Source organism: Azospirillum sp. B21, from assembly GCF_008364825.1.
Taxonomy (GTDB): Bacteria; Pseudomonadota; Alphaproteobacteria; order Azospirillales; family Azospirillaceae; genus Azospirillum.
Genome location: NZ_VTTO01000006.1, coordinates 56,743 through 170,159 on the forward strand (window position 1 = coordinate 56,743; position 113,417 = coordinate 170,159).

A 113,417-nucleotide genomic window follows, 5' to 3' on the forward strand; every position below is an offset into this window, starting at 1 on the left:
GTTCCCCATCGGCCTCTACTGGGGCTGGATCTTCGCCCGCCAGGGATCGCTGGTCGGCAGCAGCGTGTCCCATGCCATCCTCGGCGTCTTCGGCCTGATGATCGTGGGCATTCCCATCTACTGATTTCGGAACCAGCCGGCCAAGGCGGACAGCCAAGGATCGATCTCCTCCGCCCCCTCGCCCCTCGCCATGCGGCGGGCGAGACGGGCAAGCGGCCGGTCGGAGGGGATCGCGTTCAACACCGCCTGCAGGGTCGCCGCACGGGGCAGGCTGAGTCCGCGCGTCGCCGCCATCGCCCTCGCCGCCTCTTCAAAGTCCGGACGCGGCTCGTTGGGACGCTCGCCGGTCAGCGCGGGGCCGGTCCCGTTGACGGAGTCGAGGACGACCCTCTTGCGCTGCGCCAAGGGCAGGCCCGCCAGTTCCTCCGGCCACAGGGGACGGCCGATATGGATGTCCTGACGTGCGAAGCCCAGCGGGAACTCCAGCCGCTCCCGCGCGGGCTCGACCGGCAGGGCGCCGGCGAAGCGGACCGGCACGATGGGAACCTCCAGCCGCGCCGCCAGATCCAGGAACACACCGGACAGCCGGGACACCGGCGTCCGGCAGGAGAGCGACCGCGTGCCCTCCGCATGGACCATGATCGACATGCCGTCCCGCCTCACCGCGTCGCGCGCCTGTTCCATCAGCCCCAGCATGGCCGCCGGATCCTCCCGGTCGAACAGCAGCATCATCTGCGGCAGGCGAAGCCCCGGAGCGCTGCCGGACAGGGCCAGCAGGCTGCCCAGCCATGTGTGGCGATGCTCCGCCTTGGCGACGGTCAGGATCGGCCGTCCGGTCAGGGCGGCGGCCACCAGCGTGAAGGTCAGTGATTCCACCGCCACCTGATGGTTGCCAAGGAACAGCGCGCCGCGGTCGCGGATGCGGGCGAGTTGCTCCGGCTCCGCCACGCGCACCTGACCGACGAACTCGCCGGCCAAGGCCGCGAACAGATCCTCCACCGGCCAGTCGCCGGTCCCCAGATGGGAACGCCAGAAGGTCTTGAGCGGCACGACGTCGGGAGCGGCGGGGACCGTACCGCTCACCACCCAGTCGGAACCGTCGCGCGTGACCGACAGCGGAACCGGGTTGAGCGGAGCGCCGGTGCAGCGGGCGACATCGCCCTCGACCGTCACCACCCCCGGATGGACGCCGAGCTGCGCCGCCGCATGCTCCTTTTCGGCAATGGCGCGGGCCATGTCGGCGGGGTTGCCCGACACGCCATAGAGGCTCTCCAGGGTTCCCGGCAGCCAGTTGCTCGCCGCCACCTCGCGGGCGCTCAGCCGGGTGAGGCCATCGTCGAACCGCGACAGGCGCACGCCGGGTGCCGCCTTGCGGTCGCGCAGAAACGTCTGCCGCGCCAGGGCGGGAGCCTTCCCAAGCGCCCCTTTCGGGAACAGCACGTCCGCAAGCTCCATCTCGGCCCAGACCCGGCCACCGGCGATCCATTGCAGCCGCGACCGGGCACGCCCCTGGGCGTCCAAGGGAAGCGCACGCACCTCGATGCGGACCATACCGTCGCGCGGTGTCGGACTAAAGAAGCTCAGCCGCTCGATGGCACTGGGATAGGCGAGCATCCCCCCCACCCTGTCCCCCCACCAGAGTTCGGGGGCATGGCGGGGCGTGGCATGGAGCCCGGCATCCAGCAGCGCCGGACCGATCGGCCCCGGCACCCGCGCCGCCTTGGCAGCGTCCAGATCGGCCGACGCGCCGCCGGAACCGGTTTGCAACCCGCTCAGAATCTGGAAGGCCGGGCCGTGGAACAGCTCCGCCGCGGCATAAGGGCATGGGGAGGGCCGGGCATCCTCCAGGGGGGCCAAGGGCTGCGGCGGGACCGGCCATCCGTCCGCCCGGATCACCCGGCCGGTCGCCAGGATGCCGCCGCCGTCCCGCAGGGTGACGCGCCCATCGGGCTCCACCTCCGGAACCAGCGTCACCGGCACCGTCGCCCAGCGCTGAACCCTGACATCCTCCAGGGCGGCGACACATCCCCCATGAGCCGCCGCCATCATATCGGCGAGGCAGGTCAGGGGAACCGCGGGTGCGGTATGGGTGGGGCGATGATCGCCAAGCCAGGGAGCACTGTCCAAATCCAGGCGAATACCGCCGTTGCCGCCACCATCACCGGACACCAGACGCGCCGCCAGCCCGTCCACCTCGTAGATGCGCAGATCGTCGGCCCACAGGCTGCCGCGGGCGACGGCCAGGATGCCGCGCTCGTCCCGCTCGATCCGCATGATCTCGATTTCGGTGGTGACGGTCCGGTTGGTGGGGACGACCTGACCGCGATACTTCCAGCGCAGCGCCACGTCCAGGGCCGCCCCTTCGAAGCGCGGCGACGGCAGCTCGGTGTCCAGCCCCGCCAGCACCATGGCGCGCTCCAGCAACTGCAGCAGCGCCTCGACCCCCAGGGAACCGGGCTGGACCGGGTCCTGGAAGAAGTGGGCCTTGAAGTACCAGGATTCCGGATCGACCACCTGCCGGCCGCGGACCAGCCCCAGCCCGCCGGCCCCACCCTGGGGCCACCAGCCGGTGACCTCGTCGACCATGCGCAGCATTCCCTCCGCCAGTCTCGTGCGGCGCGGCTCCACGACGGGCGTGGCGGGAGGGATCCCCCGTGCCTCGTCGGCGGGGAGCGGCGGAAGACCGTTCTGCTTTGCCAGTGCGGCCGACGCGAAGAAGCCGAAGGAGGTCTCCAACTCCATCAGCGGCCGGTCGTCGACCCAGGCCCGGACCTTGAAGGCGATCAGGGTGATGCCGCCGGCGCGGGAGAAGCGGGTCAGCGTCGCCTCGGTGCGGATGCGGGCGTCGGCGGGCGTCACCTCGGACAGCACGCGGGCGGCATCGCCGTCCAGGTTGCGGATGGCCAGATCGTCAGTGGAGGCGAGCGCGAAACCCATGTAGGAGGCCAGCCAGCCGCAGGGCTGCAGCAGCACCTCCATCAGCACGCAGAAGGGCATGACCGGCGCGGCATTGCGGGCGAAATACCACGCCTCCGGCTCCACCGCGTAATCGACGACGAGCGTGCCGCCGACGGTCGGCTCCCCGGCCGGGCAGTTCACCGAGACCACACTGGACATGAAATGATAGGGCAGCCCCGGCAGGCGCGGCACCCGCCCGGCGTCGAAGCGGGCATACATGCTGCCGAAGGCCAGCGACGGCGCCCCCCAGGCGCAGGCCAGCAGCGCCTCGTAATCGCCGCGCACATCGCCGCGGGTGCCGACGATGCGCGGCGCCTCCGCCAGCGCCGGCAGGGCATGGCGCCCGTGGCCCAGCGGCCAGTCCGGCACCATGCGGACGGCGAAGGCGCGGCAGTGGAAGACCTTGAAGCCATCGGCGCTGCACAGCAGGGCGGCGCGGACGATGGGCGTCGGACCGTCCTCGATCTCCTCGACGAAGACCTCGTAGACAAGATGATGGCTGGCGTCCGGGACCACCTGCCCGCGGCAGACGAAGCGGGCGGGCTCATCCGGCACCGGCTCGAACCGCCAGGCATCGCGCCCGATGGTGAAGCCGCCGGCCGCCATGAAGGTCGCGACCGCCTGCACCGCACCCTCCGCCATCAGCGTGCCGGGCATGCAGGGATCGTTCTTGAAATGGCCGGCATAGAACCAGGCGTCGGCCGGGACATGGCTTTCCGCGCGCAGATATCCCCGGCCCCAGGGGCCGCCCTGTGGTTCGAAAGCGGTCACGCTGTCGATCAGGCGCATGCGCCCCTGCGGGATCGCCGGGGTGCGCTGGTGGCTACCGGCCAGCTCGAACCCCTCGCCGAAGCAGGCGAAGGCGCGGCCGGCGGTCCAGAGGTCGAGCTGTTCGGCGGTGAAGGAGCGGTGGCGCGACGGACAGGGCAGCGGGTCCAGGCGCGCGCCGTCCTTGGGCCGGTCCTCCTCGGCGCTCCACAGCACACCGCCGGAGTTGGCAAGCTCGTGATCGGTGAAGAAACCGGCCTGCCCGTTGCGGACCGACAGCACCAGCCGGTCGCCGATGCGGCAGTCGTAATGGAAGAAGAACAGCCCGACCTCGCCCATCCGGGCATGGCCGTCGATGTGGATGTCGTAGCGCAGGGTATCGCCCACCCGCGGCAGGCCACCCTCGTGATAGGTCATCTCGCAGCCCAGCAGGCGGTAGACGCGCTCGCCCCTGTTGCGGAAATCGGCACCCAGCCAGGAGATCAGCAGCAGGTCGGCCTGCCCGGATTCGATGGCGAGCCCCACCGGCATGCGGTCGTTGTGCAGATACCAGCTGTCGGGCGTGACCTCCGTCTCGGTGACGATGGAGCCCAACCCCATGCTGCCCGGCTCGCCGGTGATGGAGATGACGCGGTCCACCAGCAGCAGCGGCGGCTGCGGCATGCGGACCTGACGCGCGTAGCCGTCCTGCTGCGCGAACAGGGGGCCGAAGATGTCGGACACCTTGCCGGATGCCAGAATTTCCAGCTGGGCGCGGTCCCAGAGCGGGCTTTCCGGTAGGGCGGTCGTATTGTTTTGCGGTTCGATCTCATATCCCCTCTCCCCCCCGGGGAGAGGGTTAGGGTGAGGGGGTTCCTTAGCGGTCGTTACCCGAGAATCCCCCCCATGCATCCCCCTCACCCCGCCCCTCTCCCCGGGGGGGAGAGGGAGGGCGGAGGAGAGAGAGGGAGCGGTCAGCGTCGGCACGCCGAAGCCTTGCAGGTAGCTCCGGTGCAGATCAGACGCGGTCTTCAGGTAGCCGGTGTGAAGCTCTGCCGTGCGGGCGAGGATGCGGACGAGCGGACTGTCGGCCGCCGGAACCGGTGCGGGAATGCCGGGCATGGCGGGAGGTTGCATTCTGGCAACAACCGGCTCTAGTTCGGGCACCGCCACCGCCTCCGGCGCCTCGTCCAGGGGGCGGCGGGCGGCCAGGTCAGGCGGCGGCAGGTCGGCGACGGGCGGCAGGGGCGGTGCGGGGGGCATCGGCTGTCCGAGAACGACCGCGACGGGCGCGGCATGGGCGGCGAAGGTCAGGGGCTGGACCGGCGGCGCGACGGTCCGGCGCTCCAGACGGCGGGCGACCTCGGCCATGGCGGGGTCCTGCCCGGCGGCGAACAGTTCGGCCGCCACATGGGCCAGCTGTTCCAGCGGCGCACGGCCGGGATGGTCCAGGCTGACCGCCAGATGCTCGCGGTCGGCCAGCGTGGCGGCGATGGAGCGGGTCAGGGCGTTGCGCGGACCATGCTCAACGAAGATCCGCACGCCATCGTCATGGGCGCGGCGGATCGTGCGGGGGAAGTCCACCCGTTCCAGCGCCTGATGGGTCAGCGCCTCGGCGCACAGCTCGACCGATGGCCGGTAGGCTTCGCCGAAGGCGTTGGCATAGACGGCGATGCCCTCGGGCGGCGTGGTCTCCCGACTGTGAATCCGGCGCCAGACCGACGCGCAGGGCTCCATCTCCGCGCAATGCACCACCATGTCCTGGCCGAGCGGCAAGGCGCGGTGCGCCCCAATGCGAGCGATCAGCTGACGGCAGGCGTCGGCGTCGCCACCGATCACGCAATCCTGCGGCGCATTGACGATGGTGATCGACACCCGTCGCAGACCGGCCAGCGCCGCCTCCACCTCCTCGACCGGGGCCAGCAGGCGCCAGTTGCGCCAGTCTGCGGCTCCCGCCTGCCCCCAGGATTGCGCGGCCGCAAGGCAGTCGCCGGTCAGATGGCGGCCATAGATGCCCGACGCGTCGATCTCCGCGAACATGGCGCCCATGTCCGACCACACCCCCGCAGCGAACAGCGCGTTGGTCTCGCCGGAGGACAGCCCCATCACGGCCGCAGGCCGCAGGCCGAGCACGCCGCGGCTCACCTCCGCATGGGTCTGGCAGATCAGGGCGCAGGTCTGCAGCTGCGCCATGGCGTCGAGCGCTTCCGCCGACCCGTAGAGCCGCTCCGCCGCATGGGCGAGGATGGGGAAGCGCGCGGTCACGCTCCGGCCAACATCGGGCATCGACAGGAAGAGCTCGCGTCCCATCCCCTCATAAGCCGCCGCAGCCCCGGTGAAGACCAGCGCCAGACCGCCACCGAGCGACCGCTCGCCGAAATGAATGCCGCCGGCGGCGCCCTCGCGTCCCTCGGCAACGGTCAACGCGCGGGACAGGGTCTCGACCTCCTTGCCGGCCGGACAGGCGAAGGCCAACCGCACCGGACCCTGCCCGCCATCCTCGCCGCGCCGAATGCGCGCGCACAGCTCCGCCCGGTCGGCGGCGGCGAACCAGCGCAGGCGCGTGGCCGGCGGCATTATGGCCGATTCGTAGACATCGCCGCTTTCGACCAAAAGCCCGTCGATCGCTCCGCCCAGCGCCTCGACGCTCACGCGTGCGCGCAGGCGTCCGGAATCCAGCCAGGGCTGGGCGGCGCCCTCCCCGGGCTTCATGCGTCCGCGGCAGGCGACGACGGCGGCGGCCACATGCAGCAGACCCGACGCCGCATGGGCATGGCCGAAGCGGCGGGTGACGGGGCTCGCCCCTTGCGGCCCGGCGATCGTGAACTCGGCTTCGGTGGCGGAGGACAGGTCAAGGATGGCGTGGATCGGCTCGCCGGCCGCCTCGGCGCACTCCACCCGGCGCAGCACAAGGACGACGGCGGCGTCGCCGGGCGTGTCGAGATCGGGACGCAGAGCAGCCAGCGCCCTGCGGTGCACCGGCTCGCAAGACAGGTCGACCGCGCCGACCACCGCCGCATCCAGCTCTCCCGTCACCAGGGCGCGGGCGGCGATGCGCAGCCCGGCAAGCCCAGACAGTTCCTCCGCCGACACCGAATAGCTGGGGCCGCGCCAGTCGAACTGGGCGTTGAAGCGGTTGGCGACGATGTTGGGCATGGTGCCGATGACACCCGCCGCGTTCAGCGGCGGGCCGAGATCGACACTAGCGTCGGGACCGCAGAGGTCGGCCAGCCGCACGCCCAGGCCGCGCCGTGCCACTTCGGCGTCGCAGCCCATGCCCATCAGCACGCCGGTGGTGGCCGCCGGCAGGGCCGGGGCATCGGCGACGGCGCGGGCCACCGCCTTCATCGCCAGAAGCTGCTGCGGCACGGCATGCTGCAGGTCGGCGGGTGGGACGCGAGTGGCGGCGAGATCCAGCGTGATGCTGTCCAAGGCGCGCGGAGAGTCTTCCGCCGGTGGAGCGGCCAGCGCCGCGGCAAAGTCATCGGCGGCGGTAACGACGGCAAGGCCGACGACGGCCAGGCGCAACGGCGGAGGGGCAACGGCGACCGGGACGGAGACGGTGGCGGGCCGCCATTCCTCCAGCACCAGATGCGCGTTGTTGCCGCCGAAGCCGAAGGCGCTGATGCCGGCCCGACGCGGCCCTTCCGCTTCCCACGGCTCCGCCCGGTCCAGCAGACGGAAGGGCGAGGCGCCGATGACGTCCAGCGGTGCCGCATCGGCATGGAGAGTCGGCGGGCGGATGCCGGCCGCCATCGCCTGGATCACCTTGACCATGCCGGCCAGACCGGCGGCGGCGATCAGGTGGCCCAGGTTGGACTTCAGCGACCCGATCGGCACATCCCTCAGGCCGGCGAAGACCCGGCCCATGCTGGCGATCTCGGTGGCGTCGCCCAGCGCCGTGCCGGTGGCGTGGCATTCCAGCAGCGACACCGTCTCCGGCCCGAAACCCGCCTGAGTGTAAGCCGCGGCCAAGGCGCGCTCCTGCCCACCGGCGTCGGGAACGAGGAAGCCGCGGCTGCGCCCGTCGTTGGACAGGCCGATGCCGCGGATGACGCCGAGGATGCGGTTGCCGTCGCGCACCGCATCGTCCAGCCGCTTCAGCACCACGCAGGCAGCCCCCTCGGCGGGGATCAGTCCGTCGGCCTCGCGGTGGAAGGGACGGCTGCGGCCGGTGGGGCTGAGCGCGTTCAGCGCGGTGAAGCCCATATGCAGGAACAGGTCGTCGCCACGGTTGACGCCCGCCGCCATCATCAGGTCGGCGTGACCGTCATGCAACTGGTCGCAGGCCAGCTTGACGGCATAGAGCGAGGACGCGCAGGCGGCATCCAGGCAGAAGGCCGGCCCCTGCAGGCCAAGGGCGCGGGCGGCCAGCTGCGCGGGCAGACCCGACGAGAAGCGGTTGGCCGGCTTCGGCCCCTCCCGGTCCAGCCAGACCGCTTCGGCGAAGGCGCTGAGGCTGGCGGTGGGATAGGACAGGTTGCCGGCGATCAGGCCGCAGCGCCCGCGCGGGGCGACGTCCAGCCCAGCCTCGCGCAGCGCCTCGCGCCCGCTGTGGACCAGCCAGAGCACCAGCGGATCCAGCCCGGCCAGTTCCTCCGCCGGGCAGGCGAAACCGTTGGGGTCGAAGATGGCGTCGAAGCCCTGCACATAGCCGCCCCGGTCGGTCGCCGAGCGCTCGGGCGCCTGGGGCGACAGCGCCTTTGCGGTATCGACACGCCAGACGCCCGGCGGCACCGGACGCAACAAATCCCGCCCCTCGACGACGGCCTGCCATAGCTCCGCCGGACCAAGGGCGCCGGGCAGCACGCAGCCATGGCCGATGATGGCGATGGGCGGGAACCGGTTCATGCTGCCCGTCCGACGGCAGCACCCGCGGCGGCCGAACGCCCGATGCAGGAGACGACGGCGTCGCCGGCCGGCGGCTGGGCCAGTTCGCGCAGCATGAAGTCGGCGCCGTCCGCCGGTGCGATCAGATCGACGGACATGCGGCGGAAATGCTGCTTCAGCGCCGGTCCGACCATGCCGCCGTCCCACGGTCCCCAGGCGATGGCCTTGACCGTGCAACCCGGCCGGCGCGCCGCCTCGGCCCGCGCCACGGCGTTCAGCACGCCGTTGGCCATGGCGTAGTCGCATTGCCCGGCATTGCCGTGCAGCGACGCAACGGAGGAGAACAGACAGATGACGCGCAACGGATCCTCGCGGGTGGCGGCCAGCAGATTGGCAATTCCCTCCACCTTGGTGCCGAAGACGGCGTCGAACTGTTCGCGCGTCTTGTCGGCGATGCGCTTGTCGGCCAGCACGCCGGCGCCATGGACGATGCCGGAGATCGGCCCGGCCTCGGCGCGGACAGCCGCCAGCGCTTGCACGACCGACGCGGCGTCGCGCACGTCGGCGCGGCAGTAGCGGACGCGGGCCCCCGCCGCTTCCAGCCGGCGGATGGTGGCGCGCGCCTCGCTGGCGGACAGGATGGCCTTGACCATCGCCTCGATCTCGCGCGGCTGCCTGCCGGCACCGGGACCGGCAATCACCGCCCGGCGGATGGCGGACTCGTCCGCATCCTCGGCCATGCCCGGCAGAACCGGTGCCGCGTTGGGATCGCTGCGGCCCAGAATGACCAGGGTCGGACGGACGCGGCGGGACAACTGCTCCAGCGCCACGGCGGTCACGCCGCGCGCCCCGCCGGAAACGACGATCACCGCGCCTTGGTCCAGCGGCAGCGGGCCGTCGGCCGCCTCCCCCTCGCGCAGTGTCCGCACGAGGCGCTTGCCGTCGGCCGCCAGCCGGACCTCGGCATCGCCGTCCCCAGTGGCGATCTCGGCGGCGAGAGCGCGGGCGAGGTCGGCAGCAGAGCGGCTTCCCGGTTCCAGCTCGATGGCCTTGACCCGCGCCGCCGGCCATTCATGCGCCGCCGTCAGGACGAGGCCGCCCAGCCCCAGCCAAGCCTCGCCGCCCGTCTCGACGGTGACGAAGGCCCCGCCGGTCTTGCCCAAGCGGGCGTCGGCAGCCTTGGCGGCGGCAAGCGCGCGCCAGTGCAGGTCGGCGGCCGAAGCCGCATCGGCTCCGTCGAGCCCGGCCAGAAACAGCACCGCGTCATCCTGCCCGTCCGGCAGCTCGGCAATCCGGACGGCAATACCCTTGGCCGACAGCAGGTTCACCAGTTCGATGGCGACCCCAGAGGAATCCGGCACGACGGCGACACTGGTCAGGCCGCGCAGCATGTCGGCACCGCCCGCCTGCCGCTCTTCCAGGATGGAGCAGGTGCGGATGGTGCCTGCCGATAACGCGGGCAGGGCCTGGGTCTGCGGCGCCGGCGTCTGCTGGGCGGTCAGGGAGTCGCCCTTGATGCGGGCGATCACCGCGCCCACGGTCTTCAGCGCGGTCAACTCGCGCATCTCGACCGAGGCCAGTTCCGGCAGGCGTTCAACCAGGGCCGAGAAGATCTCCACCTGCTTGATGGAATCGATGCCGAGGCCGGCTTCAAGCTCCATCTCCGGGCTCAGCATCTCAACGGGATAGCCGGTCTTCTCGGCGACCAGCCCCATGAACAGCGCGCCGACATCGACGAACGGAGCCACCGGCTTGGCCGCTGGAATGGGGGCAGTCACGGGGGCCGCCACCGGCGCCGGTGCGGGGGTGGCGCCGCTGCGGCTGTCGGCCATGGCGAGGATCTGGCCGATGGTCTTCAGCGCGTTCAGTTCGCGCATGTCGGCACCGCCTAGCGCCGGGATGCGCTCCTGCAGGGTCGAGAAGATCTCCACCTGCTTGATGGAATCGATGCCCAGTCCGGCCTCAAGCTCCATCTCCGCCGTCAGCATCTCCACCGGGTAGCCGGTCTTGTCGGCGATCACCGCCAGCACGATGTCCCGTGCATTGACCGCGGGCGGAGCGGCAACGGGAGCCGGAGCGGGCGCGGCAACCGGAACAGGCTTGGGCGCGGCGGGCATCGCCGCCGGCTGGGGCCGGACCGCGACGGCAGGCTGCGGAGCCGCCGGGGCGGGTGCCGGCCTCTGCACCGGCATGACCGGCGCGGCCGGCTGCATCACCGGAGCGGCGATGGCAGGCGCGGCCGGCATCATCGGTGCGGCCGGTGCGGTCACCGCAATCTGTTGCGCCGGCACTCCGCTCAGGCTCTGGATCGCCTGACCGGCGACCGCCAGAAAGGCTTGGTGGCTTTCGGCGATGGCGCGCTGGAAGGCGGCATGGGCGTCGGCGACATGGTGATAGATCGTCTCAACCGGCGCGGTCGCGACGGGGATGGGCGCCGGCTGCGGAGCGGGAGAGTTCGTGACCATGATCGGAGCTTCTTCGATGGACGGGGAGTGGACCGGGGCGGATTTTGCCGGTGCCAGGGGAATCGGCGCGGGCGACGCAACGGCGGGGCGCGGCGGGTTGGGCTTCGGCAATGCCGCGGCCCCGCCTGGCGGCGGGTAGATCTTGCCGAAATTGGCGCCGCTGATCCGGACGGCGGCGGGCGATGCGGGCTTGGGTTTGCGCTCTTCGGCGAAGCCGGCCCACAGCGCCGCGAAATCCACGCGCACGCCATGCAGCGCCAGCGCGCCCAGGCCTTCCAACAGGCAGGCGACGCCGTTGGAGCCGCGCCGGTCCAGGGCCACCGCCAGATGCGGACGGTTGTCCAGGCATTGCGCCACCAGACCGCTCAGCACCGCGCCCGGCCCGACCTCCACGAAGGTGCGGACACCGTCGGCATAGAGCGTCTCGACCGTCTCGCGGAAGCGGACCGTGCCGGCGATCTGCCCGGCCAGCAGGTCGCGGACCTCGGCGGCGCGATAGGGTGCGGCGGTGAGGTTGGCATAGACCGGAACCGCGAAGGCCCCGAATGCCGTGCCGTCGAGGACGCTGCGGAAGGTCTCGGCGGCCTGCGCGACCACCGGCGAGTGGAAGGCGCTGGCGACCTTCAGCCGCACCACCCGCAACCCCTCGGCCTCCAGCCGCACCGCGGCATTCTCGACCGCCGCGCGGGCACCGGACAGGACCACCTGCTCCGGCCCGTTGTCGTTGGCCAACACCACGTCCAGGCCCTGCAGAAGCGGCTCCACCCGCTCGCGTCCGGCGGCCACCGCGATCATGGCGCCGTCGCTGCCGGTCGCGGCGGCCTCCATGCAGCGGGCGCGCTCGGCCGCCAGGGTCAGGGCAGTGTCACGGTCGATGGCACCGGCGGCGCACAGTGCCGTGATCTCGCCGAAGGAATGGCCGGCCATGGCATCGGCGCGGATGCCGGCCCGCTCCAGCACAGCCAGCAGGGCGAGGCTCGCCGTTCCGATGGCGGGCTGGGCGTGGATCATCCGGGTGAGGGATGCCTCCTGCGCCTCCGCCTCCTCGCGGGTGAAGGCGGGCGGCGGGAAGACCACGCGATGGATTGGCGGCTGGCCCGGCATGGCCGGCAGGGCGGCTTGGCCGTCCCAGACGGCGCGGGCCTCGTCGAAGGCCACGGCCAGATCGGCACCCATGCTCACATACTGGCTGCCCTGGCCGGGGAACAGGAAGGCGACCTTGCCGCCGCTGCTCTCTCCCACCGCCAGATGGATACCGGGAGCGCTGAAGTTACCAGTCTGCGTCAGCGCGGTCGCCAGACGCGCCTCGAACTGTTGGGCATCGGCGGCGACGATGGCGAGGCGGTGGCGCGACCGCGGATCGAAGGCGATCTGGCTGTCGCGGGCGACCGCCTCCAGACCTTCCGTCTCAACGCGGGCACCGAGGGTGCGCGCCGCATCGGCCAGGGACCGCGCATCGGCGCCCCCCGCCAGCAGCAGCGCGCCGCCCGCCCACAGGCGGGACGCGGCTTGCGGCCCGGTATATTCCTCCAGCGCCACGTGATAGTTGCTGCCACCGAAGCCGAAGGAGCTGACGGAAGCACGGCGCGGACCATCCGCCTTCACCCAGGGCCGGGCACGGGTGTTCAGGTAGAAGGGGCTGCTCTCGAGATTCAGCCGGCTGTCCGGCCGCTCGACCTTGATGGTGGGCGGCAGCACCTTCTGATGCAGGGCCAGCGCCGCCTTCAGCAACCCGGCGGAGCCGGCGGCGGCCTTGGTGTGGCCGATCTGCGACTTGATCGAACCGATGGCGCACCAGGCTCCGGACTCCGCGTCGGCTTCCCGGAACACCTGAGTCAGCGCGGTGAATTCGGCGAGGTCGCCTGCACGGGTACCGGTGCCGTGGGCCTCGACCAGTTCGACGCTGCGCGGATCATGGCCGGCATCGGCGTAGGCGCGACGCAAGGCCACCGCCTGCCCCTCCGGGCGGGGCGCATAGACGCTGGTGGCGCGGCCGTCCGACGACGACCCGATCCCGCGGATGACGGCATAGATGCGGTTTCCGTCGCGCTCGGCATCCTCCAGCCGGCGCAGGGCGAACAGGCCCAGCCCCTCGCCGACGATGGTGCCGTCCGACGCGTCGGAGAAAGGGCGGCAATCGCCGCTCTTGGACAGGGCCGGCGTCTTGCTGAAGCACATGTACATGAAGATGTCGTTCAGGGCGTCGACGCCGCCGCTGATGACCATGTCGGAATGGCCCAGTTCCAGCTCGTTCATTGCCATCAGCAGCGCCGAGAGCGAACTGGCGCAGGCGGCATCCACCACGCAATTGGTGCCGCCGAGGTCGAGCCGATTGGCGATGCGCCCCGCCACCACATTGCCGAGCACGCCGGGGAAGCTGCTCTCCTGCCATTCCACATACTGGGAGGAGATGCGGTCGCAGATGGCCGTCACCTCATCCTCCGGCAGGCCGGCCTCCCGCAGGGCCTTGACCCAGACCGGCCGCTGCAGCCGCGCGCCCATGGTCCCGACCAGTTCGGTGGCGGACGCCACGCCCAGCACGATGCTGGTCCGGCTGCGGTCGATGTCGCGGAACTGGGTGCGGCAGGCCTCGTCCAACGTCTCCTTGGCGACGATCAGCGCCAGCAGCTGGGCGGTGTCGGTGGCGCTCAGCGCCTGGGGCGGGATGCCGAACTCCAGCGGATCCAGCGTGGCCGGCGGCAGGAATGCGCCGCGGCGGCAATAGGTCTTGTCCCGCGCCGTGGGGTCCGGATCGTAGAAATCCTCCACCAGCCAATGGGTGGCGGGCACGTCGCCGACGCAATCCCGGCCGGCGAGGATGTCGCGCCAAAAGCCGTGCGTGGTGCCGGAACCCGGAAACATGGCGCCGATGCCGACGATCGCGATGGGGTGACGGTTCTTCAAGGCGGTCTCGGATGTTCGGATGGGGATTGGGGCGGAAGCGGGCTTAAAGGCAAATCAGGCGAGCCGGCGCGGCACCCAGGTGAAGGCGGCGGCCGGAACCGGCAGGCCCACGCTGCGCATCTGCTGGGCGCGGGTCACCACGGCGGCCCCCTCCAGCAAGTTGCGGGCGATCTGTTCGACCGTGCGTTTGTCCGCCGCCTCCAGGAAGCTGCCCTTCACCCAGTCGTTGAAGGCGCCCATGGCCGGGCCGCACCAGACCTGGAAGTCATGGCGCCGAGCGCCGTCGTCCAGCATCGGCCAGCGGGCGGCGTTGAACAGGTACCAGCGGAAGACCAGGGCCATGCGGTGGCGGGGGTCGGCCTCGGCACGCGCCAGTTCCGCCGGGTCACGGACGGCGAAATGCTCGCTGGTCTGGCGCCAGATCTCCTCAAGCGGGGCCTGGAAGATATCCCGTTCCAGGGTCGCACGCTCTGCCGCGGGAAGGTCGTCCAGGCCGGAGTGGCGGCGGTAGAGTTCGTACAGACGCTGGGCGCGGAAGGGGAACATGGTGCCCCGCTTCATCACCTGGACCTTCACGCCCATCTCGAACATGTCGGCGGCGGGAGCCATGGTGACGTCGGTGCTGGAAATGTCGGCCAGCATGCGGCGAACCGACAGCGGCTGCCCCGCCTCCGCCGCCGACTGGTTCACCGATCCGATGACGACATAGGCCGCGCCCATGGCGAAGGCGCCGGCCAGGGCGACCGGAGTGCCCAGTCCACCGGCGGCACCGACGCGGATGTTGCGGTCATAGCCATGGGCTGCGACCATCTCGTCGCGCAGGCGCTGGATGATCGGGAACAGGACGGTGAGCGGGCGATTGTCGGTGTGGCCGCCGGAATCCGCCTCCACCGTGATGTCCTCGGCCACCGGAATGGCGGCGGCCAGATCGGCCTCGTCGGCGGTGAGGATGCCCTGCGCCACCAGATCGGCCAGCATGCGTTGCGGGGCCGGCGCCATGAACTGGCGGGCAACCTCGGCGCGCGAGACCTTGGCGAAGATGTGGGTCAGGCGGCGGACCGCGCCGGTGGCCGGATCGCGGCTCAACCCCTTTGCGGCCAGTTCCACCACCGACGGGGTCAGCGCCATGAAGGCGGAGGCGGAGACGCGCCGCACCCCCTGCTGCAGGAACAGCCGGCAGACCGCCGTCTCCAGCGCGGGGTCGTTGGGGCTGTGGATCAGGTTGGCGCCCCAGCCCGACGCCTGCGGCCCGAGCGCCGCGCGGATCTCGCCGATGCCCTCCTGCACCCGCTGCGGCGACAGGCCGGCGCTGCCATAGAAGCCGAGCAGGCCGGCGCGGGCGGCGGCAACTGCCATGGCCGGGGTGGCGATGCCCCGCGCCATCTCCCCCGCCACATAGGCGAAGCGGCAGCCGTGGGCCTCCTGGAAACTGCGATCCCCCAGCCATTCCGGATAAAGCGGCGGCAGGGTGGCGACGGGCTCCAGCCGCTCCGTCGTGAAATCCGGTGGCCGGGTCGAGGCTCCCAGACGGCCGTCCTGGTTCCTGACGATGTAAAGCGGCTCCCGAATCCTCTGGGCAATTTCCAGAAGCGGAGACGGATCGAAACCTGCCGTCGCCGATGTACGCGGCGGCACCGCCGTCTCCCGGTAATTCATGTCCACATCGACACCCGAATATTGCCTTCACCCATCCCCCAGGGCGGGAGATCCGAACATGAGCCTTCCGGGCCGTCGTCCCCACACCCGGCACGGCATCAGGGCGCCCTAATCAAAGAACTCCCATCAGAAGTTTTATTACTTACCACTCTTGAGGCATGGCAAGCATGAATTGGGTTTCATGAAGGATAAAGTTTATTTCACCCTGGAAATATATTTACCCGCTTTAAACGATTCCACCGAAGCGTTGCGGCTGCCGGAAGGCGGACAAAGCTTTGCGCGTATTTGGAAAGCCGCTCAGCACAGGCTTGGATTGTGAAACGCCACAACCATATGGCTGGGCATGGAGCCGACACCCCGACCCGCGCCGGACCGGCGCACCATCCTCGCCGCCGCGGCTGCCGCCCCCGTCGGCTTTCTGCTGCCACGCCCCGTCTACGCCGCGGCTGCCGGGATGCCAGCCGCCGGCAAGTCACTGAATCAGGCGCTGCTGACCCGCGCGCTCGACCGGGCCGCGACTCTGGATCAACTCCATGCGCTGGTGATCGGACGGCACGGCACCGTGGTGGCCGCGGAGGCCTTCCGGGGACCGCCTGTCAAACGCGCGGTGAACGTCAAATCGGTGTCCAAGACCATCGTCGCCTCGCTGGTCGGCATCGCGCTCGACCGCGGCCTGCTGGGCGGCGTCGATGCGACGCTCCGCGAGGTGGCGCCGGGGCTGATCCCCAAGGACGCGGTTCCGCGGGTGGGCCGAATCACCATTGCGCAGCTTCTCACCATGCAGGCCGGGCTGGAACCGACCTCCGGGCCGGGTTACGGCCGCTGGATCGAAAGCCGCAACTGGGTCGCCGACGCGCTCGGCCGCCCCTTCATCGCCGAACCGGGCGAGCGGATGATCTATTCGACCGGCAGCTATCACATATTGGGCGCGGTGCTGGCACGCGTCTCCGGACGCAGCCTGCTGGCGCTGGCGCGGGAGTGGCTGGGCCGGCCGCTCGGTATCGAACTGGCGGGCTGGACGCGCGATCCGCAGGGTTTCTATCTGGGCGGCAACAACATGGTGCTATCGCCGCTGGACCTGTTCCGCTTCGGCGAGATGTGGAGCCGCGGCGGCGTCTGGGATGGCCGCCGCGTTGTCAGCGAAGCCTGGGCGCAGGCATCCTGGGTGCCGCGGACCCGCTCTCCTTATTCCGGCGACGCCTACGGCTATGGCTGGTTCCTGGCGGAGTCGAATGGTCATCGCATCGCCTATGCCCGCGGCTATGGCGGGCAGATGCTGTATCTGGTGCCGTCGCTGGGGCTGACCGTCGTCGTCACCTCCGATCCCGCCCGGCCGGCGCGGTCGGACGGCTATGTCGGCGAATTGGGCGCCCTGCTGACCGGCCATATCATGCCCGCGGCAGAGCAGGCCTGAGCGGCCCCGCACTGCCCACTGGAAGAAGGAGCGGCGACATGCGGACCGACGACCCATTCGACCTCCAGCGCTTTCTGAGCGCGCAGGAGCCTGTCTTCGCGACCGTGCTCGACGAGTTGCGGAACGGACACAAGCGCAGTCATTGGATGTGGTTCGTCTTCCCGCAGTTGCGCGGGCTCGGCCGCTCCGCCACCGCCGAGTTCTACGGCATCGCCTCCCTCGACGAGGCGAAGGCATATCTGGCCCATCCCACGCTCGGGCCCCGGCTGGATCAGGCGACGCGCGCTGTGCTTGGGGTGCAGGGACGGACGCTGCACGAGATATTCGGTTCGCCCGACGACATGAAGTTCCGCTCTTCCATGACCCTCTTCGCGCTGGCCGCCGGACAGGCGGATTCGCCGTACCACGAGGCGCTGGTCCGCTGGTGCGACGGCCGGATGGACGATGCGACCGTGACGTTGGCGGGAGCAGTGGCGGGAGCGCCGCCCCCTCCCCCACGCATGTGAGGGAAGGGACGGGAACCGTGCTTCAGGCCGCCTCCCTTCAGGCCGCCTGATTCATCTGCTGAACGCGCTGCGGGTCGAGCTTCAGCCGGGACGCGAGATATTGCAGGTAGGAGCGTTCCGCTTCCGACTGCTCGTTCACCGCCATCCGCGACGCCAGATAGACCTGCTCCGCCGTCTGCTGATCCTTCACGAACTGGAGCAGCGAGTCCAGCGGCTGGGGCCGGTCGAGTTCCTGTTCGACGATGCGCCGTTCCTCCGCTCCGGCTCCAGCTTCGTCCAGGGTGCCCAGGATGTGCCGGCGCTCGTCCGGCGTGATTTCCCCGTCGGCATTGGCCGCGGCGATCATCGCGCGGATCAGCAGCAGCGCCTGTTGGTCCTCCATGGCGACGGCAGGATAGGCGCCGTCGTCACGGTCTTCGGCCTGCGGCGTGCTGCGGGACTCGAAGACCTGCGACAGGCGGTCGGACAGCGACCCTCCCCCCTGGCCGCTTCCCTGACCGCCCGCCTGAGTGCTTCCGGAAGAACCCGCGGAACCGGCTGCACCTCCGCCGAACAGGCCGCCCAGGATACCGCCGGCATCGCCCCACGGGCTGCCTGCTTGCCGGCCGGCAGGTTGGGCGCCCTGGCCTGCAGCACCGGTCTGGTTCCGCTGGCGCTCCTGGAGGGCCTTGAAGGCGAGGTAACCCAGCGCCCCCAGCCCCGCGACCGACCCGACGCCCATGCCGCGGTTCCCGGATGCGGCACCGAAGGCGCCGCCCGGTACGCCGCCCCCGAAGCCGCTGTTGCCGAGCACGGACCCCATGGCGTTCATGCCGCCGTGGCTGCGCCCTCCCATCCCGGTCGCCAGCATGGTGCCGAGGATACGTTGCAGATCGGCCATTTCGCTCTCCCACTCGAATTCCGTCGATGGTCAGTCAACAGCGCAGGCGGCGTTCCGTTCGGGCGGTGGGCTGAGTTTGAAATACCAAAAATTCCGCACCACGAACTTTTCGCTCCGTCATGCGGCATTGCAGGGGACCCGATGCGATCATGGCTGTTACCCAGTCCGACCACAGGGAGACAGACATGGCCAAAGCCAACATCAATGACCGGTCGAGCATCGAACGGATCTATGACCGCCATACCTTCGAACAGGATGCGGCGTCGAACGCGCGCAGCAAGGCGACTGTCGTCCACGGCGTGAAGATCCTCTCCGCCCCCGATGCCGCCGGGCAAGTCGAGATCTCCCGCGCTTCACACCATGTGGCGGAAGGGAACCCCGAAGGGGACACCATCTTCGTCCCCGCCTTCAGCCTTCACGACTCCACCGCCGCCGACGGCAACACCTATGCCGGTTCGGTCGCGCCGGTGGGGAACAGTCCGGGCGAGGCCGCCGACGAATACCGGAGTTTCATCGACGACGTCCTGGAAGCCGCCAGAAAGGGACACTTCAAATCCGACATCGGCCGCGGCGAGGAGCGGCTGAAGGGCTTCCACGGCGGGTGATCGGCCATCCGGCAGGCGGCGCATATCGTCATCGCCTGCCGCGATGCCATAGAAGGGCCAACAGGGGGGCTAATCGCGCCCCCACAGCCCGCGTTCGCCCAGATCCTCACCACGCTGGCGTTCCAGCGCCTGGGAATAACGGCGCAGTGCGAAGGACTCCGTCACATAGCCGATGATGCGCCGGTCGGTGGGGGAGGACAGGACCGGCAGCGCCTCCACCTCCGCCGTGCCGAATCGGTTCAGTACGGTGCGGGCGTCGTCCCCGGGCATCAGAACGGCGTCCGCCTTGCTGGCGAGCGTGCCGACGCGGGTTTCGGTGGCCTCCGCATCCTGATCCGGGTCATGGATCTGCGACATGTCGATCAATCCCGCATATCTGCCGGATTCGTCGACCGCGAACACCGTCTTGGTGGAGCCCAGCGGGTAGAGGCGGCGCAGCGCCTCCACCGTCAGGGTGGCGGGCACCGTCTTGGCGTCGCGCCGCATCAGCCGGAATGCCGTGAGTTCCGACAGCCAGCCGATGTCGTAGGCGCCGCGGATCGGCACGCCGCGCAGGTGAAAGCGCCAAGTGGCAAAGGAGTAGCCGAAGGCCTGCCGCACCACGGTGGTGGACAGCACCACCCCGATCAGCACGCCCGAGGCTGCCCATAAGTCCTGCGTGGTCTCCAGCACCAGCAGAACCATGGTGACCGGCGCGCCGACGACGCCCGCGGCGACCGACCCCATCCCGACCAGCAGCAGAAGCCCGCCGTCGATCCCCAGCCCCGGCAGGAAACTTGCCGTGGCGATGCTCAGCAGGCCGCCGAACAGCCCACCGATGAACAGGGAGGCGCTGAACAGGCCGCCGCGGAAGCCCGATCCCAGCGAAACGGCCGACGCCAGGATCTTCGCCACCAGCGTCAGCGCCAGCGCCAGCGCGCCGCCCGCCAGTTCCGGCGGCACGGCGCCCGGGCCGCTGCCCATCACGGCAGGTACCGCCAGCGCCAGCCCGCCGACCATCAACCCGCCCACCGCCGGCCGCATCCAGCGGGGGACCGGCAGGCGCTTGAACCCGCGCTCCGCCACCGTCACTGCCTGCATGGCGAGGATGCTGAGCCAGCCGGCCAGGAAGCCGACCACGCCGCAGGCGGCATAGTCCCAGCCGGCGATCTCTACCGGCCGGCCGAGCGCCAGCGGCGCCTCGCCGCCGGTCAGCAAGGCCGATGCCGCCACCCCCAGCGCCGCCGCCGCGCCGACCGGGGCCAGCACCGCCAGCGTATAGCCGCCCAGCACCAGTTCGAAGGCATAGAAGGCGCCGGCGAGCGGCGCATGGTAGGCCGCGGCGATGGCCGCCGCCGCCCCGCAGCCGACCATCGTGCGCAGATCGGCCCGCCGCAGCCGCAGCCGCTGCCCGAGGGAGGAAGCCAGACCGGCGCCCGCCTGGGTATAGGCCGCCTCCATGCCCACCGACGCGCCGGAGGCGTTGGACAGGGCGGTCGTCACCGTCAGGCGCAGGCTGTCGATCAACGACATCTTGCCGCCGTAGAGCGCGTTCGCCTCCACCGCGTCGACGATGTCGTTGGGCCGCCAGCGCCGGAACAGCATCGACAGGATGCCCAGCAGCAGCCCGCCCGCCACCGGCACGCCCAGCGTGCGTAGCAGGTCGGGCACGCCCTGCCCCAGCTTCTCCCCCTCCGGCAGGTCGAAGGCCAGCTCCTGCAGAAGCAGGACAACCTCGTGCAGCGATCCCACCGCCAGCCCGACCGCCCCGCCGACAAGGCCGGCCAGCACCACCACGGCCAGCGCACTGTCGCGCACGCTCCAACGGTCGGACAAGGTGGTCGCGGCCGACGCGTCGAGCGCCGCATAAGGGTCGCTGCCGGCGCGGGCGTTTTCGCCCACGCCGTCGATGGAAGCGGAATTGTCCGGCATGATCACGCGCGCAATGGAATCGACGTAACTTAATAAGCCTTGTTACGTCATCGGGTTCCCGGCACCCCGGACATTTGGTGCAGGAACATGGGAATCGGCGTTAACAAGCCCGACTGTCGCCCCGGGAACTCGATCTGCGAGAAAAATCGTTTGATTAACGGCAGTTACTCAGATTCGAGAGTAGCTCGTAGCCTTGTGGAGGTGGACTGCCGTATCGAAGATCAAGGCCAACGTCTCCTGGTTGAAGTGGCGACGAGCGATTAGATATAGCAATTCATGAATGAGCCAGGGCTTGGTCACGCCACCGGGCCCCGGCTGCACGAAGGGGGACTTGTCGAGTTGGATGCCGAGTATCGACTCTGACACCAACCTCAAAACCACCAGTTCCTGGACACGGCCGGCAAATCTGTCCGTGATTCGTGGAACCGTGTGGCCGATGTGGATGATCCGATGACGGAGCAGCCGAAAGGCAATCATCCCCGCAATTTTGCCTTCAGCAACCCCCTTTGTCTCCACATCCTTTGCGCTGAAACCGCGCCGATGCATCAGGAAGCGCAGATCTTTCTCCGCTTCCCGGAAGGCTGACGCCAGTTCAGGCTCCGACACATACAGCCGTCGGAAGTCGATGTCCGTGGCCTTACCGGATTCCTGGGCGAATTGCCTTATCTGACGGACGACAAGACGTACCGTCTTGTAAAACTGCTTGGTAAGCTCTTCGAGCATCTCCTTTGTCAGGAAGCTCGGTAACTCTTGTTCAGCCGGCACGATAAATCTCCACCGGGTTGAACGGACGTTTCCCGGTTATGATTCCAAACGCTGATGGTAAAGAAATCAAAGGCCGAGATCGTCCACCGCCTGCACCAGAGTGTGGGAAAGATCTCCAGATATATCGCTTTCGTTGGAAATTCGCGAGATCGTTGATGAACGGATGCGATTAAGCAGTTGGTCCGGCGTCACCCCGCTATTGGTGACGGGGGCGAACTCGATATGTAAGGCACTGTGCGCAACGTTGGATGCGATTTCCGCCAATGTGTCGTCCGATGCGACGAGGTCCAAAAAGGACATACCCGGCAAGCCCCTGCACATTCATTTCAATAGCGCATTTCTAGGATCGATAAGAATCAGAGTCAATATTCCTTCAGAAGAATTCGCCTGGCTCCCGTGGATTGCAGCAGGATGTGAAGCCGGCCCGCAAAAGGTATGACCAAGAGACGATACGGTTACGATAGCATGGATTCTCGGACGGCCGCAGAAAAACGCAGGTTGCGGACTTGATCCACTGAAGCCTCTTGAAAGTATCTTTACGCTTCCGCTACAGCAATGGATCACCGGTCGGTGCTTCCCAAAATTCTTGAGCGGAGAAATCTATGTTCAGGATATTTCTGAAAAGCAGCGTCACAGAAGCCGTCAGCGGGAAGTCTGCACCGGATTTCCGTCAGGACTTGCCCGGCTGCGGTTTCGCCTGCGGCTTCACCGTCGGCGGAGCGGACCCTGCCTGCGATGCGGCGGGCGCAGCAGCGGAGGGAGCAGCCTCGCCTGCCGGAGGGGCTGCAGACGTTGCAGCCGGCGGATTGGCGGGCGCGGCATCAGTCGGCGCTATGGCCGGCGCGGCGGCCGGAGCGGTGCCGGCACGGCGCAGAACATGGGTGAGGTTGTCGCGCACCTTCTCGGCCAGCGCCACGTCCGGTTCGGCCGCCTCGTGGAAGATCACGGTGAACAGGCGGCGTTGCGACAGCAGGAAGTTCAGCGTGACGTGCAGCTTGCCCTGAGGCATGGCGCAATCGACCGAGCCAGTGCGCAGCCAGACCGAACCGGCCTGTTCGGACGGGTTCAGGCTGACGGTCGGGGTGCCTTCGCACCGCTGCTTCATCGCGTCGGCGAAGCCGTCCGACAGTTCGTCGATCCTGGCGTCCTCACCCACCGCTCGCTCGCGGATGCCGCCGACGATGGGGCCGAAGCGCCAAGCGACGTCGGCCGGGCGGCGCTCCTGCGGGATCTTGTCCATCGGGACCAGTTCGGCGTCATGCACGCCGGCTGCGGTCAGCAGGCTGTCCAGCCCTGCCGGCAGGCGGTTCTTCTTCTCAGCCGGGCGGCCGGCGGCGACCTTGATCGGCGGAACGTTGCCTCCCTTGTCGACGCAGGTCTTCAGGTCGCCCAGCACCTTCTTGGTGCCGGACAGCTTGAAGGCGATGCGGTCGGTGGCCGACGATACCACCAGTTCGCTGCCGCCCATCAGGGCGTTGACCAGTTCCTCGTCCTTGCCGTTGGAAACCACCAGCATGTCCGGCTGCGAAGCGATGGCCACCCGCTCACGCTTCAGCTTCTTGTCCACCTCGATGGTGACCGGCCATTCGCCGCCCTTGGGCAGGTCGGCGCCGGGGATGCCGATGCCGATGTTGGTCTCGCCCTTGGGGCTGCGGGCGAACATCAGCACATGGCCGGAGGTGAATTCCCCCTCCGCCACGCAATAGGCGAAGCTGCCGTCCTTCTTCTTGGCGGCGCCGCCGTCCCAACTCTCGATCAGTTCGCCCGGCCCATCGGGCTTGGCCGGCGCCGCCGCGCCCTGTTTTTCACCGGGCTTTTCACCCGGCTTGACGTCCTGCGCCGGAGCGCCCGGGGTCACGATTTCGGCCTCGGGCACCGGCAGGCCGTAATAAACTGCCGGGGGAATGCTCGGCTCGACCGGCACCAGTTCGGCCATCGCCGGCGCCGACGCCACACCCAGCAGGAGAAGCGCGGACAGCGAAGCGGCGGAACGGGCGGTCATGACGAGGTAATCCATAGATGGTTGTGGCGGCGAAGCTATCCGCGCCCGCCCCCATCCGCAAGCCCAACCGCCCATCCTGTTGCAGGAGGCAGACACCTGTTGCACAGGACACGCAGGGGATTTGGGCTAAACGCCGAAGAAGGCCTCGCGCAGCGCCTCTTCCGACAGCGACGCCACCGGCCCGTCCCCCACCAGGCGGCCCAGCCGCAGCAGGACTGCGCGCGGGGCGACCGTCAGGGCGCGCGCCGCACTCTGTTCGGCCAGCAGCACGGCGGTGCCGGTGGCGGCGATGCGGCCGACCGCGGCGAAGACCTCGTCGGCCAGCTTGGGTGACAGGCCGAGCGACGGTTCGTCCAGCAGCAGCAGGCGCGGCCGGCCCATCAGCGCGCGGCCGAGGCTGAGCATCTGCTGCTGGCCGCCGGACAGGCGCCAAGCGCTTTCCCGGCTCTTGCCCGCGAGGTCGGGAAACAGGGCGAAGACACGCTCGACATCCAGCGCGCGGTCGCGGACGGCAGGCAGACCGGCAACCTCCAGATTGTCGCGCACGCTCATTCCGGGGAAGACCCGCCTCCCCTCCGGCACATAGCCGATGCCGCGCCGGACCCGCGCCTCCGTCGCCAGCGGGGAGAGGTCGCCGCCGTCGAAGCGCAGGTCTCCCTGCGCCGGCACGAGGCCGAGCAGCGCCTTCAGCAGCGTCGACTTCCCCGCCCCGTTGGCGCCGAGCAGCGCCACCGTCTCGCCCGCCGCGACGGTCAGCGAAACCCCGTCGAGCGCCGTCACCCCGCCATAGCCGGCAGTCAGGCCGTGGATGGACAGCAAAGCACTCATGCTGCCTCCGCACGGCCCAGATAGGCCGCCGCCACCGTCGCATCCCGGCGCACTCCGTCGGCCGGGCCGTCATAGATCACCCGTCCGCGGTCGAGGCACAGCACCCGGCCTGCCAGCGGCAGCAGGAAGCCCATGTCATGCTCCACCAGCAGGACCGCCATCCCCTCCCCCGCGAGTTGGCGCAGCAGGGCGGCCAGTTCCGCCTTCTCGCCATCGGTCAGCCCGGCGGCCGGCTCGTCCAGCAGCAGGACCGCCGGCCGGCGGACCAGGGCGCGGGCCAGCTCCACCCGCCGCCGCAGCGCCGCCGGCAAGCCGTCGCAGCTCTGTCCCGCAAGGTCGCCGACCCCCAGCCGGTCGAGCGCCCAGCGGGCATGCGCCTCCGCCGTCGCCGCGTCGGGGTCGAAGGCCAGACGGGCGGCGGCCACCGCCTCCAGCACGCCGGCCCCTTCCGGCAGGATCGCCGCCTGGAAGCTGCGGGCCAGCCCGGCATGGGCCAGACGGTCGGCGCGGACACCGGTGACGTCCCGCCCGCCCAGCCGCACCCGTCCGGCATCGGGCCGCTCCAGCCCCGACAGCAGGTTGATGAGCGTGGTCTTGCCCGATCCGTTGGGACCGATCAGCCCGGTGATGCCGCCCCTCCGCAACTCCAGAGACACGCCGTCCACCGCACGCACGCCGCCGAAGGACTTGGCAAGCCCCTCCACCGTCAGCCCATCCGCCGGTGCGGGTGGCTGCGGCGGTTCGCGCGCCTCCGGCAGGGCACGGGCGGTGCGGCCGAACAGGCGTCCGGCTGCGCGGTCGAGCAGCCCGGTCAGACCGTCGGGCGCCAGCAGAACGGTCAGCAGCAAGGCCATTCCGTAGACGACCAGATAGCCGCGCTCCATGAAGCGGAACCATTCCGGCAGATGCAGCAGCAGCACCGCGCCCAGCACCGCGCCGGCCATCCGCCCCCGCCCGCCGACGATGGCGATGGTGAGGATGGAGACCATGACCGGGAACTCCAGCACCTCCGGCGAGACGACGCGCTGGGTGTGGACCGCCAGCGCTCCGGCCGCTCCGGCGAACAGGGCGCTGATGCCGAAGGCGGTCAGCCGCAGCCGCCCGACGTCGAGCCCCAGCGTTCCCGCCGCCAGCGGATCGTCGCGCAGCATGGTCAGCGACCGCCCGAGCCTCCCGCGCGCCAGCCGCCACCCCACCAGACCGCCGAGCGCCACCAGCCCCCAGACCAGCCCCGCCATCGGCAGTCCGCGCGGCACCGTCCAGCCGAACAGCACCACCGCCGGCACGCCGGCCAGCCCGTTGGAGCCTCCGGTCAGCTCCGGCAGGTTGACCGCCAGCAAATGCAGCACCTGCGCGATGCCCAGCGTGGCCAGGGCGAAATAGTGCGACTCCAGCCGCAGCACCGCCAGCCCGACCGGCAGCGCCAGCAGGAGCGGCACCAGCATCGACAGCGGAAAGGTCGCCTCGAAGCCCAACCCATAGCGGCTGCCGAGGATGCCGCTCACATAGGCGCCGACACCGAAGAAGGCGCCCTGGGCGAGAGACAACGCGCCGCCGAGCCCAAAGACGATCTGGAATCCGAAGGTCGCCAGCGCATAGACACCGGCAACGGTCAGCACGCGCAGGCCATAGGGAGAGGCGAAGGCGAGCGCGTAGACCAGCAGGGCGAGGGCGCCTGCAAGCAGCGCAAGATTTTCCACCCCGATATAGCCCTCGCCTCGGGAAAAGACGTGATCCCTCACCCCAGACGCTTCGCAATCAGCGGACCGCGCGCCGGCGCCGTATCCGTCACCGTGACCGACGCGCGCAGGCGGCGTTCGGCTTCATCGGCCTGCGCATCCGTGCGGGCGTGCAGGATAGCCAGCGGTCGCTCACCCGGCCCCACCGCGTCGCCCAGCCCGGCCACCTCGTCGAAGCCGACGGCGAAGTCGATGGCGTCGGTGGTTTTGGTCCGGCCGCCGCCCAGCGCCACCACCGCCATGCCGACCCCGCGGGTGTCGATCGCGCCGACGAAGCCTGATCGCTCGGCGACGACTGGTCGGACAATGGGCGCGCTTTCCAGATGGCGGTCCGGCTGTTCCAGCAGGTCGGCCGGTCCGCCCAGCGCCGCCACCATGCGGGCGAAGCGTTCCGCCGCCTCGCCGCTGGCGATTGCGCGGTCGGCCATGGCACGGCCGGCCGCGGCGTCCGGCGCCAGCCCGGCGAGCGCCAGCAGTTCGGCCGCCAGCGCCGCCGTCACCTCGTAGAGCCGTGGTTCGGCCGGCTCGCCGCGCAGGATGGCGAGGCATTCGCGCATCTCCAGCGCGTTGCCTGCGCTGCGGCCCAGCACCTCGTTCATGTCGGTCAGCAGGGCGACCGCCGGCAGGCCGGCGCCCTTCGACACGGTGACGATGCTCTCCGCCAGTGCCTCGGCATCCGAGAGGCGCTGCATGAAGGCGCCGGTGCCGAACTTCACGTCCATCACCAGCGCGTCCAGCCCGGCGGCGAGCTTCTTCGACAGGATGGACGCGGTGATCAGGTCGAGCGATTCGACCGTCGCCGTCACGTCGCGGATGGCGTAGAGCCGCTTGTCGGCCGGGGCGATGTCGTCGGTGGCACCGATCACCGCGCAGCCGACCTCCTTCACCACCCGGCGCAGCAGTTCGTTGTCGGGCTTGGCGCGATAGCCTGGGATGCTCTCGAACTTGTCGAGCGTGCCGCCGGTGTGGCCGAGACCCCGCCCCGACACCATCGGCACGAAACCGCCGCAGGCGGCCAGCATCGGCGCCAGGATCAGGCTGACCTTGTCGCCGACGCCCCCCGTGGAATGCTTGTCGATCACCGGACCCGGCAGGCCCAGCGACCGCCATTCCATCACCGTGCCCGAATCGCGCATGGCGCGGGTCAGCGCCACCCGTTCGTCCAGGCTCATGCCGCGGAAGAAGACGGCCATGGCGAAGGCCGCGGCCTGCGATTCCGAGACGCGGCCATCGGTGATGCCGCGGACGAAGTCCTGGATGGTGGCGGCGTCGAGCGGCTGGCCGTCGCGTTTGGCGCGGACGATCTCCTGGGGAAGCATGCCTCAGTACCCTCCCGCCGGGGCCGGTTCGCGTTCGCCTTCCCGCTTTCCATGCCCGGCGGCTGCCAGCAGCGCGTCGAGCAGGCTGGAGGCGCCGAACCGGAAGGTCTGCGGCGTCGCCCAGCCATCGCCCAGGATGTGGTCGGCCAACGCCAGATAGCGCGCCGCCTCCGCTGCATCGCGAATGCCGCCGGAGGCCTTGAAGCCGACGGTCTTGCCGGATTCATAGATGCTGTCGAGTATCACGGCCGCCGCGGGAAGGGTGGCGGCCGGCTGGGTCTTGCCGGTGGAAGTCTTGAGGAAATCGGCACCGGCGGCGATGGCGTCGCGCGCCGCCCAGGCCAGCAGGTCGGCATCGGGGAAAGCCCCCGATTCCAGGATGACCTTCATCAACGCCTTGTCGGCGCAGGCCTCGCGGCAGGCTTTCACGACGTTCATCGGCTGGGTGCGGGCGCCGTCGATGAAGGCCTTATAGGGCAGCACCACGTCGATCTCGTCGGCACCGTCGGCGATGGCGCGCCGTGTTTCCGCCGCCACCGACGATGCGTCGGCCTCGCCGGTCGGGAAATTCACCACGGTGGCGACCTTCACCGGCGTGCCCTCCAGCGCCTTGCGGGCGGTGGGCACGAAGCGCGCCCAGACGCAGACCGCGGCGACCGGCCCCACGGGCGTGATGGCGCGGGCGCAGAGAGCCTCCACCACGCGGTCGGTGTCGTCACCGTTCAGGCTGGTGAGGTCGAGCATGCCCACGGCACGGCGCGCCAGATCGGCGTCGGACGGGGCGTTGGCGCTGGCGTCGAGCGCGCTTTGCAGGTCGGCAGACAGTTTCATGACCGGGACCCGTCCTTTTCATGCAGGCGTTCGAGGAAACCGACCAGCAGGCGTTCCAGGTCGGCAGCTGCCGCCGATGCGGCGGTCAGGGTCTGGTGATGGTCGACCGGCCCGTCGCCGAGCCCGACACCCAGGTTGGTGACGACGGCGCAGCCGACGACCCGCAGGCCGCAATGGCGCGCGATGATGCATTCCGGGACGGTGGACATGCCGACCGCGTCGGCGCCCAGCAGCTTCATCATCCGCACCTCGGCCGGCGTCTCGAAGGACGGGCCGGGATAGGCGGCATAGACGCCCTCGGCCAGATCGATCGCGAGGCCGCCCGCGACATCCTTCAGCAGGCCGCGAAGCTCCGGGTCCCAGGCGTCGGTCATGCTGGGAAAACGATCGCCGAAGGCCTCGTCGTTCGGGCCGGTCAGCGGATTGGCGCCCAGCAGGTTCAGATGGTCGCTGATCGCCATCAGCCGGCCGGGTCCGACCTCCAGCCGCAGCGAACCGACGGCGGCGGTCAGCACCAGCGTGTCGCAGCCCGCGAGCTTCAGCGCACGGATTGCGGTCTTCAGCGCGTCGAAGCCGTTGCCCTCATAGGCGTGGACGCGGCCCTGCATGCAAGCGACCTCCACCCCGCCCAGCCGCCCGACCACCAGCCTCCCGGCATGGCCGGACACGCTGGGAATGGGAAAGCCGGCGATATCGGTGTAGGGGATGGCGACCCCATCGGCGATGCGGTCGGCGATGCCGCCCAGGCCGGAGCCCAGCACGATGCCGACCCGCGGCCGATGGCCGGAGGCACGGTGAAGGATGTCCGCGGCGGCGCGGGCTGCGGTCATGTCGGGAAACTCCGCTCAGAAGGCTAAATTGGTTGGGCCGAAGGATTCCGGCAACAGGGTCTCCAGCGGAAAGCTCCGCCGCAGGCCGGCCGGATCGCAGATGTGGATCGGCGTCTCCGGGGTCGCGAATTCGCGGATGCGCTGGCGGCAGCCGCCGCAGGGGGTGCAGATCTCCTCCGCCCCCGCCTCGCCGCCCATCACGACGATGGCGCGGATGCGGCGGTCGCCCGCCGTGACCATGGCGCCGATAGCGCTCGATTCCGCGCACTGCCCCTGGGGATACGCCGCGTTCTCCACATTGCAGCCGGCGAAGATGCGGCCTGAGTCGCCGAGGATGGCGGCGCCCACCTTGAACTTCGAATAGGGGGCGTGGGCGTTCTCGCGGGCGGCGCGGGCCGCTTCGATCAGGCGTGCCAGCTCGGGCGTGTCGGTCATGGCCTCAGCGCTCCTTGACATAGGGGATGCCGCTCGCCTTCGGGGCGATGGCCTTGCCGACGAAGCCGGCCAGCAGCAGCACGGTCAGCACATAGGGAAGCATCTGGATGAACTGCACCGGAATGACGCCGATCACCGGCAGGACCACGCCTTGCAGGCGCACCTGGACCGCGTCGGTGAAGGCGAACAGCAGGCAGGCGAACAGGGTCGGCCCCGGCCGCCACTTGCCGAAGATCAGCGCCGCCAGCGCCAGATACCCCTTGCCGGCGGTCATGTCGCGGACGAAGCCGGCTCCATGGCCGGTGGACAGGTAGGAGCCCGCCATCCCCGTCAGCACGCCGGTGACGATCAGCGCCTGATAGCGCAGCTTTGCCACCGACAGGCCGGCGGTGTCGACCGCCGCCGGATTCTCGCCCACCGCCCGCAGCCGCAGCCCGAAGCGGGAGCGGTAGAGCACCCAATGGGTGGCGATCACCAGGACCAGCGTCACCCAGATCAGGATGTTGTTGCCGTTGAACAGTTCGCGGTAGATCGGCCCCAGAACGGGCACGCCGGCCAGCGCGTCGTCCCCCGGCAGTTCCACCGCGGGGATGCGCGCCTGACTGGGCAGAAGCGGGGTTTGGCCGCCCTGCTGGAACCAGGCATAGGCAAGCGTCGGCGCCAGCCCGGCGACCAGGATGTTGATCGCCATGCCCGACACCACCTGATTGCCGTTGTGGGTGATGCAGGCGAAGCCATGGACCATCGCCAGCGCCACCCCGGCGGCGATGCCGGCGAGCAGTCCCAGCCACGGATTGAGGGTGGCCGAGGCGACCGCGGCGGAGAAGAAGGCGCCGGCCAGCATCTTGCCTTCCAGCCCGATGTCGACCACGCCGGCCCGCTCGCAGAACATGCCGGCGAAGGCGGCCAGCACCAGCGGAGTCGCCACCCGGATGGTTGCGCCCAGCAGCTGCAGCGCCAGAAGAAGCGCGTCCTCCATCGCTCAGCTCCTCCCCCCGGTGGCAGCATCTGCGGCCGTGGCGCTACCGCGGCGGCGGAACAGCGCCTCCACCTGTGGTTTGAACAGGTTTTCCATGGCACCGGCGAACAGGATGACCAGACCCTGGATGACCATGACCAGCTCGCGGTTGATCGTGGGGTATTCGAAGGACAGCTGGCCGCCGCCCTGCGCCAGAACCCCGAACAGCAAGGCCGCCAGAATGATCCCGACCGGATGGTTGCGCCCCATCAGCGCCACGGCGATGCCAACGAAGCCGACCCCGCCGGTGAAGTTCAGGATCACCCGGTGCTGCACGCCCAGGATCTCGTTCACGCCCACGAAGCCGGCCAGCGCGCCGGAGATCAGCATGGCGATAATGATGTTGCGCGCGGGCGAGATGCCGGCATAGACCGCCGCCCGCTCGTTGCGGCCGACGGTGCGCAGCTCGTAGCCCCAGCGGGTCCGGCGCAGGAACAGGTGGAAAAGAACGCAGCAGGCCAGCGCCCACAGGAAGGACAGGTTCAGCGGCGAAGCAGGGATGGTGATGCCGAACCAGCCCAGCGCCCGGTCCATCGACGGTAGCCAGACGCCGGGATCGAACTCTCGCGTTTCGGGCGACTGGCTGCCGGGGCGGATCAGCACGTCCACCAGCAGCCAGGTCATGATCGACGCGGCGATGAAGTTGAACATGATCGTCGTGATGACGATGTGGCTGCCGCGCTTGGCCTGCAGCCAGGCCGGGATGAAGGCCCAGGCGGCGCCGAACAGGGCCGACGCCAGGATCGCCAGCACCGCCACCACCGGCCAGGGCCAGCCGGTCAGCGCCAGCGCCACCAGCCCGGCGCCGAGCCCGCCCAGATAGGCCTGCCCCTCACCGCCGATGTTGAACAGCCCGCAATGGAAGGCGATGGCAACCGCCAGTCCGGTGAAGATGTAGCTGGTGGTGTAATAGAGGGTGTAGCCGATGGCCTCCGGGTATCCCAGAGCCTCCGTCAGCAGCAGCGACAGCACGTCCACCGGGTTCTCGCCGATCACCAGGATCACCAGCCCCGACAGCACGAAAGCCGCGACGAGGTTGAGTACCGGCAGCAGCGCATACCCGACCCAGCCCGGCACGGCGCCCGGCTGACCCTTCCCCGACCCGCTCAGCAGCACCGGCGTCTCCTGGATTGCCCCTTGCCGGGGATTCTTAACCGCCAACCCCGCCGCTGACCAAGCATTTCGTCACGCCGAAAAGGCAAGAGGTCCTGAGACTTGGAAGCGTCACAAAAGTCTTGCCGCAGCGCAGCATTCTGGCATGCCTCTTACCCATATTAGTTTTATGGTTATGGAGCATGCCCATGCCGCTCGACCTGCCGCAGACCTTCCGCCACCATGTCTTCTGCTGCGCCCAGCAGCGCCCTCCCGGCCATCCGCGCGGCAGCTGCGCCGCCAAGGCCGCGCATCCGCTGTGGCAGCGGCTGGACCAGAAAATCCAGGGCAAGGGGCTCGCCGATGTGGGCATGGCGCTGACGGGCTGTCTCGGCTTCTGTTCCGCCGGTCCGCTGATGGTGGTGTATCCGGAGGGCATCTGGTACCGGCCGGAAACACCGGAGGACATCGACGAGATCGTCGAGTCGCATCTGGTCAACGATGCGCCGGTGGAGCGGCTGGTGATGGTTCTGACGCGGTGAGGGGAAGGCTTCGGCGAGGTTAGACCCCCACCCCAACCCTCCCCCGCTGGGCGGGGGAGGGGGTAAGTGCTTGATCGGAAGGCAGCGGCAGTCCCTCCCCCGCCCAGCGGGGGAGGATAGGTGGGGGTGTAACCCCTCCAAGATCCCACGCCTACCAGACCTGCGGTTGCGGCATTGGGACGCGGGCGAATTTGCCCATAATGTGGGCAGCCCCAGCCATTGCCGTTCCGAACCGATCCCATGACCGACGCCGAGACCGCCGACCTGCTGCCTGCCGAGGCCGATTCGGTTCCCTATGCCGTCGGCTGCTTCCTTGGCGCGATCCTGCTGTTCGCGGCGATGGACACGCTGATCAAGTTCCTGACCGCCGACTACCCGGTGCCGCAGCTGATGTTCGTACGCTCGCTGGTCGCCTTCCTGCTGGTGGGCGGCTACACGCTGTGGCGGGGCGGCGGGATCGCGGCGATGCGGACGCGGCGGCCCTGGGGACATGTCTGGCGCGCCTTCGCCGGGCTGATCTCCATGGGATGCTTCTTCTATGCGTTCCGGGAATTGCCGCTGGCCGACGTCTATGTGCTGAGCTTCGCCGGGCCGCTGTTCATCACAGCTCTGTCTGCCCCGCTGCTGGGGGAGCCGGTGGGCTGGCGGCGCTGGGCCGCGGTGGTGGTCGGGTTCGGCGGCGTGGTTGTGATGGCGCAGCCGTCGGCCGGGGCGCCGCTGGTGCCGGTGCTGGTCGGGCTGTGCGCCGCCCTGTTCTATGCGCTGGCCGCTCTCGCCGTGCGCGGCCTGTCGCGGACGGAGACCAGCGCGTCGATCGTGCTCTATCTGCTGCTGACGACGACGGTGGTCAGCGGCGCGCTGACGGTTCCTGTCTGGACAGCGCCGACCGGCTTCGCACTGGGACTGATGGCGCTCGTCGGCGCAATCGGCGCCGGGGCGCAGGTGCTGCTGACCCAGGCGTTCCGCCGCGCGCCGCCGGCAGTGGTGGCGCCCTTCGAATATACCGGCATGGTCTGGGCCAGCCTGTTCGGCTGGATGGTGTTCGGCGACCTGCCGACCGCGCCGGTGTTGCTTGGCGCCATGGTCATCATCGGCAGCGGGCTCTACATCCTGCATCGTGAAACGACGGTGGCGCGCCGCCGGCTGGGTTCTTGACAGGACAGGCCCGGCGGCGACACTCTCGCCGCCTGTTTACGGCTGGGGTGCCCGTACAGACGCCGGATCGGCGGATGCGCGGGCTGAGACAACACCCATCGAACCTGATCCGGGTCATGCCGGCGAAGGGAGCCGACCGGAACCCGACGGATCGCCGATAAATCGCCCCCGTCTCCTCCGCGTCGCTCCGCTTGCCGGCGCGTGTTGAGGAGTTTTCGGTCATGCGGCGTGCGCTTCCCCTTCTGATCGGCCTGCTGGCCGCATCGTCCTGTCTGTCGTCCGCCGCCCGGGCCGACGACTCGCTGTCCTTCCCGGTTCTGGTGCCGCTGACCGGCTTCCTGTCGCTGGAGGGAACCAGCCAGCGCAACGGCGCCGTCCTGGCGCTGAAGCAGACGCCGGCCGGCATCGCCATCGCGTCGGAGGTCGTCGACACCGGCACCTCGCCCGAGGCGGCGGTGACGGCGCTGGAGCGCGCGGCCGGCAGCGGCACGGTCGGGGCGGTCGCCGCCAGCATGCTCGGCACCCAGATGCTGGCGATGCTGCCGCTGGCGCAGGAGTTGAAGCTGCCGCTGGTCACCGTGTCGGGCACCGCCTCGATCACCGAGCAGGGCAACCCCTGGGTCTTCCGCTTCTTCCCCGGCGATGCCGTGACCAAGGCCGCCCACGCCCGCTATGTGGTGGAGGAGTTGGGCAAGCGGCAGCCCGCCGTCATCTACCAGACCACCGCCTATGGGCAGAGCGGCAAGACGCATCTCGACGCCGCCTTCAAGGCGCTGGGCGTCACGCCCGTCTTCGAGGAGGGGGTGGACCCCGCCGCCAAGGATCTGCTGCCGGTGTTGACCAAGGCGCTGGCCGCCAAGCCCGACGTGCTGGTGCTGCATCTGCATTCCGGCCCGACCGCGCTCCTGCTGCGGCAGGCGGCGTCCAGCGGGGTGGCGGTTCCCATCGTCGCCGGCTCCGCCATGCATCAGCCGAGCACCGCGGCCCTGCTGGAGCCGGCCGAGCTGAAGGGCGTCTGTGCCGAGACCGCGGCCTCGCCCATCTCCGGCGACACGCCGGAGGTGAAGGCCTTCACCGACGCCTACCGCGCCGCCTTCGGCAAGGAGCCGGACGCCTTCGCGCTCGGCCAGTATGACGGCATGACCATGGTGCTGGAGGCGGTGAAGGCCGGCGCCCGTTCGCCGGATGCCATCCGCAAGGCTCTGTCGTCGGAAAGCTTCAAGGGCCTCGCCATGACCTACAAGTCCGACGGCAAGGGCAACATGGCCCATTCCGCCGTCATCGTCTGTTATGACGGGGCCAGCCGCGTGCCGACGGTGGTCAAGCGCTACGACAACCCCGCGCTTGCGGCGAAGTGAGCGGATGGCGGCGCTTCAACTGCTGGTCAACGGGGTGGCACTAGGGGCGGCCTATGCGCTGGTGGCGCTGGGATTCGTGCTGGTCCTGAACGCCACCTCGGCGGTGAATTTCGCCCAGGGCGATCTCGTCATGGCCGGCGGACTGTTGGCAGTGGCGCTGGCGCCGCTGATCCCGCTGCCGGGCATCGCCCTGCTGCCGGTGGTGCTGGCGCTGATGGCGGGGTTGGGCCTGCTGCTGGCGCTGATGGCCTATCTGCCGCTGCGCCGCCGGCCGCCGGTATCGGTCTTCATCAGCACCATCGCCATCGGCATCATTCTGCAGAACGGCGCCGCCATCCTGTTCGGACCGGAGCCGCGCGCCGCACCGCCGCTGTTCGGCGACGACACTCTTTACCTAGGCGGGCTGGCGGTTCCCGAGCAGTCGCTCGCCATCGTCGCGGTGGCGGCGCTGCTGATCGGCGCGCAGCAATGGGTGTTCGCCCGCACGCAACTGGGACGCCGGCTGCGCGCAACGGCGCAGGACCCGGAAATGGCGCGTGCCTGCGGCGTGCCGGTCACCGCGATGATCCTGGTGACCTTCGCCATCGGGGCCGCCTGTGCCGGGGCGGCGGGGCTGCTGCTTGCCAACCGCTATTTCGTCACGCCGACCGCGGGCGGCGACCTGATTTTGAAGGCCTACATCGCGGTAACCATCGGGGGCTGGGGGTCGGTGCCGGGGGCTGTGGTGGGGGCGCTGCTGATCGCTCTGTTCGAGGTGGGGGTGTCGTCGGTGCTGTCGTACCCGGTGGCGCTGGGGGCGCTGTACCTGACGCTGCTGGCGATTCTGGTGTTGCGGCCGCAAGGCCTGTTCGGCGAAGCGGTTCGGCGCCGTGGCTGAGCGATCCTCGCCAAGCGTCCCGTCACCGCAACCCTCTCCCCTTGCAAGGGCTTTGCAATAGGCCTGGACGATGGTTGGGTGCGGTCGCTTCTGGGCCAGAACAGGACGGCAGTCCTGTCCTGGCTCTTGACATAGCCGGGCAAGAGTCCTCTAGGCGGGCGTGGCGGCATGCGGGCGCACACGTCGCGGTCGTGACCTACCGTCGGAACAGGAACTCGCGGCCGACCTTTACGCGGCGTTCGCCGTCATACTCGATGATGTCGGCGGTGGCGTAGGTCTCGGTCCAGCGTTCGGGCAGGTAGCTGCCGGTGCCGATCACATCCACCGGCGCGTTGGCCTCCGCCATCAGGCGGCACTTGGCCGGGCCGAACCCGCTGCTGGCGACGATCTTCACCGCCGGGAAGCCGGCCTCGTCCAGCCTTTCGCGCACGTAATGGATCGCCGCGGCAGACACGCCGGTGCCGATCAGGTAGCGCAGCTGGGTCTCGTCGCGATAGCCGCGGATGGCGTGCGGCGCATGGCGCTCCAGCACGGCATAGGAGCCGGGGGGATCCAGCCCCTCGACGAAACGCCCGCCGGAGGTGTCGAGCCGCAGCGCCAGCTTGCCCTGGGCGGCCAGCTGCGGAAAGCGGCGGCAGACCTCCAGCCCGTCGGTGATTTCGCGGCCGAAATAATCGACCAGCACGGTCAGCGACAGGTCGGGGAAGGTCTCGTGGAACATCTCCGCCGCGCGCACGGTCGAACCGGCATAGCCGATCAGGGCGTGCGGCATGGTGCCCATGCCCTTCTCCTGCCCGAAATAGGGGGCGGTGGCGTCGGTGGCGTTGCCGATGAAGCCCTTGGCACCGACCTTGCGCTTGGCCCGGTCCGACCCGACGGAGGCGGCATAGGCCATCATCTCCGCCATCTCCGTTCCGGCGCAGTGGCGGGCGTCCATGGCGAGGAAGGCGACCTTCGGCAGGTCGGCGCACATGGTGAAGGCGTTATAGGCCGCGACGCTGGCGGGACCCAGCTTCTGCAGGATGATCGTCTCGCAATCGACCAGATGATAGAAGGAGCCGGTGACGTACATAATCGGCTCGCCGGCGCCGACCCATTTGCCCTCGGGGTAGTTCAGTTCGATCTGGAACGTCGTGTTGCGCTCGCGCGCCACCGCCTCCAGCCAGTCCACCGCCAGACGTGGGGCGCAGACCACCGGGCGCCGCATGAAGATGGCGTAGGTGACGGTCTTGTCGCCGAATTTGCCCACCGCTTCCCTGGTGCGGCGGAAATAGGTGTCCGTCCAGTCAGGAACCTGGGCGGAGGACGGGTTGAGGGCGGTCGGCCCTTTGCCGGCCATCCCGCTTCCCGCTGCCCGGCCGCCAACTGATCGGTTGTCGGTGCTGCTCATACCGGTAACCCTCGCCTTCCGCCCCTGTCCGCGCCTGTGTCCGCGCATGGCTTTGCGATGCTTCGTTCTGGATGGCCCGGCCGCCGGACAGGGCAGCCGGCCGGTTGTGTTGGAATCCCAGCATTATACGCCCCGGGCGGGCGGGGGAAGAGGCTTCCCATCCTGGCAACCCGGAACGGATGGCAGCATTGCATTTTCCGGTGAGATTTCTGATGCCGACATCTACGGTGAACAGATCAAATGCCGGTGATGTCGCCACGCAGATGCTGCAGCCTTTGTCCTGCTTCACCTGTCGCATTCAGAGAAAAACCAGATCAAATACCGTTATTTGACCTACCACTTCCGCGCTTTTAAAGTCGTCGCACAGGTTTCGATCGCAACAGGGCGGCTGAACGGAATGGCGAAGATGACCGCAACCGCCGAATCGGCTCCGTCCGCCCTGCCCTCCTTCGAAGGGACGGGGAACCGGATCGTTCTGGCGCTGATCGGGCTGATGCTCGCCTTCGCCGGCGCCGGGGTCGGCGGCGCCCTGCTGCTCCGCCCGGTCCCCGCCCAGGGGGCCTTCGCCGCTCCCCGAATCGGCATGGCACCAGCCCCCGCGGTCTACGCCGCATTGCCCACCCTGACCCTGACCCTGAACGACGGCCGCCGCCTGCAGGAATTGCGGCTGCGCGCAGTGTTGGAGTTCGACCCGGCGACGCCGTTGGAAACGGTCACCCCCCACCTGCCGCGCATCGCCGACGCCATCAGCCGGCGCCTGCTGGAGGTCGATCCGGCCGAACTGCAGGGGGCCGACGGGCCGGCCTATGTCAAGGACGCACTGCGCCACGTCGCCAACAAGACCATGCGGCCGTTGAAGCTTCGACAAGTGCTGATCCAGGATATGCTGCTGCGCTGACGGCGCGCTTCCCAACGCCCCTTGCCTCCCCATATCCTGCCGGACCACATCCGGCAGCCTCGTGACCGTTCGCGGGCTCCGTTCGTGGCGTTCAAGGGTCAAGTTGCGGAAGGAGACGGCCGTGGCCGAGTTCGATTTCGACCTCTTCACCATCGGGGCGGGGTCCGGGGGCGTCGCCGCAAGCCGGCGCGCCGCGTCCTACGGCGCGAAGGTGGCGATCTGCGAAGGCAGCCGCGTCGGCGGCACCTGCGTGATCCGCGGCTGCGTCCCGAAGAAGCTGCTGGTCTATGCCGCCCAATTCCGCGACGGCTTCGAGGATTCCTGCGGCTATGGCTGGAACTCCCACACGCCGGCCTTCGACTGGGAAACGCTGATCTCGCGCAAGGACCGCGAAATAGACCGGCTGAACGGCATCTACATCACCATGCTGAAGAATTCCGGCGTGACCCTGTACGAGGGGTTCGGCCGGATCGTCGACCGCCATACGGTGGAGGTCGACGGCAAGCGCTACACCGCCCGCAACATCCTGATCGCCACCGGCGGCTGGCCGTCGCTGCCGCCGATCGAGGGGATCGAGCATGCCGCGACCTCCAACGAGGCGCTTCACCTCGAAAAGCTCCCCCATTCCGTGCTGATCATCGGCGGCGGCTACATCGCCGTGGAATTCGCCAGCATCTTCCGCGGGCTGGGCTCCGAAGTGACGCTGATGATCCGCGGCGACGATTTGCTGAACGGGTTCGACGACGACATCCGCGTGGCCCTGGCGCAGGAGATGCGCAAGCGCGGCATCAACATCATCTCGCGCTGCAAGCCGTTGAAGCTGGAAAAGGGTGCGGGCGGCTATACCCTGACCGACCATATGGGCCGCGAGCATTCGGCGGGTCTGGTGATGGCCGCCACCGGCCGGCGCCCGAACACCAAGAATCTCGGCCTGGAAGAGGTCGGCATCACCCTGAACGAGGCCGGCGCGATCCCGGTCGACGACTGGTCGCGCACCAGCGTGGAGAACATCTATGCCATCGGCGACGTCACCGACCGCATGGCCCTGACCCCCATCGCCATCGCCGAGGGCCGTGCGCTGGCCGAGACGCTGTTCAACGACAATCCCATGCACATCGGCTACGACAATGTGCCGACCGCGGTGTTCTCGCTGCCGCCGCTCGGCACCGTCGGGCTGACGGAGATGCAGGCCCGCGCCCGATACCCGCAGGTCGACATCTACAAGGCCGGTTTCCGCCCGATGAAGCATACCCTGTCCGGCCGGGACGAGCGGGTGCTGATGAAGCTGGTGGTCGATGGGGAGAGCCAGCGCGTGCTCGGTTGCCACATGATGGGCATGGACGCGCCGGAGATGATGCAGCCGCTGGCCATCGCGCTGAACTGCGGCGCCACCAAGCGCGACTTCGACCGCACCATCGCGCTCCACCCCTCCACCTCGGAGGAGTTCGTGCTGATGCGCGAGAAGGCGGAGCCGGAAAAGAAAATCTGACCGCCCGCAAAACAGGACTGCCGGAACGGGTGGCGCGAGGGAAACCACCCATTCGCGCCGCCTTTTTCGTGGAATCACGTCTTCTGCCATGCACCGGGAGTTATAGCACGCCAAGACAGGGCATTTTTCCTGGAACGCTTCTAAAGATTGTGGGTTGAGGACGGGTGAGCGATCCGGAACGGCACGTCCTGCTGGTCTCCCCTGCATCCCCGGCGATGGGCCGGTCCGGATTTCTCCGATCCTCGGCCCCCGCCAAGCGGGCCATCAGACGCAGGAGGAGTCCCTCGCATGTTCATGCACAACAAAAAGCTCATGTACACGGTGCGCGTGTCGGAGCCCAACCCGGTGCTCGCCAGCCTGATGCTGGAGCAGTTCGGCGGCCCGCAGGGTGAACTCGCCGCAGCCATGCGCTACTTCACCCAGGGTCTGGCCGACGAGGATCCGGGCCGCAAGGACATGCTGATCGACATCGCGACCGAGGAACTGAGCCACCTCGAGGTGATCGGCTCCATCGTCGCCATGCTGACCAAGGGCGCCAAGGGCAAGCTGGCCGAGGGTGCGGAAGAGACCGCCGACCTCTACGCCAACATCACCCAGGGCAACGGCAGCCACACCCTGTCGCTTCTGTATGGCGGTGGCCCGGCCCTGGTGAACTCCGCCGGGCAGCTGTGGACCGGCGGCTACATCGACAGCATCGGCGACCCGACGGCCGACCTGCGTTCCAACATCGCGGCGGAATCGCGCGCCAAGATCATTTACGAGCGCCTGATCAACGTCACCAACGATCCGGGCGTGAAGGATGCCCTGGGCTTCCTGATGACCCGCGAGATCGCGCACCAGAAGAGCTTCGAGAAGGCGCTGTATTCCATCGACAACAACTTCCCGCCGGGCAAGCTGCCGGGCAAGCCGGAATACACCGACAAGTACTACAACATGAGCCAGGGCGAGGGCGACATGCGCGGGCCCTGGAACCAGGGCGCCCAGTGGGAGTTCGTGGACGTCAAGATGGGCGACGCTCCGGTCAACGGCGGCGACGGCAACCCGACGGTCAAGCTGGCCGCGTCGGAAATGGCCGCGGTCAATGCGGTTGCCGCCCGCACCATGTCCAAGCCGGACGCCGATCCGACCACCGGCGCCGACCTGGGTGCCGGGCCGGGCGCCGGCAAGACCAAGACCACCACCGGGGGCTGATAGCGCTCTCCGGCGATGCCGTCCCCGTCACTGCGCGGGGACGGCGCTCTCCCGTTCCCGACGGTGCAGCCCCATCAGCCAGACCAGCAGGCACAGCGCCGGAATGGCGCCGGCCATCGACAGCAGGAAGAAGCTGATCCAGTCCATCCGCTCCGCCAGCCAGCCCGACGAGGCGCCGAACAGGTCGCCGCCCAGCTTGTAGAAGCTCGACAGCAGCGCATACTGGGTCGCGGTGTAGGCGACGTTGCACAAGCCCGACAGGTAGGCGACGAAGGCCGCGGTGGCGATGCCGCCGCAGACATTGTCGACCACCACCGTCACCGCAAGGATGGACAGGTCGTGGCCGGTCCAGGCCAGCAGGACGTAGCCCAGATTCGAGACCATCTGCAGGACGCCGCCGATCATCAGGCCGCGCAGCACCCCGACCTTGCCGACCAGAAGCCCGCCGACCAGCCCCCCGGCAATGGTCGCCCACAGGCCGAACAGCTTGCTGACCGTGGCGATCTCCGACTTCGTGAAGCCCAGGCTGATGTAGAAGGTGGACGACATCTGGCCGGCCAGCACCTCCCCCAGCTTGTAGCTGGCGATGAAGGCCAGGATCAGCACCCAGGCCCGCCGCTCCATGAACTGCAGGAAGGGCGCCACCACCGCGCCATAGAGCCAGGCGAGCATCACCGCGCTGCGGCCCGACAGATGCGGCCGGCGCGCCAGCCACTCGGCGATCAGCTTTTCACGGGCGTTGGGCGGCGGTTCCTTCGGTTCGCGGCAAAGCAGGATGGTCGCCATCCCCACCAGCACCAGCGCCGCCATCGCCTCGTAGGCGGTGCGCCAGCCATAGGCCTCCGCGATGAAGAGGGCGCCCGCCCCCGCCGCCATCAGGCCGAAGCGATAGCCCAGCACGAGCACAGCGGCACCGGCCGCCTGCTGATGCTCCTCCAGAACCTCGACGCGGTAGGCATCGACGACGATGTCCTGGCTGGCGGAGCAGAAGGCGACCAGCACCGCGCACAGCGCGGTCCACCACAGATCCTGTCCGGGATCGGTGGTGCCCAGCCCCAGCAACGCCGCGATCAGCGCCGCCTGCGCCGTCAGCGCCCAGCCGCGCCGCCGCCCGAACAGCCGCGTCATCACCGGCAGCCTCATGCGGTCGATCAGCGGCGCCCACAGGAACTTCAGCGCATAGGGCATGGTGACCAGCGCGAACAGGCCGATGTTGGTCCGGCTGACGCCTTCCTCGGTCAGCCAGACATTCAGCGTGGCTCCGGTCAGCGCCAGCGGCAGCCCTTCGGCAAAGCCCAGGAACAGGATCGCCAGCACGCGCGGGTCGCGGTAGACCGCCAGGACCTGCCCCCAGGAGGACAGGCGTTTGGCCCGCCAGGATGTCGCGTTCACCGAAAAGGGCTCCTCTCGGGCAATGGATGGGGGCGGTCGGTCGGGAGTGGTCGGTTGCCCCGATGTATAAAGGGCGCGAGGCCCCGCCGCCAGCGGCGCAGGCGCGAACTTCCTTTCATCTGAAATCACTCCTGGTGGCGGAGCATGGGGTGCTGCGGCACAGCATTGCCGGGAGGCGGGCCGAAACTGTGGAAAAGTTACCGCGAGTCGCGCTATAGAGTACCCCCCAACGGGATTCGCCGCCGGTCGTTCGCCGCCCGCCCGGCCCCCGTTCCGCAATCGTCAAGGAAGAGCAGGCGCGTCATGGTCGAGCGTTGGACACCCGCCAGTTGGAGGACGAAACCGGCGAAGCAGTTGCCGACTTATCCCGACCAGTCCAAGGTCGAGGCGGTCGAACAGCGCCTGTCCTCCTATCCGCCGCTTGTCTTCGCCGGCGAGGCCCGCCGGCTGAAGGCCAAGCTGGCCGAGGCCGCCGCCGGCCAGGCCTTCCTGCTGCAGGGCGGCGACTGCGCCGAGAGCTTTGCCGAGTTCCATCCCAACAACATCCGCGACACCTTCCGCGTCCTGCTGCAGATGGCCGTGGTGCTGACCTTCGGCGCCTCGATCCCGGTCATCAAGGTCGGCCGCATGGCCGGCCAGTTCGCCAAGCCGCGCTCGGCCGACATGGAGGCCATCGACGGGGTCGAGCTGCCGTCATACCGCGGTGACATCATCAACGGCTTCGATTTCACCAGCGACGCCCGCGTTCCCGATCCGGAGCGCATGATGCAGGCCTACACCCAGGCCGCCGCGACGCTGAACCTGCTGCGCGCCTTCGCCCAGGGCGGCTACGCCGACCTGCACAAGGTCCATCAGTGGACGCTGAGCTTCGTCGAGAAGTCGCCGGCCGGCGAGCATTTCCAGGAGTTGGCCAACCGCCTGGACGAGACGCTGGCCTTCATGGCCGCCTGCGGCATCACCGCGGAGACGACGCCGCAGCTGCGCGAGACCGACTTCTTCACCAGCCACGAGGCGCTGCTGCTGCCGTTCGAGCAGGCGCTGACCCGCGTCGACAGCACCACCGGCGACTGGTACGACGTGTCGGCCCACATGCTGTGGATCGGCGACCGCACCCGCCAGCCCGACGGCGCCCATGTCGAGTTCCTGCGCGGGGTGAAGAACCCGATCGGCCTGAAATGCGGCCCGACCACCGACCCGGACGAGCTGATCCGCCTGATCGACATCCTGAACCCGACCAACGAGGCCGGGCGCCTGACGCTGATCGTGCGCATGGGCTCCGACAAGGTGGCGGAAAAGTTCCCGCCGCTGCTGCGCAAGGTCCAGCGCGAAGGCCGCACGGTGGTCTGGTCCTGCGACCCGATGCACGGCAACACGGTGAAGTCGACCACCGGCTACAAGACCCGTCCGGTCGAGCGCGTGCTGGCCGAGGCGCGCGGGTTCTTCGAGGTGCATCAGGCCGAAGGCACCCATGCCGGCGGCGTGCATTTCGAGCTGACCGGCCAGGACGTGACGGAGTGCACCGGCGGCGCCCAGGCGATCACCGACCACAATCTGGCGCTCCGCTACCACACCGCCTGCGATCCGCGCCTGAACGCCAGCCAGTCGCTGGAACTGGCCTTCCTGCTGGCCGAAAAGCTGAAGGAAGGCCGCCAGTCGCGCGACGCCCGGCGCCGCGCCGCCGTCGCGGCCGAGTGATAGGGGCCGAATGATCGGAGTGGGGTGGGCGCTCTCGCGGCGCCTACCCCCATTCTCTTCTACCGCACCACCATCCGGTCCAGCAGGATATCCTTCACCCGCACGCCACGCAGTTCGCGGTCGAGCACGCCCGCGATCGTGCTTTTCATCAGCATCGCGCCATCTGCTCCCGTCAACTGTTCCGGGTCGATCTGGCGCATGCGGTCGGACAGTTGGTCGGAGATGCGGGGGACGTAGGGGTCGGCGACCTTGCCGTCCACCGAGGGGTCGATCTCCAGCAGGACCTTGACGTCGACCATCCGCGCGCCGCCACCGCCCAAACCGAAGGTCATCATCGGCAGGGCAGCGTATTTCTTGTCGGCCCCCGGCTGTGTCTGTGGCGCAGGTGCACGGTTCTTGCTGGCCACCACGGCACCCGTGGTGCCGAGCGCTGCCAGCGCCAGCAGCAGGCCGGTCAGAACCAGCGGCATCAGGGACACCGTTTCCCCATGCCGGTTGCGACGGACGAGCCGCAAGTTCGCCTTTCCGCCCCCAATCACGAGGGTCAAAAGTCCCATCGCCGATGATGCTAGGCCTGCAGCAAAGGCTGGTCAAATGCCGATCGATCGGCCTGACCGACAATCCGCCCGTTCAGCCGGCCGGGATAACCGGAACATTGTCGATCAGGCGGGCCTTGCCCATCCAGGCCGCGGCGAGAAGCCGGGCGGGACGGGTGACGGCGGTCACCGGCTCCAGCGTTTCGGCATCGCGCAGTTCGACATAGTCGATGGTGCCGAACCCGGCCTCGGCGATCCGGCCGCGGATGCCGGTCAGGGCACCGTCGGCCTCGGCCCCGCGAGCCAGTGCCTCGGCCGCCGCGGTCAGCGCCCGGTGCAGCTCCGGAGCACGGGCGCGCTCGTCGGCGCCGAGATAGGCATTGCGGGAGGACATGGCGAGTCCGTCGGCCTCGCGCACCGTCGGCAGTCCTTCGACGCGGACGGGGATGTCGAGATCGCGGGTGAAGCGGCGGATCACCATCAGCTGCTGATAGTCCTTCTCGCCAAACACCGCGACATCGGGCAGTGCCTGCAGGAACAACTTGGTCACCACCAGGGCGACACCGCCGAACATCTGCGGCCGGAAGGCACCGCACAGCCCCTCCGCCGGGCCGCCGACCGAGATGGCGGTGGCGAAGCCTTCCGGGTACATGGCGCGCACCGACGGGGCATAGAGCGCGTGGCAACCGGCCGACGCGAGCTTGACGGAATCGCCGGCCTCGTCACGCGGGTAGCGGTCGAAATCCTCATGTGGCGCGAACTGGGTCGGGTTGACGAAGACGCTGGCGACAACCCGGTCGGCCAATTCCCGCCCACGCCGCACCAGGCCCAGATGCCCCTCATGCAGCGCCCCCATCGTCGGCACGAGGGCGACGGTCAGCCCCTCCCTGCGCCAAGCCGCGACCTGTGCTCGCAGGTCCTCAACCGTCCTCAGGATCGGCAGGTCGCTGGAGGTCTGGGCGGCGGGCAGCGTCATGGCGGCGGTCCTTGCGCGTCGAATTCGCGCGCTGGATAACGCGTCGGACCGTTCCTGTCCAGAAAAGCTTTCCGTAAGACAGACTGTTGCCGAAGCGGCGGCGAAGGCACCCCCTCCCCCGCCGCGTCGACCCTGGAAAATCAGCGCTTGATGGTGATGCCGACCAGATAGGCCAAGTTGGCCCAGGCCAGCAGCGTGGCGAGCAGGGCGGTGAAGGACGGGACGAAAATCACCGAACCGATGATGATGGCGAGGACCACGACGAGCAGGCCGAGAGAGAGCAGAGCGATGCGGGTATCGTCCATGAGGTAAAGCTTTCCGAAGCGGGTGACAGGGAATGACCCAACCTACCGTATTGCAACGCAAACGGGGCTGATCTGCGTCAATCGACCGCGGATTCGCCGCTTATATAAGCAATATGGAATTTGCGCCTTGGCGTGGTTCCGCTGCATCCCGGGGCCGGCAACGGCTTAGCCCCTGCCAGGGCGGCAGGGAAAAGAAAAAGGCTCCGGACTCTCGTCCGAAGCCTTTTTGATGGTGGGCGCGACAGGGATTGAACCTGTGACCCTTCGCGTGTGAAGCGAATGCTCTCCCGCTGAGCTACGCGCCCGAACCCTGAAACTTTTTGCCCCGTTCCGTCCTGCCGTTCCGGCTGGCTTTCCCGGGAGCGTCGCGACCGTCTTTCGTCGGCCCCGCCGCTGCGGTGGGCGGGTTTCTACGGCCTTCCCTGCCGGGTGTCAAGCACCAGATTCATCACCATCTTAAAAAAGATTGCGTCGCCAGCAGGAGCCCCGGACCGTGCCCTATCCCAGCCCTCTCCGCCTCCCCATCCGTTTCGGAACGGCCCTGCTGGCCGCCGGCCTGTCGCTCCCCCTGTTGCCGCTCGCAGCACCGGCGGCCATGGCGGAGCCGCTGAAGGCGACCTACCGCGTGTTCGTCGGCGGCGTCACCGCGCTGGATGTGGATGCGACACTGGATGTGACGGGCGACCGCTACCGGATTGCGGTGTCGGCGGTGACCGGCGGCACCATCGGCCGCCTGTTCACCTGGAAGACGGAATCGGAGAGCGACGGCCGCCGCCAGGGCGACGACCTGAGGCCGGCCAACCACCGGCAGTCCAGCCGGTTCCGGGGGGAGCCGCGCAACGTCACCCTGACCTACGGGCCGCAGGGCGACGTGTCCGCCACCGTCACTCCCCCGCCGGAGACCGACGACCGCGAGCCGGTGCCGCCCGCCCTGCAGCGCGGCACGCTGGACCCGCTGTCCGCCGTGCTGGACCTGCTCTTCGCGGTGGGGGCGAGCGAACGCTGCGACCGGTCGCTGCCGGTCTTCGACGGGCGCCGCCGCTACGATATGATGTTCGCCGAGGTTGGGCGGCGGATCGTCGATCCGTCACGCTATTCGGTCTTCTCCGGCCTCGCCCAGCAATGCCGGGTCAGCTACAAGCCGGTGGCGGGATACGGGAGGTCCGGCCCCACCGGCCGCTTCTGGCAGCGGAGCAGCCCGGCGGACCGGCCTCCGGTGGATTTGTGGCTGGCTCCGGTCGCCGCCGGCTATCCGCCCCTGCCGGTGCGGCTGGAGACGGACAGCGATTTCGGCAGCGTGGTCGTCCACCTGACGAGCGTCACGCCGCCAGCCGCAGACCGCCGGACCGGGGCCGCACAGCCGCCGATCCGTTGACCGTTGCGGCGGGCGTAGCCCCGGCGGGCGAGCGGGTGTCGAGGATCAGGTCCGACGGCTGAATGCCGACGCGCCGCATCGCTTCGCTCAACGCCCCCGCTGACGGCCAGAGAAGGCGTCCATCCAATTCCAGCAGCGCGCCATCCAGGAGCGCCGCATAGCCGCCCAGTTTTCCCATATGAACGATCCGAGCCATGCGAGAGGCCATGGTGGAGTTCCTTCCCATTGGGGACCCGCGTAGCGCGGCGCCGACGGCGGCACGACGTGCCGCCGCCCGGCCCGCACCCGGCAGGGTCTTGGTTTCTTGTCTTGCCTGCCGGAAGCGGCCAGCATCAGCAGCAGGAGCGTGGTGGAGATGGCTAGGGAACCGGCCATCACGGCATCGTCCTGCATCATGGCGCGCCCTCCCGGATCGACCCTAATACTGTAGGGGCTTTGCCACGCCCGCGGGCGGATCCTGAGGGATACCGCAGCTGTCCAAAAGGATAGTATCAGCGTATGCATTGATCCGTGGCACCAGCGGCAACGTCGTTCGACGCCCTCCACACGCCAAGGCCGATCCCGACCGAAGCGGCTATTTCCGCCGTCCGGTGCAGGACCACGCCATAACCGGCCCGGCTATGACAGATTGAAACAATCTGCAAAAAGCGAATTTTGCCAATGGGTTAGACAAAGAAAATGCGCGCCATTTTCTTGGATGGGCGGTCGCACTGCAGCGACCGCCCGTTTCGCATGTAGAGCCTCAATCCCCCAGAGGGCAGAGCGCCTGATAACTATCAATTTTCAATGGAAATTCTTCCCATTCCAAGGGCTGAATCAATGCCAAAACACCCCCCTCTCGCATACACTCTCGCAAACGCTTCTCTGAGGCCCAAACGAAGAAGGGGAGCGGGGCATGCAGCTACTCGAGGAGACGCTCCGCCCTTCGCGCGTCCAGCTCTGCCCTGGATGTAGTCGAGAGCGTCTAGGACGTGGTCGACCCTTACATGGCTCAGCGGCCACACCTTGGCACTGTCGTTGAGGATCTTGATCGTCCGTAGCTTCAGGTGACATAATCACTTTGCGTTCGTTTTATAGTCGTTATAGGCGCGGTTACCTCCCGCTTTTCGAGAAGCGGAACGCGGCGACCAGGCAATTAAATACAAGGAATGTGGATAACCGCCATGCTCATTGAACAAGAAATTATCTTTATGAAGTGGCCTCAAGAAGCTGCCGGAAATCCAAATCTAGTCCGGCAGGGCACTGTAATAAAGAACATCTCCACGGGCCAGATCGAGCATCATCTATCGGAGGCGTTTCGCTTTCGCGCGCCAAATATTGGACTATTCTCATCTATTAGCGGCGCTCTAAATCTTGGAGTGTCAGCGATTACATTTGCTTACATGAGCGGTCAATTTAGAGCGCTCAATAAGAGATTTTCTCGCCTAGAATCGAAGATCGATAAAGTAAACAACAAGATTGATGAACTTATCGGTGCGGTTGCGCAGATCGATAAGAAAGTTGATTCTATAGCGTACGATCTGAGTTCTCTATCTGGAAGAATTGATGCTCGCCATCGAGATATGGTGTTTGCGGAAGTAGGTGCTGTGCTGGATACCTTGGCCTACGCTGATCGAAAAGATGAGGCAGGCGCTCAAAGCATCGTCACGCAAAATCTTGTGCCCATCCATAAAGCTATAAGGATTTTTGATAGCCTTGTGGACGAATACGAAAATGCACTCGATGAGCATGAATTCTGTACAGTTGAAGTAAACAGAATGCGGCTGATGAGCGAGCTTCTTTCAATAAAAATTGATCTAACTATTGGCGAGAAGGAGGCCGCGCACCAGAAGGCAGTAGAAATTTCTAAATTAATTGAGAAATCGGCTTCGGATTTCTTCTCAAGAATTCTTACAAGCAGCGTAATTGCAAAGGAAATCCGCCGTGACAGAGGGCTCCTTTCCCATATTTCGGAGCTCTATGAGGAGGCTACGGGGAATTCAAAATCTGAATTTCTCATCGACACAATTCAGAGCAGCGCAATTGAATACGACATCAATATTGCGAAAATATCGTCAGCAATCACAACGTCGGTGATGCTTCCATTAGCAAGCTTAAATAGCAAAATTTTTCTCTCACAGGTTGGGAAAAACAAGATCGATCTTGATTACATTGCGACTTCTATAACCGAGATATCAGAGGGATCGGAAGGGCTTAACGATCTTTTGGCCAGAGATGCTACAAATCTTTCCTTGAACGCTCAAGATATAGATGGAATTACAGCATACATTAAAGAATTGGCATCTCTGACATCCATAGCTCGGGGGGCGCAGATCGAAACGCAATTGCTGTTGTCTGCACCCGATATTTCATCCACTCTAAAGGAAAATGTGAAATTACCTTTCCAAACGGAATACGTGCTGCAAGTGGTCTGAGCAAGACAGATCGTAGTGTTAAAACAGCGCGGGTCGAAACCTATCGAAAGCCGCAACGTTGTTCACGTGTGAACACTTCGGCCTCCCTCAGCGCACCGGCGCCCACCCGCACAGCTGGGCGCCGGTCAGATTGTGCGCCAGCAGCTGCTCGGCAGTGCCGTCGGTGAGCGCGTCCGCCCGGCTAGTGTAGATCGGGCGGAAGGCGGCGCAGCCTCCCTCAGTCCCGGCTCCATTGGTCGCGCAGCCGCTCAGCAGCGCCAGCAGGATGCCGGCGTAGATCATCCTCAATCCCATGGCGCACCTCTGCGTTCCGGAGTGCCTGTGTGGTCGACTCTAGGACGGCGTCCTGCCGCCCTGCTTGGCGCTGAAGCGCGCCGAAGGTGACGATCCCCGCCAGCACCAGGCTGGCGAGGATCAGGCCGGCAGCCGCTCGGCCCCAGTCCGTGGTGAGGAAGGCCAGCATCAGGCCGCCTTGCGCTGGTCATCCCAGCGCCGGCAGAGCATCACCGCCACGGCCATCCCCAGCAGGGCGGCCGCGGCCCAGCCCAGCGCCCCCGACGGCAGCGCCTGCAGCAGCTCCTTGATGGCGGTGGAGACGTCGCGCGCCTGGTCCAGCAGGACGGCCACGCCAGCCAGGCCGAGTGCACCGCCGCCGCTGACGGCACTGACCGACTTGGCCATCGGTTTCATGGCCGGCGCCAGCTCGGCAACCCGGCTCACCGGGTGGACCTCATCCGACAGGAACAGGGCAGCCTCGGCCGCCCGGCGCTTGACCAGGCCGGCCATCACCTTGCCGGCGCCCCGCGTCCATTTGGCGAACTCGGCCGCGGCGCCCGCGGCGTCACCAACGTTCAGCTTGCGCAGCAAGGTGGACGGCTGGCCGCTCTTGAGCACGACGAACCCGTCCTTGCCGACGTCCTTGCCCTTGGCCTTCCGACCGGCGCCAACGTTGAAGACGAAGGATACCAGCGCACCGCGCTGGGCGTCAGTCAGCTCGACGGTGACAGCACGGTCGACCACCGCCGCGGCGGTGTCGAGGTCGGCCAGCAGCAGCTGCTCGGCCTGCGCCTTGGTGATGCGCAGTCCCGGCCGGACATCCGGGCCGGTGTGGCCGTAACCGATCGTCCAGGGAGCGCCGCCGGTGGCGGGATCCGGGTAGGCGGTGAGGCGCAGGCCTTCGGCCTCCTTCACGAGGTCGACGGCGGCTTGCAGGATAGCACGCATGGCGGAAACTCCTTCGCGCATGAAAAAGGCCGCCCGGTGCATGCCGGGCGGCTTTGTGGAGGTCAGCAGCGGGTGGCGTGTTAAGTTTTGGCGCCTCACATGAGGGCGAGAAAATCGACTTGTCCGGCCACCAGCACCGCGCCGATCGCGGCGCCGGCGCCGGCACCGGTCAGGAACTCACCCCATTCAGTCGGCCTGGTGAGGCGCCAGGGCAGTGCCGGCAGCTTGGCGCCGGCGAGGTAGGCCAGAACCATGGACAGGCCGCCCAGCGGCAGCCACATGGCCGCGGGGTGATCGTGGGCCAGCGGCAGGGCAATCAGGTACAGCCGGGCAATGCCAACGGCTGCCAGGTAGCCCAGCTTGTTCGGGAGGCTGATGCGGGCGGTCCAGCTGGCCGGGTAGTCCGCCGGCGTCTCGGCCAGGTTCTGCCCGGCCGAGTGCGGCAGCCAGGCTATGCCGGCGAAAGCGAGCGCGCCGCATTGTGCCGCGGTGATGGCGGCAGCGCGGTCCAGCGTGAGACCGGCCAGCAGCAGATAGACGTCGGCCGCCACCGGAAGCGCCCAGAAGAGCGCCCGCGCTGCGGTGGTGCCCAGCGTCTTGTGGTCTTGCCCGCGTTCCCGGAACGCACAGGCGAGGAAGAGGGTAGACAGTGCCAGCTCGCGCCAATGCACCGCCAGCCAGCCGGTGAGCACCGGCCAGAGGGTGGAGACCATCGAGTCCTCCGGACATGAAAAAGGCGCCTCGCAGGCGCCGGATCGGTCAGGGTTGGAGTGTTGTCGCGGACTATTCGGGCCAGCCGGCCAACTCGTCCACGGCGGCCGGATCGGCGGCGGTCAGAGCTGCATCCTTCAGGTCACGGGCATGCTGAACCGTGGCGGAATAGGAGAGCGCCACCGCGGCGGCCAGGGCGATCCCATCGGCCGGGGTCGGCAGCGGTAGGCGGGTGTTGTCGATGGCGATCCAGCCTTGGGCATAGCTGTCCGGCCATGCAGGCAGCGCGCCCGACAGCACCAGCCCGGCCGTGGTCGCCATGCCTCCCAGGTCCGTGCGGTTGGCGTCGGACGTTGAAAAGCGCTTACCTGCATGCAGGGCGCCAAGCCCCAGCCGCCGATCCCGCTCCGCGTCGATGGCGCGCACCTTGGCGGATCGGGCAGCCTCCAATTCGTTGGCAAGTTCGGCAGACGAGAGGTCAACCATGCGGTAAACCACCGTCACGGCGTCGCTGCCGACCGTCCAATCCTCCACCGGCCGCCACTCGGCGCGCTTGCCGGGCTCCAACGGCGGATCGTCAACCACCGGCAGCAGAGACCAGCCAGGGCACATGGCGGCCCAATCATCGGCGGACCAGAGTGACCAAGCGTCGGCCGGATGGTTGACCGCATCCTCAGCCTCCCCATACACAAAAGGCGCAGCAGCAGCATAAACCGCGATTACCGCCCCTTCGGACACTACAGCAACAGGGAACTGCATCACATTCTCCTTCGTCCAGGGCTATGCCGTAAAATTAAATACTTGGCGTTGATTGGAAGAAGTCCACGTAACGCCAGACCTTGCAAGTCTGGTTACCCACGTCGCGTTATCGTGACTGCACTCTACGGAAAACATATTTGGATCACCTCCCATCGGGCCGATTGTAATAGCTACCGCCGTAGCCTCAACGGGGGTGGTGGCGCCAAAGTCAATAGTGATCCAAGACGGTGTGCCGTCGTGCCATTGACCTGAACTAGTACTCTTATCAAAAGCCACGTTCTTACTACTGAACAGCTCATTTTTTGCTGTGATGCTTGATGCAGGTGCCGCAGTCTGTGGGTAAGATATCCCGCTCCCTATGTATTCAATTTCAGTGATATAGATACCGTCCATGGTCGTTTGAAGTGGAAACGACAGGCGGTAATATCGGTACAAATCGGCGCCGCTGCACATCATCAGATCATCGATGCCAATCATGGTCACGCTCCCTTGACGATGGAATAATAGAACTTACCGTCTGGGTAAACCTTCCCGACAGCGAAGTTCACCTTGCCGGGCGCTGTGTTTGCACTGGTGCCGCCGACATTGATGCAGTTGACGCCAAAGCTCATGGTCCGCCCGCCGGCACCGTCCTGGGTCCACTTGATGGACAGGGGCTGCACCCTACCCACAGCCGGCACATTCGTCGGGTTGGCGATGGTGGCCGCCGCACCCAGCGTGCCGCAATCGAACTCGTTGCCAAGCTGGCAGTTCGGGGTGAAAGCTCCACTGACATTTGCCAGAGTTACGACGTTCTGCTGGACGGCGGCGCTGAACTGGATCGAAGCGACAGTAACGCCAGAGCGAACAACCTGTAGCCAGTTGGCGCCAGCGGTCCCTGTGTCATTGAGAACGCCGAAGGACAGCACGCCGCCATCGACGCTGGCGTACCATTGATGGTTATTCAGGGCGGCGTCAGTTTCCCACCAGTAATAGGAAGGCCCAGCCCCCACAGCGGTGTAGGCAAGAGCCGCCAACGATCCGCCGGAGTCCCGCATTGCGAGTGTGTTTCCTACGGCGTTGGTTGAAGTCCAACTGCCGGTCAGGATGGTGCCAAGCGGATTGCCATCGGCGATGGTGGCACTGCCGGCCGCCGTTCCGGGGTACGGCTGTGAAGGGGCATTTACCGAGGTCCAGGTCCCTGCGCACATCACCCGGTAGGTCATGTTGGTGTAAGCAGGGCGCGAGACGAACACGTCGTAGACGAAGCGATTGCTGCCGCTCTGAACGAACTTCACGGCATTGCAGGCAGAATTGCCCAGGTAGGAGTACTGCCCGGCAACGTTCGGAAATGCGGCGTTTGTGTCCGCCAGCATGGTGGCCGTGATGAAGGTCACGCCGCCTGTGCTGGTCGGCTGGTCAATCGAGTAGGCATACCCCCCCGTCATCTCGATGAGCAGACGATCTGCCACCTGGGCAGTCCAGGTTCCCAGCTTGACCCAATCCGCCACGCTCAGAATCGGAAGGGAGAACCGGCGGCTGTAGTTCGTCGGATCCCAGGTCTGGGCGTTGGCGGCTGCCTGCTGGGCAGCCTGCCGGTCCAGCCCGGTCTGCTGCCGGTCGGCTGCGGTGGCCTGTCGGTCCTGCGCGGTTGCCTGGGCGGCTGCGTCGGCAGCAAGACGATCCTGGTGGACGGCATCCCGGTCGGTGGCAACCGCCTGCCGATCAGCCGCGGTTGCCTGGGCGTCCGCATCGGCTGCCAACCGATCCTGATGGACCGCCGTCTTATCCTGTGCCACCGCCTGCCGATCTGCACCGGTCGCCTGCCGGTCCTGCCCGGTGGCCTGCCGATCGGCAGCGGTCGCCTGGGCATTCTGCTGGGCGCTCTGCGCGCTGTTGGCTGCCGCTGAAGCTGATTCGGCAGCATTCCCCTCGCTGGTGGAGGCCGCGGTCATGGCGGTGCCCACCCCGTTGGCCACCGTGCCGATGTCCTGGATGCACGGATCCCAGTTGTCGGCCATGCCACCCACACCGGTGAGGCCGCCGGGGTTCTGCGCCGTCTTTTCGTCGCCGTTGTAGTAGTTCAGCAGCCGCTGGGCTGCCGCCAGCATGGTGGCCAGCGTCGTCATGTCGTCACCTCACCAAGAGAAATCGTGGCGGCGCTGTGCAGGTCGTTCAGGTACTTCTGGCTGAAGTCCTCGATGACCTGGAAAAGCCCGCCGTAGCGGTAGCAGTCGAAGGCGCTGTCGGTGTCCGGCAGCCACACCGCCGGCCGGTCGGCGTCGAGGAAGTTGACCAGGTCGAACAGGCGGTCCCGGTCGCCGGACTCGTTGACGGTGCGGTCGAGCGTGGCGGTGCGCCGGCCGCGCCCGGGCTCCACCGCCACCCCGCCGCCGGCCAGCTCCGTCACCTTGCCGCCGCGGCGGTAGCCCTCCGCGGACGCGCCGACATGGCGGTCGATTGCCACGCTGTCGCCGGCCCAGCCGAACCCAATCCGATAGGCCTGTTCGGTCGTGCTGTAGCGGCTGCCGGTCACCCGGTAGGCCGGGCCGTAGATCGTCCAGCGCAGCACCTGCGCGCTGCACAGCGGCATCACCACATGGATGTTCGTCGGGTAGCGCAGGAACTCACGGGCGCCCAACTGGCCCAGCACGGTGTTCTCACCGCCGAACCGCAGCGTCTTGGGATCGTAGAGGCCGGGCAGCACCAGGCGGTCGATGCCGCCGGCGAACTGCGTGCTGAAGGCCAGCGAGGTCCGGGCGCTGGTCTTGAAGGCCTCCAGCCGGATACGGCCGGTTTTCCACAGGTTGGTGCGGTAGAGGCCGGCATAGGTCAGGTCGATCGGCCGGTCCCACTCCCATTCCAGCACCACCGGCTCGTCCCGGCTGCCGATCCGGGTGGACACTGCGGCGTCCACCAGCGGCAGCGTCTTCAGCGCATCGAGCGGCGCCGTTGCCGCCCAGTCGGCAGCAACGCCGGTGATGGCGCAGTCCTGTTCCGACAGCTCGTTGATATGGGCCAGAAGTCCGGTTGCCATGGCTCACCGCGCCACGTAGAGGGTGGCGCCGCCGCTGCGGTCCGCGATGGACCGGCCATAGACCACCACCGGCGCCCCATCGGCAAAGCCGGCGATGTCGTCCTCCACCGTCACGGTGTCCCCGATCCAGACGCCGGGCGCCCCGTCCAGCGCCGGCAGCTCGTAGAGGGTGGGCGGCGCCGACAGCTCGGCCACCCAGGCCGGCAGCTCTGCCGCGGCATCGGCGCTGAAAGTCAGCGCGGTCTCGACCGTGGCCACCTTGGCCGAGCTGCCCCAGGTGGCGGCGATCGCCTCGTCGGTGGCAGATGGCACTTCCACCCATTCCTGGATCCAGCGGGTGGCGTCGGCCACGGAGGCGTCGGTGGCGGCGCTGCTGGACGGGCTGGGGTTGTGGGCGCAGCGCAGCACCACCTGCTTGGCCGGCGGGTTGTGCTGGCCCTCGACATACTGCAGGCCCGTGGTGGTGCCGGCGGCGCTGCTGTAGGCCCGGACCGCCGCCGCCGCGGTGGGACGGGGAACGCGGGTCACCACCAGCTGGCCGGCGGTGCCGACATACCAGCCGCCCCGCGGCACGCTGCCGACGAACTTGGCATAGGCGGCGGCATGGGTGGTGCCGTCGCCGGCGGGGAGGAAGAGCCCCACCGTGCGCGGCACCACGTCCATGCCGGCGCTGTCCACCGTGCCGGCCAGCCCGGCGCCGGTGGCCAGGGCGGCGATCAGCTCGCCGATATAGCGGCGGTAGACGCCGGCGAATTTCCGGCCCAGCACCTCGACGCGAAAGTCGGCATACTTCACCGTGGTGGTGATGATCCCGCTGGCGAGGTCGACCGTGAAGTGCGCGTTGTCCGCCGGGGTGGCGCCGCTCTGCCTGGTCACCCCGACACCGGAAGACCAGCCCCGCGGCACGTCCTGCACCGGCTTGCCGCCACCGACAGACCAGCGGTGGAAGCCGTCGATGATGCCGAGATAGGTCGGCCGCGCCATCGGGCAGTGCCCCAGCGGCAGCTCCTTCAACGTGTCCTTCAGCTCGGCCGGCCCCTCGTATCCGCCGGTGCCCTTGTAGCGCTCGGTCTGGATCGGCGTGTCGTAGTCGAGGCGCTGGTCGTAGATCGGCAGGGCGATCTCGGTGCGCTTGGGCTTGGGCTGGCCAACCCGGGCGGTCCAGATGGTCACCGCCTCGGCCAGCGGCGCCCCGTCCTCGATCTCGCGCTCGGTCACCGACTGGATGACATAGTCGCCGGTCAGCAGCAGGTTGAGCGGCCGGTCTTCGAGGGCGAGGCGCAGCCAGGCGCCGGTGTCGAGGTCCTGCAGGGTGGCGAAGCGCTGTCCCGGATTGCGCGAGGTCTCGTTGCGCAGCACCAGGTCGCCGATCCGCAGCTCGGCCTGCCCGTCCGCGGCACCCAGGCTGCCGATCGACACCGACGCGTCGGCGCCGGCGGTCACCAGCGGCAGCCAAGTGACGTTCGCCGGGCTGTCGGCCGGGCCGGACTGGTAGCCGGGGAAGGTGGCCAGCGGCAGCCGGTGGCGGTGGCCGCTGGGGCGGTGGAACAGTGTCAGGTCGATCAGACGCACCGTCATCAGGCGGCCCTCCGGGTGTTGGCGAGTTTTCTGGGCAGGTCGCTGGTGGCGGCCTCGACGCGGGCCAGCAGGGCGGCGGCATCGGCGCCGATGCGGGCGCGCTGGGTGAGGGCGTCGCGGCCGATCGCACGGACCTCGTCGCGCAGGCCCTCCACCGCCTCCAGCAGCTCGGCCACGCCGGCGCCGCCGGCATCGAGGTCGGGGCGGCGGAAGGAGACCATCGGCGCCGGCGGCTCCAGGTCGCTGCCGGGCAGCCGGAGGTCGAGCGCCACCGGGATGCGCCGGCCGTCGGGCAGCGGCACATGGGCCTCGGCGGTGTGGGCGCCTTCCGACACCCACGCCAGCTGCGGCCCGAAAGAAATGCCGCCGGTGGCGAAGCCCGGAATGCGTCGGGTGCCGGCCAGCACCTCGTCGATCCCGTTGTCCAGGAACCACCGCGCCAGATTGAAGCCGGGGTTGCGCGCCCGCTCCGCCTGGATGTCGGGGAAGGCGCCGAAGGTCGCCTCTATCTGGTCAAGGCTGAAGGCCTGCAGCCGCTGGCGCTTCTGCTCCGTGGTCTCGGCAGGCGCCGCGGGGGTGGAGGGTGTCGCCGTCAGGACGGCTTCGCCGAACCTTGAAGCCCGGCCACTGTCCATCGCCAGCCAGACATTGAAGGCCTCGTCCAGCTTGCCGCCCCAGCCCATGGAGCTGGCGATCCCAGCCTGCTGCGCCCCCGACAGGCGTTCCCATGCCGTCTGCACCGCCGCCGGCGCGCTGTAGCGCGGCCGGTTGTCGTTGCCGTTGGTCAACTTCATCAGCGGCGTCAGCGCCGACTGCCAGACGGCATAGCTCTGGTCCATGACGTCGCGCAGGCCGGACAGGCTGCCCAGCTGGCGCTGCCCGATCGCCGCGGCGTCGGCCCGGGCCTTCTGCAGCTCCTTCAGCTGGTCCTGCGCCACCTGCAAATCCTGGGTGGCGGTGTCGAGGCTCAGCCCGCTGGTGTTGCCCAGTTCGGCAAAGACCCTGTCCACCTTGTCCCACAGCACCGACGCGGTGCCGCCGCTGGCCGCCTTCTCCAGCGCCACCAGGGTGGGACCGACCTGCAGCAGCGTCTGCCGGGCGGTTTCCTTTTCCGCATCGGTGGAGCTGCCGTTCTTCAGCACCGCATAGGCGGCGTCGAAGCGGTCGGTCGCCTCCTGGATCTTCTGGCGCGGTGCCAGCGGCGAGTCGTCGCCCTCCCGCAGGGCGGCGCGGGCGTCGCGGAACTGCCGGGCGGCCTGCAACAGGGCGATGGCGCCGGACTGGATGGAGTCGACCACCTGGTGCTTGGCGGCGATCTCGCGGTCATAGGCGTCCAGCAGGTCCTGCTGTGCCAGGGAAAAGGCTTGGCTCGCCCGTTCCGCCATCTGCACCAGGCGCAGCTGGGTGGTGTCGTAGCCGGCCGCGGTGGCCTCTGCCAGGGCTGCCGCCTGCTGGGCGTCCAGCGCGATCAGCCCGGCGCCGCGGCTGTTGCCGAGCGCCGCATACATCCGGCTGGTGACGTCGGCCTGCCAGGATGCCTTCTGCACCGCCTTCTCGGCCGCATCGGCGCTGTCGCTCCACGCCTGGGTGAGATAGCCCACCATGGTGCTGTACTGGTCACCGGTGATGGTGCCGTCATAGAGGGCACTGTTCAGCCGGCCCAGCGCCGCCCGCTCGGCCTCGATCGTCAGCGTGCCGCCGGATGCCGCCTGCTCCACCCCCTCGATGACGCCGGCCAGCCCCTTGATGGCAGAGTTGGTGCGGTCGAGGCCCAGCCCCTGCAGCCGGTCCAGCGCGCTGGATTTGGCGTTGGGGTTGATCAGCGCCTCAATGGCGACGGCCCCCTGCCGCTGCACATAGGCCACCGCGTCGGCGTAGCTGTCCTGCAGGCGTCGGGTGTAGCGTGCCGCCAGTTCGGCCACCTCACCGGTGGTGTAGCCGAGCGACAGCAGCGCCGGCCGGAACTGTTCGAACTCGATCTCGGCCTGCTTGGTCGCCGCGGCCATGCCCACCAGCGGCTTGGTCGCCGGGCCGAGCCCCATCATCGCCTCGATGCCCTTGCGGGCGGCGGCGGTCAGCTCGGTCTCGGTGGCCAGCCCCAGCTCGCTGGCCTTGCTGCGCCAATCGGTGATGTTGGTCTTGACCTGGTCACCGATCGCCTTGGCGTTCTCGGTGAAGGTCTTCAGCAGGTTGTTCGTCGGATCCAGGCTGGCGTTCATCACGTCGAGCTGCTGGCGGAAGCCCGCGGCGAAGCCCAGGTCGGTGGCCAGTTCCTCGGCCTTGGTGGCCTTGGAGGTGGTGAGTGCCTTCTTCACGTCGTCGTTGACGCCGGTCAGCTGGCCGGTGCCGATCAGCCCCTTCAGGCTTTCGCGCATGTAGAAGGCGATCGCCTGGTCCTGGTCGGTGAACTCGACGCGCTGCCCGGCCTTCTCCCCGACGCTGGGAGTCACGTACCACTTGCCGTCCTTGGCGAACTGCTGGATGAGCCCCGTGTTTGCGCCGTCGCCACCGGTCAGCTTGCCGCCGATGCCGGCCACCACCGTGTTCATCGACGCGGCGACGGCATCGGTCAGCTGCTGCATCTGGCCGGCATCGGCGCCGTTGTCCGCCAGGGCGGTGTCGGTGCGGAATCCGCCCTTGCCGTCCAATACGACGTTGCCGGAGCTGTTGGGACCGACCGTTGCCTTCTGGGTGCCCAGCATGCCCATGATGCCGCCGACCACCGCGCCGATCGCCAGTCCGATCGGCCCGCCGATAGCGCCCAGCCCCATGTAGGCGGCGAGTGCCGACGCGCCGGCGCCCAGCGCCGCACCCGACAGTCCGCCCACCACCTTGGAGTTGGTCAGGGTTCCCAGGTAGGCCCCGCCCATGCCGCCGAAGGCACCGGCGCCGGCGGCGCCCAGATAGGCCGAGAGGCCGGTCCCGGCAGCCACGCCACCGGCCGCACCGCCCGAAGAACCGGCCACCACCGTGGGAGAGGCCGAGACGGCCAAGCCAGGGTTGGCGGCCTGCAGCATGGCCGTCTGAGACGCCAGAACCTCGGCAGACGGTGCCAGCACCGTTTGCCCGGCGAGCGTCGTCGCTTGGCTGCCGATGCCGAGCGCGCTGTAACCGAAGCTGTCGATTGCGCCGGACAGGCCGCCGGGGATGAGTTTGTCGAGCGCCCAGCCGGCGCCCTTCGACAACGCGGTGTTGGTCAGGCTGCCGGTGAGCCCGCCACCCTGCGCCTGTCCCGATTGCTCGCCGCTGCCGCCGAACAGGTCGAACACGGTGGGCAGGTTGCTGCCCATCACCATGTTCTTCAGCGGGTTGATGACGGCCATCTTCAGCGCGAGCTGCTGCAGCTCCACGCTGACGGTGCCGATGGCGTCGGCCCACGACATGGTCGACTTGCCGGCCGCAGACAGCTTCTGCAGGATGGCGTCGAAGCTGCGATCGCCGAATTGCTCCAGCTCCTGGTAGGCGGCGTTGGTCCGCTCCAGCGCCAGGTTCTGCCGGGCAAGCGCTTCGGCGTTGGCCAGATAAGCCTGCCCCTCCCGGCTGGCGGCGTCGATGTTGCGCTCGCGCAGGTCGATCAGGGCCTGAGTGCGCGCCAGCTCCACCGCCCGCTGTTCGGCCGACGCGCCGATCAGCTGCAGCTGCTTCTGTCCCAGCTCCAGCTGGTCGCGCTGCCGCTGCAGCATCGGACCGGCCGCCACCGCCGACTCCAGCTGCTGCGCCTGGGTCAGCAGCTCGATGTAATGGGCCTTGGCCTCGGTGTAGAGCTGGGTTCCCTGCTCGCCTTCCTTCAGCGCCAGCGTGTGCGCCTGCTCGGCCAGCTCCGCCGCCTTGACCGCCTGCGGCCCCTGCCCGTAGGCGGCCACCAGCGCTTTCTGTGCCTCGATCCGGGCCAGGATCGGCTGGGTGGACTCGGTGCGGAGCTGTTGCTGGGTGGACCGCTCCTGTGCCTCCAGATTGGTCCGGGTGGCCGCCGACAGTCCACGCACCGCCGCCGCCGCGACCTGGTTCTCGATCGTGGCCCGCCGGGTCGCTGCCTCGCCCTTGCCGGCAGCCGCGGCCAGCCGCGCCTGTGCATCGGTCTGCAACTGCAGCTGCAGCGTGCCCTGCGCCGCCGCCCCGGCCAACTGCGCCTGCGACGATGATTGCAGCACGGCCCAACGCTGCTGCAGGTCGAGCGGCAGCGACTTCAGCACCGCCCCGAAATCCTTGGTCGTCAGCAGAGTCTTCGCCGTCTCCGCCCCAAGGCCGGGGTACTCCACCGCGACCTTGGCCAGCTCGATGCGGTTCTGCGCGTGCGCCTTGGCCGCATCGGTGACCGCACCAGCCAACAGGCGCTGCCCGTTGGCCTGCCGCTCCAGCTCGGCGGTCTGGTCCCGTGTTTCCAGCCCGACGATCGGGCGCAGCGTCGCATCGGCAGCGTCCCGCTTGCGCCGCCACAGGTCGAGATCCTTGGCATCGCCATTCGTCGGCTCCGGCCCGACCAACTCGGCCAGCCGCCGCTGGTAGCCGGCCGGCACCTCCAACTGCTTGGACTTGGCCACCAGGTCAGCGAGTTTCGCCGTCAGTCCGGCGACCTCACCGCCCATGGTCTGGAAGCCGGATGCCGCCGTGCCCGCGTTGGTGCCGACACCGAGCACGGCCTTGGCCGCATCGTCGGCGGTGCCGTTCAGCAGCGCTAGCCCCGCCTCGGTTTCCTTGACCTCCTGCTTCGCCTTGGCCAGCGGGGCGGCCCACTCCGCAAAGGCCTTGACCAGCGGCTTCAGCCGGGCGTCTTGGCTGGCCAGCTTGTCGATGGCGGCAAACAGCGCCTCGGCGTCGATGGCGCCGGCGAGGAATTGCTGCTGAAGCTCGCGCGCCGGACCGAAGACCTTGGCGGCGTCCTCCTTCGACAGGCCGGACTCGTAGGCGGCACGGTCGATCTTGAAGGAACCGGCACGCGCGTAGGTCTCTTCCTGCTTCACCGCAGCCAGGGCGGCGTCGCGGGCGGCCTCCAGGTTCTGACGACGCAGGGCGGCGACCGCCTCCGTCATCGTCTTCACTTTGCCGGTGCTGCGGTCGAAGGCGGAGTCGAAGTCCCGCATCGCGTCGCTGTGCAGACGCGTCGCCTTTTCCGATGCGGTCATCCCGCTGGAAAAGACCGCGACCGCCGCGGCGCCCGCCAGCAGGGCGGCACCCACCGGGCCACCCACCAGGGCCATGGCTCCCGACAGCAGGGCCATGCCGCGCGAGGCGACCGTGGCCGCCACGCCGGTGCCGGCGATGGCAGAGGCCTGGGCACTCTGCGCCATGGTCAGCGCGACCGTGGTCTCCGCCACCCGCGCATCGGCCGCCGCGCGTGCGGTGCGGGCGGCGATCAGCGCCTCCTCGGCCTGCACCAGTCGCGCGGTCTTGCCGATGGCGGCGTCGAGCGCCGCAGCCGCCTCGTACTGCGTTGCGCGGGCAGCCAGGTCGGACCGGGCCTTGGCCTGGGCAGCCTGGGCGGCGGCGACGTCGGCCGCCGCCGCCTCCACCGTCGCGGCGGCGCCGGCGCGCAGCGCGGCCTCCTTCTGCAGCAGGTGCCCGGTGTTGGTCAGCAGCTCCTTGCGCAGCGCCACCTGGGAAGCGGCGAACTGCCCGGCAGCCTGGATCGCCGGCCCGATACCGCGGGCGACGAAGGCCGCACCCAACGCCAGGGCGGTGGCTTCCGCCGCCGCCGTCACCCGGTCGAAGTTGTCGGCAAGCCCGGCCATGGCCGGCTGCACCGCGGACAGCAGGCGATCCCCCAGCTCGACGCGGTACACCTCGGCCGCCGCACGCAGGCGGCTGGCCACCTGCTCCCCGGTTTCGGCCAAGCGGCTGTAAGCGGCCTCGGTGGCGCCCACCTTGTTCTGCAGCTCCTGCTGCGCATCGGCGAAGGCGGTGCTTTCCCGGCTGGCCAGGGCCATCACCGGCAGCAGCGCCTCGACGCCGCCGAACAGCAGGGCCATCGACTCGGAGCTGCCGCCGGTCTTGTCGGCCACCTCCTGGAGGAAGTTGGCGAGGCCCTTCGCCTTCAGGGCGCCGGCGTTGAACTCCAGGCCCAGCGCGCGGGCGGTCGCGGTGGCTTCCTGCGACGGCTTCAGCACGGCGGCGATCACCGACCGCATGCCGTCCATGGCGGTGGAGGTCTTGATGCCGTTGGCGGTCAGCGCGGCGGCGGCGGCCATCAGCTCGTCCAGCGACACGCCGGTCTGCGCCGCGATCGGGGCGACCTGCCCGATATAGGAGGCCAGCTCCTTGATGTTGGTCTTGCCGGCGGCGGCGGACGCGAAGAAGGCGTCGGCCACATTGGCCGCACCGCCGGCCGCCGCACCGTAGGAGTTGAGCACGGAGGTCAGGCCGTCGGCGGCGGTCTGCACGTCGGTGACGCCACCGATCGCCAGCCGGTTGGCCTCCGTCAGCACGGAGATGGCATTGGCCGCACTGTAGGCGCCGGCGGAAATGACCTCGTAGAGGGCCTTGGCCTGGTCGGTCGGCAGCCCGCCGAACTGCCGCGCCAGATCCTTGACCTGGGCGGCGTAGCGGCTGGTGTCGGCCCCCTTCAGCAGCGTGCCGACCTGAGCGATGGCGGTTTGGAACGCCATTGCGGCCCTGGTGGCCTCCACCAGGGAATCGGCCGCTCCGGCGCCGAGCTGCACGCCGGCCAGAGCCACCACGGCGGTGGCGACGCCGGACGCGGACCGGCCGAGCGCGTCGAAGCTGGACGATGCGCGGCGCACGGAACCGTCGACGCGGCCGGCGAACTGGTCGACGCGGGCTTCCGCCTGCGACAGCACCCGCCGCAGGCCAGAGTCGTCCGCGCCAACCGGCACCATCATGCCGGGGAAATCAGCCATGCCGGTCTCCGGAAACAGAAAGGGCGCCGGTCACCCGGCGCCCCTGCCCTTGCCCTGTTCCGAGCGCCTCAGGCCAAAGACGGCCCGCGCCCGATCCTTCAGCTCCGCCGTGTCCTTGGGCTTGCGCATCTGGCGCTTGGCCCCGGGAGTGGTGGCGGCGAGGAAATCGACCTTCCCGTCCAGGGCCAGCTGGATGTCGGGGAACGGGGCGTCCAGCGCCTCGCTGCGCGACCATCCCAGCCAGCCCGTGGCGTACTGGAACATCTGGTCCACGTACTCCGGGAAGGTCAGCCGGCTTCCCCCGTTGCGGCAGCCTCGCTGCCGGCTTCAGCCGTCCCAGCCTTGGCGGTTTCCGTCTTGGGCGCCTTGCCGCCGCCGGCGAGGAAATTCAGGAACAGCAGCACCTGCGGCGCGACGACGATGACGCCTTCGTTGAAGATCGCCTCGGCGGTGGCTTCGGCCTGCTTGCCGACGCGGCCGGCGGCGGCGTTGACCACATTCACCAGCGTGTCGAAGTCGAAGGCGTTGGTGTTGGTGAAGGCCTGGTTCAGCCCGCCATACAGGCGGCAGATGGTGCGGCTGGCGCGGACGTTGGCGAACAGCTCGACGTCTTCACCGTCGAGGCTGATGGTCATCACGCCGTGCGCGAAGCGCGGCGCCGTGCTGGTGGCGGTCATGGCAGGATCTCGCTTTGGACGGGGAGAAGGGCCGGCAGCTAGGGCGGGCTGCCGGCATCAGGGGTGGAGGTTGGCTCCAGCGCTTACGGCGCGTCGGCCGCCGCCTCGATCGGCTCGGCGTCGATTTCCAGCCCGACGCTGGTTTCGATCACCTTGTCGTTGCCGCCGATTTCGGTGGTGTAGGACATGACGTAGGCGCGCAGGTAGATCGTGGTCGGGGTGCCGCCGTCCGGGGCGTCGTCGAACTCGATCTTGATGTTGTAGGCCGCCTTACGGTTCTTCGCCGCGGCGCGGATCGCGATCTGGCCGGCGCCGGTCGGAACGCGGGCCAGCTTCAGCGTGCCCGAGCCATAGTCGACGGTGCCCTTCTTCTTGTGGACCGCACCGTCGCCCAGCGTCTTGTAGGTGACCTTTTCGAAGGTCTCACCGAAAGCGCCGATGTCCTCGATCTCTTCGACCTCGGTCCAGAGCAGCGCCTTGTACTGCGCTTCGGTGGTGCAGAGGGCGGTGGTGGAAATGAACAGGCGCGTGCCGGCGCTCTGAACAGCGTTGCCGCTCATGGGAATGCCCCTCCTTTGGGCAAAGAAAAAGCCGCCCGAAGTCGGGCGGCGGGGAAGCTCCGGAAGCTCCGGAGGGTTCAGGCGTCGGGCTGGCCGAACGTGGTCTGGTAGGTCACGGAGAACTGCAGGCGGGTCACGCCGGCCTTCAGCTCGCCGCTGGTCAGGCGGTCGGTGACGGTGCGCACCAGCTCGATGCGGTCCAGCGCACCGCCGAACTTGCCGCCGGCGGCGATCGCCTGCTCGATGCGCAGCGCCATGGCGTCGAGCTGGTCGTCCAGGTCGGTACCGGCGCGGACGTAGCCATCGACATAGAGGTCCATGCGCCGCATCTGGCGCCGGCTGCCCATGGTGATTTCCTGCGTCGCCTCGTCGGGCGTGAACAGGCCGATGCAGGGCAGCGCGTCGGCCGGCAAGGGATCGTCCCGGTTGGCAGTGACGGGGGCGACGGCCCCCAGCGCTGCGGCGATGGCGGTGCGGATGCGGGTGCGGGGGTGCATCAGCGCGACTCCCGCAGCAGCAGCACGGTCATGCCCTGCCCGTCCGGCCGCGGCTCGGATACCATGAAGGTCAGGCCGCGCACCTCGACGTCGGCGCCGGCAGGCACCGGCCCGCCGATGTCGGCGTCGACCACGGCCAGCGAGGTCATCAGGGTGGAGACCGGCCCGTCGTCGGTCTCCACCTGGTAGTGCCGGCGATCGAAGATGCCGGTGACGGTGACGTCGGAACGGCCGGCCCGGCGGATCACCGCCGGCTCACCGAAGGCGCCGACGCAGGCGGCGTTGAGGTCATCGAAGAACATGGGCGAAGTCCCCAAACGCGACGGGCGGCCCGAAGGCCGCCCGTGTCGCGTCGCTGCTGGTGGTGCCGGTCAGCCCTGCAGGGCGGCCCAGGCCTGGTCACGCTGGTCGGCGGTGACCTCCGCCCCCAGCACCTCGCCCAGCGCCTTCAGCTCCGGCTTGCCGGCCTTGAAGTGCTTGGCGTTGGCCGGGTCGAGCTTGCCGATCGCCGCGATGATGCGGTCGAGCGGCAGCGCCTCCACCTCGGCTTCCTCGCCGGACTTCACCCAGCGGGCAAAGCCGCGGGCCACCAGCGAGACGACTTGGTCGTCCTCCGGGTCCTTGACCTCGATGACGGCACCCGGCCGCAGCGTGGTCTCCTTGGCCACTTTCACGGTGGCCAGCAGGCGCAGCTTGGCCATGGATCACCTCACCGTCGCGCACATGCAGGCGTTGGGACGCCGCGGGTAGACCAGCGGCGCCGACTGGCTCAGCAGCATGCGCCGGCCCGGGTTCTCTTCGATCCAGCTCTTGGGGAAGACCTCCAGGGCCTGGTAGCCGGCGCGCGGGTCGAGGATGGCGCCATGGGCCTGGATGCCCTCCATGGCGCCGGTGGCGCCCAGCAGCACCGTGTGGTCCGGAAGCAGCTCCTTGGTGGCGCCGGCATCCTTGTAGGTGTCGTTGTACGTATAGAACTCCACCATGCCGATGCGGCCCTTGAATACCGGCGTGCCGGGCACACCGGGCTGGAAGCCCATCTGGACGATGGCGGCCTGCCCCAGCGTACGGTCGAGCACCTTCTCCAGCTTGGGGTCGGCTTCGAACAGCGCCCAGGCCTTGGCGTCCATCACCACGACGTTGACCGCGGCGCCGGACTTCCGCCCGACAAGGTCGATCCATTCCGACACGTCGGCATAGGGCGACACGCCGGCCTCGCCCCAGCGGGCGCCGGCGGACAGCACCAGCGACAGGTCGCCATCGCGCTGGAAATCCACCAGGACCTCCGGGTAATCGTCGCCTTTCACCACGCATTTGCCGGTGCGCAGGACCTCGGCCGCCATCACCTCCTTGCGGCGCAGGATCTGGTTCAGCTGGCGCTGCAGCTTGGCACCCAGGATCGCCTGTTCGCGGGCGCCGGCGGACAGGGTGCCGGTCAGCGGTTCGCCGGCCAGCCGGCGCAGCGGCTCGCCCGGCTTGATGTCGTGCAGCGGCTTCACATAGGCCGGGGCGAACATCCTGGTTTCATAGCCGGTGTCGGCGCCGACGCGGCCGGCGGCCAGCGGCGAGACGAAGGGGGCGATCTCGATGTCATCGACCTCGACGTCGAAGATGATCTTTTCGTCGTCGCTGAAGCTGGCCAGCGGGAAGAACATGTTCAGCAGGAAGCGGGGGGCCTTGGCGCGCAGCGACTGCAGCACCCCCAGCATGGCGAGAGTCGAATAGATGTCCATGGGTGGGGTCCTCAGATGAAGATCGACAGGTCGCGCAGCGCGTCGGCCGCCGACGCGGCGGAGTGGCCGGCGCCGAAGGTCAGCTCGCCCGCGTTGAACTCGCCGGTCAGGTAGACGACGGCGACCACGTCGGACAGGCTGGCGTCGACCGGACCGGCCAGGATGGCGCGCACCGCTTCGGAACCGTCGTTGGCGGCGGCAGCCGACAGGGTGAACTTCTTGCTGGCGGTGATGCGGCCGAGCACGGCACCGGCCTTAAGCACGCCGGCGCCGCTGGCGATGGTCACCAGCCGGGTGACGCGCGGGAACTCGCCGGCGATCAGGGACGGCAGCGGCTGGCTGGTCTGGGAGGAGAAGCTGGCGGAGGTCATCACTTGCCGTCCTTCTTCGGAATGAGACCGACGGCGGCCATGCTCGACAGCACCGCGGCGGCGGCCTTTTCGTCGTCGCTCATGGTGCCGGTGTCGGTGGAGGCGCCAACGGTCGGGTTGGGGTGGGCGTCCATGGCGGCGAGCGCCAGCGGGTTGCCGGTGGGGGTGGAGGCGCCGGGCGCGGTGGCGCCGATGGGTGCTGCCTCCAGCGCGGCGCAGGCCTGCTCCACCGTCAGGTCGGTGTTGAAGGCCAGATGCGCGGCGAGCTGGACGCGGCCGGCAGCGGCCGGCGCTGCGAAGATGGCGGCGCAGCGCTCGCGCTCGCTCGGCGCGGCGGCCTGCTGGCTGCCGGCGTTCTTGTCGCCATCCTCGCCGGTGGCGGCCGCGTCGCCTTCCTCGCCGTCCTTCGGCTTGTCCTTGCCCTTGTCCTTCTGGTCGGCATCGTCGCCGGTGCCGGCCTTGGGCGTGGTGTCGGTGCCCGCCTGGGTCTCCCCTTCCGCGGCCTTGGAGCGGCCGAAGGGGTTCAGGTGAGCGAAGCTGAACGTCTTCACTGGTTTTCCCTCACATGATCCACCAGAGCCGCAAAGGCCTGGTCGGGTGGCAGGACCGCATCGGCCAGCCGAAGGCGCACGGCCTCGGCGGTGCCGACCGGCCCCTCAAAGCAGCGGGCCTCTGTGGCAAGGACCGCCGCCACGTCGATCCCGCGGGCGCGGGCGACGGTTTCGGCAAAGAGCTGGCGCAGCGCGTCGACCTGCCCCTGCCAGTCGGCGCGCACCGCCTCGGGCAGCGCGGCATAGGGGTGGCCGTCGGTCTTGTGGGCGCCGGACTGGATGATGGTCGGCTTCAGTCCGGCCTCCTCCAACATGCGGGAATAGTCCCAGTGCATCAGCCAGACGCCGATCGAACCCACGCCACCGGTGCGCGGCACCGCGATGCTGTCGGCCGCGCAGGCGATGGCGTAGGCGGCGGAGTAGGCCTCTTCGCTGCAGATGGCCCCCACCGGCTTGCCCGCGGCCTTCTTGGTGGCGACGATCCAGTCCACCAGGTCGAAACAGCCCTGGGCGATGCCGCCGCCGCTGTCGATGTCGAGGCAGACGGCGCGGACGTCCGGATCGGCGAAGGCATGCGCCAGCTGGAACCGCAGCCCGTCGTAGCCGGTGACCCAGCTGCTGCCGATGTAGCCCAGCTTCGGCACCAGCAGCCCGGCCACCGAAACCACCGCCACACCCTGGTCCACCTCGTAGGGCCGGCGCGTGCCGTTGACCTCGCCCAGCCGGTAGCAGCCGGCCGGCAGCTCCCCGCCGGCGCGGCTCGCCTCGGTCAGCTGCACCATGCGGGCAGCCGCCGTCTCGGCCCAGGCTGGGGACACCAGCACGGGCTGCATCGTCTTCAGCATGTCGGGGGGACTCCGTCAGGCGCCGGCCGCTTCCGGCTCGGGCTGGTCAGGGGTGGGCATGAAGTTGACCTCGGGCAGGGTCAGCCCGCGCGCCTTCAGCGCCTCCTGCTCCAGCGCGATCTGGTCCAGCAGGTCGTCGAGGTCGCGGCCCTGGTCGAGGGCCTCGTCGCGCAGGGTGGAGATGCCGAGCCGCACCCGCATCGCCGCGGCGGTGATTTCCTTCACCGGGTCCACCCAGCCGCGCGCCGGCCCGCGCCACACCCCGCGCAGCCACGCCTGCCGCCGCGCCCGGCTTTCCGAGAAGCCCGGCAGGTCGATGTAGCCGCGCCACACCGCCTCCTCCAGCACCAGGTCGAGCGTCGGCCGGCACCAGGTCAGGGTCTTGTGCATGCGCAGGAACAGCACGAAGCGCCAGCCCTCCAGCAGCGACGCGCGGGCGCTGGAGTAGTTGGTCTTGGAGAAGTCGCGCATGAACGTCTCGTAGGTCATGCCGATGCCGGTGGCGATCAGCCGGCTCACCGTGGTGACGAACCCGTCCATGCCGGCGCTGGGGCGGTTGGACGAGTAGCCCTTCAGCGTCTCGCCCGGCAGCAGCCGCGGGATGGCGCCGCCCGGGCCGATGCCGAGCTGCACCGACGGCTGGGCGTTGCGCATGTCCATGTAGCTGTTGGCGTCGCCGAACAGGTCCAGCAGCGTCTGCCCGTCGGCCGGGCTTTCCAGCACCGCGGCGATCACCGCGTTGACCACCGCCGCCTGCAGCTCGGCCCGCTGGAAGCGGGCGCGCTGCTTCAGCTCGGTCATCACCGGGGCGAACACGGAGACGCCGCGGTGCTGGCCCGGGCGCTTCTGGTCGAAGGAGTGGATCACCACCCGCCGCCCGCCCGGCCCGCGCAGCGGCACCCGCTGCCAGTCGGCCGCGGCCATCGCCCAGGGCATGAACAGGTCGCCCGGATGGTTGGAGCGGATATGGTAGGCGATGGGTGCACCATACCCGTCAATCTCGACACCGTCGCGCAGGCGCGGATCGCCAATGCGGTCCTGCGGGTTGGACAGGCGGTCCGCCTCAACTGTCTGCATGACGGTGGCGAAGCGGCTGCCCAGCCGGCGCTGCCGCTCCGGCAGCCACAGCGCCAGCTGCAGGCTTTCGCCGGCGACGAGGTCGGACTGCACCGACTGGCGCAGCATCGAGCCGAAGGGCAGCTGGCCGGTGACGTCGCAGGCGTCGCGGTCCTCGCTCCACTCGTGCCAGATGGACTCGATCCGCCGGGCGGCGTCCTGCGCCTGGTCACGGGTGATGCCGAGCGCCCGGTAATCCGGCATGGACTGGAAATCCAGGCCGAAGCCGATGGCACTGTCCTTCAGCGACTGGACGGCACCGGAAACCAGGGCGTCGTTGCGCTCCAGGTCACGGGCACGGGCGACGATGGTCTGGCGGTCGCCGTCGAGGTCGGCATCGGGCGAACCCGCCGCCGGCGTCCAGTCGCGCAGCTCGGGCGCGTTGCCCGATCCGGCGAGAAAGGCGCCCATGGCCGCCTGTGCCCGGGCGCGGCGGATCTCGGCCTGGGTGATCGGCCGGCCGTGCTGGTCGAGGATGACGGGAGCGGTGGCCATCAGCCGATCATCCGGACATAGGGTGACACCGCCGGACCGCGCCGGCCCTTGGCCGCGGCGATCTGGCGCTCCAGCGAGGCGATGTAGCTGGCCAGCTGGGTGGCGTTGGCCGGGGCGTATTCGACCACGCGGTCGCCGAAGCGCACGCTGACCTTCTGCTGGCCGATCCGCAGGGCGTGGTGCGCAGCCCGCGCGTCGGCGAGCCACGCCTCCAGGGTGGTGACGTCGGTCATAGGTAGAGTTCCCCTTTGTCGGTCGAGGGCGGCGGCGCCGGCGCCACCGGTTGGACGGCTGCGGCCGGCCGGCTCAGCCGGCGTGCCCGCTCCACCGCAGCGGCGATGGCGTCGGCCGGAGTCGATTCCGTCACGGTCTCGCCGGCCGTATTGCCGGCTTCAACCGGTGCCGCCTCGATGTCGGCCTCGCCCAGCTTCACGTATTTGCCGGACAGGGCCTGCAGGCCGCACACCGCGGCGTAGGCATAGACGAAGCACACCCCGACCTCATGGGCCTCGACCGGCTTCACCCACACCGTGTATTGCTTCCCGCGCGGAACGATCAGCTTCTCGCGGGTCAGCTGGGCGAAGAACTCCTCGTCCAACTCGCGGGCGCCGTCGATCGGCGCCTGCGGGAAATGCACATGGCGCGGCCCGGGCTTGTCCACCGCCAGGCTGCCATAGGCCCAGTCACGCGCGGCGTTGCCGCCGATCATGTACCAGACATGGCCCAGCTTGCTGGACGGCTTGCGCGGCCACACCTTGCCCCGCTGGCCCCGGCTTTCCGACCGGCCCTTGATCGCCCACACCCGCCGGGAGCGGCGCTTGTTGGCGAAGGCATAGACCTCTTGCGTGTGATGGCCGCCGCTGTCGATGCAGGTGGCCCGCACGTCCAGCGTGGTGCCGTCCGGCTTGCGGAAGCGGCGCAGCAGCACGCCATCGTCCAGCGCCGCCCACACCTCGCCCTTGGCCGGATCGCCCGGCAGGACGAAATGCCCGATCAGCCAGACCTCCAGCCCGCGGCCCCAGCCATAGACGGAGGCCTCCAGGCGCGGGTTCACCTTGCCGGACTGGACGTCCACCCCAACGGTGATGAACTCGACACCCGCCGGCACCTCGGCCGGGTACGGCTCCATGCGGTCGATGAAGCTGCTGCTCTTGACCTCCTGCCCGTAGGTCGCCCGGTAGGGGCGGCCCAGCCGCAGGTTCATGAAGGGCTGCACCAGGCTGGCCGGATCGTCCTGCGCCTCCAGCCATTCCTGAACGATCACCGGCCAGGCGGCGTTGGGGTTGAGCGACATGCCGGTCCACAGGTGCATGCCGACATGGCCGGGCACCTTGGCCTTGGCGGTCGGGCGCCATTCGCCGTTGGCGTCCATCCACGCCTTGTGGCGCTCTTCGATGATGCAGCCGCAGGTGCCGACGTACCACACCCGCTCCAGATTGCCCTCGGCGTCCAGGCTCCATTTCAGCCCGTGCGGCACGTCCGGCCCGCCCCAATCCAGATACTGCCAGCCGTCGAGGTGGCCAGCGGCGTCGGAGCATTGCGGGCAGGGTACGAAATAGCGCCGCTGGTCGGACGCGAGCCACAGCTTCCACACCCGGCTGGTTTCGAACAGCAGCGGGGTGGAGCCTCTGACCTGCTTGCGGTTCCAGAAGGTTTCACCGCGGGTCCAGAACAGCTTCAGCTTGTCGCCCTGGGTCTTGGCCCCGGGCGTCCAGCCGTCGCCGTCGATTTCGTCGGCGAACAGGAAACGGGCCGAGTAGCGGCGGAAGGCATCGTCCGACGCGGCGCCCACCACGCGCACGCTGGCGCCGTTGCTCAGCTGGTAGAAGGTGGCGTTGTCCTGCTTCTCCCCCTTGCGGGTCGGCCGCATCAGCGGCTTCAGCACCGGCGTGTCGCGCAGCATCGGGGCGATTTCGCCGCTGCCGAAGTCTTCCGCATCCGGGATCGTCGGCTGGGCGATGGCGCACAGCGTCGGGTCCTGGTGGAGGTGGTAGGCCACCGCCAGCGTGGCGCAGCGGGTGTAACCGACGCGCGCCGCCTTCAGCACCGTCAGCAGCGGCACGGTCGGGTCGCACATCAGGTCCACCAGCCCGCGCTGGTAGCCGTAGAGCGTCACCTTGCCATGCTCGGCCCCGGTGCCCTTCGGGATCCAGCCGAAGCGCTCGGCCCAGACGGAGCCGCTCATGCGCTCCTGGAACTTCAGGCTGCCGTCGAACAGGGCCAGCAGCGCCGTGCGCAGCTCGCCCCGTCCGGTCCGGTAGTCGCTGTGACGGTGGGCGCTGACGCGCGCCGCCGCCTCAAGCCCGCGGTTCATCGTCCTGCCCGATGGCCAAGCCGGCGCCCCATGCCTTGACCAGCTCGTCGCGGGCGGCGTCGAAGGCTTGGTTGATTTCCTTCTCGGCCATGGCCTGGATTTCCGGCGCCCCGGTCATCGCCGCGGCGCGGCCGGCGATCTTGGCCACCGCGTTGGAAAGGCCGGTGCGCAGGCTGATGCAGAAGCCGGCGACGTCGGCCGCGGCCTCGTGGCGGTTCACCACCTCGTTCAGGGTCTCGTCGGCCTTGATCTCCGCCACCACCGCATCGGCCACCGCCTTGCGGCGCTTGGCCTCGTCGGCGGTGATGACGCCGATCTCGCCCTCGTAGCCGGCGGCGACGTCGGCCACCGCACGGTCTACCAGCCAGCGGTGAACGTCGGCCGTCTCGAAGGCCCATTCCCGGCCCTTGGCCCCCTTCTCCGCGAAGGGGCAGCCGTCGCGCACCCACGCGTCGACGGTGGGCAGGCTGACGCCGAACACGTCGGCCAGCTCCGCCCGGTTCACCCGTTGGCCCGGTTTGGACATAAACAAAAACCTCGATTCAAAAATTTCTCAGAGGGTGGACCGGTGCGGCCCGAATTACCCTCGCTGGGGGCCCCCCCCGGGAAGGACCCGTCGCCCCCTTGGGCATGGGGGTCTGGCCCAGGCGCGCGGTCAGGGTCAGGCCGATCGGCGCCGCCGGCGCGTTCAGCGAGTCCAGGATGCAGGGCTGCAGGCCCTCGACGGCGGGCGCGACAACCGGCGCGGTGCGCGACTGGATCAGGTCGCGCGGCGTGCGGAAGCCCGCCATCTGGGCGGCCAAGCTCTTGAGGTGCTGCATCACTTGCCCCTTGCTGCAAAGCGTTGGTTGACGGTCCGCACCGCCTCCTCGAGGCGCCGGCCGATGTTGGCCCGCACCGCCCGCTCCACGATGTCGTGGAAGCGGAAGCGCGGGCGGTAGCTCGGCGCCCGGACGAAGATCACCACCGGCCGGGCGTCGGCGCCGTCGCGCTGGTAGATGCCCGGCGGCAACCCGCCGGCGTTGCCCGGCAATGCTGCGAAGTAGCCATTGCGCCGCCGCTTCTTCTTGCTGCGGGCGCTGCCCGTGCGGTTGGCGGTGTATCCCTGCTCCCCGAAGGCCCGGGTCTGCGACAGGATGCGCACCACCTCCGACCGCCGCATGTTGCCATAGGCGTCGAGGTTGGCCTCTTCGCCTGGGACGGCGAACATGCCGGCCGGCAGCAGGCCTGCGGCCCGCAGCTGGCGCTCCATCCGCTTGTCCCGGCGCGGTCCGCCGTCAACGTTGGGCAGCAGGTAGCGCGCCGCCGGCGTGCCCTTGCCCCAATCGTCCTTGAAGCCCACCCACGCCACCGGGTCCGCCTTGGTGGCGGGGCGGATGAAGGTGGCGTTGATCGTGTAAGGCGTCGGCCGGTCGAAGGTCTCCGGCAGCGCCCGCTGCACCGCCTGCCGGGCGTCCTGCGCCGTCCTGGTCAGCGCCATCGGAAGCGCGTACCGAGTGAGCTGGTCGCCATACTGGCGGATGGCCGCCTTCAGCTGCTGAGCAGAGGCCCGGATCCGTGCGTCGGCCATTTCGTTCGCACAACAAATGTGACGGCGATCACTGCCGGCCAGCCTTCGGCAGATGACACTGGCAACCCGAACCCACACTCATTTAGCCGGCCATTCGACATGCTCAGGACCAGCAGGATCGGGATGTTTCAGAAGCCCCAGCCCGTGGCGATCTGCCTTCAATGCGGAACGCCCTACCTCGATTTGGAGCCGATCACCCACGGGTGCCGCGCCCCAAATCGCACCGGTCGATGTGACGGCGAAGTCGTTGCCAGATGGCGCGACGAGGATTGGAGCATCTGCCCATCCTGCGACGGTGGCGGCTGTCCGGAATGCCGCGATCTTGGGTGGCTTCCCGTACCGCACTGACGAACGCGGCACTCCTACGGCTTGGGGTCGGCGCCGCGGTCAAAGTGTTCACGCGTGAACACTTTGGACCTGCCACGGAAGCGGTCCCGGAAGTCGAGCGCCAGCAGCACCAGGCGCCCGACCACCAACGCCACCGTGCCCCAGAAGGCCAGCTCCTGCGCCGGCCCATGTAGGGCATCGAGCCACCAGCCCATGGTGCCGCCGATCGTGACGATGACGCCGTCGGTGGCGGTGCGGGCGGTGAGGCCGTGCATCACGTCCTCCAGGTGCATGGTCATGCCGTCAGTTCCTCGGTGAGGTCAGCCAGCCGCTGCCAGCCGGCCTCGAAATAGCGCCGGTCGCGCTCGATGCCGATGAAGCGCCGGCCCGTGGTCAGGGCGGCATGGCCGGCCGACGCGCTGCCGAAGAACGGGTCGAGCACCGTCTCGCCCGGCGGGCAGACGGTGCAGATCAGCTCGGCCAGCAGCCCCACCGGCTTCTCCGTCGGGTGGGCGCCCAGCCGCACCGGCGCATGGCGCAGCACGTTGGCCACGTTCCGGCGCAGCGGCTCCGTACCCTTGCCCTTGGTGAAGTGGTGGATCAGCTCGTGCTGGTGGCGGAAGTGCGTCCCCATGCCGAAATAGGTCTTGTCCCACACCAGCAGCCCCACCCGCTTCAGGTCGGCGCTTTCCATGGCGTCGGCCGCATGGCCGCTCAGGAACAGCGATGCCTCACCCCCGTCGATGGCATCGGCCAGATGATCGCCCATGCGCCAATCGATGAAGGCCAGCACGTGGCCGCCCGGCTTCAGCACCCGCTGCCACTCCATCGCGCAACTGCGCAGCAGATGGAGGAAGCCGCGCGTGCTCAGGCTGTCGGAACCGAACCACCGATCACCGCCCCCCTTGGTCGACCGCGTCATGGTCTTGCCGTAGGCGGTGCGGCCAGCTTCGCGGGTGGCCCCGCTGGAATAGGGAACGTCGGTCAGCACCAGGCTGACCGAGCTGTCCGGAAGCTCCCGCATCCGTTCGATGCAGTCGCCCAGCATCAGCGTCGCGGCGCCGATCGTCACGGAGTTGGTAAACATCGCATTCCTGCACTTACTGAGAGTTGAACCGATCACAGGTTAATGACAAAAAAGCGACCGCATGTAATGTCACGTCGGCCAGCGAGTTACCGTCTCTGGAAACGTTCCGGACCACTCAGAGGCTGGAGGACATCACACAGTGCCAGCAATCAAAGGGAACACCGTCGTTGTGTTGGAGCAGAACGCAGTTCTGCGCCTCGGCGTCGAAGCTTTGCTTGAGTCGTGGGGATGCCAAGTCGTTTCTGGCGACAACATCGATGACATCATCGCAACCACAAAAGCTGACAATCTACGTCCGACTGTGTTGCTTCTGCCCCCAACCGACGGCCAGGAGACCGGGGACCAACTCGCCATCCGCTTTGAGACCGAACTCGGCTATCCGCTCCCATGGATCGGCATCACTGGAGACTCCAGTCTGCTCCAGCGCTGGAAAGCCGGCGCATTCAGCGGAATACTCCTGGAAATGCCCTGCTCGCCTGAAACGCTCCGAGCTGCATTGCTCAAGGCACTGCGTCAGAAGCGCTGAGCTGCTAGTTGCTTCATAATTCAGCGTTTTTGGTTATGAGCTTGCGATAATGCTCATTTTCGCAAGCTCGGTTTCAGGCAGTCGCCACCATGAGCGGCTTGACGAAGAAGGCGTCGTCCCCGCCCTCGATGACGACGCCGGGGATGGTCACCGCCACCTTCGGCTCCGCCAGCAGCGCGGCCCGGTCGACCTCGCTCTTGGTGCGGATGAAGCGCCGCAACTTGCGGTCTTCCTCCAGCCGCTTCAGCAGCGCGTCGACATCGGCCACCACCAGCTTGGCCGTCGTCTTCTTCATGCCCATGGTGCCGGTGGGCAGCGCCACCGACTTCTTGGTCCCGGTCAGCAGGGCGGAGCGGTTGGCGTCGAAGTAGCCGCGCAGCAGCTCGGTGTCGGCGGCGATGGCGGTGCGCAGCGGCGCTGCCGCAGTCTCATAGGCCAGGTTGGCCTGTGCGACAGCCACCTCCAGCGAGGCCTTCAGCCGGACCAGCTGCACCTGCGCGGCGCCGATCCGGCCGACCACGGCCGCGGCTTGGTCCTGGGTGCGCACCCTGCGCACCGGAGCGGCGACAGTCTCGCCCATGTCAATCCTCCGCAATGAGCGCCGCCATCTGGCCAGCCAGATCGGCGCGGTTGTCGTCGTAGATCTGCAGGGTCTGGACGTTGCGGTGCCGGCTGAAGCGCTGAACTGCCCGGATGTTGCCGTTGCTGGCGTCCAGCGCCGCAGTGATGGCCGAGTGCCGCAGCCCATGCGGTCGGGTGGTGATTCCCACCCCGGCCCCCAACTCACGGATGATCTGGTACACGGCGGCGCCGGTCAGGCGTCCCTCGCCTCGGCCGGCGGCATCGAGGCGATGGAACAGCGGTCCGGGGTCCTTCCCCCGCACCGCGATCCACGCATCGAGCGCCGTCCTGGTGGCGGCCGGCAGGGTGACCCGCTCACGCTGGGTTCGCCCCTTGCCCAGCACCGCGACGGTGCCGCGCCGGCTCTCGTAATGCTCCAGGTCCATCGACACCACTTCGCCGCGGCGCAGGGCCACGTCGTGCAGCAGCCGGACGATGGCGGTGTCGCGCAGGCCCTTGGCGTCGGTGCGTTCCTTGGCCTGCGCCACCATGGCCCGCACGCCGTCCCGCCCCGGCCCCCGCGTGTCGCGGTAGGCCATGGCGTCCACGTTCTCGACCTGCAGCGCCCAGGTGACCAAGCCGAGCGTGTTGCCCAGCTGAACGACGGACCGCAGGGCGGCCAGCCGCCGGTTCACCGTGGCCGGCTGCAGGCCGCGCCGGACCATGTCGTTGCGGTAGCCCAGCGCAAGCGCGTTGGCCTGCCCATGCTCCACCGCCAGCAGCATGCGCACCGCCTGTTCGGCGGTGGCGGCGAAGGCGGCCAGCCCGTCCTGCCGGGCCACGAAGGTCCGGAAGTCCTCATGATCCCGCCGGTAGGCCCGAACCGTGTTGGTCGAGCGCCCGGCATAGAAGGCGTCCAGGAGGTGCTCCTGGATGCGGTCCAGCCGCAGCGCCGGGGCGTGGCGGGCGTCGCTGACGTCCTGTCCGGCCGGATCGCCCGGAAGGACGGGAAGGGTCATCCGTCGATCGCGTCGCGCAGCTCGGCCACGGTCATGTCCTCCGGCAGCTCGCGCAGCATCGCCGCGACCTGCTGGCCGAAGAACTCGACGGCCCCATCCGACGGGCACACCGCCGCCGGCTCGTTGTCATGGGTGAGGCCGGCGCCGGCGGCGACCGCCTCGCGGATCAGCTCGTCCATCCTGCTGTCCTGTCAGGAAAGCCGCGCGACCGCCCGCGCATCGGCCGTCCGGCCGGCGGCATGATCGCGCAGCATGTCGAAGAGAGGCGCGCAATCCTCCACCAGCTCGATCAGCCAGGGCGCCCGGATCCAGCCCTGCGAGGTCTGGATCTCGATTGCCTCGATGTCGGCGCGGAAGGGTCTGCCCTGGTAGGTGATGCGCACGGCGAAGTGACGATCCACCGGGCCGAGCTGAAGGCACAGCACGCCGTCCCATTCGGTCCGCATGGCCAGCCCCCGGACAGCAGAAGACCCGCCGCGGCAACTGCCGGGCGGGTCTTCGTTCACACGCAATTCGTCCCGCTCACCCTGTCAAGGAATTGACTTTTTATCAAGGAATATTTTCCCATGGCGCGGCCGGCGCTGTGAAGCCGGTGAGCACATGATCGCGCAAATCCCAGCCACCGATCCGGTCCACCAGCTCCATCATGGCGGCGTGCCAGCCGGCATAGTCGGTGTTGGTCTCGACGATCTCGGCATCGCTGTGGGCTGGCTCCAGCGGGCACCACTTCACCTGCACTTGCCGGCTACCGTCGCCGAAGGTGCGGAAGTGAAAGCCCTTCTCTTCCTCGACGATCCGGCGTTGCCCGCGGGCGTCGAAGAGTGACTGGCCACGCAGCAGGTAGCGCTTGGCCAACTCGGACCGGGTCGGCACGAACTCCCACCGCTCGGCCAGCACATGCCGGTAGCGGCCGCGCGCTTCGCTCGGCCGCTTCACCGCCACCATGGGCGGCACCAGCGGCAGCCAGTCCGGCCGCGTGCCGGACCGGCCATGGAAGCGGACGAGACGCCGCTGCCATGGCTCCAGCCATCCCACCGCGTTGGCGACTGCCTCGGCATCGGGGTGGACCTTCACGGCGATGCCGCGCACCGGCCCGCCGCCATCCACCCGGTCGCCGGTTTCATGGCGGCGCAGCAGCTCGGCCACACCGTCGCCGCTCACCCCTTGCGGTTCCCATCCATGATCGTTCGCCGCGGCCTCGATGTCGAACAGTCCGGACTGGACGCGGTCGGCCTGCTGGTCGCGCAGCGCCCAGGTCATCAGGGTTTCGAGGTCGAGGCGCCGGCGGGCGTCGCAACGGGCGAAGGCGATGGCCATGATGCGTCTCCGTGTCAGGCCACAGCCTGAATCGGGGGCAACGCGCCGGCGAAGAGCATGGCGATGCCCACCACCAGGGTATCCACCGCCTCCATGGAAATCAGGCCGGGATCGATCCGGGCGGTATGCTGGAGGTAGCGCGCTTTTGCGTACAGGTCTTGGGCCGTCCGGATCTCGGAATTGGCAAGGACCTCCTCCAGGTTCCCGCGCAGCGCCTCGACGTGGTCGGCATCGCTGTGGCCCAGTGCTTCGTAGGCCAGGAAAACGGGCATCAGCGTGGAAGCGGTGGCGGGCATGGGGCAACCTCCGTCGGCGACCCGACGGCAGACATCCACCGGGGCTTTAGGACTGTTTGCCCAAAATGATTACCAATTCCTTGCAACTAACCCGTATTCGGAACTTTTCTTACGCTCGAAGGGTTTGGTTTCGACGCTTGTTCGCCCTCCAACCCGCGATTCGCCGCACCACTGCGACGGCAACCACTCCGGGTCACGCCTACGATCATTCGGCCGCAAGGGCATGGGCGACCAGATCAGGTTCCTTCTCGATCACGCGCAGGTAGGACTCCACGGCGGCATCCGGTTCCCGGCGGCCCTGTTCCCATTCCTGAAGGGTGCGCAGCGGAATGCCGAAGCGTTCGGCAAACGCTTCCTGCGACAGCCCAGTCGAGCGGCGAACCCGCTTCGCCAGAGGCGGGCGCTTCATTGCGGCGAGTTGCTCGTCGCTGAACGTGTCACGGTCGGTCATCGGGCTCCCCATCGGTCAGCTGTTGACCCTGAAGTAACGGTCGGTCTCACGCTTGGCGGCCGCCCGCACGGAAATGAAGCGCACCCCGTCCACCCGCTCTGTGTAGGTCACGGCGTAGATCCTGCCGGCGACCATCCCCAGCGCGTTGAACCGTTCCTCGCCATAGTCCATGCGGTCGTCCAGAGCCTCGATCAGGTTGGGATCGCGCAGGACATCCGAACCGAAGGCCAAATCGAGCCCATGCTTGGCACGGTTGATCTCGTTCTTGGCCGGGTCGAAGGGCGTCTTCATGGCAGCAATTATACGGCGTTGACGGAGTTGGCGCAAGCCAAAGCTCCGTCAACGCCGTATGCCCATTTCCGAACAGCGAAGTCGATAGCGATGGCCTGACGGACCGCGGGGAAGCTCTGGCACTGGTGAAGGCAGCATCACATCAGGCGGCGGAAGGAAGCGATGCGGTCGCGGCGCTGGGCCGTATAAACGCCCTGGGCGTAGATGCGCCACGACCCATTGACCTTGACCCCCACCACATTGCCCGCACCCCGGCCATTATCCAAGTTGCGGTAGTCGTTCCGCTGGAACGTGTGTTGATAGCCGTAGGCAGATAGCGTGCCGGTCATCGCGTGATGATCGGTGTTGCCGTCGGCACCCCTTATGTTGTGGTGGGCGACCTTGACTGTCTGGTTGGGGCCGGCGACGCAGCCAAAAGCGCAACCGCTCATTTCGGCGTTTATGAAGAACTCCGCCTGCCCGCCAAGAACGGCCGAGTAACCGAAATCCTCGTTCCATGGCAGGAAATACCCTGTTGCCGAACCAGACCCATCCCGAGTGATTTGGTAAGAGTGCCCGTCGGCTTTCCATCCACCGCCGAAAATACCCAGAGTCTTGGGGGCTTGATACTCCACAATCGTATCATGCATGGTAACGGTGAAATTTGACAGAGTGGCCGACCCCAAAGGCGACGGCGGGCACGTCCAATAGACTGTATTCTGACTGAAAAACCTGTCCGGATTTTGTTGGATCATCGTTAGAAATTCTTGGGCATCGATCTGCTCAGTCATTCGTATCTCCAACGATATCAAATTGCATTCGTACTATATTGTGGAAATGGATCCTCATCAAACTTATTCCCGCTATAATTCGGGAGCCGGGAGGTTGGAAGCTGGCAAAGACCGAACAACCGCCTCGTTGTGCAACTCCACCACATGCCGGACCACGTCGGCCGCCGCCGGGTCCGGCGCCACCATCACCAGCAGGTAGCGGCGCACGCCGTCCAATTCGACAGTGATGGCGCCCGGATCGTCAGGGTCCGTGCTCCACGGCAGCGACAGCGCCGCCGCGAAGCGTGACTCGCGCGGCGGAGGCGGGACCGGCGCGGCCACCTCCCGCACCGGCCCAGCCGGCGCCGGCGTCACCGCCGGCACCTTCAGCGCCTCCACCTCTCCCCGTGTCACCGTCGGGTGGATCGTGCCGGCGTCCAGGGCCTGCTGGCGGGTGTCGTCCGGCAGGGTGGCGATGGCGTAGAGGGTGCTCATCGCTTCCGGCAGACGGTCCAGAGGCACCTGCCCCTCGTCGACGAAGGCGGCGATCTCGCGCAGCTTGCGGGCGGTGGAGGTGCTGAACGGAAGGTCGGTCGCCACCATCGCCTCGTACTCGCCATGGGGCAGAGCCGCCTTGGCCTCGTTCAGGCGGCGGCCGACGGCGATGGTCGCCTCCAGAGCGTTCGACCATTCGCGGCGGATGTCGGCGGCGAACTCGGCCCGCGTGGTCAGCGGGCGCGGGGTGGCCAGCATCGACAGGCGGGCGTCGCCCAGGCTGCGGCGGGCGGGCGCACTGGGCGTGAGCTTCGGCCCGGAACCGGATCGGGACATGGGGTCAGCCCTCCATCGCGGCGGACAGGTGGAGCCAGAGGTCGCGGAACAGCGGGCCGGTGCGGGTGCCGGGGATCTCCGCGGTGCCCAGCCCGGCGATGAAGCTGCGCGGCACCTCCTGAAGCTGCGGGATCTCCACCGGCGCCACCGCCCCCATGGCGGAGACGATGGCGCGGGCGTCGGCGGTCTCGCGCAGGCGCGGGACGACCTGGCTCAGCAGCAGACGCATCGGCCGGCGCCGGGCGCGCAGGTAGGGCAGCATGGCCTGCATGCTGACCAGGTCCTCCGGGCCGGGGCGGACGGGCACCAGCACCAGATCGGCGCAGTCGAACAGCAGGGCGGTCGCCTGGGGGAAATTCTCCACCGCGGTCGGGGTGTCGATCACCAGCAGGTCGAGGCCGGGCGGAGTCGGCCGCTCCGTCACCGCGCCCAGCGGGCGCTGTTCGTGGAGGATCGGGGCGGCGTCGGCCGGGCGCAGGCCGTGCCAGTGGGTCAGCGAGCCTTGCGGGTCGGTGTCGAGCGTGCCCACCCGCCGGCCGGCGACGGCGGCCGCGACGGCCAGATTGCGGACGGTGGCGGTTCGGACCGCCGCCCTTCCCCTGGACCACCAGGATCGTCCTCATGCCCGGTCCCCCTGCCCGGCCCGGCCCGCCTGGGCGGCGATGGTCTGGCGGATGAGGGTCGCCTCGCGTTCCAGGATTTCGGCGATGGTGTCGAGCGGAGAGTTGATCGCCTCGGTCGCGGCCTTCAGCGCCTTCAGGGCGTCGCTGTGGGCCTTGATGGCGTGCATCAGGCGGAAGCCCTCCTGCCGCAGCTCGGGCGGCAGGGCGCGCAGATGGGCAAGCGCGAGGTCCATGCTCTCCTCGCGCGTCCGGGCGGGCGGCGGGGGCAGAGCGGCGGGCTCGTCCGGCCGGGCGGCGGACAGCGAGGCGATGTCGATCCGCTCGCCCCGGCGCAGACGGTCGAGCGCCCGGTCGGTCAGGGCGGAGCGCGCCCGTTGCTCCTCCTCCTGCCCGATCCTGCGGGCGCGGCGGTCGATGGCGTCGAGGTCGGCGCGGGTGAGGACCGGCGCCAGGGCGGGATGCGCGGCCCCGCCGGTCACGGCGTCGAACAGCTCGACGATCTGGATGGTGACGGTGATGGCGCGTTCGGTCTCGGCCTTGGTGCAGAGATAGACGGCCTGCTTCTTCGTCAGCCAGAACTCTGTGGCGGGACGCCCCCGTCCGGGATTTTGCCGCACGGTGCGGCAAATTCCGCCAAGCCTCTCCAGGGCGTCGATATGGCGCTCGATCAAAGGGCGAATGTCGCGGGGTTTCTTGAAGCCCAGAGCTTCGGCAAGGCGCAAGTCAACGATGCGCGGCTCGCCGTTGGTGGCTGTGTCGATGTCGGACAGAGATAACGCAGGCATGACTTGCCCGTTGTCGCCCATGGTGTCCATGGCGATGCCCTCCTATGCGGCGTTGCCGGCAAGAGGGCCGCTTTCGACGACGGCCCTGGTGCCGGGGGCTCGAAACCTGCATAGGTCAGGCCGGACTATTCCCCTTGCGGGTGTTGTATTATCCGACCCCCGGCGAAGGGGCATGCTACGGACAGAGTCCGGGCATGGAAAGAGCCACATCGCGAAAACGCGCGGGTGGCTTGCCGCCTATGGGGAGGTTTCGAGGCTCCGGGGGGAAGGGTCGCTCGGTTGGTGGTGGGACGTCAAGGGAACAAGGCAGTCAGATTTGCTCTTAATCATCAGGGGTAAACCGTGCTACAGATCGCCGTAGGGCAGAATGAAGAATGCTGCATCAGAGCGAAAATCCACATCAAGGTATCTAGCCACTCCCCTCTCTATCACACAGTAACCATAACGGACCCACCACAATAGAATTTAATGGAGATTTGCAATGACACTTAGTTATTTCTCGGTTGAAAACTACAAGTCATTTTCCAGAAAACAAGATATAGAAATCAAACCTTTGACTTTCTTCTTCGGATGGAACAGCGGAGGCAAAAGTTCTCTTGTTCGTTTTCTTCCTCTTATATCAGAGTCAATCGAAGCAGGAAGCTTACCTATATGGCTGGCTGGTGCAGTAGGGCGCGAAGCAACGTGGCCGGAACTAGTGTGCAAAGCAAGCGAAAGAAACAACCTGAAAATTTCTTTTAGATGGTCAGGAGATATTAAAGCTTCTGCCGAATGGGAGATATTGGGAGGAATTGATGGCAGCTGGCAGCACGTAAAATCTCTTTCTTATGAAGGAGATAATATTGATCAATGCTTTACAGATGATAGTTGCGAGAAATGGAAAGGAATTTTTCCAGTATACGAAAACAGAGGGCACGAATATGATTATGTAAATAGACTCAAGGAACTTGTGGAGGGCTTTTGCTTAGACACTCAGTGGATAAGCGGAATTCGCTCTTCTCTACCACGCATACTAAGCTATAGCGGCGGCACGCGCGCGAAAATGCAGCATGATGGTAGTGATGCAGCAAATCATCTAGTAAACGCCGTGCTACGAAGCACCGCAGATCCTATTATTGAAGCTGTGCAAGAGTTTTTTATACCTCTTGGAGAGAAGCTCGTTCTTGATAATCCAGCAGACGGAGTATGGAGAGTTCTGCTTCATCCCAAGGGCGCCCCATCAGTTCAGGTAAATCTACGCGACACAGGCGAAGGGTATAGCCAAGTATTACCAGTATTAGTTGCTCTTGCGCGAGCCCGCTTTGGTGGACCCAAAATTCTATGTCTTGAGCAGCCAGAGCTACATCTGCATACCCGCGCACAGGTGCAACTTGCACAAACGTTGGTGAGGACAGCAAAGGACAAGGCCAATCCCTTGCTACTAGTAGAAACTCATTCTGAGGTTCTTTTGACTAGTATACAGCTAGCTATAGTTAGCGGAGAAATCTCTCCAGACATGGTAAGAGTATATTGGGTCGAGTCCAGAAATGATGGTACAAGTGAAGCTGTTCCTATAGACTTCAATGAAGATGGACAGCCATCGAATACGGTAATCAGTAACGCTTTTAGAGAAGCTATTTCTCTTGGCCAATCGCTTGCTTTCAAACAAATCGAAAAAGGTGCATTATGAGAGTCATAATAACACAAGAAACCGTTGATGCCGTAATACAGCGCTCAGAAATATGGAAGCTAACAGAAATACTTAATCACGCGTGCACAGGGCGGCATATGGTTATATTCAATTCTGATGCCGCTTTGGAACGTGCTTTCAGTCAAATTGGAGGCGCTTTAGAAAAAAGCTATAGAACCGCATTGCAGTTGTGTTTCCGTGCAATTGGTACGACACCTCAAAACACATCCACATTATATATAAAAGAGGACTCCGCGCCGCAATGGAGCGATCCAGTCGCGACTTTACCTATCGATGATGCGCGCGAATTATTGAACGAAAAGATTTGTATATTACTGGAAGACTCCTCCAATGATTGGAATTTCCTTCAAGGTATAATGATGGAATCAGAGCGTGAAAAATTACTGAACGCAGTTTCAAAAGGTTGGGCAGCTCCTGTACATGGAGGAGGAAGTGGGCTAATTACCCAACTGGAAGCTAGGCTAGCGTGCCCAAAAGAAGGGCTTCGGACATTTGCTATTTATGACAGTGACCGCCTGCATCCAGACGAGCTTCAAGAAGGCTGGGATGCAAAATGCCTTAGCGGTGCTAAAGCAACATGTCAAGCATACTATTGGGAAAAAGTTACTAAAGATAAAATGCCGCTGAGGTATTGGATGCTAAAACGAAGATTTATCGAGTCTTACATGCCAGAAGATCAGCTGAAAGATTACTGCTCAAGTAATTTTGGGCGCGGATTAAGCGACGAGGTAGTGCAAATTTTCTTCACCGAATTGTCGGACCATCAGAGATGGTATTACAATATGAAAGAAGGACTTTCTGGAGATGCTCGAAGAGTAGATGCGGAAAGGAATAGATCTTTATACTCTGACCTAGGAGAGGATATTCGTGAAGCTCTCAACAGTGGATTTGGAAGGAGTTTGGCAACTCATTATGCTAAACATCAAGATGTAGTGTTTCGGTGGGATGATAGCGCCATCGAAGAAGCACTAAACGCTCTTCCAAACCTAATGCGGCTGATATGAAGGTGGGGGAAATGACAGATAGTCTGACAGCTCTTGCTTCTGAGAACCTTAACCCTAGCCTTCGAAGCTTGCTGGAGGATGTTCAGCGTGGCCATATACGTGTTCCTCGCTTCCAAAGACCATTTGTTTGGACTGATGATCAAAGATTAGAGCTTCTTCGCTCAATCCGCGACAATATGCCCATTGGCAGCTTGTTGATTTGGAGGACAATTGTCTTCAAATTGGCTTCGTTTAACTCTGTTGGCCCCCATTCAATTCCTCCAATTGTTGATAAAGCACCCGCTACTGGCTGGCAATACTTACTTGACGGGCATCAGCGGGTTTCAACTCTGCTTGGGCTTCTTCTTTCTCCACAAGATTACGCAAGCCTTGAAGATCTTGAGTTGGCAGCGGATGGTGAGTTTGAGGAAATCGATTGGGACATTCAATATGACCTAATCGAACAAAATTTTGTGTTTGCTAAGAACTTGAAGAAGAAAAATTCAAAAAGGCCTCTTCTTCCTCTATGGACCTTGCTTGATGGTCGCTTAGTGAACAAGCACATGCGTGAAATTCGTCGAATTGGTGCGAATGAAAAATGGACGGAAAGCAATATAGATATTTGGGAAGAAAGAGCTGATCAACTCTCTTACAGATTTCAGCAATGCCGTATTCCCATAGTTGTGATGGTAACGGACGATCTTGATCTGGCTGCAAAAACATTTCAGAGGATTAATAGTCTAGGAACTCCGATGGATGAGTCACACCTAGTATCGGCTCTAACTTGGCGTTCAGATTTTGACCTGCGCGAAACCATAAAGTCTCTAAGAGATCGGCTCCCAAAGGGATGGCGGAAGCTGGATGATGCTCTTTTCCTTCAAGTATGTAAGGGATTGGCTGGCCTTGATGTAACTAAGGCAGCACAGACCGAGCTTGTGAACGTAATCAAAAGCAATTATGAAATTCTTGATAAAGCAGGTTCCGGCATCGAGAGATCTGTAAGAATACTCGAAAAACATGCGAACGTCTTCAGCCCATATCTTCTCCCATACTCTCTCCAGCTTGTTCTTATGGCGGCCGAACTTGCAGATATTGAAGAAGATAATATTCCCGAACACGACATCATGGACTGGTTTTGGAGAACAAGTTGGTCGGAGGTATTTGCCTCAGCAACATATCGCATCGTGAAAAGCGAACAGGCCAATCTTAAATATGCGATCCATGCTTCTCCTAATGTAGACTGGGACCGCCCACAAGAGATACCGGATCGTTTTGATTTTAGGTCGGCACGCGTCCGACTATTTATACTGAGATTGTCAAAAATGGAAGGACTAGTAGATCCGTATGGACGCCCCTTTAGTGGTGAAAAACTCTTAAAATCTTATGAGCGCGATGCTCTAGTAAAGCTGTTTACAGCTCCTCGAGGAGCATCGACTAGGCTTAAACGCCTGTTACAGGGAGCAGGGAATAGATTTTTCATTGATCCTGAGACTGCATCTGTATTCCGTGAAAGGCTAAAATATGGTCCTGATTACGATATAGATGATCTGTCTTCTCACTTTATTGACGACGAGATGGTGAGTAGTTTGAGAAAAGGTAACCTTGAGTTGTTTTTGCAACTTAGAAGTGAAAGAATGGAAAACTGGGATTTCACCGAATATTTCGAGATAAGTTAGCATTCCGTGACCTCGATCAGTGGAAGGGCCGAAGCGGCGGCGACTGGCGGAACGGCGGCGGCGATGTCCACCGCCTCGACCCGGAACGCCGCAGCAGCTCCAGCTCGAAAGCCGCCCAGCATGGAAGCGCCGAGCAACGCGAAGGTCAGCCCCAGCGCGCCCATCACCGCTCCCCCTCGGGCTGTCGGCAACGCGGATCGGCGTGGCGCAGCCGGATAAGGTCCGCCGTGGTCAACAGGCGCTCGTCCACCCGGTGCAGCGCGCCGCAGCGATAGACCCGATGGCCTGCGGCGCGCAGGCCCTGGACGGCGCGATAGAGGGCGTCGGCCTCGCACTGGTGCTGCGCCGGCCGGTGGCGCGCGGTGCGGGGCGGATCGCCCAGATCCAGGCGGAACTGCCGGTCGGGCCGGCGGCGTGACAGGGCGCCGGGCTCGACGGGCATAGCTCAGGCCCTCCCCTCGATCCGCGGGAAGGCCGATTCGGCGGCGACTGGCGGAACGGCGACGGTGATGTCCACCGCCTCGACATGGAACAGCCGCAGCAGCTCCAGCTCGTAAGCCGCCCGAATCCGGTCGGCGACGCAGCGATTCGGCGCGGTGACGGTCAGCCTGCGATCCCCGGACAGCCCAAGCCTGCATCCCCGGAACCACGTCGCATGCTGGACGGCGCCGATCCGGCGGGCGATTCGGGCGTGGCCGTCGCGCTCGATGTCGGCGGCGGATGGCGGCGGGCTGGTGCCGGCGCTCGCGTGTGGGCTCGCGCGCGGGGGTTCACGGGTTTTATCACAGGGTTTGGCCGACACCGGTGTCGGGCGATGAAGGCCGGTTCCGGCGGGCGATCCGGGGGCGGTTGGCGGGCGTTCGGCGCTTTGGCCGACTCCGGTGTCGGCGACGCCGCTGTCGGGCGATGGATCGTCGGACGGATCGGGGGCGTCGCCGGCCGGACCGTCCTCGCGCTCCAGCCAGTGCAGGCACAGGCGCATGCGGGTGGGCTGGCCCCGGCCGCCGGCGCGGTCGCGGACGATGACGCCGGCGGCCAGCAACGCGCTGCGCGCCCGTTCCACATCGCGGGTGGACAGGGCGCAGAGCCGCGCCACCGCCTCCACCCCGGTCCAGGTCAGCAGCAGGCCCAGCGCCTCGAACATCTGGCGGTTGACGCGCTCCAGCATCACCAGGGCGACCAGCTTGTCGCGCGGCTTCAGCGCCGGACAGGCCAGAACGGCGCAGCGGAAGCGGCCGACGGTCTCACGAAAGGCGGCTTGCGGCTTGGCGGCCGGGGTTGCGCGGGTGGTCGAGGCAGATGGCGAGGACATGGGGGCACCTCCCCGGCGGCGCGGTGGCCGGCCGGCGGCAATGCGGCTCCCTGCGGGCGCACGGGTTCGTGGCTGCAAGGAACAGCGGATTTTAATCCTGATCTCTGTTAGCCTCTGGACGCAGATCGCCGTGTTCCCGCCGTGGGCACGGCAGGGGCATGGGGCATTGGCGATGATTGCGGTCCTAGCGGGGCGGCCTCGGCGGGGCCGTCCCGTCTCAGGGCGGGGCGCGCGGATACAAGGGCCAAGCTCCGGCGTTCACCGCCGCGCGGGCGCGCAACGGTGGGGACAAGACGGGTGCAGCGCGGCCATCGGCAAGGGCGGACGCTGGGCACCGGATGACGGGGGCCTACGGGGAGAAGCCGGCGCCGGTCAGGGCGGCGCGCGTGGCGATGCCATCGGGCAAAGCTCCAGGGTTCACCGGCGCGGGGGCGCGCGGCGTCAGGGGGTGAAGACGCGCATCGCTTCCGGCCGTCTGGCGGCCGAAAGCGGCGCGGTCTTCAAAGTCGATGGGGGCGGCTGACTGGCGACCGTCGAGCGGCCGCACGGCGGGCCGCGCGCCATGGCGCAGCCGGCGCGATGGCGGGTCAATGGGCGGGCCTCACGGTGGAAGCCGTTGGTTTTCTGGATAGATCTGGGATCCGAAGGGGGACTGGCTGTCGGGCGGCGCCCGATCATGCGGATCCCCGCTGCGGCGATGCCGGCCGCAAGGCATGCAGGCGGTCGGTGGCGCGCTGCATCAGCGCCAGCAGCTCGGCCGCGTCGTCGTCGGGCAGATCGGCGAGGGAGTCGCGGTGGCAGAGCGTCCGCACCAAGCGGTCGACGCTGCACCATGTCACTGCGGCGGCGGCCTCGAAGGCTGGCCAGACGGCCAGGACGGCGCGCTGCGCGTCGGTGAGGGCCGGGTCAGCGGGGGGCATGGCCGGCCCCGGGCAGGGAAAGCGGCCGGAGTCGGATGGCGACTCCGGCCGCGGCCTCTCCGCCGGTACGGACAAGGAACCCGGCGGATCGGTGGCTGTGGCGGCGGGTGGCCGGACTCGGGATGCTCCCGATTGACCGGGCCGCGCCGCCGGCGCCTGATTCGGCGATGGGACACTGTCGCGGCCAAGCCGGAGCTTCGGGGTTGCGCAGTCGCTCAGTGCGAGCGATGCTTCCCGCCGAAACAACCGAGAGTGTGAGGCCTTGCCGGATCTCCCTGTTCATGTCCGCCTCTTTTTCCGCGGCTTTCCCAGGATCGGCGCGCAGAGGCCGCTGCTGGCCAGCGCGACGGGATCGGTCATGAAGTCGTGGGGAATTACCGCCTCCATGGCCCGCAGGGTCGTGGCGGTGGGGTTGCCTTCCTGGCGGAGCACGTCACGCACGGTGCTGGGCGGCACGGCGGCGGCTCGGCCGAATGACTCCGCACTCCAGCCCTGATGCCGGGCGAAGGCGCAGATCCGATGAATCGAGGCATCGATGTGCATGACGTGCTTCATGCCCATCAGGATTCAACGCTATACCGTGAATGTCAAGGGGTCTCATCGGTGCTGCACGAGATAGATTCATCGGCACAGCGTTCTCGCGCTTTTGCACGGGGTCCGCATAATGCCGGCATGGATACGCCGCCCAAGACCGACATCGCCGCAGCACTCAATCGTGTTCTTCAGACGCACAAGGAGCGTCTGCGGTCCAAGAACCATTGGGCTGGCCTGTCGAAGCTGCCAGCCACAACGGTTCTGGACGCGTTCAATGGTGCCAACAGCACCATCGACACATTGACCAAGCTTGCGGAAGGCGCCGGCCTGTCGCTGGCCGAGCTGCTGGCCTATGGCGATCCCGACTGGGAAATGCAGGTGAAGACCCGCCGGACCTTCCGCTCATGGTCTACCGAGGATTTCGATGCCCTGATCCGGGTTCTTGAGCGGCGCACCTAGCCGCTCGGCTCCGACGCATTCTCATCCAGCGGTCGATCAGCGGCAGGATCTTGTCTGCGCCCTCGCGGCGGCACAGCTGCGTCACCAGCTCGACCGCGCGGTCCTCGCGCGCCTTGCGATGCGATAAGTCTTCGATCTTGTCGTTCTTCGGTGTGTTCGGCACCGCCAACCCCCCATAAATCAACACTCTACCGGGGTCGGCCCCGGTAGGCGGACAGGTGTGCGGCTGGGCACGGGTGCGCGCCCCGGCTCAGCACGGCTCATCGATGCGGTTGGCAGCCGCGTGGGTGGGGAGATGGCGTCTCCCTGCCTCCGCCTTCCTGGATGGGAAGGTGCGAGGCGCCGGCATCCTATGGCACCGCCCAGGCCAAGCAAAAGAAAAAGTTGCATCCTTTCTCGACCCATTTCCGAAGGTTGCGCGATTGCGGCCGACGGCGAGAGCGTCCCCCACCGTGCAGCTTGCGGGCAGCGCTCCAGATTGATCGCTTTACCGTGATTTTTGCCATTGACGAAATCACGGTATACCGCCCATCCTAATACAGGGTATGACGTGAACGCCAGCACCCTTGGATGCAGGCGCTGTTGGAGTGCGACCGATGAAGGGAGCGATCAAGGTCCCGTTACAACGCAGGGACGGGCCGCAGAATGTGGCGATGGATCGAAGCTTCGGCGATCTGTCAGGGAAGATGGAACGCACGCTGCGCCACATGGCGCCGGCACTGCCCAAGGACGGCGCGACGCCGCTGGTCACCTACAACGTGGTGATCTCCAACCGCAGGACCTCGCACCGGACCTCGATGCGACTGGACGTCACGTCCTGGCTGCTTCTCGATCACATCGCCGAGCTGGAGGGCTACGCGAACCGCGACGTTCTGATCAGCGCGGTGCATGAGCGGTTCCACTCCGCCGATCTGCCGCTGACGGCGATGGTGCGGCTGTTCCTGCAAACCTACACGGCGCCGGCGGCGGTGCTGGAGTTCCTGGGGGAGGCGCGGCGGCCATACGGGCGCGGCTTCGCTGCCAGCCCACTGAAGAACTGAAATGACCGGCGCAGGGCAACAGACCGTGATCGTCGCCGGCCTCGTCCGGTGGCATCTGGAAGAAGCCGGCCGGGCCGAGCGGGAGGCGGGGAACACCAGCCTCCCCTCCCGTCGCCTGCGCCTATTGTCCACCGCGCGCTACCACCGCGACTGCGCTGAGCTGGTGCGGGAGGAACTGCCGTGAACATGACTCTGTCGGATTTCCTCGCGGGTCCAGGCGGCGATCTTGTCCGCCGTCTCGGCCTGCCGGCGGACCTCATGGCCGGCTGCTCGTGCTGGGCGATGCTGACCGCGGTGGCGATCGCCCACAACAGACGAACCGACGGCGGCGTGTGGCGGACGGCAGAGCGGCTGTTCGGCGTGCTGTCCTCCGGCGAGAGGGCGGTCCTGCTGGCACTGCTGGGGGCACTCGATTTCAGCAGCCTCGCGGACCAGCTCGCCAGCAGGTCCGGGACCTGGGCCCTGCTGGACGTCACCCATGGAAGGCACCGCGACGCGGTCGCGGCCTGCATCCTTCGTCGTGATCCCTGACATGCCCTTTCAACGGACTGGCCGCAGGGAGCGGCAGCAAAAGCGGGAGGCGGACCGGTGAACGCCCAGGAACGCGAATTGGTCTTTCTCCGCCGGCGGGTGGCCGATCTGGAACAGGCGATCCGCACCCTGAGAGAGACTTTCGACCGGGTGTACACTCCCCGCGGTCGGCGTTCTGCCGATCCCGATCAGGCATTCGAAAGGGCAAGTCATGCCGCGCGAGAAAATCGTAAGGCGGCGCCTGGCAAGCGGTGAAGTGAGAGAATACCGCTATCCAGAGCGCCGTTACGAACCAAGAACCGTGGGCGCCATCGTCGAGGAATACCGACGGTCGCCCGAATACACCAAGCTCGCTCCTTCGACGAAGAAGGACTATCTGGGCGTCCTCGGCAAGTTCGAGGAGGTGCTGCATGTGCCGATCTCCGACGTCAGGCGGCGGCACATCCTCGGCATGCGTGACAGCTACGCGGACCGGCCGGGGCTGGCGAACAGCATCATCAGCATCTGGTCGATCCTGCTGAAGTTCGCCGTCGACCGGGAGTATGTGCTGGCGAACCCGGCGGCCGGCGTCGAGCGGTTGCAGCTCGGCGAATGGGAGCGGTGGCCGGACTGGGCGGTCGACTTCGCCCTCACCCACTTCAAGGAGCCTATGCGCCGTGCCGTGGTGCTGGCGCTCTACACCGGCCAGAGGTCATCCGACCTCATCAAGATGCGGTGGGATGACTATGACGGCTCTGCGATCCAGGTTACCCAAAAAAAGACCGGTACCCGGCTGTGGGTACCGTGCCACGCGGACCTAAAGGCCGAGTTGACGGAGTGGAAGAGAAACGCTACCTCCGTGACAATACTGGTGAACCCCGCTTCCGAACAGCCCTGGAACAGAATAGGATTTTCCAATGCCGTACGTTTGGCAATCAAAGCACATCCAGAGCTGAAGGGTTACGTTTTCCATGGCCTGCGGAAAGCCTCTGCCTCGCTGCTGGCGGAGGCCGGCTGTTCGGCTCTGGAGATCGCGGCCATCACCGGGCATATGTCGCTGAAAAACCTCGAAATTTACACACGTCAGGCGGACCAGCGACAAAGGGCGAACGCCGCCATCGCGAAGCTGGAAAATTACCGACGGAAAACATAGGAAAATTAGGCAGGTAACCCGTTGGAAACATTCGTTTATTGCAGATTGAAACAAAAGTTGACTTGGGCTTCCTTCGCGTGCTGTGGCACACCACTCTCGGAATTGCCGATGATGCAGTGCGCACTCCGGAAGATGCTTCGCCTGCAGGAGCAGTGATGTCTTAACCTTTCCCGGCTCAAGTACGGCGCTTTCATCACTCGGCTACCATCCACCGCATCCCGTCCACACCAAGGTCCGACCAGGAACACCACCATGGCCCATCGTCCGCTCGCCTGCGTGATCCTCGCCGCCGGCAAGGGCACGCGCATGAAATCCGATCTGCCCAAGGTGCTGCACCGGGTGGCCGGCCGGCCGATGGTCGGGCATGTGCTGGCCGCGGTGAAGGCGCTCGACCCCGATCATGTCGTGGTCGTGGTCGGCCCCGGCATGGACAGCGTGGCCGCCGCCGTCGCCCCCTACCCCACCGCGGTCCAGCACGAGCAGCGCGGCACCGCCGACGCCGTGCGCGCCGCCTTCGGCCTGCTGGAGGGCTTCACCGGCGACGTCATCGTGCTGTACGGCGACACGCCGCTGGTCACGCCGGACACGCTGCGCGCGCTGGTGCAGGCGCGCCGGCAGGCCGCTGATCCTGCGGTGGTGGTGCTGGGCATGCGGCCCGACGATCCCGGCGCCTATGGCCGCCTGATCCTGAACGCCCGCGGCGGGCTGGAGAAGATCGTCGAGTATCTCGACGCCAGCGAGGAGGAGCGCGCGGTCACCCTGTGCAACGCCGGCCTGATGGCGTTCGACGGTGCCCGCATGTTCGACCTGATCGGCAGCGTCGGCAACGACAACGCCAAATCCGAATACTACCTGACCGACGTGGTCCAGATCGCACGCCGCGCCGGCATGGCCTGCGCCGTGGTGGAGGCCGCTCCGGCCGAGGTGGTCGGCGTCAACTCCCGCGCCGAACTGGCGGAGGTGGAAAAGCTGCTGCAGCGCCGCCTGCGCAAGGCCGCGATGGACAACGGCGCAACCCTGATCGACCCCGACAGCACCTTCCTCAGCGTCGACACCAGGCTCGGCCGCGACGTGGTGGTCGGTCCCGGCTGCTTCTTCGGCGCCGGCGTGACGGTGGGCGACCGCGTGGAAATCAAGCCCTACTGCCATCTGGAAGGCGTGCGCATCGACAGCGGCGCCGTCATCGGCCCCTTCGCCCGGCTGCGCCCTGGCGCGGAAATCGGCCCGGACGCCCACATCGGCAATTTCGTCGAGGTGAAGAACGCGGTGATCGAGGCCGGGGCCAAGGCCAACCACCTGACCTATATCGGCGACGCCCGAGTCGGCGCCAAGGCCAACATCGGCGCCGGCACCATCACCTGCAACTATGACGGCTTCACCAAGAGCCGCACCGAGATCGGCGCCGGGGCCTTCATCGGCTCCAACAGCGCGCTGGTCGCCCCGGTGGTCATCGGCGACGGCGCCATCGTCGGTGCCGGCAGCGTGGTGACGATGGCAGTAGAAGCGGATGCGCTGGTGGTTGCCCGCGGCAGCCAGAAGGCTTACGCCGGCTGGGCACAGCGTTTCCGCGAACGGAAGCAAAACGAGAAAGCAAAAAAGGCGTAAGGTCGGTTCGGGTCTTCTCTCCGGTCGGCATCTTTTCAGGAGCATCAGGTCCATGTGCGGCATCATCGGCATCAACGGCATTCACGACGCATCCCCCCGGCTGGTGGAGGGCCTGCGCCGGCTCGAATACCGCGGCTATGACAGCGCGGGCGTCGCCACCCTGGTGAACGGCCACATCGAGCGCCGCCGCGCCGAGGGCAAGCTGGTCAACCTGGACATGAAGCTGCGCGACCAGCCGCTGTCCGGCACCGTGGGCATCGGCCACACCCGCTGGGCGACCCACGGCGGCCCGACGGAGAACAACGCCCACCCGCACGCGACCAAGCGCGTCGCCGTCGTCCACAACGGCATCATCGAGAATTACCAGGAGCTGAAGGACGAACTGACCGGCCACGGCTACGTCTTCGAAAGCGCCACCGACACCGAGGTGATCGTCCACCTCGTCACCTACTATCTGGACCAGCACGGCATGACGCCGGTCCAGGCCTCGGCCGCCGCCTTCAAGCGCTTCACCGGTGCCTTCGCCCTGGTGCTGATCTTCGCCGGCGAGCATGAGCTGATGATCGGCGCCCGCCACGGCACGCCGCTGGCCGTCGGCTATGGCGATGGTGAGATGTATCTGGCTTCCGACGCCTTCGCCCTGGCGCCGCTGACCAACCGCATCTGCTATCTGGAGGACGGCGACTGGGTCGAGGTCAGCCGCACCGCCGCCATCGTCCACGACGCCAGCGACGCGGTGGTGGAGCGGCCGGTGAAGACCACCGCGGTCTCCGGCGCCCTGATCGGCAAGGACGGCTACCGCCACTACATGCTCAAGGAAATCTACGAGCAGCCCCAGGTCATCGGCGACACGCTGAACGCCTACATCAACCCGGAAACCGGCACCTTCACCCTGCCGGACTTCCCCTTCGATCTGGCCGGCGCGTCGAAGCTGACCATCGTCGCCTGCGGCACCGCCTACTACGCCGGTTTCGTTGCGAAGTACTGGTTCGAGACGCTGGCCCGCATCCCGGTCGAGGTCGACATCGCTTCGGAGTTCCGATACCGCGAGGCCCCGCTTCCGCCGGGCGGCATTGCGCTGTTCATCTCGCAGTCGGGCGAGACGCTGGATACGCTGGAGGCCTTGCGTTATTGCAAGCGTCAGGGCCAGAAGATCCTGTCGATCGTGAACGCCCCGGAAAGCACCATCGCCCGAGAATCCGATGCCGTGCTCTACACCATGGCGGGTCCGGAGATCGGCGTCGCCTCGACCAAGGCCTTCACCACGCAGCTGACCACGCTGGCCTGCCTTGCCGTCACCGTCGGCCGCGCCCGCGGCGCCATCGACCAGGAGCGGATGCAGCAGATCGCCCACGCCCTGCGCGAGGTCCCGGCCCGTGCCGCCGACGTGCTGGCCCATGACGAACGTCTGAAGGAACTGGCGCAGGAGGTGTCAGAGGCTCGCGACGTGCTGTATCTCGGCCGCGGCGCCATGTACCCGCTGGCCCTGGAAGGCGCGCTGAAGCTGAAGGAGATCAGCTACATCCATGCCGAGGGTTATGCCGCCGGCGAGTTGAAGCACGGTCCCATCGCCCTGATCGACGACAATGTGCCGGTGATCGTGCTGGTGCCGTCCGACGCGCTGTTCGAGAAGGTGGTGTCGAACGTGCAGGAGGTCTGCGCGCGGTCGGGCAAGGTCCTGCTGCTGGCCGATAAAAAGGGCATCGACAAGCTGAAGGACAAGGTCCGCTGGTCGGTCGAACTCCCGGCCTGCGACCCGCTGGTCGCCCCGCTGCTCTACGCCATCCCGGTCCAGTTGCTGGCCTACCACACGGCCGTGCTGAAGGGGACGGATGTCGATCAGCCGCGTAATTTGGCGAAGTCGGTGACTGTCGAGTAAAGCACAAGACGCTGAGTCTTGTATTCAGCCGGATGAATTGCCTGCCTATCAAAGGATAGAACGACATCCGCTCTAGCGGAAGCGTATCCTCAATCGAGGATTGCCTTCCACGGGAGCGGGTATGTCCTGGATTCACTCGCCCGGATAAAACAGAGAACCTCCATCCATGACCTGAGAGACCGGGAGGATTGGCGTCGGTGCCGGGCATTGGCGCAGGCTGACGGAAGAGTTCGAGCGAGAGGCGGTTCGGCTGTAGACGCCATGCTCAAGGTGGAAACCCGACACACGCGACACAGCGAACCAAAACGAAAAGGGCCTAGCCGCGGCAACGGCTAAGCCCCTGAATTCATGGCGGACCCGACGAGATTCGAACTCATGACCTCTGCCTTCGGAGGGCAGCGCTCTATCCAGCTGAGCTACGGGTCCATCGCTGGTGGAGGTGGAACATAGTCCAAGCCCTTCGGCTACGCAAACACTAAATTCAGCCTTTTTTCGACTAGGTCGCAACGCCTCGCCTCCTCCCCGTGGAAACGTTTCCATTCTTCATGAAACCGTTTTCCTGACGTCACGCGATTGCAACACGCCGCCGTCACTCTGCCCCGCACCGGATCGGCCGGTGGTGGAAGGACGGGTGGTTGATGGTGCGGGATGGGATGCGGTTCACGGATGGGCAAACGCCGCGGAGCACCGCCCGCGGGGTGGAACGCGTGGCGACGATCCGCGATGTGGCGGCGCGCGCCGGGGTGTCGATCGCCACCGTGTCGCGCGTCCTCAACGGCAGCGGCAACGCTACGCCGGAAACGATGGAGAAGGTCCGCACCGCAGCGTCGGACCTGTCCTTCCGGCCCAGCACCATCGGGCGCAGCCTGAAGGCGGCGCGCACGCGCACCGTCGGCGTGTTGGTACCGTCGCTGACCAATCCCGTCTTCGCCGAGAGCGTCGCCGGCATCCAGGAAGCGGCGGCGGAGGCTGGCTACAGCATCCTGATCGCCTCCACCGATTATGATCCGGGCAAGGAATCCCGCGCCATCGAAGGGCTGCTGTCCAACCGGGTGGAAGGGCTGGTGCTGACCGTCGCCGATGCCGACCGCAGCGGGTCGCTCGACACGCTGGACGAGGTGCGGCTGCCCTATGTGCTGGCGTACAACCAACCCGAACGCGCGCTGCGCGCCCATGTGTCGGTCGACAATGTCGCGGCCTCCCGCGCGGTGGTTGAGCGGATGGCGGTGCTCGGCCACCGGCGCGTCGGCATGATCGCCGGGCGCTTCCGCCAGTCCGACCGCTCGCGCCGGCGTCATGCCGGCTGGCAGGCGGCGCTGGCCGATGCCGGGTTGCCGCCGGGACCGGTCGTTGAGGTGGATTTCAACGATCTGCGGCTGGCCCACCGGCTGGCCCACCATCTGGACGGGCCGGAGCGGCCGACCGCCTTCTTCGCCTCCAACGACATGCTGGCGCTTGCCACCATCCGGGCGCTGCGCGACCTCGGCCTGCGGGTGCCGGACGACATATCGGTCTGCGGCTTCGACGGGATCGAGGTCGGCCGGCTGATGTCGCCCAGCCTCGCCACGCTCGTGCAGCCGGCCCGCGCCATGGGCGCCACCGCCTTCGAATGCCTGCGCACCGGCTTTTCCGGCGACCTGCAGGGGCGCGCCGTGATGCTGCCCTTCACCCTGCGCCCTGGCGAATCGCTCGGCCCGGCGCCTTCCGAACCGATCCAAACGCTTCCCGAACGGAGATAGCCTCGATCATGTTGAAGCCGTTCCTGCTCGGCGCCGCCGCTCTGGCCGCCGCCCTGTCCACCACGATCGCCCCCGCCGCGGCGGCGGAGCCGACCGCCATCTGCTACAACTGTCCGCCGGAATGGGCCGACTGGGCGTCGCAGCTGAAGGCGATCAAGGCCGATCTCGGCATCACCGTGCCGTTCGACAACAAGAACTCCGGCCAGTCGCTCGCCGCCATGCTGGCGGAAAAGAATAAGCCGGTCGCCGACGTCGTCTATCTCGGCGGTCCGGTCGGCATCCAGGCCAAGGATGCTGGCGTCGTCGCCCCCTTCAAGCCAGCGGCCTGGGCCGAAATTCCCGACGGGATGAAGGACCCCGACGGGAATTGGTTCGCCATCCACAGCGGCACGCTGGGCTTCTTCGTCAACACCGAGGCGCTGGGCGGCAAGCCGGTGCCGCAGAGCTGGGCCGACCTGCTGAAGCCCGACTATTCGGGCATGGTCGGCTATCTCGACCCGACCAGTGCCGCCGTCGGCTATGTCGGCGCGGTGGCAGTCAATCTGGCACTGGGCGGCGATTACGGCAGCTTCGACAAGGCTGTCGGCTGGTTCAAGGATCTCCAGAAGAACCAGCCCATCGTGCCGAAGCAGACCTCCTACGCCCGCGTGCTGTCGGGCGAGATTCCGATCCTGATCGACTACGACTTCAACGCCTACCGCGCCAAGTATACCGACAAGGCGCCGGTCGCCTTCGTCATCCCGAAGGAAGGCACCGTGTCGGTCCCCTATGTGATGGCGCTGGTCAAGAACGGCCCGAATCCTGAGAACGGGAAGAAGGTGCTGGACTACGTCCTGTCCGACAAGGGCCAGACCCTGTGGGCCAATGCCTTCATGCGCCCGGTCCGCGCCGAGGCGATGTCGCCGGAAACTGCGGCGAAGTTCCTGCCGGCCGCCGATTACGCCCGCGCCAAGCCGGTCGACCTCACCCGCATGGCCGAGGCGCAGAAGGGCTTCATGGCCCGCTATCAGGCGGAGGTGAAGTGAGCGCCTGCGCGCAGGACGCCTCCCTTCCCCACCGGCCCGCGGCATTCCCGCGGGCCGGGTCGGGATGGAAAGGCGAACCGCTGCGGCTGGCGGCCCTGCTCGCGCCGGCGGCGGCGGTGTTCGCGGCCTTCTTCCTGCTGCCGCTGGTCCGCCTGATCCTGATCGGTGCCGGCGGTGCGGAGGGCTGGTCCGCCTATCTCACCACGCTGATCGATCCCGGCCATCTCGACAGCCTGTTGTCCACGCTGGCTCTGTCGGCCGGGGTGACCCTGGTGACGCTGGCGGTGTCGACCGTCGCCGGGCTGTTCCTGGTGCGCCATCACTTCCCCGGACATGCGCTGCTGGTGGCACTGCTGACTTTCCCACTGGCCTTTCCCGGCGTGGTGATCGGCTTCATGGTCATCATGCTGGCCGGGCGGCAAGGGGTAATCGGCACCATCACCCAGGCGCTGACCGGGGGAAAGCTGGTCTTCGCCTATTCCATGGCCGGGCTGTTCCTGGGCTACGTCTACTTCTCGATTCCGCGCGTCATCCTGACGGTGATGGCCGCGGCGGAGAAGCTGGATCCGCGGCTTGAGGAGGCCGCACGGTCGCTGGGGGCGTCTCCTTGGCGGGTGGTGGCCGACGTGATCCTGCCGGCGCTGAAGCCGGCACTGATTTCCGCAGGCGCGCTGTGCTTCGCGACCTCGATGGGAGCGTTCGGCACCGCCTTCACGCTCGCCACACGGATCAACGTGCTGCCGATGACGATCTATACGGAATTCACGCTCCAGGCGAACATCGCGGCGGCGGCAGCGCTCAGCGTCCTGCTCGGCCTCATCACCTGGGCCGCACTCGCGGTGGCGCGCAGCGTCGCCGGCACCTCCGTCGCGGCGGCGGGGTGACGGCAATGCAGACTCTGTCGAATCGCCGGGGCTTGGGGTTCTGGCTGCAATTGGGCTTCACCCTGCTGGTCTGCGCCCTGCTGACCGTGCCGATGGTGATGTCGATGCTGGCCGGGCTGACCGCCAACTATTTCGTGGGCTTGAAGAGCGGCCTGACCCTGCGTTGGGTGGAGGAGGTGTTGCGGGTCTATTCCGGCACCATCCTGCTGTCCCTGCAGATCGCCTTCGCCTGCCTTGCCTGCACGCTGGTGCTGGGGGTGCCGACTGCCTATGCGCTGGCCCGCCGCCCCGGCCGGATCGCCCGGCTGGTGGAGGAGTTGCTGATGATGCCGGTCGCCATTCCCGGCCTCGCCACCGCTCTGGCGCTGATCGTCACCTATGGCGGTGTCGGCGACCTGCGCAGCAGCTGGCTGTTCATCCTGATCGGCCATGTGCTGTTCACCTTGCCCTTCATGGTCCGCGCCGTGCTGGCGGTGATGGGCTCCATCGACCTGACGACGCTGGAGGAGGGGGCCGCCAGCCTGGGTGCCGGCTTCCTGCGCCGCTTCGCCACTGTGGTGCTGCCCAACTGCCGCTCCGGCATCCTGGCCGGGTCGCTGATGGTGCTGACCCTGTCGGTGGGCGAATTCAACCTGACCTGGCTGCTGCACACGCCGCTGACCAAGACGCTGCCGGTCGGGCTGGCCGACAGCTATGCCTCGCTGCGGATCGAGATCGGCAGCGCCTACACCCTCGTCTTCTTCCTGATGATCGTGCCGAGCCTGATCCTGCTGCAGGGTCTGTCCAAGCGCGGCCGTCCGTCCGTTTGAGGCCACTCCCAGATGCCCGACAGCTTCCATCTCGATGCCGTGCCGATCCGCCTGGAGCGCTGCGGCAAGACCTTCGCCGGCAGCGCCCGCGCGCTGGAGCCGCTGGACCTCACCATCCGCGGCGGCGAGACCATCGTCTTCCTGGGCCCCTCCGGCTGCGGCAAGACCACCACGCTGCGCATCATCGCCGGGCTGGAGAGCCCCGATCCCGGTGGCCGCGTGCTGTTCGGCGAGGAGGACGTCACCGCGCTTCCCATCGAGCGCCGCAACGTCGGCATGGTGTTTCAGAGCTACGCGCTGTTCCCCAACATGACGGTGGCGGAAAACGTCGCCTACGGCCTGAAGGTGCGCAAACTGCCCCGGCCTGAGCGCGCCCGCCGGGTGGAGGAGATGCTGGATCTGATGCATCTCGGCGAGTTCGCCGGGCGGCGGATCGATCAGCTGTCCGGCGGACAGCGCCAGCGGGTGGCGCTGGCCCGTGCGCTGGTGGTGCGGCCGCGCGTGCTGCTGTTGGACGAACCGCTGACGGCGCTCGACGCCAAGCTGCGCGACAGTTTGCGGCTGGAGATCGACCGGCTGCTGCGCGGGCTCGGCATCACCGCCGTCTACGTCACCCACGACCAGGGCGAGGCGATGGCACTGGGCGACCGCATCGTGGTGATGGCGAAAGGCCGCGTCGCGCAGATCGGCACCCCGCGCGAGATCTACTACCAGCCGGCCGATGGCTTCGTCGCCGACTTCATCGGCACGATGAACCGGCTGGGCGGCACGGTGCGCGGCGGGATGCTGAACATCGGGACGGCGTCGCTGCCCTGGTCGGGAGCGGACGGCGCGGTGGAGTTGCTGGTGCGGCCGGAGGATCTGGCTCTCGCATCGGAGGATGACGGGCATCTGGGCGGGAGCGTCGCCGCCGCGGTGTTCCTGGGCGACCGCACCCGTCTGGTGGTGGAGCCCACGGACGGGCCGGCGCTGACGGTGGACACCCTCGGGCGGAGCGAGCTGGGTCGCGGCGACCGGGTTTGGCTGCGCGTCGATCCGGCGAGGGTGCTGGCGGTGCCGTGAGTTCGGTCGTTGCAGCGCTTGCCCCCTCCCCGACCCTCCCCCGCTTCGCGGGAGAGGGAGTTAAGTGCGAGTGCGGCGGAGTTCCCTCTCCTGCGTTAGCGGGGGAGGGTTAGGGAGGGGGCAATAACCCTCACAAATCCAATACCCAAGCCCCCAAAGGCCCCCCCAATGATCATCGCCCAGATCACCGACACCCACATCAAGCCCCCCGGCCGTCTCGCCTATCGCCGCGTCGACACCGCCCCCTTCCTGGAGCGTGCCGTGGCCGCCATGCTGGCGCTCACCTCCCGCCCCGACGTGATCCTCGCCACCGGCGACCTCGTGGATGCCGGCCATGCGGAGGAGTATGAGCGCCTGCTCGGCCTTTTGCGTCCGCTCGGCATCCCGTTCTTCGCCGTGCCCGGCAACCATGACGAACGGGCCGGTCTTGCCAGCGCCTTTCCCGACCTCAAGGCCCGCGTCGGCGACAGCCGCTTCTTCCACTACACGGTGGAGGACTGGCCGGTCCGCCTGATCGCCATGGACACCGTCCTGCCCGGTTCCGGCGCCGGAGAGGTCTGCGCGGACCGCCTGTCCTGGCTCGACGCCCGCCTGTCCGAGCAGCCCAACCGGCCGACCATCGTCTTCCAGCACCATCCGCCCTTCGCCACCGGCATCGGCCACATGGACCGGCTCGGCCTGAGCGGAGCCGACGCCATGGCCGCGGTGGTGCGCCGTCATCGCCAAGTGGAACGGGTGCTGTGCGGCCATCTGCACCGGCCGATCCAGGTGCGCTGGGCCGGGACCATCGCCTCGACCGCGCCGTCCACCGCGCATCAGGTGGCGCTCGATCTGCGCGACGACGCGCCGTCCGCTTTCGTGATGGAGCCGCCGGGCTACCAAATCCACATGTGGCGCGCCGACACCGGCGTGGTCAGCCACACCGCCGTGATCGGCGAGTATGACGGCCCCTATCCCTTCTTCAAGGACGGAAAGCTGATCGACTAGCACAGGCTTTCCGCTTGGCTGTCACGCGCCTGTCACGGGCTTCGCGTAAGACACTGCTCTCACCGCCGATCCCACGGAGACGACAGAGATGAAGGCGCTTCTCGCCACCCTCGCCACTGTGCTGACCTTGGCGCTGAGCCACACCGCCCAGGCGGACGGCGCCACCGGCAAGCTGGTGCTCTACACTTCGCAGCTGGAGCCGGACGCCCGCCAGACGGTGGAGGCCTTCAAGGCGAAGAACCCCGGCGTCGAGGTGGAGTGGGTCCGCAACGGCACGACCGAGCTGATGAACAAGCTGCGGGCGGAGTTCACCGCCGGCGCCCCGCAACCGGACCTGCTGCTGATCGCCGACGCGGTGACGATGGAATCGCTGAAGGCCGAAAAGCGCCTGCAGCCCTATGCCGGCGCGCCCGTTTCCGGTTATCGCCCCGGCACGCACGATGCGCAGGGCTACTGGTTCGGCACCAAGCTGATCACCACCGGCATCGTCTACAACACCGCCGCCCCGATGAAGCCGACCTCCTGGCAGGACCTTCTGAAGCCGGACGCGAAGGGCAGCACGGTGATGCCGAGCCCGCTCTATTCCGGCGCCGCCGCCATCCACATGGCCTCGATCAAGGCGCAGCCGTCGCTGGGCATGGCCTATTACGAGGCGCTGCAGCGCAACGCCGTCACCGCGGCGAAGGGCAACGGCGGCATCCTGAAGGACGTGGCCGGCGGGGCGAAGCTCTACGGCATGGTCGTCGATTACCTGCCGATCCGCGAACAGCTGAAGGGTGCTCCCGTCGCCTTCGTCTTCCCCAAGGAGGGCGTCAGCGCGGTGAGCGAGCCGGTGGCAATCCTCAGCACCGCGCAGAACCCGACAGCGGCCAAGGCCTTCATCGATTTCCTGCTGAGCCGCGACGGGCAGGACCTCGCCTCCCGCCAGGGCTTCCTGCCGGCGCTGCCGGGCGTGAACCCGCCGCCGGGCTTCCCCGACCCGGCGACCATCACCCTGCTGCCCTACGACCCGGCCAAGGCCCTGGCCGAGGACGAGGCGAACAAGCGCGCCTTCGCCGACCTGTTCGGCGGGTGAGGGTGCGCCGCGCGGCCCAATTAGGGATCCCCTCTCCCCCCTGGGGAGAGGGTTAGGGTGAGGGGGATGCGTTGCAGGGAAATTCAAGAATCGCGCACTCCAGCTCGCTTGTGAAAATCCACACCATGCGTCCCCCTCACCCCGACCCTCTCCCCGGGGGGGAGAGGGGGATCGTCCCGGTCGGCCAAAAAGCCGTAAACGGGTTCTTACACGCCCTCCCCGGCTGGACACTGTTGATCGGGCTGCTTGTGCTTCTGCCGGTCCTGCGCCTGCTGTGGGAGGCCGGCGATCCGGCGGTGCTCGCGCGCGTGCTCGACTCCCCCATCACTTGGCGCGCCACCGGCAACAGCATCGCCATCGCCGCGGGTGCCACGCTGGCGGCGGCGATGATCGGCGGCCCCTTCGCCCTGCTGATCGGCCTGATCGACCTGCGCGCCCGCACGGCGATGACCTTCGCCCTGATCCTGCCGCTGATGATCCCGCCGCAGATCGTGGCGATGGCCTGGACCCATCTCGCCGGTTCCGGCAGTCCGATCCTGAAGCCGCTGGGTCTCGCCCCGCCGGTCGGCACGCCGAACCCGGTGCAGTCGGCCGCCGGCATGGTGTTGGTGATGGGGATCGAACATGCGCCGCTGGTCTTCCTCGCCCTGCGTGCCGCACTCCGCGCCATTCCCGGCGACGTGCTGGAGGCGGCGCGGGCCTCCGGGGCCGGACCCTGGCGCGCGGTCCGCGGCGTGGTGCTGCCGCTCTGCCTGCCGGGGCTGATCGCCGGGCTCGCCATGGCCTTCGTCGCGGCGCTGGGGAATTTCGGGGTTCCGGCCCTGCTGGGCGTTCCGGCTGGCATTCCGATGCTGCCGACGCTGATCTACCGGCGGTTGGCCGGCTTCGGTCCCTCCGCCCTGCCCGAGGTCGCGGTGCTGGCGGCGCTGATCGGCCTCATCGCCTGTCTGGGCATCGCCGCCCAGACCATCCTGCAATCGCGCATCGCCACCCGCCTGCCCGGCGGCGCCCGTCCGCTGGCTTCCCTGCCACTGGGCGCAGCCCGCGCACCGGTCGAGACGATGGCCTGGGGCGTTCTTCTGCTGCTGGTCGCGGCGCCGCTGGCGGCGTTGCTGGCGGCCAGCCTCGTGCGGGTCTACGGCCTGCCGATCGGGCTCGACACGCTGACGCTGTCCCATTATCGCGAGGTACTGGCGCTCGATCAGGTCGGGCGCGCCTTCGCCAATTCGGTGCTGCTGTCGGGATCGGCCGCCCTGCTGCTCGCCCTGTTGGCGATCCCACTGGCCCACACAATGGCGCGGGGAGGCGGGGCCGGGCGGATCGCCCGCGCAGTCGGGGTGCTGGTGGAACTGCCGCATGCCGTGCCGGGGGTCGTGCTCGGCATCGGCTGCATCCTGCTGTTCCTGAAGCCGCTGCCGGGGCTGGGCTTCAGCCTGTACGGCACGCTGTGGATTATCCTGGCGGCCTATCTGGTCCGCTTCCTGCCGCTGGCCCTGCGGCCGGTCCAGGCGGCCTGCGCCGCGCTCGACCCGACGGTGGAGGAGGCCGCCCGCGCGCTCGGCGCCGGACCGCTGCGCCGCCTGCTGACGGTGGTGGCGCCGCTGGTCGCCCCTGCCGCCGCGGCCGGCGGACTGCTGGTCTTCCTGACCGCCTTCAACGAGCTGACCGTTTCCATCCTGCTGTGGTCGCAGGGGCGGGAGACTCTGGGCGTCGTTGTCTATGCGCTTGAGGAAGGCGGCAGCCCGACGCTGGGAGCCGCACTCGGCGTCATTGCCATTCTGGTCGTGCTGGCCGCCATGCTCGCCGCCGGGGCGCTGGGCCGCCGCCTGCCGCCCGGCGTGGTGCCCTGGCGGGAATAGACGTCTCAGGCCGGCAGCCCCGCCGCCTTGCGCACCGCCTCCAGCACCGTCAGCACGTCACGCGCCTGTTCCGCCGTCACCGGCAACGGCGCGCCGTCGAGGATGGCGGCCGCCACGCCGCGGTAGAAGGCGGGATAGTCGCCGCGCAGCGTTTCCACCCGGCATTCTATCCCGTCGGCCTGGATCAGCAAGGCATGGTTCTCCGGGTCGTCCAGGCCCCAGTCCGCTTCGGTCGGCATGCGGCCGGCACGCAGCGCCGCCTCTTGCCCGTCCATGCCATGCTTCAGGAAGCTGCCGCGGTCGCCATGCAGCTGGAAGCGCGGCCCCGGCCGGCAGACCACCGTGCCGCAATGCAGGATCGCCCGCATCGGCCCATAGCCCAGCACGATGTGGAACCAGTCGTCGACCTGCGCGTCAGGCCGCTGGACGCCGACATCGGCGAGGATGCGGTCGGGCATGCCGAACAGGGTCAGCGCCTGATCGATCAGATGGGCGCCGAGATCGAACAGCACGCCCGATCCGGCCAGGGTCTGCTCCCGCCATCCCTGCTTGATCTGCGGCCGGAAGCGGTCGAAATGCGCCTCGTAGTGATAGGGGCGGCCGACCTCGCCCTTCTCAAGGCAGGCGCGCAGAGTGAGGAAGTCGTTGTCCCAGCGGCGGTTCTGGAAGACGGTCAGCAACCGGCCCTGCCGCTCGGAAAGCGCGATCAGTTCGTCGGCCTCCGCCGCGGTGGTCGCCATCGGCTTGTCGATCACCACATGCTTGCCGGCCAGCAACGCCTCGCGCGCCAAGGGGGCGTGGCTGGTGTTGGGGGTGGCGATCACCACGAGGTCGATGCTTGGGTCGGCGATCACCGCCTCGACCGTCGTCGCCTCCGCCCCCGGTGCGCTGCGGCGGATGTCGTCCACGCGCGAACTGGCGACCGCCTTCAATTGCAGGCGCGGCTCGCTCAGGATCAGCGGCGCGTGGAACACCGACCCGGCAAGGCCGAATCCCAGCAGACCGACCGACAGGCTCCTCATCGTCTCTCCCCTTTCCCGAGGCTGGCAACCGGCACAGCAGATGGGCGTCCGCCGGGGAGCGGCCAAGGGGCTATCAACCAGGGCCGGCAGGGCCGGGCGACACCACCGGCCCTGGCCGTCTCCTGTCTACGGAGTGATCGCCACCTTCAGCACGCCGTCGCGCTGGTGGCCGAACAGATCGTATGCCTCCTCGATCCGCTCCAGCGTGAAGCGGTGGGTGACCAGCGGCTTCAAATCCACCCGGCCGGAGGCGACGACCGCCATCAGCCGGCGCATCCGCTCCTTGCCGCCGGGGCAGAGCGAGGTGACGATGGTGTGGTCGCCCAGCCCCGCCGCGAACGGCCCAAGCGGGATGCGCAGGTCACCCGAATAGACGCCGAGACTGGACAGCGTGCCGCCCGGCCGCAGGACGCGCAGCGCCGCCTCGAAAGTCGCCTGGGTGCCGAGCGCCTCGATGGCGACGTCGACGCCGCGGCCGCCGGTCAGGCGCATGATCTCCGCCACCGGATCGGCCTCGCGGAAGTTGACCACATGATCGGCGCCCATGCGCCGCGCCATCTCCATCCGCGCCGGCACGGCGTCGACGGCGATGATGGTGGTGGCGCCCTTCAGCTTGGCTCCGGCAGTGGCGCACAGCCCGATGGGTCCTTGCGCGAACACCGCCACCGTGTCGCCGATGCGGATGTCGCCGCGCTCCGCCCCGGCGAAACCGGTGGACATGATGTCGGGGCACATCAGCACCTCTTCATCGGTCAGATCGTCGGGGACGGGGGCGAGGTTGGTCATCGCGTCCGGCACCAGCAGATAGTCGGCTTGGCAACCATCGATGGTGTTGCCGAAACGCCAGCCGCCCAGCGGCTTCCAGCCATGCTTGGTACCGGCGCCGTCCTGCGAATGGCAGCCGCACAGGCAGGCGTTGCTGTGGCCGCTGGGGGTGATGGCCCCGGCGATCACCCGCTGCCCCTCGCGATAGCCGCTGACGGCCGAGCCCAGCTTCTCGATGATGCCGACCGGCTCATGCCCGATGGTCAGACCGCGCGCGACCGGGTATTCGCCCTTCAGGATGTGGATGTCGGTTCCGCAGATCGTCGTCGTGGTGATGCGGATCAGCGCGTCCAGCGGTCCGACATCGGGGATTGGCTTGTCGTCCAGCACGATGCGGCCCGGCTCTGCGAACACCGCCGCTTTCATCATGACCATGGCGTCCTCCCATCATGGTGGCCGCCGGTTCCGGAGCTGTTTGGCGTGACCTTCGCAAACGGCCCGCGGCCGGCGCTGTGCTTCACGCCAGCCAGGGTAGCGCAGCCGGGAGAGGACCGCGTTGATGTAGATTAATTGGAGGCGCGGGAGAGTGGGCTTCAGTGCCCCCTCCGCCCATCTTGACGCCAGCTCAAGCTTGATTAAATTTCGGCCGCGCTTGGGTGCCTCAACCGATAGGATCCCGGCGTACCCGAAATCCGTGTCCTGCATGTTGCTCTGCGGAGGATGTGTGCGATGCCGACGACAAGACCCTTCCACCCCCGGCCCGACACAATCAGGGCCCGCGTCCACCTGACATAGCCCCCCTGAATTCGGCAACCGGGCCAATAATAGTCTCAAGATGTTTTTTGAACCTGTGCCCGCAAAAGCGGACACGGGCCCTTTTCATTTGCAGAAAAACAGCTGATGTTAGCGGCATTTTATTTTGAAAAAACTCTTGACGACGCAAAACACTTAAGTAAATTCCCGAACCGTAAAGCGCGGCCCATTCGGGCGTGCTTGAGAAAGACCGACATTCGCTTAAGAAAAAGGAGTGTCACACCATGAAATTCAAACCGCTTCACGACCGCGTTCTGGTCCGCCGCGTCGAATCCGACACCAAGACGAAGGGCGGCATCATCATCCCCGACACCGCCAAGGAAAAGCCGCAGGAGGGCGAGGTGATCGCCGTCGGCGCGGGCGCGCGGGACGAGGCCGGCAAGCTGGTGGCTCTCGACGTCAAGCCCGGCGACCGCGTGCTGTTCGGCAAGTGGTCCGGCACCGAGGTGAAGATCGACGGCGAGGATCTCCTGATCATGAAGGAGAGCGACATCCTCGGCGTGATCGAGGGTGCCGCCGAACCCGCCAAGAAGGCCGCTTAAGCAGGGGAGGAACAGGACCATGGCTGCGAAGGACGTGAAGTTCGGAACCTCCGCCCGCGACAAGATGCTGCGTGGCGTTGACATCCTGGCCGACGCCGTGAAGGTCACTCTCGGCCCGAAGGGCCGCAACGTGGTGATCGAGAAGTCGTTCGGCGCCCCGCGCATCACCAAGGACGGCGTGTCGGTCGCCAAGGAAATCGAACTGTCGGACAAGTTCGAGAACATGGGCGCGCAGATGCTGCGCGAGGTGGCGTCGAAGACCGCCGATCTGGCCGGTGACGGCACCACCACCGCCACCGTGCTGGCCCAGGCCATCGTCCGCGAGGGCGCCAAGTCGGTTGCCGCCGGCATCAACCCGATGGACCTCAAGCGCGGCATCGACATGGCGGTCGAGGCCGTGGTGACGGAGCTGAAGGCCCGCTCCAAGAAGGTGACCACCAACGAGGAAATCGCCCAGGTCGGCACCATCTCCGCCAACGGCGACCGCGAGATCGGCGACATGTTGGCCCGCGCGATGGAGAAGGTCGGCAACGAGGGCGTCATCACGGTCGAGGAAGCCAAGAGCCTGGAGACCGAACTGGATGTCGTGGAGGGCATGCAGTTCGACCGCGGCTACACCTCGCCCTACTTCGTCACCAACGCCGAGAAGATGCAGGTGGAGCTGGATGATCCCTACATCCTGATCCACGACAAGAAGCTGTCCGGCATCCAGGCGATCGTCCCGGTGCTGGAGAAGGTCGTGCAGTCGGGCAAGCCGCTGCTGATCATCGCCGAGGAGGTGGAGGGCGAGGCGCTGGCGACCCTGGTGGTCAACCGCCTGCGCGGCGGCCTGAAGGTCGCGGCGGTGAAGGCCCCCGGCTTCGGCGATCGCCGCAAGGCCATGCTGGAGGACATCGCCATCCTCACCGGCGGCCAGGTGGTCAGCGAGGAACTCGGCATCAAGCTGGACGGCGTCACCATGGACATGCTGGGCCGCGCCGGCAAGGTGGTCATCACCAAGGACAACACCACCATCGTCAACGGCGTCGGGTCGACGGACGACATCAAGGCCCGCTGCGGCCAGATCCGCCAGCAGATCGAGGAGACGACCTCCGACTACGACCGCGAGAAGCTGCAGGAGCGGCTGGCCAAGCTGGCCGGCGGCGTCGCGGTGATCCGCGTCGGCGGCGCCACCGAGGTCGAGGTGAAGGAGCGCAAGGACCGCGTCGACGACGCCATGCATGCCACCCGCGCGGCGGTGGAAGAAGGCATCCTGCCCGGCGGCGGCGTGGCGCTCGCCCGTGCGGTCGCGGTGCTGGAATCCGTCAAGCCGGCCAATGACGACCAGCGCGTCGGCGTGGAGATCGTGCGCCGGGCGCTGAGCGCGCCGGTCCGCCAGATCGCGACCAATGCCGGCGTCGACGGCTCGATCATCGTCGGCAAGCTGAACGACAGTGGGGACTATAACGTCGGCTATGACGCGGCCAAGGGCGAGTGGTGCGATCTGGTGAAGGCCGGCATCATCGATCCGGCCAAGGTGGTGCGCACCGCCCTGCAGGATGCGGCCTCCGTCGCCGGCCTGCTGATCACCACCGAGGCGATGGTCGCCCAATTGCCGGAGAAGAAGCCTGCGGTTCCCGCCCCCGGCGCCGACATGGACTTTTGATCCAGGATTTCCGATCAGGATCATTCTCCACAGGCCTCCCAGTCGAACGGTTTCGGACTGGATGCTCCCTGGACGGGGTCGCGCCACACCGGCGCGGCCCCATTTTTTCTCAATGGACGAATGACTTGCCCGGTTCCGGCAGGGGAAAGCGCAGGGTTGCCTTCACCCCCTCCTCCGGCAGCGGCTGGATGTCCAGGCCGCCGCGCAGCTGCTGGGCCAACTGCTGCATGATCTTGCCGCCCAGGCCCGTCCCCTGCGGCTGATCCGACAGGATGCCGACCCCATCGTCGCAGACGCGCAGCACACAGTCCTTTCCCTCCCTGCGGAAGCTGAGGTCGATCCGGCCGGAACGGCCATCGGGAAAGGCGTATTTCAGTGCATTGGTGATCAGCTCGTTGGCGATGGTGCCGACCGCGATGGCGACGCCCATGTCCAGGACCACATCCTCCACCTCGGCATTCACCGCCACCGGCCTTACCCCCACCAGGCCAAGCTGGAGGTCTTCCACCAGGCTTTCGAGAAACTCCTTGGAATTGACGATGTTGACGCCTTCGACCCGGCGCAGGCGCACATAGACCCGCGCCAGCACGCCGATGCGCTCGATGGTGCCGCCGACGATATCCTGTGGATTCTCCGACCGGCGGGCCGCCAGCATCAGTTGGGCGCAGATCTGCTGCAGGTCGTTGCGGATCCGATGGAGGATCTCGTGCAGCATCAGGTCCTTTTCCTCGTTGACTGCGGACAGTTGGTCCCATGACAAGCGAAGCTGCTCGTTCGCCCGATGCAGGGCATCCGCGACCGCGGCGATGCCGAACCCCAACGCCATGTAGATCAGGAACGCCAGACGGTCGCCGGGCTCCTCGATCCACAGCGCGCCTTCCGGCTTCATGAAGAGCCAGGCCGAGCACAGCCCCGACAGCGCCACGGCCAGGAACCCCGAGCCGCGGTCGAAGACGATCGAAATCAGGAAGATGGTGGGGATGAAGACGAGAAACGGATATTTGTAGAGAAGCGGATCGAGCATATAGCGTACCATCGCCGTCAGCCCGACCAGCAGCAATGTAATTCCGTAGCGCGCCCAGGCCGAACGAGGCAAGCTGGACGACAGACGGCGCAAGACCTTTTCCATACCGCGCGCACGATTCACGACGACAGGACTCCGAACAGCAGGACGGAACCCTTAACAGCCGAACTTTGGATTCGGCCGGCGCGAACGTATGGATTGCGGATGACAATGTGTGGCCGCCATCCGCCCAGCCGGCTGGCGATTCTTTCGGCGAACCAACCTTGGCCGTTCTATCCGCACCCCCATCTGAAGGGCCAGACCGCTTACCGGAGGATGTTGATGCGCAGCACCCTGACCCTGTCGGCCGCCCTTCTTGCCGCCCTCGCCGCAACCCCTGCCCAGGCCCAATCGGGCGCTGGACAGGTGGTCAAGACCGTCCAGACCAGCGCCGGCCCGGTGGCGGTCAGCCGGTTTGCCGACGGGCTGGAACGGCCCTGGGGCATCGATTTTCTGCCGGACGGCCGGGCACTGGTGACGGAAAAGCTGGGGCGGCTGCGCATCGTGACGCGGGACGGCACCCTCTCCGCCCCGCTCGGCGGCACTCCGAAGGTTCTGGTCCAGGGTCAGGGCGGGCTGATGGATGTGGCGGTCGATCCGCAATTCGCGCAGAACCGGACCATCTATCTCGCCTATGCCGAGGCCGGCGACAATGGCCTGTCCGGGACGGCTCTGGGGCGCGGCACGCTGACCGACCGCGGGATCGAGGATTTCCAGGTCATCTTCCGCCAGTCGCCCAAGATGGACGGCGGCCACCATTACGGCACCCGCATCGTCTTCTCGGACGACGGGCACATCTTCCTGACGCTGGGCGAACGCAACAAGATGAGCCCGGCGCAGGACCGCAACGCCACGCTGGGCAAGGTGGTGCGGCTGAACCGCGACGGCTCCCTGCCAAAGGACAACCCTTTCGCCGACGAAGGCAAGGTGGCGGCCAGCGTCTGGTCCTATGGCCACCGCAACATCGAGGCGGCGGCCATCGACCCGCGCACCGGCTCGCTGTGGATCGCGGAGATGGGACCGGCCGGCGGTGACGAGCTGAACCGGCCGGAAGCCGGCAAGAATTACGGCTGGCCGCTGGTCAGCTGGGGCAATCATTACGATGGCCGCGACATCCCCGATCCGCCGACCCGCAAGGAGTTTACCGACGCGGTGATCCACTGGACGCCGGTGATCTCGCCGTCCGGCATGGCCTTCTACCAGGGCAGCCTGTTCCCGAACTGGCAGGGCAGCGCCCTGATCGGCGGCCTGAGCGCCAGGGCGCTGGTGCGGGTCGCCATCGACGGCACCACCGCGAAGGAGGCGGA

The 113,417-nt window shown here is 67.5% G+C and carries 106 protein-coding genes, 2 tRNA genes and 1 riboswitch (2 of these 109 only partly in view); of the genes, 37 read left to right on the forward strand and 71 right to left on the reverse strand.

Annotation, left to right across the window (positions count from 1 at the left end; genetic code table 11):
* Positions 1-124 carry the end of a cyclic nucleotide-binding domain-containing protein gene (locus tag FZ983_RS15765; protein WP_149224477.1) on the forward strand. 1,064 nt of this gene lie to the left of the window's left edge, so only the last 124 of its 1,188 coding nucleotides appear in the window; the start codon falls outside the window, past its left edge; its stop codon occupies positions 122-124.
* Here the strand turns inward: FZ983_RS15765 and FZ983_RS15770 are convergent.
* The 3 genes from FZ983_RS15770 to FZ983_RS15780 are packed head-to-tail and all read right to left on the reverse strand — an operon-like array spanning position 118 to position 15,560.
* A complete protein-coding gene (locus FZ983_RS15770; RefSeq protein WP_149224478.1) occupies positions 118-8,556 on the reverse strand; it encodes a beta-ketoacyl synthase N-terminal-like domain-containing protein in 8,439 nt (2,812 codons plus the stop codon). The genes FZ983_RS15765 and FZ983_RS15770 overlap by 7 nt on opposite strands.
* The gene (locus tag FZ983_RS15775) at positions 8,553-13,904 is read right to left on the reverse strand and encodes a type I polyketide synthase (RefSeq protein ID WP_149224479.1); all 5,352 of its coding nucleotides are present in this window, start codon (positions 13,902-13,904) and stop codon (positions 8,553-8,555) included. Before FZ983_RS15775 ends, FZ983_RS15770 begins: the two co-directional genes overlap by 4 nt.
* A 54-nt stretch (positions 13,905-13,958) precedes the next feature.
* Entirely contained in the window at positions 13,959-15,560 is a 1,602-nt protein-coding gene (locus FZ983_RS15780; protein ID WP_149224822.1) for a PfaD family polyunsaturated fatty acid/polyketide biosynthesis protein, read from the reverse strand.
* A gap of 181 nt (positions 15,561-15,741) precedes the next feature.
* Between FZ983_RS15780 and FZ983_RS34110 the strand changes: the two genes are divergently transcribed.
* Genes FZ983_RS34110 through FZ983_RS15790 form a run of 3 tightly spaced genes read left to right on the forward strand, consistent with a single transcriptional unit; the run spans position 15,742 to position 17,480 of the window.
* Positions 15,742-15,879 carry a hypothetical protein gene (locus FZ983_RS34110; protein ID WP_188092353.1) on the forward strand — a complete coding sequence of 46 codons (138 nt, stop codon included), beginning with the start codon at positions 15,742-15,744 and terminating at the stop codon, positions 15,877-15,879.
* A 24-nt stretch (positions 15,880-15,903) separates the two neighbouring features.
* Positions 15,904-16,974: a serine hydrolase gene (locus tag FZ983_RS15785; RefSeq protein WP_149224480.1), complete on the forward strand. Its 1,071-nt coding sequence runs from the start codon at positions 15,904-15,906 to the stop codon at positions 16,972-16,974.
* 38 nt (positions 16,975-17,012) lie between these two features.
* Positions 17,013-17,480, forward strand: coding sequence for a DUF1810 domain-containing protein (locus FZ983_RS15790; protein WP_149224481.1), 468 nt, complete (start codon positions 17,013-17,015; stop codon positions 17,478-17,480).
* Between the two features lie 37 nt (positions 17,481-17,517).
* On the opposite strand, the gene FZ983_RS35060 is transcribed toward FZ983_RS15790, so the two are convergent.
* Positions 17,518-18,360 carry a DUF533 domain-containing protein gene (locus tag FZ983_RS35060; RefSeq protein WP_149224482.1) on the reverse strand — a complete coding sequence of 281 codons (843 nt, stop codon included), beginning with the start codon at positions 18,358-18,360 and terminating at the stop codon, positions 17,518-17,520.
* A 185-nt stretch (positions 18,361-18,545) separates the two neighbouring features.
* Here FZ983_RS35060 and FZ983_RS15800 point away from each other — a divergent pair, with 185 nt between their 5' ends.
* Positions 18,546-18,965 (forward strand): hypothetical protein, encoded by a 420-nt coding sequence (locus FZ983_RS15800; protein WP_149224483.1) that lies wholly within the window; start codon positions 18,546-18,548, stop codon positions 18,963-18,965.
* Between the two features lie 69 nt (positions 18,966-19,034).
* Here FZ983_RS15800 and FZ983_RS15805 read toward each other — a convergent pair whose 3' ends face one another.
* The 12 genes from FZ983_RS15805 to FZ983_RS15860 all read right to left on the reverse strand — a co-directional run bounded on the left by FZ983_RS15805 (position 19,035) and on the right by FZ983_RS15860 (position 31,759).
* Entirely contained in the window at positions 19,035-20,876 is a 1,842-nt protein-coding gene (locus tag FZ983_RS15805) for a chloride channel protein (RefSeq protein ID WP_149224484.1), read from the reverse strand.
* A 168-nt stretch (positions 20,877-21,044) separates the two neighbouring features.
* Positions 21,045-21,641, reverse strand: coding sequence for a hypothetical protein (locus FZ983_RS15810; RefSeq protein WP_149224485.1), 597 nt, complete (start codon positions 21,639-21,641; stop codon positions 21,045-21,047).
* Positions 21,642-21,707: 66 nt separating this feature from the next.
* Positions 21,708-21,941, reverse strand: coding sequence for a hypothetical protein (locus FZ983_RS15815; protein WP_149224486.1), 234 nt, complete (start codon positions 21,939-21,941; stop codon positions 21,708-21,710).
* A 370-nt stretch (positions 21,942-22,311) separates the two neighbouring features.
* The gene (locus tag FZ983_RS15820; protein WP_149224487.1) at positions 22,312-23,643 is read right to left on the reverse strand and encodes a hypothetical protein; all 1,332 of its coding nucleotides are present in this window, start codon (positions 23,641-23,643) and stop codon (positions 22,312-22,314) included.
* Positions 23,644-23,769: 126 nt separating this feature from the next.
* On the reverse strand, positions 23,770-24,471 hold the full coding sequence (locus FZ983_RS15825; RefSeq protein WP_149224488.1) for an ABC transporter ATP-binding protein: 702 nt from the start codon (positions 24,469-24,471) through the stop codon (positions 23,770-23,772).
* Entirely contained in the window at positions 24,468-26,171 is a 1,704-nt protein-coding gene (locus FZ983_RS15830) for a branched-chain amino acid ABC transporter ATP-binding protein/permease (protein ID WP_149224489.1), read from the reverse strand. The genes FZ983_RS15825 and FZ983_RS15830 overlap by 4 nt, the downstream gene beginning before the upstream one ends.
* Positions 26,172-26,209: 38 nt before the next feature.
* A complete protein-coding gene (gene deoA, locus FZ983_RS15835) occupies positions 26,210-27,529 on the reverse strand; it encodes a thymidine phosphorylase (RefSeq protein ID WP_149224490.1) in 1,320 nt (439 codons plus the stop codon).
* 3 nt (positions 27,530-27,532) lie between these two features.
* Positions 27,533-28,360, reverse strand: coding sequence for a deoxyribose-phosphate aldolase (gene deoC, locus FZ983_RS15840; protein ID WP_149224491.1), 828 nt, complete (start codon positions 28,358-28,360; stop codon positions 27,533-27,535).
* On the reverse strand, positions 28,357-29,190 hold the full coding sequence (locus FZ983_RS15845) for a purine-nucleoside phosphorylase (RefSeq protein ID WP_149224492.1): 834 nt from the start codon (positions 29,188-29,190) through the stop codon (positions 28,357-28,359). The genes deoC and FZ983_RS15845 overlap by 4 nt, the downstream gene beginning before the upstream one ends.
* Positions 29,191-29,205: 15 nt before the next feature.
* On the reverse strand, positions 29,206-29,625 hold the full coding sequence (gene cdd / locus FZ983_RS15850) for a cytidine deaminase (RefSeq protein WP_149224493.1): 420 nt from the start codon (positions 29,623-29,625) through the stop codon (positions 29,206-29,208).
* 4 nt (positions 29,626-29,629) lie between these two features.
* Complete coding sequence (locus FZ983_RS15855; RefSeq protein WP_149224494.1) at positions 29,630-30,604, reverse strand: ABC transporter permease; 975 nt, start codon at positions 30,602-30,604, stop codon at positions 29,630-29,632.
* A 3-nt stretch (positions 30,605-30,607) separates the two neighbouring features.
* The gene (locus FZ983_RS15860) at positions 30,608-31,759 is read right to left on the reverse strand and encodes an ABC transporter permease (protein ID WP_149224495.1); all 1,152 of its coding nucleotides are present in this window, start codon (positions 31,757-31,759) and stop codon (positions 30,608-30,610) included.
* A 185-nt stretch (positions 31,760-31,944) separates the two neighbouring features.
* On the opposite strand from FZ983_RS15860, the gene FZ983_RS15865 reads away from it, so the two are divergent.
* From FZ983_RS15865 to FZ983_RS15880, 4 genes are all read left to right on the forward strand, one after another.
* On the forward strand, positions 31,945-32,277 hold the full coding sequence (locus FZ983_RS15865; protein WP_149224496.1) for a (2Fe-2S) ferredoxin domain-containing protein: 333 nt from the start codon (positions 31,945-31,947) through the stop codon (positions 32,275-32,277).
* Between the two features lie 240 nt (positions 32,278-32,517).
* Entirely contained in the window at positions 32,518-33,432 is a 915-nt protein-coding gene (locus FZ983_RS15870; RefSeq protein ID WP_149224497.1) for a DMT family transporter, read from the forward strand.
* A gap of 33 nt (positions 33,433-33,465) precedes the next feature.
* Positions 33,466-33,580, forward strand: a riboswitch (TPP riboswitch).
* A 73-nt stretch (positions 33,581-33,653) separates the two neighbouring features.
* Positions 33,654-34,790 carry an ABC transporter substrate-binding protein gene (locus tag FZ983_RS15875; protein ID WP_149224498.1) on the forward strand — a complete coding sequence of 379 codons (1,137 nt, stop codon included), beginning with the start codon at positions 33,654-33,656 and terminating at the stop codon, positions 34,788-34,790.
* Positions 34,791-34,794: 4 nt separating this feature from the next.
* Positions 34,795-35,667: a branched-chain amino acid ABC transporter permease gene (locus tag FZ983_RS15880; RefSeq protein WP_149224499.1), complete on the forward strand. Its 873-nt coding sequence runs from the start codon at positions 34,795-34,797 to the stop codon at positions 35,665-35,667.
* A 196-nt stretch (positions 35,668-35,863) separates the two neighbouring features.
* On the opposite strand, the gene FZ983_RS15885 is transcribed toward FZ983_RS15880, so the two are convergent.
* The gene (locus tag FZ983_RS15885) at positions 35,864-37,006 is read right to left on the reverse strand and encodes a nicotinate phosphoribosyltransferase (protein WP_149224823.1); all 1,143 of its coding nucleotides are present in this window, start codon (positions 37,004-37,006) and stop codon (positions 35,864-35,866) included.
* 457 nt (positions 37,007-37,463) lie between these two features.
* Between FZ983_RS15885 and FZ983_RS15890 the strand changes: the two genes are divergently transcribed.
* From FZ983_RS15890 to FZ983_RS15900, 3 genes are all read left to right on the forward strand, one after another.
* Positions 37,464-37,955, forward strand: a complete 492-nt coding sequence (locus tag FZ983_RS15890; protein ID WP_247883779.1) for a flagellar basal body-associated FliL family protein — start codon at positions 37,464-37,466, stop codon at positions 37,953-37,955.
* A 121-nt stretch (positions 37,956-38,076) separates the two neighbouring features.
* Positions 38,077-39,444 (forward strand): glutathione-disulfide reductase, encoded by a 1,368-nt coding sequence (gene gor / locus FZ983_RS15895; RefSeq protein WP_149224501.1) that lies wholly within the window; start codon positions 38,077-38,079, stop codon positions 39,442-39,444.
* 288 nt (positions 39,445-39,732) lie between these two features.
* Complete coding sequence (locus FZ983_RS15900) at positions 39,733-40,635, forward strand: manganese catalase family protein (protein ID WP_149224502.1); 903 nt, start codon at positions 39,733-39,735, stop codon at positions 40,633-40,635.
* Between the two features lie 27 nt (positions 40,636-40,662).
* Here FZ983_RS15900 and FZ983_RS15905 read toward each other — a convergent pair whose 3' ends face one another.
* Positions 40,663-42,027, reverse strand: a complete 1,365-nt coding sequence (locus tag FZ983_RS15905) for an AmpG family muropeptide MFS transporter (RefSeq protein WP_149224503.1) — start codon at positions 42,025-42,027, stop codon at positions 40,663-40,665.
* Between the two features lie 303 nt (positions 42,028-42,330).
* On the opposite strand from FZ983_RS15905, the gene FZ983_RS15910 reads away from it, so the two are divergent.
* A complete protein-coding gene (locus FZ983_RS15910; RefSeq protein ID WP_149224504.1) occupies positions 42,331-43,722 on the forward strand; it encodes a 3-deoxy-7-phosphoheptulonate synthase class II in 1,392 nt (463 codons plus the stop codon).
* A gap of 59 nt (positions 43,723-43,781) precedes the next feature.
* Here FZ983_RS15910 and FZ983_RS15915 read toward each other — a convergent pair whose 3' ends face one another.
* The 4 genes from FZ983_RS15915 to FZ983_RS15930 form a co-directional block, all read right to left on the reverse strand.
* Positions 43,782-44,192 carry a flagellar basal body-associated FliL family protein gene (locus FZ983_RS15915; protein ID WP_247883780.1) on the reverse strand — a complete coding sequence of 137 codons (411 nt, stop codon included), beginning with the start codon at positions 44,190-44,192 and terminating at the stop codon, positions 43,782-43,784.
* A 160-nt stretch (positions 44,193-44,352) separates the two neighbouring features.
* Positions 44,353-45,234 (reverse strand): pantoate--beta-alanine ligase, encoded by an 882-nt coding sequence (panC, locus tag FZ983_RS15920; protein ID WP_149224506.1) that lies wholly within the window; start codon positions 45,232-45,234, stop codon positions 44,353-44,355.
* Positions 45,235-45,374: 140 nt separating this feature from the next.
* On the reverse strand, positions 45,375-45,539 hold the full coding sequence (locus FZ983_RS15925; protein WP_149224507.1) for a sugar tyrosine-protein kinase: 165 nt from the start codon (positions 45,537-45,539) through the stop codon (positions 45,375-45,377).
* A 230-nt stretch (positions 45,540-45,769) separates the two neighbouring features.
* A tRNA-Val gene (locus FZ983_RS15930) sits at positions 45,770-45,844 on the reverse strand.
* Between the two features lie 188 nt (positions 45,845-46,032).
* Here FZ983_RS15930 and FZ983_RS15935 point away from each other — a divergent pair.
* On the forward strand, positions 46,033-46,914 hold the full coding sequence (locus tag FZ983_RS15935) for a DUF3108 domain-containing protein (RefSeq protein WP_149224508.1): 882 nt from the start codon (positions 46,033-46,035) through the stop codon (positions 46,912-46,914).
* On the opposite strand, the gene FZ983_RS15940 is transcribed toward FZ983_RS15935, so the two are convergent.
* Entirely contained in the window at positions 46,859-47,122 is a 264-nt protein-coding gene (locus FZ983_RS15940) for a hypothetical protein (RefSeq protein ID WP_149224509.1), read from the reverse strand. The genes FZ983_RS15935 and FZ983_RS15940 overlap by 56 nt on opposite strands.
* A 955-nt stretch (positions 47,123-48,077) precedes the next feature.
* On the opposite strand from FZ983_RS15940, the gene FZ983_RS15945 reads away from it, so the two are divergent.
* Positions 48,078-49,328: a hypothetical protein gene (locus FZ983_RS15945; RefSeq protein ID WP_149224510.1), complete on the forward strand. Its 1,251-nt coding sequence runs from the start codon at positions 48,078-48,080 to the stop codon at positions 49,326-49,328.
* 87 nt (positions 49,329-49,415) lie between these two features.
* Here the strand turns inward: FZ983_RS15945 and FZ983_RS15950 are convergent, their stop codons facing one another.
* The 27 genes from FZ983_RS15950 to FZ983_RS16085 form a co-directional block, all read right to left on the reverse strand.
* The gene (locus FZ983_RS15950) at positions 49,416-49,622 is read right to left on the reverse strand and encodes a hypothetical protein (RefSeq protein ID WP_211102928.1); all 207 of its coding nucleotides are present in this window, start codon (positions 49,620-49,622) and stop codon (positions 49,416-49,418) included.
* A gap of 168 nt (positions 49,623-49,790) precedes the next feature.
* Positions 49,791-50,552, reverse strand: a complete 762-nt coding sequence (locus FZ983_RS15960) for a lysozyme (protein WP_149224513.1) — start codon at positions 50,550-50,552, stop codon at positions 49,791-49,793.
* A 95-nt stretch (positions 50,553-50,647) separates the two neighbouring features.
* Complete coding sequence (locus FZ983_RS15965; protein WP_149224514.1) at positions 50,648-51,265, reverse strand: hypothetical protein; 618 nt, start codon at positions 51,263-51,265, stop codon at positions 50,648-50,650.
* Positions 51,266-51,335: 70 nt separating this feature from the next.
* The gene (locus tag FZ983_RS15970) at positions 51,336-51,875 is read right to left on the reverse strand and encodes a DUF4376 domain-containing protein (RefSeq protein ID WP_149224515.1); all 540 of its coding nucleotides are present in this window, start codon (positions 51,873-51,875) and stop codon (positions 51,336-51,338) included.
* Between the two features lie 168 nt (positions 51,876-52,043).
* Positions 52,044-52,499 (reverse strand): discoidin domain-containing protein, encoded by a 456-nt coding sequence (locus tag FZ983_RS15975; protein ID WP_149224516.1) that lies wholly within the window; start codon positions 52,497-52,499, stop codon positions 52,044-52,046.
* 2 nt (positions 52,500-52,501) lie between these two features.
* Positions 52,502-54,130, reverse strand: coding sequence for a hypothetical protein (locus FZ983_RS15980; RefSeq protein WP_149224517.1), 1,629 nt, complete (start codon positions 54,128-54,130; stop codon positions 52,502-52,504).
* A complete protein-coding gene (locus FZ983_RS15985; protein WP_149224518.1) occupies positions 54,127-55,038 on the reverse strand; it encodes a hypothetical protein in 912 nt (303 codons plus the stop codon). The genes FZ983_RS15980 and FZ983_RS15985 overlap by 4 nt, the downstream gene beginning before the upstream one ends.
* Before the next feature lie 3 nt (positions 55,039-55,041).
* Positions 55,042-56,616, reverse strand: coding sequence for a hypothetical protein (locus tag FZ983_RS15990; RefSeq protein ID WP_149224519.1), 1,575 nt, complete (start codon positions 56,614-56,616; stop codon positions 55,042-55,044).
* A complete protein-coding gene (locus FZ983_RS15995) occupies positions 56,616-63,470 on the reverse strand; it encodes a phage tail tape measure protein (protein WP_149224520.1) in 6,855 nt (2,284 codons plus the stop codon). Before FZ983_RS15995 ends, FZ983_RS15990 begins: the two co-directional genes overlap by 1 nt.
* 30 nt (positions 63,471-63,500) lie before the next feature.
* On the reverse strand, positions 63,501-63,734 hold the full coding sequence (locus FZ983_RS16000) for a hypothetical protein (protein WP_149224824.1): 234 nt from the start codon (positions 63,732-63,734) through the stop codon (positions 63,501-63,503).
* Positions 63,735-63,757: 23 nt separating this feature from the next.
* Positions 63,758-64,147: a hypothetical protein gene (locus FZ983_RS16005; protein ID WP_149224521.1), complete on the reverse strand. Its 390-nt coding sequence runs from the start codon at positions 64,145-64,147 to the stop codon at positions 63,758-63,760.
* Between the two features lie 83 nt (positions 64,148-64,230).
* The gene (locus FZ983_RS16010; protein ID WP_149224522.1) at positions 64,231-64,707 is read right to left on the reverse strand and encodes a hypothetical protein; all 477 of its coding nucleotides are present in this window, start codon (positions 64,705-64,707) and stop codon (positions 64,231-64,233) included.
* Between the two features lie 77 nt (positions 64,708-64,784).
* Positions 64,785-65,204: a hypothetical protein gene (locus FZ983_RS16015; RefSeq protein ID WP_149224523.1), complete on the reverse strand. Its 420-nt coding sequence runs from the start codon at positions 65,202-65,204 to the stop codon at positions 64,785-64,787.
* Complete coding sequence (locus FZ983_RS16020; protein WP_149224524.1) at positions 65,204-65,506, reverse strand: hypothetical protein; 303 nt, start codon at positions 65,504-65,506, stop codon at positions 65,204-65,206. Before FZ983_RS16020 ends, FZ983_RS16015 begins: the two co-directional genes overlap by 1 nt.
* Before the next feature lie 69 nt (positions 65,507-65,575).
* Positions 65,576-65,905 carry a hypothetical protein gene (locus FZ983_RS16025; protein WP_149224525.1) on the reverse strand — a complete coding sequence of 110 codons (330 nt, stop codon included), beginning with the start codon at positions 65,903-65,905 and terminating at the stop codon, positions 65,576-65,578.
* A gap of 3 nt (positions 65,906-65,908) precedes the next feature.
* The gene (locus FZ983_RS16030) at positions 65,909-66,934 is read right to left on the reverse strand and encodes a major capsid protein (RefSeq protein ID WP_149224526.1); all 1,026 of its coding nucleotides are present in this window, start codon (positions 66,932-66,934) and stop codon (positions 65,909-65,911) included.
* Positions 66,935-66,945: 11 nt separating this feature from the next.
* The gene (locus tag FZ983_RS16035; RefSeq protein WP_149224527.1) at positions 66,946-67,305 is read right to left on the reverse strand and encodes a head decoration protein; all 360 of its coding nucleotides are present in this window, start codon (positions 67,303-67,305) and stop codon (positions 66,946-66,948) included.
* Complete coding sequence (locus FZ983_RS16040; protein ID WP_149224528.1) at positions 67,305-67,856, reverse strand: hypothetical protein; 552 nt, start codon at positions 67,854-67,856, stop codon at positions 67,305-67,307. Before FZ983_RS16040 ends, FZ983_RS16035 begins: the two co-directional genes overlap by 1 nt.
* Positions 67,853-68,701: a S49 family peptidase gene (locus FZ983_RS16045; RefSeq protein ID WP_149224529.1), complete on the reverse strand. Its 849-nt coding sequence runs from the start codon at positions 68,699-68,701 to the stop codon at positions 67,853-67,855. Before FZ983_RS16045 ends, FZ983_RS16040 begins: the two co-directional genes overlap by 4 nt.
* A gap of 15 nt (positions 68,702-68,716) precedes the next feature.
* Entirely contained in the window at positions 68,717-70,312 is a 1,596-nt protein-coding gene (locus FZ983_RS16050) for a phage portal protein (RefSeq protein WP_247883781.1), read from the reverse strand.
* Entirely contained in the window at positions 70,312-70,545 is a 234-nt protein-coding gene (locus FZ983_RS16055) for a gpW family protein (protein WP_149224530.1), read from the reverse strand. The genes FZ983_RS16050 and FZ983_RS16055 overlap by 1 nt, the downstream gene beginning before the upstream one ends.
* Complete coding sequence (locus tag FZ983_RS16060; RefSeq protein WP_149224531.1) at positions 70,542-72,626, reverse strand: terminase gpA endonuclease subunit; 2,085 nt, start codon at positions 72,624-72,626, stop codon at positions 70,542-70,544. Before FZ983_RS16060 ends, FZ983_RS16055 begins: the two co-directional genes overlap by 4 nt.
* A complete protein-coding gene (locus tag FZ983_RS16065) occupies positions 72,610-73,152 on the reverse strand; it encodes a terminase small subunit (protein ID WP_149224532.1) in 543 nt (180 codons plus the stop codon). The genes FZ983_RS16060 and FZ983_RS16065 overlap by 17 nt, the downstream gene beginning before the upstream one ends.
* 16 nt (positions 73,153-73,168) lie before the next feature.
* Positions 73,169-73,447: a hypothetical protein gene (locus tag FZ983_RS16070; RefSeq protein ID WP_149224533.1), complete on the reverse strand. Its 279-nt coding sequence runs from the start codon at positions 73,445-73,447 to the stop codon at positions 73,169-73,171.
* The gene (locus tag FZ983_RS16075) at positions 73,447-74,196 is read right to left on the reverse strand and encodes a hypothetical protein (RefSeq protein ID WP_149224534.1); all 750 of its coding nucleotides are present in this window, start codon (positions 74,194-74,196) and stop codon (positions 73,447-73,449) included. The genes FZ983_RS16070 and FZ983_RS16075 overlap by 1 nt, the downstream gene beginning before the upstream one ends.
* 362 nt (positions 74,197-74,558) lie before the next feature.
* Complete coding sequence (locus FZ983_RS16080; RefSeq protein ID WP_149224535.1) at positions 74,559-74,822, reverse strand: hypothetical protein; 264 nt, start codon at positions 74,820-74,822, stop codon at positions 74,559-74,561.
* On the reverse strand, positions 74,819-75,610 hold the full coding sequence (locus FZ983_RS16085; protein WP_149224536.1) for a DNA methyltransferase: 792 nt from the start codon (positions 75,608-75,610) through the stop codon (positions 74,819-74,821). The genes FZ983_RS16080 and FZ983_RS16085 overlap by 4 nt, the downstream gene beginning before the upstream one ends.
* A gap of 139 nt (positions 75,611-75,749) precedes the next feature.
* Here FZ983_RS16085 and FZ983_RS16090 point away from each other — a divergent pair, with 139 nt between their 5' ends.
* Positions 75,750-76,136: a hypothetical protein gene (locus FZ983_RS16090; protein WP_149224537.1), complete on the forward strand. Its 387-nt coding sequence runs from the start codon at positions 75,750-75,752 to the stop codon at positions 76,134-76,136.
* A gap of 73 nt (positions 76,137-76,209) precedes the next feature.
* On the opposite strand, the gene FZ983_RS16095 is transcribed toward FZ983_RS16090, so the two are convergent.
* The 12 genes from FZ983_RS16095 to FZ983_RS16150 form a co-directional block, all read right to left on the reverse strand.
* Positions 76,210-76,716: a host-nuclease inhibitor Gam family protein gene (locus tag FZ983_RS16095; protein WP_149224538.1), complete on the reverse strand. Its 507-nt coding sequence runs from the start codon at positions 76,714-76,716 to the stop codon at positions 76,210-76,212.
* A 1-nt stretch (position 76,717) separates the two neighbouring features.
* Positions 76,718-77,716 (reverse strand): tyrosine-type recombinase/integrase, encoded by a 999-nt coding sequence (locus FZ983_RS16100; RefSeq protein WP_149224539.1) that lies wholly within the window; start codon positions 77,714-77,716, stop codon positions 76,718-76,720.
* Positions 77,713-77,895, reverse strand: a complete 183-nt coding sequence (locus FZ983_RS16105; protein ID WP_149224540.1) for a hypothetical protein — start codon at positions 77,893-77,895, stop codon at positions 77,713-77,715. The genes FZ983_RS16100 and FZ983_RS16105 overlap by 4 nt, the downstream gene beginning before the upstream one ends.
* A gap of 12 nt (positions 77,896-77,907) precedes the next feature.
* The gene (locus FZ983_RS16110) at positions 77,908-78,162 is read right to left on the reverse strand and encodes a hypothetical protein (protein WP_149224541.1); all 255 of its coding nucleotides are present in this window, start codon (positions 78,160-78,162) and stop codon (positions 77,908-77,910) included.
* Between the two features lie 103 nt (positions 78,163-78,265).
* Positions 78,266-79,033 (reverse strand): hypothetical protein, encoded by a 768-nt coding sequence (locus tag FZ983_RS16115; RefSeq protein WP_149224542.1) that lies wholly within the window; start codon positions 79,031-79,033, stop codon positions 78,266-78,268.
* Positions 79,034-79,047: 14 nt separating this feature from the next.
* On the reverse strand, positions 79,048-79,329 hold the full coding sequence (locus FZ983_RS16120; protein WP_149224543.1) for a hypothetical protein: 282 nt from the start codon (positions 79,327-79,329) through the stop codon (positions 79,048-79,050).
* Positions 79,330-79,534: 205 nt separating this feature from the next.
* Positions 79,535-79,780, reverse strand: a complete 246-nt coding sequence (locus tag FZ983_RS16125; RefSeq protein ID WP_149224544.1) for a helix-turn-helix domain-containing protein — start codon at positions 79,778-79,780, stop codon at positions 79,535-79,537.
* A gap of 15 nt (positions 79,781-79,795) precedes the next feature.
* Positions 79,796-80,071: a BrnT family toxin gene (locus FZ983_RS16130; protein ID WP_149224545.1), complete on the reverse strand. Its 276-nt coding sequence runs from the start codon at positions 80,069-80,071 to the stop codon at positions 79,796-79,798.
* Between the two features lie 137 nt (positions 80,072-80,208).
* Positions 80,209-80,841 carry a hypothetical protein gene (locus tag FZ983_RS16135; RefSeq protein WP_149224546.1) on the reverse strand — a complete coding sequence of 211 codons (633 nt, stop codon included), beginning with the start codon at positions 80,839-80,841 and terminating at the stop codon, positions 80,209-80,211.
* A 72-nt stretch (positions 80,842-80,913) separates the two neighbouring features.
* Positions 80,914-81,651: a DUF3102 domain-containing protein gene (locus FZ983_RS16140; protein ID WP_149224547.1), complete on the reverse strand. Its 738-nt coding sequence runs from the start codon at positions 81,649-81,651 to the stop codon at positions 80,914-80,916.
* 4 nt (positions 81,652-81,655) lie between these two features.
* Entirely contained in the window at positions 81,656-82,180 is a 525-nt protein-coding gene (locus FZ983_RS16145; RefSeq protein WP_247883782.1) for a ParA family protein, read from the reverse strand.
* Between the two features lie 90 nt (positions 82,181-82,270).
* Positions 82,271-83,089: a hypothetical protein gene (locus FZ983_RS16150; protein ID WP_149224548.1), complete on the reverse strand. Its 819-nt coding sequence runs from the start codon at positions 83,087-83,089 to the stop codon at positions 82,271-82,273.
* A gap of 451 nt (positions 83,090-83,540) precedes the next feature.
* Between FZ983_RS16150 and FZ983_RS16155 the strand changes: the two genes are divergently transcribed.
* The 3 genes from FZ983_RS16155 (at position 83,541) to FZ983_RS16165 (ending at position 87,408) form a co-directional block, all read left to right on the forward strand.
* A complete protein-coding gene (locus tag FZ983_RS16155; RefSeq protein ID WP_149224549.1) occupies positions 83,541-84,728 on the forward strand; it encodes an AAA family ATPase in 1,188 nt (395 codons plus the stop codon).
* 98 nt (positions 84,729-84,826) lie between these two features.
* Complete coding sequence (locus tag FZ983_RS16160) at positions 84,827-85,753, forward strand: hypothetical protein (protein WP_149224550.1); 927 nt, start codon at positions 84,827-84,829, stop codon at positions 85,751-85,753.
* Between the two features lie 11 nt (positions 85,754-85,764).
* On the forward strand, positions 85,765-87,408 hold the full coding sequence (locus tag FZ983_RS16165; protein ID WP_188092354.1) for a DUF262 domain-containing protein: 1,644 nt from the start codon (positions 85,765-85,767) through the stop codon (positions 87,406-87,408).
* Here FZ983_RS16165 and FZ983_RS16170 read toward each other — a convergent pair.
* The 5 genes from FZ983_RS16170 to FZ983_RS16190 form a co-directional block, all read right to left on the reverse strand.
* Positions 87,405-87,572 (reverse strand): hypothetical protein, encoded by a 168-nt coding sequence (locus tag FZ983_RS16170; RefSeq protein WP_188092355.1) that lies wholly within the window; start codon positions 87,570-87,572, stop codon positions 87,405-87,407. The genes FZ983_RS16165 and FZ983_RS16170 overlap by 4 nt on opposite strands.
* On the reverse strand, positions 87,572-87,850 hold the full coding sequence (locus FZ983_RS16175; protein WP_149224553.1) for a hypothetical protein: 279 nt from the start codon (positions 87,848-87,850) through the stop codon (positions 87,572-87,574). Before FZ983_RS16175 ends, FZ983_RS16170 begins: the two co-directional genes overlap by 1 nt.
* A gap of 3 nt (positions 87,851-87,853) precedes the next feature.
* Positions 87,854-88,720, reverse strand: a complete 867-nt coding sequence (locus FZ983_RS16180; RefSeq protein ID WP_149224554.1) for a hypothetical protein — start codon at positions 88,718-88,720, stop codon at positions 87,854-87,856.
* 674 nt (positions 88,721-89,394) lie between these two features.
* Positions 89,395-89,640: a hypothetical protein gene (locus FZ983_RS16185; RefSeq protein WP_149224555.1), complete on the reverse strand. Its 246-nt coding sequence runs from the start codon at positions 89,638-89,640 to the stop codon at positions 89,395-89,397.
* Positions 89,641-89,919: 279 nt separating this feature from the next.
* Complete coding sequence (locus FZ983_RS16190) at positions 89,920-90,183, reverse strand: hypothetical protein (RefSeq protein WP_109086438.1); 264 nt, start codon at positions 90,181-90,183, stop codon at positions 89,920-89,922.
* A gap of 129 nt (positions 90,184-90,312) precedes the next feature.
* Between FZ983_RS16190 and FZ983_RS16195 the strand changes: the two genes are divergently transcribed.
* From FZ983_RS16195 to glmS, 7 genes are all read left to right on the forward strand, one after another.
* Complete coding sequence (locus FZ983_RS16195; protein WP_109048454.1) at positions 90,313-90,633, forward strand: hypothetical protein; 321 nt, start codon at positions 90,313-90,315, stop codon at positions 90,631-90,633.
* A gap of 653 nt (positions 90,634-91,286) precedes the next feature.
* Entirely contained in the window at positions 91,287-91,673 is a 387-nt protein-coding gene (locus FZ983_RS16200) for a ribbon-helix-helix domain-containing protein (protein ID WP_247883783.1), read from the forward strand.
* 1 nt (position 91,674) lies between these two features.
* Positions 91,675-91,857, forward strand: a complete 183-nt coding sequence (locus FZ983_RS16205; protein ID WP_149224557.1) for a hypothetical protein — start codon at positions 91,675-91,677, stop codon at positions 91,855-91,857.
* Between the two features lie 2 nt (positions 91,858-91,859).
* Positions 91,860-92,204: a hypothetical protein gene (locus FZ983_RS16210; RefSeq protein ID WP_247883807.1), complete on the forward strand. Its 345-nt coding sequence runs from the start codon at positions 91,860-91,862 to the stop codon at positions 92,202-92,204.
* A 211-nt stretch (positions 92,205-92,415) separates the two neighbouring features.
* Positions 92,416-93,336, forward strand: coding sequence for a tyrosine-type recombinase/integrase (locus FZ983_RS16215; protein ID WP_247883784.1), 921 nt, complete (start codon positions 92,416-92,418; stop codon positions 93,334-93,336).
* Positions 93,337-93,588: 252 nt separating this feature from the next.
* Positions 93,589-94,941: a bifunctional UDP-N-acetylglucosamine diphosphorylase/glucosamine-1-phosphate N-acetyltransferase GlmU gene (glmU, locus tag FZ983_RS16220; protein WP_149224559.1), complete on the forward strand. Its 1,353-nt coding sequence runs from the start codon at positions 93,589-93,591 to the stop codon at positions 94,939-94,941.
* 52 nt (positions 94,942-94,993) lie between these two features.
* Positions 94,994-96,820, forward strand: a complete 1,827-nt coding sequence (gene glmS, locus FZ983_RS16225) for a glutamine--fructose-6-phosphate transaminase (isomerizing) (protein WP_149224560.1) — start codon at positions 94,994-94,996, stop codon at positions 96,818-96,820.
* A 349-nt stretch (positions 96,821-97,169) separates the two neighbouring features.
* On the opposite strand, the gene FZ983_RS16230 is transcribed toward glmS, so the two are convergent.
* Positions 97,170-97,246 (reverse strand) — tRNA-Arg (locus FZ983_RS16230).
* 281 nt (positions 97,247-97,527) lie between these two features.
* On the opposite strand from FZ983_RS16230, the gene FZ983_RS16235 reads away from it, so the two are divergent.
* From FZ983_RS16235 to FZ983_RS16270, 8 genes are all read left to right on the forward strand, one after another.
* Entirely contained in the window at positions 97,528-98,559 is a 1,032-nt protein-coding gene (locus tag FZ983_RS16235; RefSeq protein WP_247883785.1) for a LacI family DNA-binding transcriptional regulator, read from the forward strand.
* An 8-nt stretch (positions 98,560-98,567) separates the two neighbouring features.
* Positions 98,568-99,584: an ABC transporter substrate-binding protein gene (locus FZ983_RS16240; protein ID WP_149224562.1), complete on the forward strand. Its 1,017-nt coding sequence runs from the start codon at positions 98,568-98,570 to the stop codon at positions 99,582-99,584.
* A complete protein-coding gene (locus FZ983_RS16245; protein ID WP_247883786.1) occupies positions 99,581-100,468 on the forward strand; it encodes an ABC transporter permease in 888 nt (295 codons plus the stop codon). The genes FZ983_RS16240 and FZ983_RS16245 overlap by 4 nt, the downstream gene beginning before the upstream one ends.
* Before the next feature lie 5 nt (positions 100,469-100,473).
* The gene (locus tag FZ983_RS16250; RefSeq protein WP_149224563.1) at positions 100,474-101,277 is read left to right on the forward strand and encodes an ABC transporter permease subunit; all 804 of its coding nucleotides are present in this window, start codon (positions 100,474-100,476) and stop codon (positions 101,275-101,277) included.
* A gap of 12 nt (positions 101,278-101,289) precedes the next feature.
* A complete protein-coding gene (locus FZ983_RS16255; RefSeq protein ID WP_149224564.1) occupies positions 101,290-102,339 on the forward strand; it encodes an ABC transporter ATP-binding protein in 1,050 nt (349 codons plus the stop codon).
* 168 nt (positions 102,340-102,507) lie between these two features.
* The gene (locus FZ983_RS16260) at positions 102,508-103,326 is read left to right on the forward strand and encodes a phosphodiesterase (RefSeq protein ID WP_149224565.1); all 819 of its coding nucleotides are present in this window, start codon (positions 102,508-102,510) and stop codon (positions 103,324-103,326) included.
* An 88-nt stretch (positions 103,327-103,414) separates the two neighbouring features.
* Entirely contained in the window at positions 103,415-104,401 is a 987-nt protein-coding gene (locus tag FZ983_RS16265) for an ABC transporter substrate-binding protein (protein ID WP_149224566.1), read from the forward strand.
* 233 nt (positions 104,402-104,634) lie between these two features.
* Positions 104,635-106,260, forward strand: coding sequence for an iron ABC transporter permease (locus tag FZ983_RS16270; RefSeq protein WP_247883787.1), 1,626 nt, complete (start codon positions 104,635-104,637; stop codon positions 106,258-106,260).
* Between the two features lie 5 nt (positions 106,261-106,265).
* Here FZ983_RS16270 and FZ983_RS16275 read toward each other — a convergent pair whose 3' ends face one another.
* A complete protein-coding gene (locus tag FZ983_RS16275) occupies positions 106,266-107,282 on the reverse strand; it encodes an oxidoreductase (RefSeq protein ID WP_149224568.1) in 1,017 nt (338 codons plus the stop codon).
* Between the two features lie 126 nt (positions 107,283-107,408).
* Positions 107,409-108,482 carry an NAD(P)-dependent alcohol dehydrogenase gene (locus FZ983_RS16280; RefSeq protein WP_149224569.1) on the reverse strand — a complete coding sequence of 358 codons (1,074 nt, stop codon included), beginning with the start codon at positions 108,480-108,482 and terminating at the stop codon, positions 107,409-107,411.
* A 602-nt stretch (positions 108,483-109,084) separates the two neighbouring features.
* Between FZ983_RS16280 and groES the strand changes: the two genes are divergently transcribed.
* Together groES and groL are read left to right on the forward strand one after the other, a co-directional pair.
* Entirely contained in the window at positions 109,085-109,402 is a 318-nt protein-coding gene (gene groES, locus FZ983_RS16285) for a co-chaperone GroES (protein WP_149224570.1), read from the forward strand.
* Between the two features lie 19 nt (positions 109,403-109,421).
* Entirely contained in the window at positions 109,422-111,047 is a 1,626-nt protein-coding gene (gene groL / locus FZ983_RS16290; protein WP_149224571.1) for a chaperonin GroEL, read from the forward strand.
* 109 nt (positions 111,048-111,156) lie between these two features.
* On the opposite strand, the gene FZ983_RS16295 is transcribed toward groL, so the two are convergent.
* Positions 111,157-112,164, reverse strand: a complete 1,008-nt coding sequence (locus FZ983_RS16295) for a DUF4118 domain-containing protein (RefSeq protein WP_188092356.1) — start codon at positions 112,162-112,164, stop codon at positions 111,157-111,159.
* A 228-nt stretch (positions 112,165-112,392) separates the two neighbouring features.
* On the opposite strand from FZ983_RS16295, the gene FZ983_RS16300 reads away from it, so the two are divergent.
* Positions 112,393-113,417: the 5' portion of a PQQ-dependent sugar dehydrogenase gene (locus FZ983_RS16300; protein ID WP_149224573.1), read on the forward strand. Its footprint extends 115 nt past the window's final position; 1,025 of the gene's 1,140 nt are visible here — the first part of the coding sequence; its start codon is at positions 112,393-112,395; the stop codon falls past the right edge of the window.

Coding starts and splice junctions, on each gene's coding strand:
- FZ983_RS15770 (WP_149224478.1), bottom strand. CDS start 8,556: ATGAACCGGTTCCCGCCCATCGCCATCATCGGCCATGGCTGCGTGCTG.
- FZ983_RS15780 (WP_149224822.1), bottom strand. CDS start 15,560: ATGAATTACCGGGAGACGGCGGTGCCGCCGCGTACATCGGCGACGGCA.
- FZ983_RS34110 (WP_188092353.1), top strand. CDS start 15,742: ATGAAGGATAAAGTTTATTTCACCCTGGAAATATATTTACCCGCTTTA.
- FZ983_RS15785 (WP_149224480.1), top strand. CDS start 15,904: ATGGAGCCGACACCCCGACCCGCGCCGGACCGGCGCACCATCCTCGCC.
- FZ983_RS15790 (WP_149224481.1), top strand. CDS start 17,013: ATGCGGACCGACGACCCATTCGACCTCCAGCGCTTTCTGAGCGCGCAG.
- FZ983_RS35060 (WP_149224482.1), bottom strand. CDS start 18,360: ATGGCCGATCTGCAACGTATCCTCGGCACCATGCTGGCGACCGGGATG.
- FZ983_RS15800 (WP_149224483.1), top strand. CDS start 18,546: ATGGCCAAAGCCAACATCAATGACCGGTCGAGCATCGAACGGATCTAT.
- FZ983_RS15805 (WP_149224484.1), bottom strand. CDS start 20,876: ATGCCGGACAATTCCGCTTCCATCGACGGCGTGGGCGAAAACGCCCGC.
- FZ983_RS15815 (WP_149224486.1), bottom strand. CDS start 21,941: ATGTCCTTTTTGGACCTCGTCGCATCGGACGACACATTGGCGGAAATC.
- FZ983_RS15820 (WP_149224487.1), bottom strand. CDS start 23,643: ATGACCGCCCGTTCCGCCGCTTCGCTGTCCGCGCTTCTCCTGCTGGGT.
- FZ983_RS15825 (WP_149224488.1), bottom strand. CDS start 24,471: ATGAGTGCTTTGCTGTCCATCCACGGCCTGACTGCCGGCTATGGCGGG.
- deoA (WP_149224490.1), bottom strand. CDS start 27,529: ATGCTTCCCCAGGAGATCGTCCGCGCCAAACGCGACGGCCAGCCGCTC.
- deoC (WP_149224491.1), bottom strand. CDS start 28,360: ATGAAACTGTCTGCCGACCTGCAAAGCGCGCTCGACGCCAGCGCCAAC.
- FZ983_RS15845 (WP_149224492.1), bottom strand. CDS start 29,190: ATGACCGCAGCCCGCGCCGCCGCGGACATCCTTCACCGTGCCTCCGGC.
- cdd (WP_149224493.1), bottom strand. CDS start 29,625: ATGACCGACACGCCCGAGCTGGCACGCCTGATCGAAGCGGCCCGCGCC.
- FZ983_RS15855 (WP_149224494.1), bottom strand. CDS start 30,604: ATGGAGGACGCGCTTCTTCTGGCGCTGCAGCTGCTGGGCGCAACCATC.
- FZ983_RS15865 (WP_149224496.1), top strand. CDS start 31,945: ATGCCGCTCGACCTGCCGCAGACCTTCCGCCACCATGTCTTCTGCTGC.
- FZ983_RS15870 (WP_149224497.1), top strand. CDS start 32,518: ATGACCGACGCCGAGACCGCCGACCTGCTGCCTGCCGAGGCCGATTCG.
- FZ983_RS15875 (WP_149224498.1), top strand. CDS start 33,654: ATGCGGCGTGCGCTTCCCCTTCTGATCGGCCTGCTGGCCGCATCGTCC.
- FZ983_RS15880 (WP_149224499.1), top strand. CDS start 34,795: ATGGCGGCGCTTCAACTGCTGGTCAACGGGGTGGCACTAGGGGCGGCC.
- FZ983_RS15885 (WP_149224823.1), bottom strand. CDS start 37,006: ATGGCCGGCAAAGGGCCGACCGCCCTCAACCCGTCCTCCGCCCAGGTT.
- FZ983_RS15890 (WP_247883779.1), top strand. CDS start 37,464: ATGACCGCAACCGCCGAATCGGCTCCGTCCGCCCTGCCCTCCTTCGAA.
- FZ983_RS15900 (WP_149224502.1), top strand. CDS start 39,733: ATGTTCATGCACAACAAAAAGCTCATGTACACGGTGCGCGTGTCGGAG.
- FZ983_RS15910 (WP_149224504.1), top strand. CDS start 42,331: ATGGTCGAGCGTTGGACACCCGCCAGTTGGAGGACGAAACCGGCGAAG.
- FZ983_RS15915 (WP_247883780.1), bottom strand. CDS start 44,192: ATGCCGCTGGTTCTGACCGGCCTGCTGCTGGCGCTGGCAGCGCTCGGC.
- panC (WP_149224506.1), bottom strand. CDS start 45,234: ATGACGCTGCCCGCCGCCCAGACCTCCAGCGACCTGCCGATCCTGAGG.
- FZ983_RS15925 (WP_149224507.1), bottom strand. CDS start 45,539: ATGGACGATACCCGCATCGCTCTGCTCTCTCTCGGCCTGCTCGTCGTG.
- FZ983_RS15940 (WP_149224509.1), bottom strand. CDS start 47,122: ATGGCCTCTCGCATGGCTCGGATCGTTCATATGGGAAAACTGGGCGGC.
- FZ983_RS15945 (WP_149224510.1), top strand. CDS start 48,078: ATGCTCATTGAACAAGAAATTATCTTTATGAAGTGGCCTCAAGAAGCT.
- FZ983_RS15950 (WP_211102928.1), bottom strand. CDS start 49,622: ATGGGATTGAGGATGATCTACGCCGGCATCCTGCTGGCGCTGCTGAGC.
- FZ983_RS15960 (WP_149224513.1), bottom strand. CDS start 50,552: ATGCGTGCTATCCTGCAAGCCGCCGTCGACCTCGTGAAGGAGGCCGAA.
- FZ983_RS15965 (WP_149224514.1), bottom strand. CDS start 51,265: ATGGTCTCCACCCTCTGGCCGGTGCTCACCGGCTGGCTGGCGGTGCAT.
- FZ983_RS15970 (WP_149224515.1), bottom strand. CDS start 51,875: ATGTGCCCTGGCTGGTCTCTGCTGCCGGTGGTTGACGATCCGCCGTTG.
- FZ983_RS15975 (WP_149224516.1), bottom strand. CDS start 52,499: ATGATTGGCATCGATGATCTGATGATGTGCAGCGGCGCCGATTTGTAC.
- FZ983_RS15980 (WP_149224517.1), bottom strand. CDS start 54,130: ATGACGACGCTGGCCACCATGCTGGCGGCAGCCCAGCGGCTGCTGAAC.
- FZ983_RS15985 (WP_149224518.1), bottom strand. CDS start 55,038: ATGGCAACCGGACTTCTGGCCCATATCAACGAGCTGTCGGAACAGGAC.
- FZ983_RS15990 (WP_149224519.1), bottom strand. CDS start 56,616: ATGACGGTGCGTCTGATCGACCTGACACTGTTCCACCGCCCCAGCGGC.
- FZ983_RS15995 (WP_149224520.1), bottom strand. CDS start 63,470: ATGGCTGATTTCCCCGGCATGATGGTGCCGGTTGGCGCGGACGACTCT.
- FZ983_RS16000 (WP_149224824.1), bottom strand. CDS start 63,734: ATGTTCCAGTACGCCACGGGCTGGCTGGGATGGTCGCGCAGCGAGGCG.
- FZ983_RS16005 (WP_149224521.1), bottom strand. CDS start 64,147: ATGACCGCCACCAGCACGGCGCCGCGCTTCGCGCACGGCGTGATGACC.
- FZ983_RS16010 (WP_149224522.1), bottom strand. CDS start 64,707: ATGAGCGGCAACGCTGTTCAGAGCGCCGGCACGCGCCTGTTCATTTCC.
- FZ983_RS16015 (WP_149224523.1), bottom strand. CDS start 65,204: ATGCACCCCCGCACCCGCATCCGCACCGCCATCGCCGCAGCGCTGGGG.
- FZ983_RS16020 (WP_149224524.1), bottom strand. CDS start 65,506: ATGTTCTTCGATGACCTCAACGCCGCCTGCGTCGGCGCCTTCGGTGAG.
- FZ983_RS16025 (WP_149224525.1), bottom strand. CDS start 65,905: ATGGCCAAGCTGCGCCTGCTGGCCACCGTGAAAGTGGCCAAGGAGACC.
- FZ983_RS16030 (WP_149224526.1), bottom strand. CDS start 66,934: ATGGACATCTATTCGACTCTCGCCATGCTGGGGGTGCTGCAGTCGCTG.
- FZ983_RS16035 (WP_149224527.1), bottom strand. CDS start 67,305: ATGACCTCCGCCAGCTTCTCCTCCCAGACCAGCCAGCCGCTGCCGTCC.
- FZ983_RS16045 (WP_149224529.1), bottom strand. CDS start 68,701: ATGCTGAAGACGATGCAGCCCGTGCTGGTGTCCCCAGCCTGGGCCGAG.
- FZ983_RS16050 (WP_247883781.1), bottom strand. CDS start 70,312: ATGGCCACCGCTCCCGTCATCCTCGACCAGCACGGCCGGCCGATCACC.
- FZ983_RS16055 (WP_149224530.1), bottom strand. CDS start 70,545: ATGACCGACGTCACCACCCTGGAGGCGTGGCTCGCCGACGCGCGGGCT.
- FZ983_RS16060 (WP_149224531.1), bottom strand. CDS start 72,626: ATGAACCGCGGGCTTGAGGCGGCGGCGCGCGTCAGCGCCCACCGTCAC.
- FZ983_RS16065 (WP_149224532.1), bottom strand. CDS start 73,152: ATGTCCAAACCGGGCCAACGGGTGAACCGGGCGGAGCTGGCCGACGTG.
- FZ983_RS16070 (WP_149224533.1), bottom strand. CDS start 73,447: ATGCAGCACCTCAAGAGCTTGGCCGCCCAGATGGCGGGCTTCCGCACG.
- FZ983_RS16075 (WP_149224534.1), bottom strand. CDS start 74,196: ATGGCCGACGCACGGATCCGGGCCTCTGCTCAGCAGCTGAAGGCGGCC.
- FZ983_RS16080 (WP_149224535.1), bottom strand. CDS start 74,822: ATGACCATGCACCTGGAGGACGTGATGCACGGCCTCACCGCCCGCACC.
- FZ983_RS16085 (WP_149224536.1), bottom strand. CDS start 75,610: ATGTTTACCAACTCCGTGACGATCGGCGCCGCGACGCTGATGCTGGGC.
- FZ983_RS16095 (WP_149224538.1), bottom strand. CDS start 76,716: ATGGGCGAGACTGTCGCCGCTCCGGTGCGCAGGGTGCGCACCCAGGAC.
- FZ983_RS16100 (WP_149224539.1), bottom strand. CDS start 77,716: ATGACCCTTCCCGTCCTTCCGGGCGATCCGGCCGGACAGGACGTCAGC.
- FZ983_RS16105 (WP_149224540.1), bottom strand. CDS start 77,895: ATGGACGAGCTGATCCGCGAGGCGGTCGCCGCCGGCGCCGGCCTCACC.
- FZ983_RS16110 (WP_149224541.1), bottom strand. CDS start 78,162: ATGCGGACCGAATGGGACGGCGTGCTGTGCCTTCAGCTCGGCCCGGTG.
- FZ983_RS16115 (WP_149224542.1), bottom strand. CDS start 79,033: ATGGCCATCGCCTTCGCCCGTTGCGACGCCCGCCGGCGCCTCGACCTC.
- FZ983_RS16120 (WP_149224543.1), bottom strand. CDS start 79,329: ATGCCCGCCACCGCTTCCACGCTGATGCCCGTTTTCCTGGCCTACGAA.
- FZ983_RS16125 (WP_149224544.1), bottom strand. CDS start 79,780: ATGACCGACCGTGACACGTTCAGCGACGAGCAACTCGCCGCAATGAAG.
- FZ983_RS16130 (WP_149224545.1), bottom strand. CDS start 80,071: ATGAAGACGCCCTTCGACCCGGCCAAGAACGAGATCAACCGTGCCAAG.
- FZ983_RS16135 (WP_149224546.1), bottom strand. CDS start 80,841: ATGACTGAGCAGATCGATGCCCAAGAATTTCTAACGATGATCCAACAA.
- FZ983_RS16140 (WP_149224547.1), bottom strand. CDS start 81,651: ATGTCCCGATCCGGTTCCGGGCCGAAGCTCACGCCCAGTGCGCCCGCC.
- FZ983_RS16150 (WP_149224548.1), bottom strand. CDS start 83,089: ATGGACACCATGGGCGACAACGGGCAAGTCATGCCTGCGTTATCTCTG.
- FZ983_RS16155 (WP_149224549.1), top strand. CDS start 83,541: ATGACACTTAGTTATTTCTCGGTTGAAAACTACAAGTCATTTTCCAGA.
- FZ983_RS16160 (WP_149224550.1), top strand. CDS start 84,827: ATGGTTATATTCAATTCTGATGCCGCTTTGGAACGTGCTTTCAGTCAA.
- FZ983_RS16165 (WP_188092354.1), top strand. CDS start 85,765: ATGACAGATAGTCTGACAGCTCTTGCTTCTGAGAACCTTAACCCTAGC.
- FZ983_RS16170 (WP_188092355.1), bottom strand. CDS start 87,572: ATGGGCGCGCTGGGGCTGACCTTCGCGTTGCTCGGCGCTTCCATGCTG.
- FZ983_RS16175 (WP_149224553.1), bottom strand. CDS start 87,850: ATGCCCGTCGAGCCCGGCGCCCTGTCACGCCGCCGGCCCGACCGGCAG.
- FZ983_RS16180 (WP_149224554.1), bottom strand. CDS start 88,720: ATGTCCTCGCCATCTGCCTCGACCACCCGCGCAACCCCGGCCGCCAAG.
- FZ983_RS16185 (WP_149224555.1), bottom strand. CDS start 89,640: ATGCCCCCCGCTGACCCGGCCCTCACCGACGCGCAGCGCGCCGTCCTG.
- FZ983_RS16190 (WP_109086438.1), bottom strand. CDS start 90,183: ATGCACATCGATGCCTCGATTCATCGGATCTGCGCCTTCGCCCGGCAT.
- FZ983_RS16195 (WP_109048454.1), top strand. CDS start 90,313: ATGGATACGCCGCCCAAGACCGACATCGCCGCAGCACTCAATCGTGTT.
- FZ983_RS16200 (WP_247883783.1), top strand. CDS start 91,287: ATGGATCGAAGCTTCGGCGATCTGTCAGGGAAGATGGAACGCACGCTG.
- FZ983_RS16205 (WP_149224557.1), top strand. CDS start 91,675: ATGACCGGCGCAGGGCAACAGACCGTGATCGTCGCCGGCCTCGTCCGG.
- FZ983_RS16210 (WP_247883807.1), top strand. CDS start 91,860: ATGACTCTGTCGGATTTCCTCGCGGGTCCAGGCGGCGATCTTGTCCGC.
- FZ983_RS16215 (WP_247883784.1), top strand. CDS start 92,416: ATGCCGCGCGAGAAAATCGTAAGGCGGCGCCTGGCAAGCGGTGAAGTG.
- glmU (WP_149224559.1), top strand. CDS start 93,589: ATGGCCCATCGTCCGCTCGCCTGCGTGATCCTCGCCGCCGGCAAGGGC.
- glmS (WP_149224560.1), top strand. CDS start 94,994: ATGTGCGGCATCATCGGCATCAACGGCATTCACGACGCATCCCCCCGG.
- FZ983_RS16240 (WP_149224562.1), top strand. CDS start 98,568: ATGTTGAAGCCGTTCCTGCTCGGCGCCGCCGCTCTGGCCGCCGCCCTG.
- FZ983_RS16250 (WP_149224563.1), top strand. CDS start 100,474: ATGCAGACTCTGTCGAATCGCCGGGGCTTGGGGTTCTGGCTGCAATTG.
- FZ983_RS16255 (WP_149224564.1), top strand. CDS start 101,290: ATGCCCGACAGCTTCCATCTCGATGCCGTGCCGATCCGCCTGGAGCGC.
- FZ983_RS16260 (WP_149224565.1), top strand. CDS start 102,508: ATGATCATCGCCCAGATCACCGACACCCACATCAAGCCCCCCGGCCGT.
- FZ983_RS16265 (WP_149224566.1), top strand. CDS start 103,415: ATGAAGGCGCTTCTCGCCACCCTCGCCACTGTGCTGACCTTGGCGCTG.
- FZ983_RS16275 (WP_149224568.1), bottom strand. CDS start 107,282: ATGAGGAGCCTGTCGGTCGGTCTGCTGGGATTCGGCCTTGCCGGGTCG.
- FZ983_RS16280 (WP_149224569.1), bottom strand. CDS start 108,482: ATGGTCATGATGAAAGCGGCGGTGTTCGCAGAGCCGGGCCGCATCGTG.
- groES (WP_149224570.1), top strand. CDS start 109,085: ATGAAATTCAAACCGCTTCACGACCGCGTTCTGGTCCGCCGCGTCGAA.
- groL (WP_149224571.1), top strand. CDS start 109,422: ATGGCTGCGAAGGACGTGAAGTTCGGAACCTCCGCCCGCGACAAGATG.